Raw genomic sequence first — 93,219 nt, 5'->3', positions numbered from 1 at the left:
TCGTGGCGGTAGTCGTTCGAACGCAGCCCCGCGCGGGCGATCATGTGCGTCGACACCGGCACCAGGAACAGCTGGAACACCATGATCGGCAGCACCACGAAGAACGCCGTCCACGTCCACACCGCCACCACGATCGCGGCGAGGGCGAACGCGAGCCCGAGCACCTGCGGCTTCGACATCGCGTGCAGGCGGACGAGCGGGTCGGGGAAGCGGACGATGCCCACGCCGGCGCCGAGCGACAGCAGGGAGCCGACGAGCAGCAGCCCGAGGGCGATCCACGCGCGGACGCCGCCACCGTCGATGAAGGACTCGATGACCTCGATCACGATCCCTCCTGTCGTCGTTCGGGGGTGGTGGCGTCGGTGCCCTCGTCGGACGGGTCGGACGACGGGGTCACGGCGCGCGCGACGGCGATCGTGGCGAACACGCTCGTCGCCGCGATGACCACGAGCACCGGGATGCCGGCGAGGTCCTGCCGGATGACCATCGCCGCGGCGATCACGACGAGCACGGTGGTGAGCACCATGTCGGAGCCGATCATCCGGTCGAGGATCGTCGGACCGCGGACGATCCGGAAGACCGCCATCGCGAGGGTCGCCCCGAGCAGGGCGAGGACCAGTGCGATGCCGATCCCCATGACGACCACTGCTGCGCTCATCGGGTCACCTCCGGCGGCGGGTCGGACAGCTCGGACACGTCCTGCTTCGACCCGACCGCCCGGATGACGAGGGCGTCGATCCCGAGGGCCTCGCGCCTGGCGGCCTCGACCTGCTCGGGGCGCTCGGTGTCGAGCACGTGGAGCAGCAGTCGCCGGCGCCGCAGGTCGACGTCGGCGACGTACGACCCGGGCACGAGCGACACGGCGAGCGTCGCCAGCGTGAAGGTCATTTCCGACGTGGTGTGCAGCTGCACGAGCACGATGGAGCTGCGGCGGACGCCTCGCGGTCGGACGGCCACCCAGGCGACGCGGAACGACGCCCGGAACACCAGCCCGGACCAGATGACGAGGAACCAGAGGAACCGCAGCGGCGAGAACCGCGTGGACAGCGGCACCGGCGGCAGGGGCAGCAGCTGCGTCACCAGCAGTGCCACGACGATGCCGCAGAGCAGTGTCAGCGGGCTCCACGACCCCCAGAGCAGCGCCCACAGGACGGTCAGCCCGGCGGCGAGCGGCACGTCGTAGCGCCACGCGACGACGATGCGGCGGGCGTTCTGGATGCGGCGGGTGTCGTTCCTCACGGGCGCTCCCCGAGGACGGCCTGCACGTACTGCACCGGGGACTCGAGCGACTGGGCGGCGCGGGTCGCGTAGCCGTAGAGCGGCCCGGCGACGACGGTCAGGGCCACGGAGCCGAGCACCGCGACGGTGGTCACGCCGACCATCATGCGGGGCAGGCGCGCCTTCTCGATGCTGCCGGTGTCCGAACGGGAGGCCCCGCTCGCGTCCGGTGCGTCGGTGACCGTCACCGAGCCTCCCGCCAGGACGGAGCCGTCGGTCTCGGAGACCGTGACCGGCGCGGGTTCCGGCGCACGGAGCGTCTCGTGCGGCTCTGCGACGGCCGCGTGCGGCGCAGCGGGCTCGGCGGCGGGCTTCGGCCGCCAGAACGCGGCGTCCCAGACGCGCATCAGCGCGTAGAGCGTCAGGAGCGAGGTGACGACCCCGGCGCCGATCGTCACGTACGCCAGAGGACTCCCGTCGACGGCGGCGGCGCGGAACAGGCCGAGCTTGCCGATGAAGCCGGAGAACGGTGGGATGCCCCCGAGGTTGAACGCCGGGACGAGGTAGAGCGCCGCCAGCAGGGGTGCGGCCTTGAGCAGGCCGCCGAGGGACCGCGTGGACGTGGTCCCGCCGATGCGCTCCATCAGACCGGAGACCAGGAACAGGGTCGTCTGCACGACGATGTGGTGCACCGTGTAGAACACCGCGGCGGCCGTGCCCGCGACGGAGCCAAGGCCGACGCCCATCACCATGAACCCGATGTGGCTGATGAGGGTGAAGGACAGCAGGCGTTTGACGTCCGTCTGCGACACCGCGCCGAGCACGCCGACCACCATCGTCAGGGTGGCGACGACGAGCAGCACCCCGTTCAGGTCCGGACTCGGGAAGATGATCGTCTCGAGCCGGATGATCGCGTAGATCCCGACCTTCGTCAGCAGGCCGGCGAACACCGCGGTGACCGGAGCCGGAGCGGTCGGGTACGAGTCGGGCAGCCAGAACGCCAGCGGGAACACGGCGGCCTTGATGCCGAACCCGATGAGCAGCATCGTGTGCAGGAGCAGCTGCACGTGGTCGGGCAGCCCCGCGACGCGCTCGCTGATCTGCGCGATGTTGACCGTGCCCGTGGCGCCGTAGACCAGTCCGATCGCGGACAGGAAGATCGCCGACGCGATGAGGCTCGTCACGATGTACGTCGTGCCCGCCCGCACGCGCTGTTCGCTGCCGCCGAGGGTGATCAGCACGTAGCTGGCCACCAGGAGCATCTCGAACGCGACGTAGAGGTTGAAGAGGTCGCCCGCGATGAACGAGTCGAGCACGCCGGCGGCCAGCACCAGGTACGTCGGGTAGAAGATCGTGACCGGCGCCTCGCTGTCGTCCGCGGCCAGGCCCTGCCCGATCGAGAACAGCAGGACGACGAGCAGCACGCTCGCGGACACGGTCAGCAGCAGGGCGCTCAGGCGGTCCACGACGAGCGAGATGCCGTACGGGGCCTCCCACCCGCCGACCTGCACCACGATCGTGCCGTGCTGGTCGACGAGCACCATGAGCGTGGCGGCGACGGCCAGGGCGACGACGAGCACGGCGACCGTGATCGCGCGCTGGATGCGCTGGTGCCGGAGGAGTCCGAGGGCCACCGCCGCGCCGAGCAGCGGGACCAGGACGAGGAGCGGGACGAGGAAGGTCATCGGGATCCCGCTCGCTCGTCGGTCGGCGTCTCGTGGTGGCGCTCGTGGCCGTCGTCGGGCGTCGCGCCCGTGTCCGCGTCTGTGTCGATCTCGGTGTCGTCCTCGTCCGTCGACTCGCCGCGGGCGCTCCGGATGGCGACGTCGGCCTCGTCGACCTCGACCTCGTCGGCACGGGACAGCGTCCACGAGCGGTGGATCAGGGCGAGCAGGAACGCGCTCACGGCGAAGGTGATCACGATCGCGGTCAGCGCGAAGGCCTGGGGGAGCGGGTCGGTGATCCCCTCGGAGGACTTCCCGATCGGCGGGTCACCGGCGGCGCCGGACATCACGAGCAGCAGCAGGTTGAGGGCGTTCCCGAGCAGGAGGAACCCGAGCAGCATCCGCGTGAGCGAGCGTTCGAGCAGCAGGTAGACCCCGCAGGCGAAGAGCACGGCCATCGCGATGACGAGGACGAGTGTGACGGTCATGCGGAGACCTCCTCGGGGTCGCGGTCGGCTTCGATCGTGTCGCGGGTGGACGTGCGGGAGTCCTCGAGGCGCTGCCGGTCGACCTCGGCGCCGAGGCTGCGCAGCACGTCGAGCACCAGACCGACCACCACGAGGTAGACGCCGATGTCGAAGAACGTCGCCGTGACGAACTCGACGTGCCCGAGCACCGGCACCGTGGCCTCGAAGAACTCCGAGTACAGGGCTTCCCTGCCGGAGAACATCGGGACGATCGCCGTGATGGCGGCCGTCGCCACCCCGAGCCCGAGGAGCCGGCCGGCCCGGACGGGAGCGGCGGCACCGAGCTCGGCCGGGCCACCGGCGAGGTAGCGGGCCGCGAGCGCGATGCCCGCGACGAGGCCGCCCGCGAACCCGCCGCCCGCGGCGTTGTGCCCGGCGAACAGCAGGTAGACGGACAGCACGATGAGGCCGTGGAACAGCAGGCGGACGACGACGTCGAGCAGCGCGCTCCGGCCGGTCGGCAGCGCGGCGCTCGTCGGCAGCCACGCGCGGGGCTCGCCGTCACGGCGCTCGTCCGCGGACTCGGGCCGGTCGCGCAGGCGGGGCAGGGTGTCCTCGCGCGAGTTCACGAAGATCAGGCTCGCGACTCCGGTGGCAGCGGCGACGACGACCGTCAGCTCGCCGAGGGTGTCCCACCCGCGCAGGTCGACGAGGGCGACGTTCACGACGTTCAGGCCGTGGCCGAACGAGTTCGTCAGCGCGGGCAGGTCCGGCCAGATCGGCGTCGCCGTGCGGGCCGAGGCGGCGACGACGACGACGATCGCCAGCGTCAGCCCGGCCAGTCCGGCGAACAGGGCGCGGAGCACCCGGAAGCGTGAGGGGTTCGCGGTGGCGATGCGCGGGGGGAGCCGGCGGAGGACGAGCACGAAGGCGATGAGCGTGACGGTCTCGACGACGAGCTGGGTCAGCGCCAGGTCGACGGCGCCGTGCAGGACGAACAGCACGGACATGCCGTACCCGGTCACCCCGACCAGGACCGCCGCGGCGAACCGGGTCTTCGCGGTCACGACCGAGACGGCGGCGATCGCCATCACGATGACGACGGGGACCTGGCCCCACGAGTCGGCGAACCGCACGTGGAACGCCCACGGGCCGCCGAGCACCAGGTTCGCGAGGGCGCCGGCGACGAACACCGAGAGGATGACCGTCAGGTAGTAGGGGAGCGAACCGCGCTGCACGAACGCGGTCAGACCCGTCGCGCCGTGGTCGAGCCCGCGCATCAGCCGCCGGTAGGTGCCCGCAGCGCTCGGGGACCCGGCGAGGCGGTGCTGCAGGGCCTCGACGCGGGTGCGGGCGAGGAAGAGGGCGACCCCGCCGAGGAGCGTCAGGGCCGAGATGCCGAGCGCGGGCTCGAGCCCGTGCCACAGCGCCAGGTGCGGCTCGGGCTCGCCGGACCGGGACGCGGCCTCCGCTGCCGGCTCGAGAGCATGGGAGACGACCGGCGTGAGCAGTCCGAGCGCGAGCCCGGCGAGACCGAGGACCGACGGCACGACACCGAGCCCGTGCAGCGCGTGCGGCTCCGTCTGCTCGACCCCGGGCTTGCGGCCGAAGGTGCCCCAGAGGAACCGGAGCGAGTACGCGACGGTCAGGACCGAGCCGATCGTGACACCGATGAGCGCCACCCACGCCCAGGCCGCACCGGGACCGTGCAGGGCCTCGACGAGGCCGGTGAGCACCGCCTCCTTCGCGACGAAGCCGATCGTCGGGGGGATGCCGGCCATCGACACGAGGGCGAGCACCGCGACCGTCGCCAGCCACGGCATCCGCCGTCCGAGCCCGCTCAGTCGGTTGAGCTCGCGGGTGCCGGTGACGTGGTCGACGGTGCCGACGACCAGGAAGAGGGTGGACTTGAACGTGGCGTGCGCGACGAGCAGCGCGACCCCGCCGAGGGCGATCGCGGGGGTGCCCCAGCCGGCGGCGAGCACCAGGAACCCGAGCTGCGCGACGGTGCCGTAGGCGAGCAGCAGCTTGAGGTCGGTCTGGCGGAGCGCCCGGTACCCGCCGACGAGCATCCCGAGCACGCCGAGCACCGTGATGGTCTCCCGCCAGCCCCCGAGCATCGCGAACGCCGGGGCGAGGCGCGCGACGAGGTAGATCCCGGCCTTCACCATCGCCGCCGCGTGCAGGTAGGCGCTGACCGGGGTCGGCGCGGCCATCGCGGCGGGCAGCCAGAAGTGGAACGGGACGATGGCGGACTTGGTCAGTGCCCCGAGGAGCACCAGCACGACGGCGACCGTGACGAGGGTGCCCGACGGGGCCTGCTCGACGATCGCGGAGAGCTGGGTGGTGCCGGTGTGCACCGACAGCATGACCAGGCCCGCGAGCATCGCCAGACCGCCGGCCGTGGTGACGACGAGGGCCTGCATCGCTGCCGCCCGGCTCGCCCGCTTGACGGAGTCGTGGCCGATGAGCAGGTACGAGAAGACGGTGGTGGCTTCCCACAGGATGAACAGCACGATGACGTCGTCCGCGATCACCAGGCCGTACATCGACCCGGCGAACGCCGTCAGGACGCCCGCGAACCGTCCGAGCCCGGGCTCCTTCGGGCCGAAGTACGACGCGCAGTAGACGAGCACGAGGGCACCGACGACCGAGACGACCAGCGCGAGCACCCACGACAGGGCGTCCACCCGCAGGGCCAGGGCGAGGTCGAGCTCCGGCACCCAGGTGGCACGCTCGGTGACCCCGCCGTGCAGGGCCCGGTCCGTCTGCGTGACGGTGAGCACTGCGGCAGCGACGGGTGGCAGGGCGGCGACGTAGAAGACGCGGCGACCGAGGAGCGGCGTGAGTGCCGGCACCAGCAGGGCGACGACGGCGAACGCGACGAGGACGGTGACCATGGGGCGCCTCCTCGGGGTCGGGCGTGCAGTCCGGCTCTGGGTGGCTCACAGGCTACCGAGAGCCGGATGCACAGAACCTGTGCGGCCGGACAGGAACCGCATGCCGTGGACCAGACTGCGAGCACCACTCTGCCCGCGCCCCCTACCGCCCGTACGCCCGCGCCGGGATCTGCGTCGCGAGCTTGCCGCCCGACACGTCGAGCAGCGTCCCCGTGATGTACGACGACGCGTCGCTCGCCAGGAACACGAGCAGGTCCGCCACGTCGTCCGCTGTCTCCCACCGCCGCAGGGACAGCGTGTCCAGGAGCCGGTCCTGGGCCTCGGTCGGCATCGTCGCGAAGCCGTTCATCGCCGTCGGCACCATGCCCGGCGCGTACGCGTTCACGGTGATGCCCCACGGCCCGAGCTCCGACGCGAGCACCCGGGTGAAGGCCACGACGGCCGACTTCGACGCGGCGTAGGCGGCACTCCCGACGCTCGGCACGATGGCTGCGAACGACGCCGCGTTGATGATCCGCCCGCGTCCCGCCGCCTGCATCACCGGCGCGACCGCCTGGCTCATCAGGAAGGTGCCACCGAGGTTGACGTCCATGCACCGCTGCCAGGCGTCCCACTGCAGGTCGGCGACGAGCCCGTCGACGTTCACACCCGCGTTGTTCACGAGCACGTCGATCGTGCCGTGTGTCTCCACGACGGACGCGATCGCCTGCCGCACGGACACGGGGTCGGCGACGTTGCACACGACGTGCTCGAGCGGGAAGTCCGGTTCGAATGCCAGGTCGAGCGCGACGACGCGGGTGTCCTCGGCGACGAAGCGGTCGGCGAGCGTCCGGCCGATGCCGCGTGCCGCCCCGGTGATGACGACCACGCGGTCGCGGAGGTCGAGGTGCATGGGTGCTCCTTCTCAGCCGACGGTCGTCGTCGACACCACCAGCCATACCATTGCAGGATGACGAGCGCGGGCGCGGCGAGCACGGACACCGGGACGACGAGCACCACCACCGGACGCGTCCTCTGGGTCACCGGCGGCGGCAGCGGCATGGGGGCAGCAGCTGCCCGCACCGCGGCGGCGACCGGCTGGACCGTCGTGCTCAGCGGCCGTCGTGTCGACCGCCTGGAGCAGGTCGCCGCCGAGGTCCGGGCAGCGGGCCGCACCGCCGACGTCCTGCCACTCGACGCCAGCGACGCCGACGCCGTCACGAGTGCGGCCGCCACGATCGCCGAGCGGCACGGTCGCCTCGACGGCCTCGTCCTGGCGGCGGGGCTGAACACCCCGGCACGACGCTGGGACGACCAGTCGATGGCCGACGTCCGCGCGGTCCTCGACACGAACCTCACGGCGGTGCTCTCGGTCGTCGACGCCGCCCTGCCGGCCCTCCGCGCGAGTGCGACGGGCGGGGTCGTGGTCGTCGTGTCCTCGTACGCCGGGTGGTCGTTCCAGCCCGGGGCCGGCGTCGCCTACTCGGCGTCGAAGACCGCGCTCGGCTCCGTCGTCCGCGGCCTGAACCAGCAGGAGGCCCCGCACGGCATCCGCGCCACCCACCTCTGCCCGGGTGACGTCGCCACGGACTTCCTCGACCAACGCCCGCAGGTCCCGGACGCCGCGGCCCGCGCCGTGATGCTCACCCCCGAGGACATCGGTCGCACCATCGGCTTCGTGCTCGACGCCCCCGCGCACGTCCGCGTCGACGAGCTCGTGATCAGCCCGGTCGCCCAGCGGTGACCGTCGGGGGCCCGGCCACCTGACGGCCGGCCGGGTGTCTGCCGGACAGGTGCCGAGCCTCCCGTCCGTGCCCTGACCGCCCGCGTACCGTCCGCGACATGCGCACCCGGACCGCAGCACCCCTCGCATCGCTCGCCCTGCTCGTCCTGACGCTCGCCGGCTGCTCCGCCGGTCCGGACGCGGAGGAGGGCCGTTCCTCGCGGGGCAGTGCGACGGCTCCCCCGGCGCCGGACGACCTGGCGACCGGTGAGGTCGTCCCCACGGGTGCCGTGACGGACGTCGCGACCGACCTCGAGGCGCCGTGGTCCGTCGTGCTGGTCGACGACACCCCGCTGGTGAGCCTCCGCGACTCCGGCGACGTGCTCGAGCTCGCGAAGGACGGGACTCCGCGCACCGTCGGCACGATCGAGGGCATCCGACACGGCGGCGAGGGCGGGCTGCTCGGCCTGGCGGTGCACGACGACGACGAGCTCTACGTCTACTCGACCGGCGAGGACGGCAACCGGGTCGAGCGCTTCCCGCTCACCGGCGATGCCGGGTCGTACGGGCTCGGCGACCCGACGACCGTCATCGAGGACCTGCCCGCGAACAGCTTCCACAACGGCGGTCGGATCGCCTTCGGACCGGACGACATGCTCTACGTGACCGTCGGTGACGCCGGCGACCGGTCCGAGGCCCAGGACCGCAGCTCGCTCGCCGGCAAGATCCTGCGCGTCACGCCGACCGGTGCCGTGCCCGACGACAACCCGTTCGACGGCTCCCCGGTGTGGTCCCTCGGGCACCGCAACGTGCAGGGGCTCGGCTGGGCGGACGACGGCACGATGTTCGCGTCGGAGTTCGGGGAGAACGCCTTCGACGAGCTCAACGTCATCGAGCCCGGAAGTGACTACGGCTGGCCCGAGGTCGAGGGCAGGGGCGGCGCCGACCAGGGCTTCGTCGACCCGGTGCAGCAGTGGTCGACGGACGAGGCGAGCCCGAGCGGCCTCGCCGTCGTCGACGACACCGTCTTCATCGCGAACCTGCAGGGCCGGGTGCTCCGCTCGGTGCCCGTGGCCGACCCGTCGACCTCGCGGGAGTGGTTCAGCGACGAGTACGGGCGCATCCGCACCGTGCTCGAGGGCCCCGACGACACGCTCTGGTTCGTCACGAACAACACCGACGGTCGCGGGTCACCCGGTGACGGCGACGACCGGGTCCTGTCGGTGGGCCTGTCCGACTGACGCGGGCGTACTGTCCGGGGCATGCCCGCTCTCACTGACACCTTCGCCCTGTCCAACGGACTCCACATCCCCCAGATCGGCTTCGGCACCTGGCAGATCCCGTCGGGGTCAGAGGCCTACGACGCCACCCGTGCGGCACTCGACGCCGGGTACCGCCACATCGACACCGCGCTCGCGTACGGCAACGAGGCCAGCGTCGGTGAGGCCGTCCGCGACAGCGGTGTCCCGCGCGACGAGCTCTTCATCACCACGAAGCTGCCGGCGGAGATCAAGACCGCGTCCGGCGCCCGCGATGCCTTCGCGGAGTCGGCCGGCAACCTCGACCTCGGCGTCGTCGACCTGTACCTGATCCACGCGCCGTGGCCCTGGAGCGACATGGGCAGCGACCACCGCGAGGGCAACGTCGAGGTGTGGAAGGTGTTCGAGGAGCTCTACGACGCCGGCAAGACGAAGTCCATCGGTGTCTCCAACTTCGCCGTCCCGGACCTCGAGCACCTGCTCGGACAGACGGACGTCGTGCCGCATGCCAACCAGATCCGCTGGTTCATCGGCAACACCCAGGACGAGACCACGGCGTTCTGCGCCGAGCAGGACGTCCTCGTCGAGGGCTACTCGCCGCTCGCCACCGGTGGTCTGCTGTCGAACACGGCCATCGCGGACATCGCCGCCAAGTACGACAAGACCGTCGCCCAGGTCGCGATCCGCTACCTGCTCGAGAAGGACGTTCTCCCGTTGCCGAAGTCGACCACGCCGTCGCGCATCGCCGAGAACGCCGACGTCGACTTCGTGCTGGCGTCCGAGGACGTCGCAGCGCTCGACGCCCTGCAGGACACGACCGACTGACGGGTGGGACGTGCGGTCCCCGCACGTCCCCGTACTGGGGGTTCCCCCGTGCAGCGCGGGCGGACAGGATGTATTTCACATACGTCGCCCTCGAGGAGCACCCGTGAACACCGCAGCCTGCATCGTCGTCCGACGTCCCGACCTCGAGCGTCTCCTCGCGACGATCAGGTCGATCGCGCCCCAGGTACACGAGGTGGTCGTGGTCGTGGACGCCGGGTCGGACATGCTGGCGGTCGCGCGCGTCCTGCGGGGCATCGCCGCCGTGGTGCCGGTCCCGCGCGGCACCGGCGCGGGCGCGGCCGCGAACCGCGGCATGCGGCTGCTCGTCGACCGTGGCGCGGAGGCCGTCGTCCGCCTCGACCAGCACGACGTCGCCCCGGACGGCCTCGTCGAGGACCTGGTGCGGCTGTTCGAGGACCCTCGCGTGGGGATCGCGGTCGGCGTGCTCGGTCCTGTCGGAGCCGTCCGCGTCCCAGCGGGCGCCGCCGGACTCGTGCCCCGTGACGTCGACGCCTGCGCGACCTCCGGCACCGTGGTCCGCGCCGACGTCTGGCAGCAGATCGGGGGCTGGGACGAGGAACTCGCGGCCGACCACCTGGAGTACGACCTGTGCCTCCGGGTCCGTCAGTCCGGCTCCGTCGTCGTGCAGGACCCAGCCGTCGTCATCGCCCGCCCGGTCCCGACGCCAGCGGCCGACGACGCGCTCGCCCTGGCTGACTGCGCGCACGACTCGGTCTGGTTCGCCCGGAAGCACCGCGGCGTCCCGGTGTCCGTCCGCGTCGCCGGTCGGAGCGTCCCCGCCACCTACGGGGCGATCGTCGCCCGCGCTGTCCGCATCGCCGTCGACGGCCGTGTCCACGACCGCTCCGGCAGGGTCGGCGCCCTGCTCCGTGGCGCCCTGGCGGGAGCGGCCGTCCGCCGTCACCCGCAGCCCACGGGTGTGCTGGCCGCAGCGGCGGACCGCCGTCGCGTCCGCAGCGACAGCGCTGCCTGAGGACGACCCAGCTGAGGACGTCTCCGCCGTCTACGCTCGTGGTGTTCGAAGGAGAACCCATGGCGTCGATCACCGACCTCGTCCCCGACCCCGCCGCGCTCGAGCGCATCGCGACCGGCAGCACCTGGGCCGAGGGGCCGTGCTGGATCCCGGTGTCGCGGACGCTCCGCTGGTCCGACATCCCGGGCGACCGCATCCTGCAGTGGCACGCCGACACAGGCGCGGTCGACGCGTACGCCGAGGGCGTCGAGTTCACGAACGGCCGCACGCTCGACCTCGACGGCAGCGTCGTGCAGTGCTCGCACGGCAACCGCCGGGTCGAGCGCGACCGGGACGGCGTCGTGACGGCGGTGGTCGACGGGTGGAACGGCGTCCGGCTGAACTCGCCGAACGACGTCGTCGTCACCACCGACGGCGCGATCTGGTTCACCGACCCCGCCTACGGCATCACGCAGCCGCGCGAGGGCCACCTCGGCGAGCGCGAGTACGGCGACCACTGGGTGTTCCGCTGCGCGCCCGACGGATCGGACCTGCGCCCCGTGGTGGTCGACGCCGACGAGCCGAACGGCCTGGCGTTCGACCCGTCCGAGCGCGTGCTGTACCTGGCGAGCTCGGACGGCGAGCGCCCGGTCATCCGGGCCTACGACGTCGACGGTGCCCGGGTGAAGAACGGCCGGGTGTTCGCCACCCTGGAGCCCGGCGAGGGCGTGCCCGACGGCATCCGCGTGGACGTCGACGGCAACGTGTGGTCGTCCTCGGCCCGTGGTGTCGTCGTGTTCGCGCCCGACGGGTCCCGCATCGGGGAGGTCCCGGTGCCGGAGACGGTCTCGAACCTCTGCTTCGGCGGCGACGACGGCACCACGCTCTTCCTGACGGCGACGACCTCGGTGTACCGCGTCGCCACGACCACCCGGGACACCGCCGCCCGCTGACGACGGGCCCTCGCTGCCGTATCCTGACTCGGCCATGCAGTGCGACTACTTCGACCGCGGGGTGTGCCACTCGTGCACGCTCATGGGGCAGCCGTACGCCGACCAGGTCCTCGACAAGGAACTCCGCACCCGCGAGCTCCTGCACGACGCCGTCGAGGCGGCGGGCGGCCCGGGCTCCGTCACCTGGTCGCCGGCGATCACCAGCCCCGAGTCCGCCTACCGCAACCGCGCCAAGATGGTCGTCGGCGGCTCGGCCGAGCACCCCACGATCGGCATCCTCGACCACCGGCAGCGCGGGGTCGACATCCGGCACTGCGGCATCTGCACGCCGGGGATCCAGCAGGCACTCCCGGTCCTCGCCGACTTCGTCACGTCCGCCGGGCTGATCCCGTACGACGTCGTGGCCCGCCGCGGCGAGCTGAAGTACGTGCTCGTCACGGAGTCCCCCGACGGCGAGCTCATGGTGCGCTTCGTGCTCCGCTCCGAAGGGCAGCTCGCCCGGCTGCGGTCCCGGCTCGGCGACCTGCTGCTGGCGCTGCCGACCGCCGTCGTCGTGACCGCGAACCTGTTGCCCGAGCACAAGGCCGTCACCGAGGGCGAGCGCGAGGTCGTCCTCACCGAGCAGGAGACCCTGCCGATGCGCCTCGGCTCCGTGACGATGCACCTGCGCCCGCAGAGCTTCTTCCAGACGAACACCACCGTCGCCGCCGCCCTCTACGCCCAGGCGTCGGCGTGGATCGACGAGGTGGGCCCGGCCTCGATGTGGGACCTCTACTGCGGTGTCGGCGGGTTCGCCCTGCACGCCGCCCGTCCCGGTCGCGCGGTCACGGGGATCGAGACGAGCGCCGAGGCCATCCGGTCCGCCAAGCAGTCCGCGCGTGAGGCCGGCCTCGTCGACCTCCGGTTCGCCGCCGACGACGCGACCGAGCACGCGCTGCGGTCGCGTCCCGAGCAGACGCCGGAACTCGTGGTCGTCAACCCACCGCGGCGGGGGATCGGCCCGGCGCTGGCCGACTGGCTCGAGGCTTCCGACGTCCAGCACGTCGTCTACTCGAGCTGCAACCCGGTGACGCTCGCGAAGGACCTCGCCCGGATGCCGTCGCTGCGGCTCCGCCGCGCTCGCGTCCTCGACATGTTCCCGCAGACCGGCCACCTCGAAGCCGTGACCCTCCTGACGCGCGTCTGACCGGTCGCTGACCGCGCCCTGGTCGCGACCCCGGTACGGCCTGGAGGCTCGTGGCGGCGCCGTCACGCGCCTCCAGTGCGCCTGGGGGCCACCCGGCCGCATTGCCAGGGAACTCGCATGATCCCGTACCCGGGTACACGCGATCGGCGCGCCCATGGGGATCGCGCCTTACAGGAAATCGGCGGGGTACGCATCATCCTGGGGTGGAACGCTTTGTCTCAGTTTGATAACGGCATGGATCTTCCTATGGTTGCCGACCGTGACACCGGCGCGGACCACTGCCCCCGGTGACACCTCAACAGACCGCGATCGGTCGGGGTGGGCAGTGGGCGTCGTGATCCGACGAGCGGCCCCGGTGGAGCAACAGATGAAGAAGCAAACCCGTACCCGTGCCGTCCTCGGTGGACTCGCCTTCGCTGGGATCGCTGCGGCGGGCGTCGGGCTCTCGGCCCCCGCGAACGCCGCCGCCGGTTCCACGTGGGACGCCCTCGCCCAGTGCGAGTCCGGTGGCAACTGGGCCATCAACACCGGCAACGGCTACTCCGGCGGCCTGCAGTTCACGCAGGGCACCTGGGCCGCGAACGGCGGCGTCGGCAGCCCGGCGAACGCCAGCCGCGAGACGCAGATCGCCGTCGCCGAGCACGTCCTCGCGTCGCAGGGCTGGGGCGCCTGGCCCGCCTGCTCCGCGAAGCTCGGGCTGAGCGGCACCACCGGTGCTGCGCCGGCGGCCATCCCGCAGCAGGCGGCGCCCGCACCGGCTCCGGCCGCTGCTGCACCGGCCGCTCCGGCAGCCTCTGCTCCGGCACCGGCGAAGCAGGTCGCCCCGAGGGCGACCGCTCCGGCACCGACGGCTGCTCCGGCAGGCCCGTCGAAGCCCGCCGCGGTGAAGACCAGTGGCAAGACCTACACGGTGGTCTCGGGCGACACGCTCGACACCATCGCGACGAAGCTCGGTGTCGACGGTGGCTGGATGCAGCTCTGGGCCGCCAACACGACGACGATCAACGACGCGAACCTGATCTACGCGGGGCAGACGCTGCAGCTCCCGGCCTGATCCAGGTCGATCGGCGGCCCGTTGAGGCTGCGGAACACCGGTGTTCGTGCTCCACGCTGCGAAGAGTCGCGGCGGGACGCACGGACACCGGTGTTCTGCGTCCGGGGGTGGCTGGTCAGTCGTGCGGGTTGTGCGCGAGCCAGCGCTCGAGGTCATCCGACCGCAGGGACGCGCTCAGCGTCTGCACGGCGCCGGTGTTGACGGCGACGTAGGACTGGCCGTCGGGGGAGGTCCCACCGCCAGCAGTCGGCATCGTGAACGTGTGGAGGTCGTCGGCGCGGACGTCGCGGAGGGACCAGCCGAGGTCGACCAGCGTGCGGAACGTCAGGCCGGGGTCGACGGCGAGGTACTTGCTCGTCGCACTGACGAAGTCCTGGATCCGGCCCGGGTTCGTCGCGGTGTCCTTCGACAGGAGCCCGTCGACGATGCCGCGCATGAACGCCTGCTGGTTGCGCACCCGGGTGTGGTCGGCGTCGGCGAAGGCGTACCGCGTGCGGACGAACGCCAGCGCCTGCTCGCCGTCGAGGTGGTTCGGACCGGCGACGATCCGGTGCTCGTCCGGCGGGCTCGTCGTGAAGGCCTGCGGGGAGTCGACGGTGACGCCCCCGAGCGCGTCGGTCATGCCGGTGAACCCGGCGAAGTCGATCTCGGCGACGTGGTCGATCCGGATGTCGAGGAGCTGCTCGACGGTCTGCACCGTGAGGGGGATGCCGCCCCAGGCGTACGCGGCGTTGATCTTCGCGGTGCCGTGCCCGGGGACGTCCACCCACGAGTCACGCATGATCGACATCAGGTACACGGCCTTCCGGTCGGCCGGAACGTGGGCGAGCATCAGCGTGTCGGCGCGGCCTCCGCGGGCGCCGTCGTCGACTGCGGAGCCGGCTCGCGAGTCGGACCCGATGAGCAGGACGTTCTCCGCACCGGCGGTGGCGACCGGACGTGCACCCTCGGGGAAGGCGTCCGCGATGGTCTCGGTCTCGTGGTCGTAGCTCCGGGCGAGGCCGCCGATGAAGATGCTCGCGACGACGGCGATGACGCCGGCGATCCCGACGAGGGACCCGACGGTGGCGACGAGCGCGACGAGGAACGGGCGGCGACGGCGCGGTCGTGCAGAACGGCGGGGGCGTGCAGAACGGCGGCCGGACATGCGGGCTCCTGGGATCGGGCCGACAGGGATGCCGACACGATCCAGTCTATCGCATGTGGTATTTCAATGGTGATGCGGTCAGGGCCTGTGGAGGATCCGGCCCAGGGCTGCGCGGAGCTGCGGGTCGTCGGGCAGGACCTCGCGCTCGATGTGCCTGGCGATGTCCCACATCTCCCGGCCGTGGTCCGTCACGGTGACGATCCGCCGGCGCCGGTCGTCCGGGTGCTCGGCGCGTTCGACCATCCCGTCGCGCTCGAGCCGCTCGAGGGTGCGCGACATCGTCTGGGGCTGGACCCGCGCCGCGCGGGCGAGGGTGTCCGCACCGGTGGGGCCGGTCCTGATGAGGATGTCGATCGCGATCAGCGCCGCGTGCTGCAGGCCGATCGCCCGGAGCCGTTCGTCCCAGTCCCGTTCGACGGACCTGGCCGCCGCGGCGAGCAGCCGCCCGAGGGGCCACTCGGCGGAGGCGTCGTCCATGGGGCAAGTCTACGGTCGGGTCCTCGACGACCTCCGACCACCACGAAGTAGTCAGCATGCTGACGACCGGTGTACGCTCGCCGACGTGTCCCGCTTCCTCCGCATCGTGGTCCCCGCCGTCGTCATCGTCGTCTGGCTCGTCGTCGCCGCGATCGGCGGCCCCTTCTTCGGCCGTGTCTCCGAGGTGTCCACGAACGACCAGACCTCGTTCCTGCCGGCGTCGGCGGACGCGACGGCCGTGCAGGACCGCGCCGCGGCCTTCCGCGACGAGACGGGCGCCCCCGCCGTCATCGTGCTCGAGCGCGACGGCGGGCTGCGGGACGGTGACTCCGCCGCAGCGGCGACCCTGGTCGACCGGCTCACCGACCGCTCCGACGTCGACGCGGTCAGCCCGCCGATCCCGAGCGCCGACGGGGACGCCGTGGAGATCGTCGCCACCCTGACGAGTGCCGCCGACACCGGGACCGCGGTCGCGGCGATCCGGACGACCGTGGACGACGCGCTGCCGGACGGTGTGCGCGGGTACGTCACCGGTCCGGCCGGGTTCACCGCCGACCTCACCGAGGCCTTCGCCGGCATCGACGGCATCCTGCTCGGCGTCGCCCTGGCCGCGGTGTTCGTCATCCTGGTCGTCGTCTACCGCTCGCCGCTCCTGCCCTTCCTGGTGCTCGGGACCGCGACGTTCGCCCTGACCGCGTCGATCCTCGTCGTGTGGGCGCTCGCCAAGGCCGGCGTCGTCACGGTCAACGGCCAGGTGCAGGGCATCCTGTCGATCCTCGTCATCGGTGCCGCGACGGACTACGCGCTCCTCTACACGTCCCGGTACCGGGAGGCGCTCCGCGACCACCGCACTGGGTGGGACGCGACGCGGGCGGCGCTCCGCGGCAGCCTCGAGCCGATCCTGGCATCCGGGGGCACCGTGATCGTCGGTGTGCTCTGCCTGCTGCTCTCCGACCTCAACTCGAACAAGGCGCTCGGGCCGGTCGCCGCGATCGGTGTCGCGTTCAGCGTGCTCGCGGCGCTGACGCTGCTGCCGGCGCTCCTGCTCGCGTTCCGCAGGGCCGCGTTCTGGCCGCTCCGACCGACGTTCGGCAGTGACCACCCCGTCGTCACCGGGCCGGACGCGCGCGGGCTCTGGGCGCGGGTCGGTCGCCTCGTCGCACGGCGGTCGCGGGTCGTGTGGATCGTCTGCACCGTCGGGCTGCTGGCGATGGGCGCCGGCCTGTTCGGGCTCCGGGCGGACGGGGTCCCGCAGAGCGACCTGGTGATCGGGCAGTCCCAGGCGCGTGACGGTCAGGCCGTGCTGGCGGACCACTTCCCCGCCGGGTCCGGCAGTCCGGCGCAGGTCCTCGGCGACGTGGACCGGCTCGACGACCTCGCGGCGGCGGTCGACGGCGTGCGCGGTGTCGACGACGTGGTCGCGGTGGCGAAGGACTCGCCGACGGGCACGGTGCCGGTGGGTGACGAGGCCCAGGGCGACCAGACCCAGGGCAGCGCGGCACCGGGTGCGGATGCCCGTCCGACCGTGTCCGACGGGCAGGTGCTCCTGCAGGCGACGCTGACGGACGCGGCGGACTCCCCGGCCGCCGAGCAGACCGTGCGCGAGCTCCGCACCGCCGTCGAACGGGTGGACCCGGGAGCACTGGTCGGGGGTGTGACGGCGACGGCGATCGACACGAACGACACCGGCATCCGGGACCGCACGCTGATCATCCCCGTCGTCCTGGTCGTCATCCTGCTCATCCTGATGCTGCTGCTCCGGAGCGTGGTGGCACCGCTCGTGCTCATCGGCAGCGTGATCGTGTCCTTCGCCGCGGCGCTCGGGGTCGGGGCGCTCGTGTTCGACCACGTCTTCCACTTCCCGGGGGCCGACCCGGCCGTGCCGCTGTACTCGTTCGTGTTCCTGGTGGCGCTCGGGGTCGACTACAACATCTTCCTCATGACCCGGGTCCGCGAGGAGTCCCTGCGCTCCGGCCCGCGCGAGGGCGTCCTGCGGGGGCTCGGCGTCACCGGTGGTGTCATCACCTCGGCCGGGGTGGTGCTCGCCGCGACCTTCGCCGCCCTCGGGGTGATCCCGATCCTGTTCCTCGTGCAGATCGCGTTCGTGGTCGCGTTCGGTGTGCTGCTCGACACGGTGGTGGTCCGGTCACTGCTCGTGCCGGCGGTCATCCACGACCTCGGCCGGCACGCGTGGTGGCCATCGCGCCTCTCGCGCCGACCGGGTGACATGTGACACGCTGAGACCATGCCAGTTCCCTCGACGCAGCCAGCAGCCGAGCGCAAGCTCCTCCGAGACACCGTGCAGGACAAGATCCGCGACGCGATCATGGACGGCACGCTCGAGCCGGGGGAGCGGCTCAACGACGACGACCTGATCGCCTGGCTCGGCGTCTCCCGGACCCCGATCCGCGAAGCACTCGCCGAACTCGCCCGTGCGGGCCTGATCGAGATGGCGCCGAACCGGTACACGCGGGTCGCGGCACCCACCTCGGCCGAGCTGCTCGACGCGTACCGCACCCTCGGCGTGATCTACGGCGGCGTGGTCCGGCTGGCGGTGCCGCGCTTCACCGACGGCGAGCGGAAGAAGATCGTGGCGATGCTCGACGACGTCACGACGCGGATCGGCAAGGACGAGATCGGCGCGGTCGCCCAGAACGGCACGGACATCTACGCCATGTGGGCCGACGCCTGCGGCAACCCGTCGCTCGCGCAGCTGTGCCGTTCCACGACGGACGGGCTCGCGTTCAAGCTGCGCGTGCCCGAGCTCGCCGAACTCGTGCCGGCCGCGGTCATCCTGCCCGAGCTGGCGAAGCTCAGGGCCGCGGTGAGCGCGAAGGACCCGATCGCGGCGGAGCTCGCGATGGAGGCCGTGCACCTGCTCCCGACGCGCGACTGACGACCGCGGTCCTGCGCCGACCCCGGAGTGCTTCGCAGGCGGATCCCACACTCGCCACACGGTCACCGGTTATCGTGCTGCAGTGACCAGCGAACCCCGAGAGACGACCGAGCGCCGCCGAGGTGGCGCCGTGCCGCCCCGCCACGGCCGCCAAAAGCGTGGCGTCGGTGTGGTCTTCCCCGCCGTCGCGGGTGTGCTGACCATGGCGCTGCTGCTCAGCGGCGGGTACGCGGCGTACGCCTACAACCGGCTGTCGGGCGGGGTCACGCGGATCGACGCGATCGCCGGGAACACGCCCGCCAAGGACGACGTGGACGGCACCGCGCAGAACATCCTGCTCGTCGGCGACGACCACCGGCCGGACAACGCGACGCCGGAGCAGATGGCAGAGCTCAGCACGGAGTCGGACGGCGGCGCGACCAACACCGACACGATGATCGTCCTGCACCTCAACGCCGACGGCACCCAGGCGACGATGATGTCGTTCCCGCGTGACTCGTACGTGGACATCCCGGGCGTCGGCAAGGGCAAGCTCAACAGCGCGTTCCACTACGGCACGTTGAACGGCGGCGGCGACACCGGCGGGGCGAAGCTGCTCATCCAGACGATCCAGGACCTCAGCGGCCTGACGATCGACCACTACGTGCGGGTCTCGCTGCTCGGCTTCTACCAGGTGGTCAAGGAGCTCGGCCCGGTGCAGGTCTGCCTCAACCAGGCGGCGAAGGACAAGGACTCCGGCGTCGACCTGCCCCAGGGGGTGTCCACGCTCGACGCCAAGCAGGCGCTGTCCTTCGTCCGGCAGCGCAAGGGCCTGCCGAACGGCGACCTCGACCGGAGCGTCCGCCAGCAGTACTTCCTGTCCCAGGAGGCCCGCAAGGTCCTCTCCGCCGGCACGCTGCTCAACCCGGTGAAGATGGGGAACATCCTCGGTGCCGTCGGTGGGTCCATCCAGACCGACACCGACCTCATCTCGCTCGCCTCCAAGCTGCGGAACCTCCGGCCGGCCGCCATCCAGTCCGCCACCATCCCGACGCTCGGTACCCCGACCATCTACCCGAACGGCTACGCGCTCTCCATCGTCGAGGTCGACACCGTCGGACTCCCCGCCTTCGTGCAGGGCCTCGTCGGTGAGCCGGAGGCCTACACCAAGGCCGCCGCCGCGCAGCCCGCGTCCACGACGGTCACCGTGCTGAACGGCAGCGGGGTCACCGGTGCGGCGACGAACGCCGGGGGCGTGCTGAGCGCCCGCGGCTTCCAGGTCGGGGCGCCCGGTTCGTCGGACACCACGAAGACGACCCTGGTGCGGTACCCGTCGGGCATGGAGGCGCAGGCGAAGGCCGTCGCCGCGGTCGTGCCCGGGGCGGTCGCCGTGCGCTCCACGACGGTCACCGGTGTCCAGCTCGTCCTCGGTACGGACGGCAAGACCGTCCAGCCGGTCGCGGAGGCACCCGCGCCCGCCCCCGCGGAGAGCTCGGCACCCGCCGCGGAACCGGCACCGGCCGAGTCGCAGTCCTCCGAGCCCGCGCCGTCGTCGACCGACGTCAAGAGCTACGGCAAGGACGGCGTCTGCATCAACTGACGGGTACGGTCGACGGGTGGACTCCGCAGCCCGTCCGATCACCCTGATGACCTACAACGTGAAGAACCCCGACCCGGCGCGCGACTGGCCGGCCCGGGTCCCCGTCCTGCTGGACATCGTCCGCCGCAACGACCCCGACCTCCTCTGCGTGCAGGAGGCCTTCGACCACCAGATGGACGACCTGCGGCAGGGACTGCCCGGGTACACCGCCATCGGTCAGGGTCGCGAGGGCGGCACGGGCGGAGAGCACGCGGCCGTCTTCTTCCGCACGAGCCGGTTCCGTCCGGACGACGACGGCTCCTTCTGGCTCTCCGACACCCCGGACGAGCCGGCGTCGAACACCTGGGGCAGCGTCTACCCGCGCATCGCCAACCACGTGCGCTTCCTCGACGTCGACGGGCCGACGTTCACGCTCCTGACGACGCACCTCGACCACGAGCCGAACGCGCACGGCGACGAGGTCCGCGGACGCAGTGCCGCCCTCATCGTCGAGCGCCTGGCCGGCATCGGCGGACCCGTCGTCATCGCGGGCGACTGCAACGAGCCCGCCGGGACGGGGAGCGCCTCACGCGTCTTCTCCGAGGCCGGGTACACGGACGCCTGGACGGTGGCGGGGGACCCCGACGACCGGACGGCGACCTACAACGACTGGGAGCCGCCGGTCGACTCGGGGGAGCGCATCGACTGGGTCCTGACGAAGGACGTCGCCGGCGTGGACCGCGTGCGCATCGACCACGACGGACCGGAGACCTGGTTCGCGAGCGACCACTTCCCGGTCATCGCGACCCTGCGCATGTGACCGTCGAGCGGCGGAGGGGCTCAGCAGCCCCGCGTCGCGTGCACGGGCATCGGCGACCCGATCACCGTGACCGTGGTGCCGTCGGTGAGCGCGGAGACGCCGTTCGTGCCGGCACCGTGCCGGTCGGACGGCCAGCCGTCCTCGAGCAGGACCTGCCAGGCCTCGGCGTCGTCCGAGCCGAGCGACTCGCGGTCGTCGGCGTCGGCGTGGTCGATGCGGTCCTCGACGTCGTCGCCGACCTGGACGGCGTGCGGGCCCTGCAGCTCCACGAGGTCACCGGTGCGGGTGCGGACCTCGTCGCGGAGGACCCGGACCTCCACCGAGTTGCCGAGCGCCGACGGCGTGGCCAGCGCGGCGACACGGACGGCGCCGCCCCACGTGGAGGTCGTGGTGGCGGGGAAGCAGCGGCCGCCGGAGCCCTCGGGGGTCTGTGACCGGGACGGTGAGCCGAGGAGCCGAGTGAGCAGTCGGACGGTGGTGCCGGCGTCCCGCATGGAGGCGACGGCCACGGTCCGGCGGCCGTCGCGGAGCGTGATGGCCTCGGCGTCGAGCTCGATCGTGTCCACCCGCTTGAGCCTGCTGGTGGGGACCCACGTGGCGCTCGGTGACGGCGTGAGCTCGGCGGCGACGGCGCGGTCGTCAGGGAGGGATCCGCGCGCGAGGTCGGACGACGTCATGCCCGCCACGACGGCGAGCGCGGCGGTGCCGAGCACGAGCAGGGTCCGGAGAGTCACCCGTCGACGGTACGACCACGACCCAGGATGTGCGACGGGTGTTACCGAATCGGAGCCGGGCCGTCACCGGACCGTGATGTTCGCGACGGAGGCGGGGCGGGCCTCCCGGCCGTTCGTGAACCGGCTGTCCCTGGACTGGACAGGTCTTGTACATGTACCGTTCCTGCCATGCCCGTCTCATCGAAGCGACGCCTCGTCGCCGACGCCCTGCGCGACGCCATCGGGACGGGCCGCTACGGCCACGGTGAGCGGCTGCCGGGCGAGCACGAGCTCGCCGAGCGGTTCTCGGTCAGCCGGGGCACCGTCCGCGCGGCGCTCGCCGACCTGGCCGACGACGAGTACATCGCCACCCACGGCGGCATCGGGTCGGTCGTGACCTTCGACGGCGCAGCGCTCGACCCGCGGGCCGGCTGGGCACGGTCGATCGCCGGCAGCGGTGCCGAGGTCCGGGCGGTCACGCTCCGGATCGAGCGGGTCGTGGACCCCGAGCTCGCCAGCGTCGTCGGGGCCGACCCCGAGCTGATCGCGGTCGACCGCGTCCGCTCGGTCGTCGACGGTCCGGCGGTCTCCTACGAGCGGAGCCTGGTCCCCCGCATCGGCCGACTGGACCGATCCGTCGAGGACGGCCTGGTCGACGGATCCCTCAGCGCCACCATCGCGGCGGCCGGCCTCGTCCCCGCCCGGGCCGAGCAGTGGATCGACGTCCGTCCGCTCGACGAGTCCGAGGCGCTCGCGCTGGGGCGTCCCGCCGGCACGCCCTTCCTGCACAGCCGACGGGTGTCCCGGTCCGCCGGGGGCGCGTTCGTCGAGGCCGTCGACAGCCTGCTCGACCCCGACCGGTTCCGGATCCACATGCGGTTCGGGCAGCCGTCCGCAGCGCCGACGACCCCGCGGCCGACGACCCCGGCGCCGATGTCCCCGACCCGGACCGCCGACCGCTCCACACGACAGGACACGACCCGATGACCCCCCACGACCACGCGCTCGCCGCCTTCCAGGGCCTCGCGATCGGCGACGCGCTCGGCATGCCCACGCAGTCGATGTCCCTCGACGAGATCCGCGCCGACCACGGGCGCATCGAGGGCTTCGTCGACGCCGGACCCCGGCAGCGGATCGCGCACGGCATGCCCGCCACGAGCGTCACGGACGACACCGAGCAGGCGGTCCTCGTCGCCCGGCTGCTCGTCGAGGGCGACGGGCGGCTCGACCCGACCCGGTTCGCCGAGGCCCTGATCGCCTGGGAGCGGGCGATGGCGGCGAAGGGGTCCCTCGACCTGCTCGGGCCCAGCACGAAGACGGCCGTGCAGCGCATCCTCGACGGCGTCCCCGTGTCCGAGGCGGGCTCCACCGGGACCACGAACGGCGCCGCCATGCGCATCACCCCGGTCGGGATCACCACGCGGGCCGACGACCTCGACGCCCTGGTCGACGCCGTGCAGGACGCCTGCCGGGTCACCCACGACACCGGGCTCGGCATCGCCGGTGCCGCCGCGGTCGCCGCCGCGGTGAGCGCCGGGATCGACGGGGCCTCCCGGACCGAGGCCCTCGACGTCGCGGTCGCCGCGGCACGGATCGGGGAACGCCGCGGCCACTGGGTCGCCGGTGCCTCGATCGCCGCGAAGACGAGCTGGGCGCGCGGGTTCCTGCCGACGATCGCGGCCGACGAGCGGATCGCGACGGTCGACGGTGTCATCGGCACCAGCGTCGCGAGCCAGGAGTCCGTCGTCGCCGCGCTCGCGCTCGTGTCGCTCGACCTCGACCCGTGGGAGACGCTCTGCACCGCCGCGAGCCTCGGCGGTGACACGGACACGATCGCGGCGATGGCCGGCGCGGTGCTCGGCGCCGTGCACGGACCGTCCGCGTGGCCGGACGGTGCCGCCGAGCAGGTCGAGCGTGTCAACGACCTGCGGTTCGCCGACGTCGTGACGCCGCTCCTCGCGCTGCGCCCCTCCGCGTAGCCCCCAAGCCCCCGGTCGGTGGCGTCCCCCCAACGCCATCGACCGGGTCTCATCCCCGAAGCCCCCCAAGCCCCCCAAGCCCCCCGAAGCCCCCCGAAGCCCCCCGAATCCCTTCCGACGACGTGAGAGAGACCATGTCCGACACCGCTCCCCACTCCAGCGGCACGCTCACCAGCATCGAACAGCGCGGCATCGAGCCCGTCCCCGCCGCCGAGCGCACCGGGAACGCCGGCGCGCTGTTCTGGGTCTGGTTCGCCGCGAACATCTCGATCCTCGGGCTGCCGCTCGGGGCGACCCTGGTGGCGTTCCAGCACCTCAACGTCTGGCAGGCGCTGCTCGTCGCCGTGATCGGCGCCGCCGGGTCGTTCGCCGTCGTCGGGGTGATCTCGGTCGCGGGTCGTCGTGGCGGTGCGCCCGGCCTGACCCTGAGCCGAGCGGTCTTCGGCGTACGCGGCAACATCGGCCCGACGTTCGTGTCGCTGCTCTCCCGCCTGGGCTGGGAGACGGTGAACACGACCACGGCCGCGTTCGTGCTGCTGTCGCTGTTCACGATCCTCTTCGGCACGGACGGTGACGCCAAGCACGCCCCACTGCTCACGATCGTCGCGATCCTGGTGTTCGTCGTCGCGACCGTGCTCATCTCCGGCCTCGGCCACGCGTTCATCGTCGCCGTGCAGCGGTGGGCGACATGGGTGTTCGGCGCGCTGAACGTGTTCGTCGCCGTGTTCCTGGTGCTCCGCGTCGACTGGCACGTCGTCGGCAGCGCCCCCGCTGGGCCGTTCGCCGCGATGGCGATCGGCATCGGCACGATCGCCGCGGGCACCGGCATCGGCTGGGCCACCGCCGGCGCGGACATCGCTCGGTACTCCAGGCGCAGCGTCCGCGCGTCCAAGCTCGTCGCCGCGAGCGCCGCCGGCGCCGGCATCCCGCTCGTGCTGCTCGTCGGGCTCGGCGCACTGGTGTCCGCCGGTGACCCGACGCTCGCCCAGGCCGGTGACCCCGTCGCCGCGATCCGCGACCTGCTGCCCGGCTGGATGGCCGTGCCGTACCTGATCGCCGCGTTCGGCGGCTTGCTGCTCTCGAACCACCTGTCCGTGTACTCGGCGAGCCTCACCACGCTGACCCTCGGCGTCAAGGTGCCCCGGGTGTGGGCGGTGGCCGTCGACGTCGTCGTGACCACGCTCGGCGCGATGTACTTCATGCTCGTGGCCGACGGCTTCTACGCGCCGTTCATCACGTTCATCTCGGTGCTGGCCGTCCCGATCACCGCGTGGCTCGGCGTCTTCATCGCCGACATCGTCCGTCGCACCTGGTACGACCCGGAGGCCCTGCTCGACCTGGGCGCCGGCGGCCGCTACTGGTACTCCGGCGGCGTCGCCTGGCGTGCCCTCGTCGCCTGGGCCGTCGCGATCGTCGTCGGGTTCCTGTTCACGAACGTGCAGGTCGGCGACGCCGACCCGGTCTTCACCGGGGCGTTCTCCTCGACGTGGATCGGCGCGAACGGCCTCGGCTGGATCGTCACGTTCATCGTCGCCGCGGCCCTCTACGCGCTCACCGGTGGGCCGAAGGGCGTGCTGCACGAGCCCGCGGACGAGTCCGCCCCGATGCCGGTCCGCGAGCGCGCCTGATGCCCCGGCTCGTCTCGGTCGGCAACGTGATCGTCGACATCGTGCTGCGGGTCGGTGCCCTGCCCGAGCCGGGCGGCGACGTCATCGCGTCGTCGTCGGAGATCACGGCCGGCGGCGGGCTCAACACGATGGTCGCCGCGCGCCGCGACGGCATGGCGGTCGTCTTCGCCGGCCAGTACGGCACCGGGCCGTTCGGTGACGTGGTCCGCCGGGCCCTGGCGGACGCCGACGTCGAGGTCCTGCAGCCCGGCCTCGACGACGTCGACAGCGGGTACTGCGTCGCGCTCGTGGACGCCTCGACCGAGCGCACGTTCGTCACGAGCGTCGGAGCAGAGGGCCGACTCGGTGCCGAGGAGCTCGCCCGCGTCACGCTGCGCGACGACGACACGCTGTTCGTCTCCGGCTACGGCCTGGCGCACCCCGTGAACGGGCGCGCGATCGCGGACTGGCTCGGCTCCGTCCCGGCCGCGGTGCGCGTGGTGTTCGACCCGTCGCCGCTCGTCGACACGCTCATCCCGGCGGTGCTCGGCCCCGTCATGGCGCGTGCGGACGTGCTGTCCACGAACGCCCGGGAGGCTCGGCTCCTGTCCCCGGGGTCGGCCGACCTCCGACAGGCGGTCACCACGATCGCCGCGGGAGCACCCGGCACGGTGCTGGTGCGCGACGGCGGGGCCGGGTGCTGGGTGGCCGACCGGACCCTGCCCGGCGGGCCCGTCCTGATGCCGGGCTTCCCGGTGGCGGCCGTCGACACGAACGGCGCCGGGGACGCACACGGAGGCGTCCTCGTCGCCGCGCTCTCGCGTGGTGAGGGGATCCTCGGCGCGGTCCGGCGCGCGAACGCGGCCGCGGCGATCGCGGTCACCCGGCCGGGGCCGGCGACGGCGCCAACCCGGGCCGAGACGGACGCGTTCCTGGCCCCGCACCGGACAGAGGCCGAACGCCGAGGGTGACCAGGGCCTCCCGTCCAAGGCCGTTGCCGGACCGGTCAGCGCCCCGGCAGGGTGGCGAGTGACTGCGACCGCTGCTCGAGCAGCGCGGCGTACGTGCCGTCGCGCTCGGCCCACCGCAGTGCCTGCGCACGCTCGACGACGACCTCGTCCGGGGTCGGTGTCTGTGTGAGCAGCCCGATGACCTCGTCGAGGTACGCGTCCAGCGGCAGCGCGTTCGGGTTCACCTGCTCCTGCCCGGCGGTGGCGACCGCCGGCGGCACGAGCTCGGTGACGCCGACGCCGGTGCCGACGAGGTGCGCGCGGAGGGCCTCGCTGTACGCGTGGACCGCGGCCTTCGACGCACCGTAGGACGCCATGAGCGGGAACGGCATGAACGCGATGCCCGAGGTCACCGTCATGAAGTCGCCGTGGCCCTGTGCGACGAGGTGCGGCGTGAAGGCGTCGAGCACGCGGATCGTGCCGAGCAGGTTGACGTCGATCGTGGTCGCCGTGGACGCGAAGTGCGCCGGGTCACGGAGGTCCTCGAGCAGCATCACGCCGGACATCGTCACGACGACGTCGAGGTCGGGGTGCGCCGCCAGCACCGTGTCACGAGCGCGGATGACCGACTCCGGGTCGGTGACGTCGACGGAGACGGTCTCGAGGTCGTCGACCCGGCCGGTGTCGCGGCCGCCGACGACGACGGTGGAGCCGGCGTCGGCGAACCGGCGGGCGAGTCCGAGGCCGATGCCGGACGTGCCGCCGACGACGAGGACGGTGCGGTCGTGGATGTCCATGGTGGTGCTCTTCTCTGGTCCTGTGGTTGTGGGTGGGACGAGACGATCGTGCGCGCACCGCCAGGGCCGCGGGAGGTCCCCCGTGGTCCAGGGGAGTGACAGGGCACCCCGCCGACCCGGGCTGCTCGGTAGCGTGAGGCACATGGACGACCCCACGGCGAACCGGCTCGGCGAGTACCTGCTCGCACGGCGCGGTCTCGTCACGCCGGAGCAGGTCGGACTCGGCCCAGGCGGCAACCGGCGGGTCACCGGACTCCGGCGTGAGGAGGTGGCGCTGCTCGCCGGGATCAGCCTCGACTACTACCTGCGTCTCGAACGCGGCCGGGACAGCAACCCGTCGACGCAGGTGCTGGAGTCCCTGGCGCGGGTGCTCCAGCTCGACGACGTGGAGACCGAGTTCCTCCTCGGTCTCGGAGCGACCCGGCCGAGGTCCAGGCGTCGTCGCCCGGCCGAACGCGTGCCGCCGCGCCTGCACCAGCTGCTCGCCACGCTCGAGCTGCCCGCGTTCATCGAGGGACGCCACTTCGACGTCCTGGCCGCGAACGCGATCGCGACGGCGTTCTCGCCGCGTCTGACCCCGGGGGAGAACCGCCTGCGGTCGCTGCTCCTCGACGCGGAGGAGCGCGAGTTCCACGACGACTGGGAGACCGCGACGGCCGACGCGGTCGCGTCCTTCCGGCACACGGTCGGCGACGACGTCACCGATGCCCGGGCGGTCGAGGTCGTCGGGGAGCTGTCGATGGCCAGCGCGCGGTTCCGGTCGCTGTGGGCCCGTCAGGACGTCCGCCGTCTCGCGGGGAACTCGACCGTCGTCCACCACCCGTCGCTCGGGACCATGCGGTTGCACCGGGAGAAGTTCCCCGTGGACGGGCTGCTCTTCGTCGTGTACCACCCGGACGCGGACGGCGAGAGCGCCGAGAAGGTCCGCCTCCTGGCGGCGATGGCGTCGAGCAGCGGCAGCGGCAGCGGCAGCACCGGGGGTGTCACCGACGGTGCGGCCGGAGGACGTGCGGTGCTGGGCGACCGGTCGTGATGGCACCCGCCTGACGGACCGTGGCCGGTGCGCGCAACGGGGGACAGCCTCCTGGGCGGTGTGGCGACCCCGCTGCGTACCGTGAGGGACATGACGGACCAGCAGATCGACCAGTACACGATGCAGGACCCGACGAAGCTCTACGCCGACAAGACGCCCGACGAGCAGTACCTCAAGGGTGCCGGCACGGACGCGGAGATGGCGCAGAACGTCCCGGCCGACCACGGTGAGGACACCTACCGCGGCTCGGGCCGACTCGAGGGCCGCAAGGCGCTCATCACCGGCGGTGACTCCGGCATCGGTGCCGCCGTCGCGATCGCCTACGCCCGTGAGGGCGCCGACGTGGCCATCGGCTACCTCCCCGAGGAGCAGGAGGACGCCGACCGCATCATCTCGCTCATCGAGGCCGCCGGCCGCAAGGCCGTCGCGATCCCGGGTGACATCACGTCGCTCGAGTTCTGCGAGCAGCTCGTCGCGACCGCCGTGCAGGAGCTCGGTGGGCTCGACATCCTCGTGAACAACGCCGGCAAGCAGCAGAACGTCGACGACATCACGAAGATCTCCGACGACGAGTTCGACGAGACCTTCAAGACGAACGTCTACGGCACCTTCCGCATCACGAAGGCCGCCGTCCCGCACCTCAAGCCGGGCTCGACGATCATCAACACGACCTCGATCCAGGCCTACGCGCCGTCGCCGCACCTGGTGCACTACGCGGCCACGAAGGCCACCGTGAACAACCTCGCGAAGGGCCTCGCCGCGCAGCTCGCGCCGAAGGGCATCCGCGTCAACGCCGTCGCACCGGGTCCGATCTGGACGCCGCTGCAGCCGGCCGGCGGTCAGCCGCCGGAGGCGCTGCCGTCCGCGGGCGAGCAGACCTACCTCGGCCGTTGGGGCCAGCCCGCCGAGCTCGCGCCGGCCTACGTGTTCCTGGCGAGCGGCGAGTCGTCGTACGTCGTCGGGGAGACGCTCCACGTCGACGGCGGCATGCCGACGCCGTAGCGGTTGCTGCGTGCGGCGGCCGGCCGCGTGCTGCGTGCTGGTGCTGCTGTTGTCGCATGGTGCGAGGTTCCACTCGCCGTGCTGGGTCATGTGCCCGCACGGGGTGGGGAACCTCGCACCATTCGTGGTCCCGGCGGGCACCGGGCGGCTCGTCGGGCGTCGGCGTCAGCCCGAGACGCCGCAGCTCCGCGCCATGGCCTCGAGCAGCTCGCGGGCCGACATCGCGGCGGCCAGCTCGATCTCGACGGGGTTGATCCCGAACGCCCGCTCGAGCTCGCTGCGGCGTGCCTGGTCGGCGACGGGCACCTCGGGCCGCTGGGGCAGCACGGCGATCGCGTGCGCGGCGGCGTCGAACGCCCCGTGCGGCCGGCCGAGCTGCTCCCACATGGTGCGGACGTCGTGCGCGACCTGGTCGGTGTCATCGCCGAACTCGAAGCCGGCGGACGCCATGGTCGCCAGGCCCTGGGCGATGGGGTCGTTCGGGGTCATTGCGGCATCGTCACACACCCGGCCGGGGACCCGCCAGGTGTACGACCGGGCCGTGCGCGGCACTGTCCCCCTTCCGCACGCCCCCCGGACCGGGGATGCTGCTCGGCCCCGGAACGCGGTTGACTTGCCGAGCCGCCCGTCCTGGGACGGCCATGCGGACAGGACGTCCGCGGATCGGACACGCGCCACGACGACGTCGGCTCGGCGTCCCGGATCGACGGAGGGCACGATGCTCGAAGACACCAGCGCGGACACCGCGGCGGCAGCCGCCGCGGCCGCGACCCTGCACCTGCGGATCACGATCGTGGGTGCCACCGTCGACCTGCTCCGGGACGTGCCCTTCCACGAGGCCCGCCCCGAGGACGTGGCCGACCGGCTCGCGATCAGCGTGTACGAGCTGCGCCAGCACTTCCCGTCGTGGGACGGCCTGGTGCTGGCCGCGCTCGACCGCTGGAACGGCACGCGCATGGACGACGTCACCCAGGACGTCGGGAGGAACGGCACGACCGTCGAGCTCCTCCGCGCGATCGTCGCCTCGAACGCGGAGGACCCGGCGCTCATGCGTCTGCTCGTCGCGCTGCTCTCGGTCGCCGGCAACCCCGCGCACCCGATGTCGACGTACCTCCGCTCCCGCTACCAGCTCTTCTTCCTGCAGATCAAGCGCGGGCTCGAGCACGACATCGCCGTCGGCCGTGCGCCGCACACGATGGACCCCCGCCGTGGGGCGGAACAGCTCATCGCGCTCTACGAGGGGCTGCAGCTGCAGGCCCTGCTGCGCGCCGACCTCGACCTGGTGCCGGCGTTCGACCGGTCCGTGGCGCGGCTCGAGCGCGGGTGGATGGAGCGGTACGAGCCCCAGGCCGCCCGCCGGCTGTCGACGTGGGCCGACGACGGCTGGGACCTCTGAGCCGACGCCACTGGCCGCAGCGCGCGTCACTGACCCGACGCCACTGGCCGGAGGACGCGCTGCTGGCAGCGTGACGAGGGTGCGCCGGGTACGACGGGACCTCCAACGGAAGGAGCCGTCATGGCAGCACCGAACCCGATCCAGGTCCAGAAGTTCCTGAGCGGTATCGACTACCCGGCGTCGAAGGACGACATCGTCACGACGGCCGAGAAGGAGGGCGCGGACGACAACGTCCTCGACGCCCTGAAGCAGATCCCGGACCAGGAGTACGACGGCCCGACGGCAGTGTCGAAGGCCGTCTCCGAGACCGACTGACGCCCAGCGTCACCGAAGGCCGGTCCCCCGCCGGTCCCGCCGCCTGCTGTCAGGGCGTCCGGGACCCCCGGGGGACCGTCCCGTTCCCGGGGTCGTAGCCCGTGTCGCGCAGCACCCGGATCGCCGTGGTGTCGCTGTGCACCGACTGCACGTGCACCCGCCGCGACCGCCGGAGGGCACGTCGTGCGCCGGGTGTCGCGAAGAGCGATCCGAGCACCAGGCCGGCGCCGATGCCGAGCGCGACGGAGACGGCCGCGATGAAGTCCAGCGCGGCGCTCGACGTGCCGGACATGAAGTTCAGCAGCGCGTTCGACACGGCGACACCGGGCAGCAGCGCCCCGCAGAACGCCGGCACGGAGATCGCGGACACGGCCGTCCGCATGCGCACCGCGGCGTACGTCGACAGCACGCCGAGCAGCACCGCCGCCACGAAGGTCGCCCCGAGCAGCGGCAGCCCGAGCTGCCGGAGCCCCCACAGCGCCGATGCCGCCGCCACCGAGAAGACGACGGCGACCGGGATCACCCGCGCGCTCGCCTGCTGCACGAAGCAGTTCGCCGCGGCCGACACCACGGTCAGCGAGAGCGACGCCCAGAGCGGCAGGGTCTGCGTGACGATCCCCGACGGGTCGACCTCGAGGTGCAGCCACTTCGTCATCGCGATGCCCGCCGGCACCCCCACGACGATCGCGGCGATGACCAGCCCGATGTAGAACGCGCGGGCGACGGCCATCGCCCGGAAGCCGGAGATCGCGTCCTGCGCCCAGGTCACGAGCGACACGTGTGGCAGCAGGAGCACCACGAGCGCCGCGACCATCGTGGCGGCGCCCGTCGGCTGCAGGACCCCGGCGCCGATGGCGAGCGTGCCGATCACCGACGCGACCGCGCCCTGCGCCCCGGACACGAAGAACTGCGGGTAGCCCCGGCCCGTCAGCCACCGTCCGGAGACGATGATGCCGAGCATCAGGACGAACGCCCCCACGCCGGCGCGCCAGCCACCACCGGCCTGCATCGCGATCGACGTCCCCAGGATCGACAGCCCGACGTCGGCGATCCACGTCGGCCACCGGGAAGGCATCCGCAGCACGGCGACGAGCGCGCTCACGGCCGAGGTCATGTCGCGTTCGTCGTGGATGACGTCGTCCACGATCTGGTTCGCCCACGCCAGCCGGTTCAGGTTGGACCCGTCGGAGCGCACGGTCCGCATCTTGACCAGCACCGGGCCGTCGGACGGGGCGTACTGGATCGTCACGGAGCTGCCGGTGAAGTCGAGCTCCAGCGGTGCGAGGTTCCACTTCGTCGCGACGGCGACCAGCGCGATCTCGACGCTCCTGGTGTCGGCACCGGAGGCCAGCATCACCTCGGCGACGTCGAGGCAGAAGTCGACGATCTGCACGGCGGTGTACTGCGCGGCGGCCTGGCGGTCCGGTTCGACGTGCTCGTAGATCGAGCCGCGGAGCCGGGCGCGGATGTCACGGAGGTCGTGCTGCGCGACGCTCCTGGCACGGGGGCGGTGCGGGGGACGCGGAGGGCGGCCCGTCCGGGGAGCAGGGTGGAGCGGGTCGGGCATCACGCCATTGTGCCTGGCCGACGGACGCGAGTCCGACCGTCCGCTGGACGCCTGGGGGTGTCCGGCAGCGTCAGCGTCGGCGCCGGACGCTGAGTCGGCCGGCCGCGAAGGCCGCGACCACCGCGCCGACGACGGCGACGCTGGCTCCGATCACGACCGGCCAGTTCGTCGTGCCGGCGACGAAGGCGTAGTCGGTCAGCGGGGCGTATGCGAACCACCCGGTCGGGATCCGACGGTGGGTGAGGGCGACGATGGTCCCTGCGACTGCGGCGAGCAGACCGAGCCACAGCGCGACGTCCGTCCAGGTCTGCCGCGGTCCGCTCACGGACACGAGCGTAGCTCGCGGGGGCGACCCCAGGACGGACGGGAGGCCCGGTGCCAGCTGGCACCGAGCCTCCCGTCCGCAGGTGGTGACGACTACTGCTCGAGCGTCGCGTTCAGCGTGATCTCGACACCGGTGAGGGCCTTGCTGACGGGGCAGGTCGCCTTGGCGTCCTGCGCTGCCTTCTGGAAGGTGGCCTCGTCGACGCCGGAGATCTCGCCGTTGACCGTCAGGACGATCCCGGTGAGCTTGAACCCGCCGGCGCTGTCCGGGCCGAGCGAGACGTCGGCCTTGACGTCGAGGGCCTCGACGGTGCCGCCGACCTCGCCGAGGATGGCGGAGAACTGCATCGCGTAGCAGGCGGAGTGCGCTGCGGCGATGAGCTCCTCGGGACTGGTGGTGCCGTCGGCGTCCTCGGCGGCGCGCTTCGGGAAGGAGACGTCGTAGGTGCCGACCTTGGAGCTGGAGAGTTCGACCTGGCCGGAGCCGTCGTTCAGTCCGCCGTTCCAGGCGGTGCGAGCGGTGCGCGTGGGCATGCCAGTCCTTTCGTCATGGGGGAGGGACCGAACGGACCCGCCAGAGCCGAGTCAATCGGAGAACGCTCGTTCTCGCAACCCGCTCTCGGCGAAGACGCAGCATCGCCGTCCGTGAGCGTTGGTCGACGTGTTCTCTCCGCCGACCACGACAGCGGCGTTACGCGACAGGTGTAGTTTGGGATCATGCGTGCCGTCGTGTTCGAGCAGTACCAGACCTTCCCCTCCCTGAAGGACGTCCCGAAGCCCACGCCGGGTCCGGGGGAGGTGTTGCTCAAGGTCGCCGGAGCCGGCGCGTGCCACTCCAACGTGGCCGTGTACCGCGAGTTCCAGCAGGGGCAGCCGGGCGCGCAGGCACCGGCGTTCACGCTCGGACACGAGAACTCCGGCTGGGTCGAGTCCGTGGGTGAGGGCGTCTCGGGCTTCACTCCGGGCGACGCCTACCTGGTCTACGGCCCGGTCGGCTGCGGGCACTGCCGGTACTGCTCGAAGGGGCAGGACACCTACTGCGAGAACGCCGCGACGAACCCGTACATGGGCATCGGCCTCGGTCGCGACGGCGGCATGGCGGAGTACGTGACCGTCCCCGCACGCAACCTCGTCCCGCTCGGCGACGCCGACCCGGTCGCCGCAGCACCCCTCAGCGACGCGGCCCTGACGCCGTACCACGCGATCAAGAACGCGCTCCCGAACCTGGCGGGAGGCGGGAAGTACGCGCTCGTCGTCGGCCTCGGCGGCCTCGGGCAGATCGCCGTCCAGATCCTCACCGCGCTGACCGGAGCGACCGTCATCGCGACGGACATGAAGGAGGACGCCATGGCCCGCGCTGCCGAGCGTGGCGCGGTGACGGTCCCCGGCGGCCCGGACCAGGCGGCCCGGATCCGCGAGATCGCGGGCGGCAAGGGCGTGGACGCGGCGTTCGACTTCGTCGGTGCGACCCCGACCGTCAAGCTCGCGCAGGCGTCCATGGCCGTCGGCGGCCGCTTCACCGTCGTCGGGATCGCGGGTGGCACCACCGAGTGGAACTTCTTCTCGACGCCGTACGAGTCGACGATCACGAACACTTACTGGGGCACGATCGAGGACCTGCACGACGTCGTCGCGATGTACCGCGCGGGCCAGATCGTGCCGGACATCGAGCGCTACTCCCTCGACGACGCGCTCGAGGCGTACCGGAAGCTCGAGGCAGGGGAGCTGTCCGGGCGCGCGGTGGTCGTGCCGACGCTCTGAGGACGATCGTCCTCTGAACCCTCGGTCGGGGCATGGGGCATCTGCGGGTCGCCGCGTCGCGAATCGGGGTAGCGCGATGGGACGAGCGCCGCCAAACTTGGGAAGTTCTCAACTCGACCCAAGGACGTACCCAGCGTGTCAAACCCGAACCCGAACCCGAACCCGAACCCGAACCCGAACCCGAACCCGAACCCGAACCCGAACCCCTCTCCCGAACCCCGATCCAGCTTCTGGCGACGCCTGCCCCGGTCGACCCGGACGGGCATCGTCCTCACCGCCGTGCTCGCACTCATCGCCCTCTTCTCTGGTGGCTTCTGGTCGATGACGCTGATGATCGCGCTCGTGGTCCTCGTCACAGCCGCCTACGGATGGACTACCCGCCGCCGCACCTGGCTTCGTCTCCCCGCCAAGCGGGCGACCGCCGCTGCCGCGTTCGGCATCGCGTTCGCGGTGCTCCTCGGCTCGTCGTCGGCGTACGGAGCCGCACATCCCGAGCAGCAACGGCCGGCGTCCCTGGCCGCCGCCGTGGCCTCCGCTGCTCCGTCGCGCGCGGCATCGCACACGGCGACTCCGACCGCGACCCCGACTCCGACGCCGGTGGTCACGACCGAACTCGTCACCGAGGACGCCGTGATCCCCTACGGCTCCACGACGGTCGACAGCGCGACCCTCGCGCAGGGGACCGACCGGGTCACCACTGCCGGAGTGAACGGTGTCACGACGACCACGTTCGAGGTCACCAAGGCGGACGGCGTCGAGACCGGCCGCCACCAGGTGAAGCAGGAAGTCACGACGCCGCCCACAGCGCAGGTGACGACGCACGGCACGTACGTGGCGCCCGCCCCTGCCCCTGCGCCCGTTGCACCGGCAGCACCTGCTCCGGTGCAGCAGGCCCCCGCTCCGGCGGTGCCGGCCAGCGGCCCGACCGCGCTCTGCAATGACGGATCGACCTCGTTCTCGGCGCACCGCCAGGGGACCTGCTCGCACCACGGCGGCGTAGCGGTCTGGTACTGACAGCATCGCTTGTCTGAGACGACGACTGCGCCTGCAGTCGTCGTCTCAGATGGCCATGCGGATCGTCAGCGTCCCGTGGCGTGGCCCTGCGCGCCGCGGGAATTGGCGGCGGCGCCGACGAGGCCGGTGGCGGGGTCCCGCGTCACGCAGGACAGGCGGCCGAGCGACCAGGCGCCGGCGCGGGTGACGACGTGCCCGAGCGCCTCGAGGCCGGCGATGACCTCGTCGCCGAGGCGGTCCTCGACCACCAGGCCGCCCGGGGTCCAGGTGCGGGGCCAGAACGAGCCCGGGAACGACGTCGTGTGCAGCGCGGGGGCGTCGATGGCCTGCTGCGGGGAGTACCCGCCGACGATGGTGCGGAGCAGGAACAGCAGCTGCCACTGGTCCTGCTGGTCGCCGCCGGGGGAGCCCAGAGCCAGGACGGGAGCGCCGTCACGGAGCACCAGGGTCGGCGTCAGGGTCGTCCGCGGACGCTGGCCGGGACGCAGCGTCGACGCGGTGCCCTCCTCGAGCCAGACCATCTGCAGGCGGGTGCCGAGGCAGAACCCGAGCTCGGGGATCGTCGGCGAGGACTGCAGCCAGCCGCCGGACGGGGTCGCGCTGACGATGTTGCCCCAGCGATCGACGACGTCGATGTGGACCGTGTCGCCCCGGGTCTCACCGGTCTCCATCACGATCGGTTCGCCGCGGTCCTCGGTCAGGGCGTCGTCCTCGGCCGGGGCCACGACAGCGTTCCCACGTGCGCCGGGGACGGTCGGCTCACCGACGCCGGCGACGGGTTCGCCGCTCGGCGTGTACGTCTCGCGGAGCGGCGGGAGCGCCCCGGCGGGGACGGACACCGACCCCGGACGGAGCTCGTGCGAGGCGCGCTCGCCGATGAGGGCACGGCGGTCGTCCGAGTACCCGTCCGAGAGCAGCTCGGCCATCGGGACGTCGCCGTCGCCGTAGTACGCCTCGCGGTCGGCGATGGCGAGCTTCTGCGCCTCGACGATCGTGTGCGCACCGGCGACGGTGGACGGGTCGAGCAGCGCGTCGTCGAGCGGGTCGAGCAGCCGCAGCGTCTGGAGCAGCGCCGGCCCCTGTCCCCACGGTCCGGTCTTCGCGATCGTGCAGCCGCGGAACTCGGCCGTCGTCGCCGGTTCGTACGAGGCCCGGAACGCGGCGAGGTCGCCGGCGCGGATGACCCCGGCGTGGTCGGTGCCCGAGGCGTGGCGGTGCGGGGTCCGCACGAAGCGGTCGATTGCTTCGGCCACGAACCCGGTCGCCCAGGCGTCCCGGGCGGCGTCGATGCGGCGGACGCGGCCGTCGTCGGCGGAGCCGGCGCCGTCGCTGCCCTGACCAGCGTCGTCGAGACCGGCGTCGTCGTGACCGGAGCCGGCGCCGATGAGGCGGTCGAGGACGGCGGCCCACGTCTCGTTGCGGACGACGTCCCCGGCGACCGGCACCGAGCCTCCCGGCATCCACCGGTCAGCTGAGGACGGCCAGTGGTCGCGGAACAGGCTCTGCACCGTCGCGATCGTCGCGGCCACGCGCGGCGCGATCGGGTGCCCGTCGCGGGCGTAGCCGACGGCCGGCGCGAGGACGTCGGCGAGTTCCCACGTGCCGTGGTCGCGGAGCAGCAGGAGCCAGGCGTCGACGGCGCCGGGCACGGCGGCGGCGAGGGCTCCGGCCCCGGGGACCAGGTCGAGGCCCTCCGCGCGGAAGTGCTCCGGGGTCGCGCCCGCGGGGGCCGGACCCTGACCGGACAGGACGACGGGCGTGGGGTCGTCGGCGGTCGCGAAGACGGCCGTCATGTCACCACCGGGGCCGTTCAGGTGCGGTTCGACGACGTGGAGGACGAACGCGCCGGCGACCGCGGCGTCGAAGGCGTTGCCGCCGCGCTCGAGGACGGACTGGGCGGTGGCGGTCGCGATCCAGTGCGTGGACGCGGCCATGCCGAACGTGCCCAGGAGGTCCGGCCGGGTGGTCTCGACGCTCGGTTCGACGAAGGCGGGGTTGATGCTCACGGTGTCACTTCCGGTCGGGTGCGACGACGCTCTCAGGAGCGGGCCTCACTGCATACAATCACGGGCGACGAGCAGCACGAACCCGCGGTCCGTCCCGGTCGCGTCCGTGCGGAGCCCGGTCGCCTGCACACGACGGTCGTCGCGTACAGCCCCCACGACTGGGGCTGTGTCCTGCATCGGCTCCGCGGCGAACATCGTTCGGCGGCTCGCACCAGGTGGGGCGCACGCGGCTCGTCAGGAGAGCCGCCGAACCAGGGGAACCATGCGCAGCAGCACGACCAGGACCAGGACCCGGCTCGCCGCGGTCATCACCGCCGTGGCGATCACCGTCGCCGGCAGCATCGCCCTCGCGGCCCCGGCCAGCGCGACCACGACGAACACGGCCGCGCCCGCCGGCACGACCATGCAGGTCAACGACGCGCTGACCTCGGCGAACGGGCAGTTCCGCCTCGTCATGCAGGGCGACGGCAACCTCGTCGAGTACGGCATCGGCAACGTCGTCCTCTGGGCGTCGAACACCGCGGGGAACTCCGGCGCGGTGGCGGTCGTCGGCACGGACGGCGTGCTCTCCGTCCAGCGTGCCGGCAAGGTCGTCGCCCGGTGGGGTGCCGGCGGCAAGGTCGGGCGGGACTTCGGCGTGCTGCCGGACGGCTCGCTGCGGATGCGCGACTCCGCCAAGAGGACGCTCTGGCAGGTGCAGACCTTCCAGGACCGCGTCTCCGCGGGCAACGTCATCCAGCCGGGCACCGTCCTCCGGTCCGACGCGAGCGCCAACCGCCGGTTCACGATGCAGGCCGACGGCAACCTGGTGCAGTACGTGAACGGCGCGGCGACCTGGGCGACGAACACCAGCGGGCACCCGGGCTCGTGGGCGGCGGTCCAGGCCGACGGCAACCTCGTGGTCTACGGCCCCGACAAGCGCGCACTCTGGTCCTCGCGCACCAGCAAGGCCGGCGCCGGGCAGCTCCTCGTGCAGCTCGACTCGAACGTCGTGCTCTACGGCAGCCAGAGCACCCGAGTCTGGTCCTCCCGACCGGTGACCGGACTGCTGTGGCCCGTCTCCTCCATCAAGATCTCGGGGCGCTACGGCGACGACCGCGGAGCCGGGCACACCCCGCGCTACCACCAGGGCACGGACGCTGCGGTCGGCACCGGCACGCCGGTCTACGCCTCGGGCAGCGGCACGGTCACCGAGACCGTCGCGAACAACGCCTCCTACGGCAACTACGTCGTCGTGAAGTACGGCCTGACCACCGTCCTGACGGCGCACCTCAGCGTCATCGAGGTCAAGAAGGGCCAGAACGTGTCGAAGTCGACCGAGATCGCGAAGTCGGGCAACACGGGGCAGTCCACCGGACCCCACGTGCACGTCGAGACCCGCGTGAACGGGACGCTCAAGGACCCGATGACGCTGCTGCACTTCCGCTGACGGTCGTACGCTGGAGCGGATGACCTCCCGCGCCACCGCCGAGGACGTCCTGGTCGCCTTCGCGCGGACCGAGGGGGACGTCGCCGCTGCGCGACGCGTCGCCCGGCGCTTCGCCGACCTGGACGAGGGCGAACGCTCGGCGCTGCTCTGGAGCGAGGACACGGGCGCGCGGCTGCTCGCGGTCGTGCTGCTCGTGCAGGCGATGCGGGAGCGGCCGGACCCGGAGCTGACGGACGAGTACCTGGCTGCGGCGCGGGCGGAACGGCTCGACCGGGCAGACCTGGTCGACATCGCGGCCGAGGAGCTCGTCGGTGCGCCGATGGTCGGCGGTTCGACGGGGCCGCTGTTCGCGCTCGTGAAGTCCGACGTGGCCTGGGTCCGGCGGATCGCGGTCGTGGCGACGCTGGCGTTCGTCAAGCAGGGCGACGCCGAGGTGCCGCTCGTCATCGCCGGGCGGGTCGTCCGGGAGCGCGGCGAGACCGTGCAGAGCGCCCTCGGCTGGGTGCTGCGCGAGGTCGGCAAGCGGGCGTCCGAGTCCGCGCTCGTGGCGTTCCTCGAGCAGCAGGGGCGCTTCCTGACGCGGGGTGCCCTCGAGACGGCGACCGAGCACCTGCCGCCGGCCGTGCGCGACCGGCTGCGCGAGGGCCGCGCGAGCTGAGACCGTCCGGCGGACCTACGAGGACTGACCCTCGGCCAGGATCGTCGTCAGCGTCACGACGAGGCCGTCGCGGACCTCGATGACGTCGACACCGCGCGCGACGGGGTCACCGACGGGACCGAACCCCCACGACAGTGCGCCGTGCGTGGCCGAGACGTAGCGGCGGCCCTCCTCCGCGAACTGGAACGCGCCGGGCGTCGGGTCGAGGAGCTCGGCGGCCTTGGCCTCGAGGGCGTCCCAGCCGGTGACGGTCCCCTCCGGGTCGGTGAAGAGGACGTCCGGCGCGTAGGTGCGCTCGATCGCAGCCCGGCGGGAGGCGGCGTCCCGGTTGCCGAAGACGTCGTGGAGGTTCGCGGTGAGGAGCTCAGCGGTGGTCGACATGCTCGGAGCCTAGGCGCAGCCGGTGTCGACGAGGAGGATGAGGGCATGCAGCACACCGACGTGCCCGACGTGCCCGACCGACCGACGATCGACGCCGCCCTGGTCGAGCGCCTCGTCGCGGAGCAGTTCCCCGCGTGGTCTGGGCTGCCCATCCACGAGGTCGACGTGCAGGGCTGGGACAACCGCACGTACCGGCTCGGCGACGACCTGAGCGTCCGGCTGCCGAGCGCCGCCGCCTACGTCCCAGCGGTGGAGAAGGAGCAGCGGGTGCTGCCGTACCTCGCGCCGCTGCTCGACGTCGCGGTGCCCGAGCCGGTCGCGCTCGGTGGTCCTGGCGCCGGCTACCCGTTCCCGTGGTCGGTCCGGCGGTGGCTCGCGGGGACCGTCGTTGCGCGCACGGACGTCGACCGGTCCGCGCTCGCGGCCGACGTCGGGCGGGCACTCCGCCAGCTCCGCTCGGTTCCGCCGGCGGACGGCCCGGCGCCGGGTCCGCATTCCTTCGACCGTGGCGCACACCCGTCCGTGTACGGGGACGAGGTCGAGCGCGCCCTCGCGGCCCTCGGCGACACGGTCGACCAGCGGGCGTGCCGCCAGGTCTGGGAAGCGGCGTGCGCGTCGACCTGGCCGGGACCCGGTGTCTGGTTCCACGGCGACGTCGCGGCGACGAACCTGCTGGTCGACGGCGGGGGCCGGCTGTCGGCACTCATCGACTTCGGCACGTGCGGCGTCGGCGACCCGGCGTGCGACCTGGTGCTGGCGTGGACGTTCCTCGACCACACCAGCCGCCGGGTGTTCCGTGACGCCGTCCGCCTCGACGCCGACACGTGGGCGCGTGGCCGCGGGTGGTCCCTCTGGAAGGCGCTGATCATGCTGGCCGGCAGCGCCGGCCCGGGGGACTCCGCGACGTGGCAGGCGGTGCTCGCCGCCACGCTCGCGGACCCGGTCGTCTGACGGACTGGAGGCTCGTGGCGGCGCCGCCACGAGCCTCCCGACCGCATCCGGGCTGGGAGCGCGCCACGGGAGGTGCGCGTACCCAGGAGGGGGACGTCAGCCGTGCCTCCCACTCGGCTCGACCCCCGCGACGAGAGGAGCGCTCATGCGCGCACTGACCTGGCAGGGCACCGAGAAGGTGTCCGTCGAGACCGTTCCCGACCCGACCATCCAGGAGCCGACCGACGCGATCGTGCGGATCACCTCCACGGCGATCTGCGGCTCCGACCTGCACCTGTACCGTGTGCTCGGCCCGTACATCGACAAGGGCGACGTCCTGGGCCACGAGCCGATGGGCATCGTCGAGGAGGTCGGCTCCGCCGTCACGAACCTCAAGGTCGGCGACCGCGTCGTCGTCCCCTTCAACATCTCCTGCGGGCACTGCTACATGTGCCAGCGCGGGCTGCAGTCCCAGTGCGAGACCACCCAGGTCACCGAGTACGGCAGCGGTGCGGCCCTGTTCGGCTACACGAAGATGTACGGCCAGGTCCCCGGTGGCCAGGCCGAGTACCTCCGCGTGCCGCACGCCGACTACGGCCCCATCGTGATCCCGGACGACGGCACCCCCGACGACCGCTGGCTCTTCATGAGCGACATCCTGCCGACCGCGTGGCAGGCCGTGCAGTACGCCGACGTCCCCGAGGGCGGCACGCTCGCGGTGCTCGGCCTCGGCCCGGTGGGGCAGTTCGCCGCCCGCATCGGCAAGCACCTCGGCTACCGCGTGCTCGCCGTCGAGCCGGAGCAGGTTCGTCGTGACCTCGCGGCGAAGTACGGCATCGAGACGTTCGACATGTCCAAGGACCTGGTCGCCGAGCTCGTCGACCTGACCGACGGCCGCGGCCCGGACGCCGTCGTCGACGGTGTGGGCATGGAGGCGCACGGCAACCCCGTCGCCGGGTTCGCCCAGCGCGCCGCGGGCCTGCTGCCCGACAAGCTCGCGCAGAAGGCCATCGAGACCGCCGGTGTCGACCGGCTCGACGCCGTGCACACCGCGATCGACCTGGTCCGCCGCGGCGGCACCGTCTCCCTGAGCGGCGTCTACGGCGGCATGGCCGACCCGATGCCGATGATGACGCTGTTCGACAAGCAGATCACCATCCGCGAGGGCCAGTGCAACGTGAAGCGCTGGATCGACGACATCATGCCGCTCGTCTCCGACCCGTCGGACCCGCTCGGCACGCTCGACCTGACGTCGCACCGCGTGTCGCTCGAGGACGCCCCGCACATGTACGAGGTCTTCCAGAAGAAGCAGGACAACTGCGTGAAGGTCGTCCTCGACCCCGCCATGGCCGCGGCGTGACCCGCGTCGTCGTCGTCGGCGCGACGGGCAACGTCGGGACCGCCGTGCTCCGTCGCCTGTCGGCGGAGTCGGACGTCCAGGTCGTCGGGGTCGCCCGACGCCTGCCCGACGTGCACACCGCGCCGTACGGCGACGCCGCCTGGCACGCCGTCGACGTCGGGGCTCCGGACGCGGTCGACCAGCTGGTCGCCGTGTTCCGGGGTGCCGACGCGGTGGTGAACCTGGCGTGGGCCCTGCAGCCGACGCACGACATCCCCGCGCAGCACCGCACCAACGTCGTGGGCACGGCGAACGTCCTCGAGGCCGTCGCCCGTGCCGAGGTGCCGCAGGTCGTCATCGCGTCATCTGTCGGTGCGTACCGCGGCGTCGACGTGGAGGGCAAGCGTCACCGTGTCGACGAGACCTTCCCGACCGACGGCATCCCCACCGCCACGTACGCCATCCACAAGGCGGAGAACGAGCGGGCGATGGACGCCTTCGCCCTCGCGCACCCCGAGGTGGTCCTCACCCGCCTGCGCCCCGGACTGATCTTCCAGCGGGCTGCTGCCGCCGAGATCCGCGGGCTGTTCCTCGGCCACCTGGTCCCGATGCGGGCCGTCCGGTGGATCCAGTGGGCCGTGCTGCCCCTGCCGTACCCGTTCGTGTTCCAGGCCGTGCACGCCGACGACGTCGCCGACGCCTACTGGCGCACGATCGACCGACGAGCCGGCGGCGCGTTCAACATCGCCGCCGAGCCGGTGCTCACGCCGCCCCGCATCGCGCGGGTCCTGCGCATGCGCGGTGCGGTCCGCATCCCGCTCGGCCTGCTCCGCGGGATCGTCACCCTGACCTGGCGCCTGCGGCTGCAGCCGACGGACGCCGGCTGGATCGACATCGCGGCGTCGGTGCCGGTCATGTCGACCGACCGTGCGCGCACGGAACTCGGGTGGGAGGCTCGCCACACCGCCACGGACGCGCTCCGTGACCTGGTGGCCGGCTTCGCGACCGAGACGAACGTCCCCGGGTCGGCTCCCCTCAGCGGGTAGCCGGGTCGCGCCCGCTGCGGCTGCGCCTGCCGCTGCGGCTGCGCCTGCCGCTGCGGCTGCGCCTGCCGCCGCGGCGGCGTCGTCGGTGCGGACCGGCAGACTGGGCACATGGCCCGATCCTCCGCGAAGTCCTCCGGCACCGACGCCCCGCGCATCACCCTGTCCGTTCCGTCCGACCTCACCGACTGGGTCGCAGGGCCGGGGGACGTGCTCACGGGCGACCGCATCGACGGCCGGCGGATCGCGTCGCTCGACCTGGCGGGGGAGCGGCTGCCGGACCTCGAGCTCGAGGAGTGCGTCGTCGAGGTGCTCCACGCCGACGCCGCCGACCTGCGGGGACTCCGCGTGCGCGACACCGTCATCGAGAGCCTCGACGCGCCGGTGCTCCGCGCGTCGAGCAGTTCGTGGCGCGAGGTCCGGGTCGCCGGCGGGCGCATCGGGTCCGCCGAGCTGTACGACTCGGGGCTGAACGGCGTCGAGTTCGTCGGCATGAAGCTCGGGTTCGTCAACCTCCGCGGTGCGACGGTGACCGACGTGGTGTTCCGCGACTGCGTCATCGACGAGCTCGACATCGCCGACGCCCGACTGCTGCGCGTGTCCTTCGAGGGCACTCGGATCCGCGCGGCCGAGGGCTCGAACACCCGCATCGAACACGTGGACCTGCGCGGCGCCGACCTCGATCGGGTCGAGCGGCTCGAGGGCTTCCGCGGTGCGACGATCGGCACGGACCAGCTCTACGCGCTCGCGCCGCTGCTGGCCGCGCAGGCCGGGTACCGCGTGGCCTGAGCTCGCACCGTGCGAGCCGCGCCGCCGACGCCCGGCGCCGCACCGTGCGAGCCGCTCCGGCCCGTGCGAGGTCGTACGCCCCGTGCGACCCCGTGAGGCCGCACGGAGTGGTCAACCTCGCACCACGCCGGGCCGCACCACGGCGCGTCTCACCGCGCGGTGTCGACCAGCGCCAGAGCGGCCGCCAGGTCCGCCTGCACGAGGTCCCCGTGCACGGCAGCACCCGCCATCGTCCCGGCAGCGGCCGACGCGATCACCGTGGCCATCGGCGACGCCACGTTGCCGGCGGCCCACACCCCGGGGACGTCGGTCGCCCCCGTCGGCCCGACCGTGAGGGCGCTGGCGATCCGGTGGTCGCCCATGAACTGGTCGACCGCGACGAGCCCGAGGCCCTCGAGCCCCTCGACCCGCGCCTCGGCCGTGCTCGCGGTGGCCAGGGCGTCGAGCTCCACCACGGAGCCGTCGTCGAGCTCGACCCCCGACAGACGACCGTCCGCGGCGAGCACCCGGGTCACGCGAGCATCCACGACCCTGATCCCCCGAGCAGCGAAACCGGCTCGGGCGGTGTCGTCAGCGAACGTGGGGTCGACGACGAACGCCGTCACGTCGTCGCTCAGCGCCCGGAACATCAGCGCGTGGTGAGCGCCGAACGGGGTCCCGACCAGGACGCCGATCCGCCGGTCGCGGATCTCCCACCCGTGGCAGAACGGGCAGTGCACCACCCCGCGGCCCCACTGCTCCGCGAGACCCGGCACGTCCGGCAGGACGTCCACGGCGCCGGAGGCGACGACCACGCGCCGGGCCGACACCTGCTCGCCGGAGTCGAGGGTGGCCGTGAAGCCGACCGGGTCGCCGTCAGCGACGGGTCCGGCGGTCGCGGCCACGAGCCTCCCGGCCGTGACGGTGACGCCGTACCGGGCGACCTCGTCGCGACCGGTGCGGAGCAGGTCGGCGGGCGAGGTGCCCTCCTGCCCGAGGTAGTTGTGGACGCCCTCGGCGCGGGCGTTGCGGGGTGCGCCGCCGTCGACGACGAGGACGGACCGGCGGGACCGGCCGAGGATGAGCGCTGCGGCGAGGCCGGCGGCTCCGCCGCCGATGACGAGGACGTCGTGGGTGTTGGACATGCGCACATGGTGCGGCTCCCGTCGCAACACTGGCAACCTTCGTTGCTGCTCTGGCAACATGGGGCCATGGGACACGACCAGGAGGCTCGGCGCACGCCGCGGACGACGGCGCAGGTCGTCGACGGCGTCGGCCCGCGCCTGCGCACGCTGCGGCAGCGCCAGGAGGTGACGTTGGCGGCGCTCGCGGAGCAGACGGGGATCTCCGTCAGCACGCTCTCGCGCCTCGAGTCCGGGCAGCGGAAGCCCACGCTGGAGCTCCTGCTGCCGCTCGCGCAGGCGTACCAGGTGCCGCTCGACGACCTGGTGGGGGCACCGCGGACCGGGGACCCTCGGGTGCACCTGAAGCCCGAGCAGCACGGCGACCGGGTGGTGGTGCCGCTGACCCGGCGGACCGGCGGCGTGCGCTCGTTCAAGCAGCTGTTCCCGCCGCGCTCGCCGGGCGGGGAGCCCTCCCTCCGGACGCACGAGGGCTACGAGTGGCTCTACGTCATGTCCGGGCGGTTGCGGCTGCTGCTCGGCGAGCACGACCTCGACCTCGGGCCGGGCGAGGTCGCCGAGTTCGACACCCACACGCCGCACTGGATCGGCAACGTGACGGACCAGGTGACCGAGGTGCTCTGCCTCTACGGACCGCAGGGGGAGCGGGCGCACGTGCGGTCCCGTCCGGCGTCCTGAGGGCGGGGCGCCGGCGGAGGGCGGCCGGCGGCCGGCGCTGGCCTCGCACGGTGCGCGCTGCCCCGGCCGGTGCGAGGTCGCACACCGGGTGCGGGCCTGTCACCCCGCACGGGGCGGTCAACCTCGCACCGCGCCGACCGCGCCGACCGCGCCGACCGCGCCGACCGCGCCGACCGAGCAGATCGCGGCCGCTCATCCGCTGGACGCGGTTTCGTGACCTTCCTGTGACCGTGAGCAGCAGCGGGCGACCACCTTGTGACGCACGCCGCTGGTGCAGTGCCCGCGGCGGACGACCGGAAGGCTCATCATGACCACGAACCCACCCGGGAACGACTCCGGGACCCCGATCCACGACCGCACGGCTGCCGCCGAGGGCCACGAGATCCACCCCGGAGTGACCGTGCCTACCTGGGCGGACACCACCCCGCTCGAGGACGGACGCGACGCCGACCTCCTCGGACTCGGCGACGACTCGACCTCCTCGGCGGTCCCCGCGAGCGAGCAGCTCCCCGCGACCCCGTCGGCCGCCGGCCTCAGCGGCGCCGGTGCCCCCGGCTCGGCGACCGGCTCGATCGCGGACCACGACCTCCTGCCCGGCTCGGGCAGCACCGCCGGCATCTCCGGCGGCCCGTCCTCCGGTGGCTCGTCCTCCGGCGGCTCCGACTCGGACGCCAAGGCCAAGGCCGACGCGGCCAAGGGTGCAGCACAGGACGTCGCTGGTGACGCCAAGGAGAAGGCCGCGAACGTCGCCGGCACCGCCAAGGAGCAGGCCGCCAACGTGGCCTCCGAGGCGACCGACCACGCCAAGCAGCTCTACGGCCAGGCGTCCGAGAACCTCAAGCAGCAGGCCGGCGAGCAGCAGCAGCGTGCCGCCAGCGGGCTGAAGAGCCTGGGCGAGCAGCTCGGCCGCATGGCGGACAACGACGAGGAGCAGGGTGTCGCCTCGCGCGTCGTCCGCGACCTGTCGGGCCGTGCGTCCTCGGCCGCCGGCTTCCTCGAGAACCGCGACCCGGGCTCCCTCCTCGACGAGGTCAAGTCCTTCGCCGCCAAGCGTCCCGGTGCGTTCATCGCGATGGCCGCCGGCGCGGGGATCCTCGCGGGCCGTCTGACCAAGGCGATCACCACCGAGGTCAAGCACGAGAAGGAAGCCGACGCCACGGGCACCGGCACGACCCACACGCCCGGCACCACGGGCACCGGCACGACCCACACGACGGGCACCGGCACCACCGGGACGGGGACCGGCGTATGAGCCATTCCGTCCCCGGCCCGTCCGGGATCGGCGAACCGACCCCCGAGGAACGCGCCGCGACCACACCGCTCGGTGAACTCCTCACCGACGTCTCCCGCGACATCTCCAGCCTGTTCCGGCAGGAGGTGGCGCTGGCGAAGGCCGAGCTCACCGAGTCCGCGAAGAAGGCGGGCAAGGGTGCCGGCATGTTCGGCGGCGCCGGCCTGACCGCGCTGTTCGCCCTGTTGTTCCTGTCGATCGCCGCCTGGTGGGGTCTCGGCTACCTCATCGGCAACGCGTGGTCGGCAGTCGTGATCGCGGTCATCTACGCGATCGTCGCCGGCATCCTCGCGCTGCAGGGACGCAAGCAGATGAAGCAGATCAAGGGCGCTCCCCAGACCGTGGAGACGGCCAAGGAGATCCCCGACGCACTGAAGCCCAACTCCGGGAGGAACGCATGAGCACGCCAGACGAGATCCGCGCAGAGATCGAGCAGACACGGGGGACCCTCGGGTCCGACGTCGACGCCCTCGCCGACAAGGTGAGTCCGTCATCGATCGCACACCGTCAGACCGAGAAGGTCAAGAGCCGCTTCCAGGGCGTCCGCGACTCCGTCATGGGCGCAGCCGACTCGGCTCGCTCCAGCGCCTCAGGCTCTGCCTCCGGTGCGACCGACCAGGCCAAGGACGCCGCACAGCGCGGTGTCGAGAAGGCCAAGGGCAACCCGCTCGCCGTGGGGCTCATCGCCTTCGGTGCCGGGTGGCTCGCGTCCTCGCTCATCCCGACCTCGGCGAAGGAGGAGGAGCTGGCCGGTGAACTCAAGGACCGCGCAGCGCCCCTCGTCGACCAGGTCAAGGAGACGGCGAAGGACGTCGGCTCGCAGCTCGGCGACTCCGCCAAGGAGCACGCGCAGGACCTGAAGGGCACCGCGCAGGACGCGGCCCAGACGGTGAAGGACGAGGCGCAGGGCGCCGCGTCCGACGTCAAGGACAACGCGCAGTCGTCCGCACAGGACGTGCGCGGGGCCTGAGACCCAGCCACACGACGGACGGGAGGCACGGTGCCAGCTGGCACCGTGCCTCCCGTCCGTCGTTCGGTCGTTGCTGTCGCGTCGCGTCATGTGGCTCGCTGGGTCGGTGATGAGGCCGCCGGGAGTTCGCTGGGCGGATGACCGACGCTCCCTCGACCGCAGTCCTGTTCGACATCGACGGCACGCTCGTCGACTCCAACTACGCGCACGTGGACGCCTGGTGGCGGGCCTTCCGGGTGACCGGACAGTCGGTCGACGCCTGGCGCATCCACCGGCTGATCGGGATGGACGGCTCCCGCCTGCTCGACGAGCTCGTGCCGGACATGTCGGACGAGGACCGCGACACCGCGAAGCAGTACCAGGCGGCCTACTTCGCCGAGCACATGCCGCGCCTGCGCCTGCTGCCGGGAGCGCGTGAGCTGCTCGAGGCCGTCGCCGCACGCGGCCACGCGGTCGTGCTCGCGACGAGCGCCCCGGAGAACGAACTCGTCCGGTTGCGCGAACTGCTCGACGCCGAGCAATGGATCAGCGTCGTGACGAGCGGCGAGGACGTCGAGGAAGCGAAGCCCGCGCCGGACATCGTGCAGATCGCCCTCGACCGCGCCGGTGTCGACCCGTCGAACGCCGTCATGATCGGCGACGCGATGTGGGACGTGGAGACCTCGGCGAAGGTGGGGGTGACGTGCATCTCGGTGATGACGGGCGGGGTCGGGGGCGACGAACTGCGGAACGCCGGCGCCGCTGCCGTGTACGACGACGCGGCCGCGGTGCTCGCCGACATCGAGGACGGGCCGATCGGCGCGCTCGGGCGGTGACGTTCCTGTCGTCCGGGCGGCGTCGGCCGGTGTCGTACCCGCGTGGAAAGATGGTCGATCGTGATCACGATCGAACGCGTCCTCTGGGACGACCCCCGCGCCGTCGTCCTCCGTGCCCGCATGGACGAGGAGATGCACGAGCGGTACGGCTCGGCGAACGCGGACGAGGACCCCGCCGTCACGGCGGAGCGTGACCGTGTCCTCGCGGTGGACCCGTCGACGGTGATCAGCTCGGTGCTCGCGATCGACGAGTCCGGAGCGGCCGTCGGGCACATCGCGATCCGTCGACTCGGCGACGAGGTCGAGCTGAAGCGCCTCATCGTGCTGTCGTCGGCGCGTGGCCAGGGTGCGGCGACGAAGCTCCTCGACGAGTGCGAGCAGATCGGCCGCGAGCAGGGGGCCGAGCGGCTGGTCCTGCAGACGGGCGACCGGCAGCCGGACGCCGTCGCCCTGTACGAGAAGACCGGGTGGCGTGCGATCCCCGTGTACGAGCCCTACCTAGCGACGATGCCCTGGTCGTTCTGCTTCGACAAGGCGCTGTAGGGCGGTCGCTGAGGTTCTGCTTCCTGGGCGTTCACCAGGTGTGAATTGCACTCTGGCGCGCTGAGTGCAATTCTTGTGCGGTGAACACCGCTGAGCGCACCCGCGTGCTCCGTCGACGCATGGTCGGCGAGGCCCGTCGGGTGACCGTCGAGCACGGGCTCACGGGGTTCACGATCGAGCAGCTGTGCGAGTCCGTCGGGGTGTCCCGCCGGACGTTCTTCAACCACTTCGCGACGAAAGAGGACGTCGTCCTCGGCATCGAGCTGCACGCCGACGTCGAGACCCTGACGGCCTACGCCAAGGGGCAGCTGGTGCCGGTCTCGCTCGACCCGCTCTCCTCGATCGTCGCGCTGGCGATCGAGCAGCTGCGGATCGTCGGCCTGAACCGCGCCGACGAGGTCCTCGTGCGGAAGGTCTTCGAGCGCGAGCCGGCCCTGGTCGCACGGTTCCTGTCGGCCACGGACGTCCAGCTCGCCAAGGTGACCGCCGCCGTGCGGGAGCGCTTCGGCTGGACCGTGCCCGACGACCCCCGCGCCCGGCTCGTCACCGAGTCGGCGGCCGGCCTGCTCCGGGTGACCGCCGAGCACTACTTCGACGACGACTTCGACGAGTCCACCGGGCCGACCTTCGACGCGCTGCTCACCACCAACCTCCGTCTCATGCGAGCGGCCATCACCACCGGACCGACCGTGTCCGTCGACCAGGAAGACACCCCATGAGCGCCACCGCCTCGCGCACGAAACGCACCCGTCCCGGCAGTGGGCCGGCCGACGGGCCGCTGCTGCTCACCCAGCGCCGGATCTGGATCATCTTCTCGGCGCTCATCGCCGGCATGCTGCTCTCGAGCCTCGACCAGACGATCGTGTCCACCGCGATGCCGACGATCGTGGGCGACCTCGGTGGCGTGGCGCACCAGGCCTGGATCACGACCGGGTACCTGCTCGCCTCCACCATCGTGATGCCGATCTACGGCAAGTTCGGTGACCTCATCGGTCGTCGCAACCTGTTCCTCGTCGCGATCGCCCTGTTCACGCTGGCGTCCCTCGGGTGCGCGATGTCGACCGGCTTCTGGCAGTTCGTGGTGTTCCGCGCGCTGCAGGGCCTCGGCGGCGGCGGGCTGATGATCCTGTCGCAGGCGATCATCGCGGACATCGTCCCCGCCTCGCAGCGCGGCAAGTACCTCGGCCCGCTCGGTGCGATCTTCGGGCTCTCGGCCGTCGGCGGTCCGCTGCTCGGCGGGTTCTTCGTCGACCACATGACCTGGCACTGGGCGTTCTGGATCAACATCCCGGTCGGGATCGCGGCGTTCGCCGTCGCGTGGTTCGCCCTGACGCTGCCGAGCAAGAAGGCCACGAAGCGGATCGACGTCCTCGGGGTGGCGCTGCTGTCGGCCACCACGGCGTGCCTGGTCTTCTTCACCGAGTTCGGCGGCAACCGTCAGCACGGCTGGGGTGCACCGGAGACCTGGGCCTGGGGCGCGGGCTTCCTCGTCGCCGCGGCGCTCTTCGTGTACGTCGAGTCGCGGGCGCAGGACCCGATCATCCCGCTCTCGTTCTTCCGCAACCGCACCTTCGTCACCGCGACGGCGATCGGCTTCGTGCTCGGCCTCGGCATGTTCGCCGCGATCGGCTTCGTCCCGACGTTCCTGCAGATGGCGTCCGGCACCTCTGCGGCGGTCTCCGGCCTGCTGATGCTGCCGATGATGGTCGGCCTGATCGGCACGTCCATCGTCTCCGGCACGCTCATCACCAAGACCGGCCGGTACCGCGCGTTCCCGATCATCGGCACGATCGTGGTCGGCATCGCGATGCTCGGCATGACGACCCTCGCCGCGAGCACCCCGATCTGGCTGATCTGCGTGTACCTGTTCGTGTTCGGCGCCGGGCTCGGTCTCATCATGCAGGTCGTGGTCCTCGTCGCGCAGAACGCCGTCCCGCCGGAGCAGGTCGGCACCGCCACCTCGACGAACAACTACTTCCGCGAGGTCGGCGCCTCCCTCGGCGTGGCCGTGTTCGGGGCGCTCTTCACCTCGCGCCTGACCGACGCGCTCACCGACGTCTTCCGCGGCGCCGGCGGCAGTGCGTCCCAGGCGGCCTCCGCGAGCGCGAGCATCGACCCGACCCAGCTCGCGAAGCTGCCCCAGGCCGTGCAGGACGGCATCGTGAACGCCTACGCCGACTCGCTGTCGCCGGTGTTCTGGTACCTGCTGCCCTTCATCGCCATCGCGTTCCTGCTCGCGCTGTTCATCCCGCAGATGCAGCTCGCGGACGTGGCCGGCATGGTCGCCCGCGGTGAGGCCGTCGGTGGCACCGAGGCTGACGAGCTCGAGCGCTCCCGCCGCGCCGGTGTGGAGTCGGCGCCTGCCGAGGCCGCGGACTCGCGGCGCGACGCGTAGTCGCGAGCACGCTCGGACGGGAGGCCCGGTGCCAGCTGGCACCGGGCCTCCCGTCCGTCGTCGGTGCGGGTGCGCGCTGCGCTCCCCGCGCCCACTCGCCGCTCCCGACTCGGAACGACAACCTCGACGTCGTACGACAGCGATGTTGTCGTTCGACGTCGGGGCGTGGCCTGACTCTGCGGGTGCGCGACAATGTCGACGTCGTGCGACAGCGATGATGTCGCCCAGGGCGGCGCCGCACGGGGGAGTCAGGCGTCGGGTGGGTCAGGCGCGGGTGCTCGCGCGAGGGACCAGCCGCGTGGGGAGGGCCGGGTCGGGCGCCTCGGTGCCGTCGAGCATCGCGAGGAGTCGGAGCGCCGCGGCCCGGCCGAGCTCGGCTCCCGGGAGTGCGACGCTCGTCAGGGCCGGCGCGGTGACGGACGACGACGGCAGGTCGTCGAACCCGGCGACCGCGAGGGTCCTCGGCACGGCGAAGCCCCGCTCGGCCGCCACACGGAGCACCCCGTACGCCAGGGTGTCGGCAGCGCCCACGACCGCGGTGACGCCCTCGGCGAGCCAGGTGTCGACGACCGACTCCACGGCGGACGCGGCGGCGTCGATCGTCAGGTCAGCCCGTGCCACGACGGACGACACGGTGATGTCCGCAGCAGCGCAGGCCTCGTCGAACAGGGCGCGGCGCACGGCGAAGGTCGTCGCGCGCGAGGTCCCGTCGAGGTACCCGACACGGCGGTGTCCGGCGGCGGCGAGGTGCGCGACGAGGGCGTCGACGCCGGAGGACAGGTCGTAGTTGACGGCGCCGGTGCCTCCCGGAGCGTCGAGCAGCACCACGGGGACGCCGGCAGACATGGACTCGCCGTCGGCCGGTGCGTCCACCAGGATCCCCGCGGGTCGGAGTCGTTCGAACCGGCGCACGTCCGCGTCGACGGGCTGTTCTCCGCGCTCGGTGACCGACAGCACGAGCTGGAAGCGGTCGCCGACGGTGTCCCGGACGCCGCGGATGACCTCGGCGAAGAACGGGTTCGACAGGTCGGGCGCGATGAGCACCACGAGGTCGCCGCTGCCCCGCGCGAGGGAGCTCGCGGCGTGGTCCACGACGTACCCGAGCTCATCGACCGCGTCACGGACCCGGGTGGCGATCGGCACGGAGACACGGCCGCGGTCCTTGCCGTTGACCACGAGGGAGACCGTCGCGATGCTCGTGCCGGCGCGCTCCGCGACCATCGCCGCGGTCACGCGTCCGGACGCAGCGGAGCGACTTCGCGGGGACGGGGGCACGGCGTCGATGCTACCGAGCGAGACGGCCGACACCGGCTCGGCGTCCCGGTTCGACTTGACGTCAAGCGCTTGATGCGGTGTGATGTCAAACGCTTGACGCGGCGTGCATGGCGCGTCAGGCCACCGACCACCACCCGGGCGGAACGCCCGGATCCCCGACGAAGTGGAGCACCACCGTGACCGACGCCCCCCGCCAGCCCGAGAAGATCATCCTCGACTGCGACCCCGGCCACGACGACGCCGTCGCGATGCTGCTCGCCCACGGCAACCCGGACATCGAGCTCCTCGCCGTCACCACCGTCGTCGGCAACCAGACGCTGCCGAAGGTCACGCGGAACGCCCTCGCCGTCGCCCGCATCGCCGGCATCGCCGGCGTGCCGTTCGCCGCCGGTGCCGCACGTCCGATCCTCCGTCCGATCGAGGTCGCCCCGGCGATCCACGGCGAGAGCGGCCTCGACGGACCCGTCCTGCCCGAGCCGTCGTTCGAACTCGACGAGCGGCACGCGGTCGACCTGATCATCGACACCGTGATGGCGCACGAGCCCGGCACGGTCACCCTCGTGCCGACCGGCGGCCTGACGAACATCGCACTCGCAGCGCGCAAGGAGCCCCGCATCGTCGACCGCGTCAAGCAGGTCGTCCTGATGGGCGGCGGCGTGCACGTGGGCAACTGGAGCCCGGTCGCCGAGTTCAACATCGTCATCGACCCCGAGGCCGCGTCGATCGTCTTCGACGCCGGCTGGGACGTCGTCATGGTCGGGCTCGACCTGACGCACCAGGCCCTCGCCACCCCCGAGGTCGCCGCCCGGATCGCCGCCGTCGGCACCGGCCCGGCCGCCTTCGTGGGGGAGCTCCTCGACTTCTTCGGCCAGACCTACCGGGACGCGCAGGGCTTCGACGCCCCGCCCGTCCACGACCCCTGCGCCGTCGCGTACGTGATCGACCCGACGATCGTCCGCGCGGTGAAGGTCCCGATCCGCATCGAGACCCAGGGCACGCTGACCCTCGGCATGACCGTCGCCGACTTCCGCGCACCCGCACCGGAGGACTGCCGCACGAGCGCCGCGCTGGAGCTCGACCACGCCCGGTTCTGGGACCTCGTCGTCGACGCTCTCGAGCGCATCGGGGAGACGCCCGACACCGGCTGGACGCCCCGCGCCGCCGCCGACGCCGTCGAGGCCGGCCTGACCACGCAGCCGAGCACCACCCAGCCGAGCACGAACCAGCCGACCATCACCACCACGGAGATCTGACCCACCATGAGCACCCCCTCGACGACGACGTCGAAGAAGTCCATCGGCGCGCTCACCGCCGCGCTGCTCGCCGCCTGCATCGCGTTCCAGCTCAACGCCAGCATGCTCAGCCCCGCGCTGGTCACCATGGCGCGGGAGCTCCACACGGACGACGCGACGATCGGCCTCTCGCAGACCCTGTACTTCACGCTCGCCGCACTGTTCTCCCTGTTCCTGCCCCGCCTGTCGGACATCGTCGGGCGGAAGCGCGTGCTCGTCGGCATGCTCGCGGTGATGCTCGTCGGCAGCGTCGTCGCCGCGCTCGCGGTGAACGTCCCGATGCTCTTCGCCGGCCGCATCATCCAGGGCGTCACCGGCCCGGTGGTGCCGATCTCCCTGCTCGTCCTGCGCAACGAGATCACCGACCCGAAGCGCTACGGCGCTGCCCTCGGCCTGCTGACCGCGGTCAACGGCGGCATCGCCGGGATCGACGCCCTGGCCGGCGGCTGGATCGCGACGAACTTCGGCTTCCGGGGCATCTTCTGGGTGATCGCGGTCGTCACGATCGTCGCCCTGGCGCTCGTCGCCGTCTGGGGCGTCGAGTCGCGTCCGTCGGCGGGCACCAGGATGGACTGGGTCGGCGTCGTCCCGCTCGTCGTCTCGGTCGGTGCGCTGCTGACGGCGTTCAACGAGGCCGGCAAGCTCGGCGCCGCGAACCCGGTGCTCGTGGTCGGCGGGATCGTCGTCGCCCTCGCGGCCTTCGCCGTGTTCTGGGCGGTCGAGTCCCGCGTCCGCGAGCCCCTCGTCGAGACCCGGTTCCTCAAGCGCCGGGCGACCTGGGCGCTCCTCGCGACGACGTTCCTCACGATGACCGGCGTCTTCGCGGTCGTGAACGGCCTGGTCACGTCGCTCGCCCAGAACGGCGACGCGGGCTTCGGGATGGAGCCCGACCTCGCCTCGCTCGTGTTCCTCACGCCGTACGCGCTGGTCGGCTGGATCGTCGGACCGTTCGCCGGTCGGCTCGCCCCGACGCTGGGCTACCGTGCCGTGCTGCGCGTCGGACTGGTCGGCAGCATCGTCGCCACCGTCCTGATGGCGTTCGTCGGCGTGCACTCGCTGCCGGTCCTCGTCGCCACCACCGTGCTCATCGGCATCACGTACGCCGGCATCGCGAACATCATCCTGAACGGCCTGGGCATCGTGCTCTCCCCGGACTCGAACCCCGGGTTCCTGCCGGGCCTCAACGCCGGTGCGTTCAACCTCGGCGCGGGCGTCAGCTTCGCCGTGCTGCCGGCGCTGCAGATCGCGCTCGGGGTCGGCGGGTCCTCGGGTACCGCCGGCTACTCCGGTGGGATGCTGCTCGGAGCCGTCATCACGACCGCCGCCCTGGCGATCTCGTTCCTCATCCCCCGACCGGAGGATGCCGAGACACCCGCCATCGGCCGACAGAAGGAGAGCGTCCGATGACCGAGACCATCGTGATCGTCGGGTCGTTGAACGCGGACCTGGTCGTCCGGACGGACCGCTTCCCGAAGCCCGGCGAGACCCTGCACGGATCCGACCTCGCGATCCTGCCGGGCGGCAAGTCCGCCAACCAGGCCGTCGCTGCCGGGAGGCTCGGGGGCACGGTGCGCATGATCGGTGCGGTCGGCGACGACGGGAACGGCGCGCTGCTCCGCGACTCCGTCGCGGCTGCGGGTGCGGACACGACGCACGTCGCCGTCCGGGAGGGGACGGCCACCGGCACCGCCGTGATCACCGTCGACGCCCACGGTGAGAACACCATCGTGATCTCCGGCGGCGCGAACGCGACCCTCACCACGGACGACCTGCCCGCCGAGGCCTTCCGTGACGCCGCTGTCCTCGGCCTCTGCCTCGAGGTGTCCATCGACGTGGTGCTCGCCGCCGCCCGCGCGGCACACGAGGCCGGCGTCACGGTCCTGACGAACCTGTCCCCGTTCGGCGACGTGCCGCGCGAGCTGCTCGACCTGACGGACGTGCTGCTGGTCAACGAGCACGAGGCCGCCGCACTCGGTGACCACGGCGTCGCCCGGTCGATCGTGACCCGCGGGGGCGACGGCTCGGTCGTGCACGACGGCGGCACCGCGCCCGTCGAGGTCCCCGCGGTGCCCGTCGAGGCCGTCGACACCACGGGCTGTGGTGACGCGTTCATGGGTGCCGTGGCGCTCCGACTCGCTGCTGGTGACACGCTCCTCGACGCCGCACGGTTCGCCGCCGGTGTCGGGGCCTACGCTGCGACCGGGGCAGGCGCGCAGGCGTCCTACCCGACCACGGCGCAGCTCGAGGCGTTCCTGCGGGCGTAGGCCGAGCCTCCTGGCGGTCATGGCGACCCCGCTGCGGCCGCTAGCGTTGCGGGATGCGCGTGGGAGTCCTCGACATCGGGTCCAACACCGGTCACCTGCTGGTGGTCGACGCCCACGGCGGCGCCGCGCCGCTGCCGGCGTCCTCCTTCAAGCAGGCGCTCCGGCTCGCTGAGCACCTCGACGAGCGGGGCGCGGTGACGCCGGCCGGCATCGACGCCCTCACCGGGTTCGTCGCCGAGTCGGTCCGGGTCGCGGAGGACCGCGGGTGCGAGGACATGCTCGGGTTCGCGACCTCGGCCGTGCGTGACGCGGTGAACTCCGAGGCGGTTCTGGCGCACGTGCAGGACCGGACCGGCGTCGAGCTCGCCGTGCTGTCCGGGTCGGACGAGGCCCGGCTGACGTTCCTCGCCGTGCGGCGCTGGTTCGGCTGGTCCGCCGGACGGCTGGCCGTGTTCGACATCGGAGGTGGGTCGCTCGAGATCGCCGGCGGTGCTGACGAGGCGCCGGACGTCGCGTGGTCGATGCCGATCGGCGCCGCGCGGCTGGCGCGGTCGTTCTTCGCCGACGGGACGCCCACCGAGGACGACGTCCGCCGCCTCCGGCACGACATCCGCGTCGAGATCGCCCGAGATGCCGGCAGACTCCTCCGATCGGGGGTTCCGGACCGGGCCGTCGCGACCTCCAAGACGTTCCGGTCGATCGCCCGCATCTGTGGGGCGGCGCCGTCGGCCTCCGGGCCCCTCGTCGCACGGTCGCTCGACGGCGACGTCCTCCGGGCGAAGCTGCCCTCGCTGCTGCAGATGTCCGTCGACGAGCTCGCGACGCTGCCCGGGGTCTCTCCGAGTCGGGCGCACCAGGTCGTGCCGGGAGCGCTCGTCGCTGAGGCGTGCCTGGACATCTTCGACCTGCCCGCGCTGGAGATCTGCCCGTGGGCGCTCCGCGAGGGCGTCATCCTCGAACGGCTCGACCAGCTGTCCGTCCTCGGGGCGCCCTAGCGGCTCCTGGCGCTCCTGGACCTCGGCGGCGCGAGCAGCCACGGGCGGATGAGCTTCGTCACGAACGGCAGCACCCAGAACGTCATGATCGGGGTGAGGACGACCGTGGTGATCAGGACGCGGGGGAACGCGGCGAGCCCGGCGAACGACGGCACGAGCAGCCCGACGACGATCGTGAACGCGAGGTTCACCGGGAAGAACCCGAGCCAGATGCTCACGGCCTGCTTCCACCGCGGGGGAGCGCTCGACGACGGGGCGTCCTGGGGGACGTCGAACCAGCCCTCGATCCCGGTGCGCTTCTCGACGCGGGACTCCACCACGAGGTCGCGGCCCAGGTCCAGCCAGCGCAGCCGGTCGTCGGAGTTCTCCCACGTCGACAGGGAGTCGTGGTCGGCGAAGCGGTAGAGCATGTGCCACTCGCGGGACTGGGCCCGGGAGCGGACCCACCCGGACCCGAGGAAGCCCGGGTAGCGGTTCGCCAGGTTGACCCCGGACTGCACCCAGCGGGTGACCTCGGGGATGCGCTCGGGTTCGACCAGGCGGGTGATGGACACGGTGACGGGCGGGCCGGCGGTCTCGGGTGACGACTGCAGGCTCCCAGGCTCTTGTGGAGTCATGGGACCAGTGTCGCGGACCCGTGTTTCACGCTCATGTCGGCCTGGGTAGGTTCAGCGCATGGACACGACGAACGACGCGTCCGCGGACACCGAGCGCGGGCGGCACGAGACACCGACGGAGCGCTGGGACCGCAACTGGATCGACATCCAGCAGGAGCTCCGGATCGTGCAGACCGGCACGCAGATCCTGGCTGGCTTCCTGCTCACGCTGCCGTTCCAGCAGCGGTTCACGACCCTGACGGATGCGCAGGAGACGATCTACCTGGTGCTCGTCGTGCTCGCGGTCGTGGTCACCGTCGTCGCGCTGTCCGCCGTCGCGACGCACCGGCTCGTCTTCCGACAGCGGCAGAAGCACGACCTGGTCCGGGTCGGGAACGCCATCCTGCTGACGGCGCTCATCGCGAGTGCTCTGCTGTTCGCGGGGACGGTCCTGTTCGTGTTCGACGTGGTGCTCGGCGACGTCGGCGGGATCATCGGCGGCACGGCCGTCTTCGTGGGGACCGCGCTGCTCTGGACGGCACTGCCGTTCTCGCTGCGCAGGACGCGCCGCGACGACGGCTAGCTGGCCTGCTTCTTGGCCGCGGGCTTCTTGGTTGCCGGCTTCTTCGCGGGAGCCTTCTTCGCGGGAGCCTTCTTCGTCGCCGCGGGCGACGCGTCGTCGGCCCCGGACGACCGCGAGCCGCTCGACGGACGCGACCCCGAGCCTCCCGTCCGCTTCTTGTCCACGGACGCGCGCAGCGCGGCCATCAGGTCGATGACGTCACCGCCCTCGTCGTCGTCGGACGAGGCCTGCTCGCCGAACGTCGCGGCGGTGTCGACGTCGTCGCCGGACTCGAGCTTGGCGTCGATGAGCTGCTGGAGTTCCGCCTGGTACTCGTCCGTGTAGCGGTCGGGGTCGAAGTCCGTCGACATGCTCTCGACCAGGGACGACGACATCTTCAGCTCGTTCGCGCTCACCTTCACCGAGGTGTCGAGCGCCTTGAAGTCCGCGGACCGGACCTCGTCGCCCCACAGGAGCCCCTGCAGGAGCAGCACGTCGTCGTGGACGCGGAGCACGCCGAGCCGGGTCTTCTGGCGGAGCGTGAACTGCACGACGGCGAGACGGTCGGTCTCCTCGAGGGTGCGTCGGAGCAGGACGTAGGCCTTCGGGGAGCGGGAGTCCGGTTCGAGGTAGTAGGTCTTCTCGAACATCATCGGGTCGACCTGCTCGACGGGGACGAACTCGAGGACCTCGATCTCGTGCGACTGCTCCTGGGGCAGCTTCTTGAAGTCGTCGGCGGTGAGGACGACGGTCTTCTCGCCGTCGTCGTAGGCGCGCTCGATGTCGGCGTACTCGACCTCGTGCCCGAGCTCACACACCCGCTTGTACCGGATGCGGGCCTTGTCCTCGTCGTGGACCTGGTGCATGGAGACGTCGTGGGTCTCGGTGGCGGCGTAGACCTTGATCGGCACGTTCACCAGCCCGAACGCGATGGAACCCTTCCAGATCGACCTCATCCCCACATGATGCCCGTGTGCGCCCGGGAACGCCCGGGTGCGGGGCACGAGCCGAGCACGGACCGAGCCACCACCGAGCACGATGGGCCCATGAGCCAGCTGGACAAGGACGACCCGCGCACGCAGTACGCCCGCCCGCCGTTCCCCGCGCAGACGCAGCAGGGATCGGGCCGGGCCAGCGAGATGGACCCGCCGCCGGACCACGGCGAGACGAGCTACGTCGGCACGGGCCGGATGCGCGGGTACCGGGTGCTCGTGACGGGGGCCGACTCGGGGATCGGCCGCGCCGCCGCGATCGCGATGGCGAAGGAGGGCGCCGACGTCGTCCTGAACGCCCTGCCCGAGGAGATCGACGACCTGACCGAGGTCCGCGACCTGATCGGTGACCTGGGGCGCAAGGCGGTCATGTTCCCGGGCGACCTCACCGACGAGGCCTTCTGCCAGGAGCTCGTCCGGACGGCCGTCAGCGAACTCGGTGGGCTCGACGCGCTCGTGCTCGTCGCCGGCACCCAGCAGGTGCACGAGGACGTCACCCAGCAGTCGACCGCGGACTTCGACCGCACCATGAAGGTCAACCTCTACGCGATGTTCTGGCTGGTGCGCGAGGCCGTGCCGCACATGGCCCCCGGCAGCGCGATCGTCACGACGAGCTCGGTGTCCGCGTACCAGCCGCAGGACCGGATGATCGACTACGCGGCGACGAAGGCCGCGATCATCACGTACACGAACGGCCTCGCCCGCCAGCTCGCGGCGAAGGGCATCCGCGCGAACACCGTCGTGCCGGGCCCCGTGTGGACGCCGCTGCAGCCGATCAGCTACCCGGGTGACGAGATCGCCGCGTACGGGCAGGACACCCCGTTCGGTCGTCCGGCGCAGCCCGTCGAGCTGGGCAGCGCGTACGTGTACCTGGCGGGTCCCGAGTCCTCGTACACGTCCGGGACGACGCTGACGGTGGCGGGAGCGACCGGGGTCGCGCTGTGAGTCCCACGGCGCGGACGGGCTCAGCGGCGCGGAAGACCACCGTGCTGGTCGGGGACCGCCGGCTCGCCCTGACGAACCTCGACAAGGTGCTCTACCCGGAGACCGGCACGACGAAGGGCCGGGTCATCGAGTACTACGAGCACGTCGCGCCGTGGATGATCCCGCACGTGAAGGACCGACCGGTCACCAGGAAGCGCTGGGCGAACGGCGTCGACGGCAAGGTCTTCTTCGAGAAGAACCTGCCCGACTCCGCCCCCGACTGGGTCCGGCACCACACGATCGAGCACTCCGACCACGACAACGAGTACCCGATCGTCGACGACCTCCCGACGCTGGTGTGGATGGCACAGCAGGCCGCGCTCGAACTCCACGTCCCGCAGTGGCGGTTCGGTCCGCGCGGCGGGAAGCAGGACCCGGACCGCCTGGTGCTGGACCTCGACCCGGGCGAGGGCGTCGGGCTCGCCGAGTGCGTCGAGGTGGCCGTGGCCGCGCGGGAGATCCTGCACGGCATGGGCCTCGACCCGTACCCGGTGACGTCCGGCTCGAAGGGCATCCACCTCTACGCGGCCCTCGACGGCCGCGCCTCGACGGACCAGGTGTCCGAGGTGGCCCACGAACTGGCCAAGGCACTCGAGCAGGACCTGCCCGACCTGGTGCTCTCCTCGATGAGCCGGGCGGAGCGCCGGGGCAAGGTCTTCGTCGACTGGTCACAGAACAACGGCAACAAGACGACGATCGCGCCGTACTCCCTGCGCGGGCGCGACCGCCCGACGGTCGCCGCGCCGCGCACGTGGAAGGAGCTCACGGAGAAGGGACTCGCCCAGCTGACGCTCGACGAGGTGCTCGAACGCCTGCAGGACCACGGGGACCTCCTCCACCCGGTCGCCGCCGGCGCCCTCTCCGTCGGCCGACCGGACGCCGGCCACTGGGACAGCGACCGCACGCAGGCCGCCAACGACGCGGAACGCGAAGAGCGGACGGGAGGCGCGGCGAACGACCGCCTGACGACCTACCGTTCCAAGCGTGACGCGTCCAAGACCCCTGAGCCGGTCCCGCAGGACGCGCCGACGGTCCGGAAGGACGGCACCCCGACCTTCGTCATCCAGGAGCACCACGCCACCCGCGACCACTACGACTTCCGGCTGGAGCACGACGGCGTGCTCGTGAGCTGGGCGCTGCCGAAGGGGGAACCGACCGACCCGGGGAAGAACCACCTCGCGGTGATGACCGAGGACCACCCGCTCGAGTACGGCTCCTTCGAGGGGACGATCCCGCACGACGAGTACGGCGGGGGCACGGTGACCCTGTGGGACGACGGCACGTACGACCTCGAGAAGTGGCGCGAGGGCGAGGAGGTCATCGTGACGTTGCACGGCCGGACGAACGGGAACCGCCGGCTCGCGCTCCTGCACACCCGCGGGCGTGGGAAGGGGCGGGAGGGCGACGAGAAGAACTGGCTCATCCACCGGACGAAGGACCAACCCGACCCCGGGGCGGACGGCACCCGATCGGAGGATGCGGGACGAGCCTCCCGTCCGGCACCCGGCGCCGGACGCAGGACGCACGACGGTGCGCCCAAGGAGCACGACGAGGGCGGTCCGCGCATCGCCCGGGCGGCCGAGGCCGACACCGACCCGGTGGAGCGTCGGACGATGCAGGCCACGCTCGCCAAGGGGGAGCCGACGCTCGACCCGGCCGAGTGGGCGTTCGAGATGAAGTGGGACGGCGTCCGGGCGCTCGCGACGGTCCGTGACGGTGCGGTCTCGCTGCGCAGCCGGAACGGCAACGACCTGACGGCGCAGTACCCGGAGCTCGCGGAACTCGGGCAGCGGGCCGGCGTCGACGGGGTCTTCGACGGCGAGGTGGTGGCGCTCGACGACCGCGGCCGACCGAGTTTCCAGCTCCTGCAGAACCGGATGGGACTCACGAAGCAGCGCGAGGTGGCGGCGGCACGTGCCCAGACGCCGGTGCGGTTCCTGCTGTTCGACGTGCTCGAGGCCGACGGACACGAGCTGACCCGTCTCGGCTACGAGCACCGGCGGCAGGCCCTCGAGACGGTCGTCGACGCGGGCGGTGCGATCGAGGTCCCGCCGGCGTACGAGGGCGACCTCGCGCAGGCCATGGCGGACTCGGGGGAGCGCGGACTCGAGGGCGTCGTCGCGAAGAAGCGCTCCTCGCGGTACGCGGAGGGACGACGCTCCGAGTCGTGGCTCAAGCTCAAGCACCACGCCACGCAGGAGGTCGTCGTGGCCGGCTGGAAGCCCGGGAGCGGACGGCGCGAGGGTGGCATCGGGTCGCTGCTCCTCGGCATCCCCGGACCCGACGGGCTGCGCTACGTGGGGAAGGTCGGCACCGGCTTCCGCGACCGGGACCTCGACGAGATCGCCGACGTGCTCGGTCCCCTGGAACGGGAGGACTCGCCGCTCCTCGACGTCCCACGACCGGACGCGCGGGACGCCCACTGGGTGGACCCGGAGCGTGTGGGTGAGGTCGAGTTCGCGGAGTGGACGGCGGACGGGCGTCTCCGGCAGCCGTCGTGGCGGGGCTGGCGTCCGGACAAGGCGCCGGAGGACGTCGTCCTGGAGTGATCCCGTCCACGTTCCGCATGCGTCCGCATGAGGTCCGCTGGAGGCGAACTTCCGTCCCCCGATCCTCGGCGCCACGGGGGACGATTCCCCCGCTCGTGCCGGGATGCCGGGGACCGGCTGTTACGTTCGCGGGACGAAAGGGGGTGCGGGATGACCAGCAACTACCTGCCACCGTTCTCCGCAACGGAGCGCGTCGACCACCCGGAGGACGACGCACCCGAGGGGCCGGCACACCCGGCTCCTGCGGACACGGACCACGAGGCGACGTACGCGGACTTCCTGGGCGACCAGGTCGAGGACTGACACCGCTCCGCCCACCAGGGTCCTCGACGGACTCCGGGCGGGGCGGCCCGTGCGCCGGATCAGGGGACGCACGGACCGCCGCGAAGCGCCGTGACCGGCCGTTCAGGGCGACCGGCCACGGCGCGCTCGACCCCGTCGGCACGCAGTGCCGACGGGAGGCCCACAGAACAAGACGTCCCGAGGACGGCGATCGTCACGCTGCGCCCCGAGATCCAGACGGAGGACTCCCCCTGACTGAGGACCACCCGCTCTCCGCCCTGTCGGACGCGTCGCTCGTCGAACGGTCGGCCGACGGCGACGCACAGGCCTTCGGCGTGCTCATCCGCCGGTACGGCCCGCTCATGCGCGCCTACGCCGCACGGATCCTCGGGCACGGCGACGGCGAGGCCGACGACGCCGTGCAGGAGGCAGCACTCCAGGCCTGGCAGCGCATCGACCGGGTGGAGGACCCCGACCGTGTGCGGTCCTGGTTGTTCCGGATCGCAGCGAACAAGGCGCTCGACCGGCTCCGACGGCGGCACCCGCACCTCGACCTCGAGGCGGTGCCGGACCGGGCGGACGAACGACCCGTCGACGAGGTGGTCGTCGCGCGGATGCAGGTCGACGCGCTCGCCCGGGTGGTCCGGAACCTCCCGGACGCACAGCGAGCAGTGTGGGTCCTGCGGGAGATCGGCGGGGCGTCCTACGCGGAGGTCGCAGACCAGACCGGGTTGACCGTCACCGCCGTCCGGGGACTGCTCGCCCGGGCCCGCCAGGCCGTGCTGACGCAGATGGAGGGGTGGCGATGAACGACGACGACGTCGACGACCGCCACGGCGCCTTCACCCTCGACGAGCTCGCTGACTACCTGGACTCCGGCCGGGACCCCGTGCGGCCCGAGATCGAGGCGGACGCCGAGGCGAGCGCCGCACTCCGACGGCTCGAACAGCTGCGGGAGGCCTCGGCCGACCTGCTCGACGCGGACGTCCGAGCTGCCGGCGCCGCTGACGAGGACTGGATCGCGCGCGTGGTGGCGAGCATCAGGACGACCGCGCACGCCGGGCGTGACATCCCGGTGCCCGACGACGACCCGACGTCCCACCTCGTCGTGACCGAGGGGGCGATCCGCGGGCTCGTCCGGGCGCTCGGGGACGGCATGCCGGGCGTCCTCGTCCGGAAGACCCGGTTCACCGGCGATGTGACGACTGCAGGCGCCTCCATCGACGTCGAGGTCGTCATCGCCGTGGCGGCGGACGCGCCCTTGCGCGAGCGGGCCGATGTGCTGCGGGAGACCGTCGCTGCCGCCCTGCACGAGCACGCGCCCTTCACGGTCGCGTCGCTCACCGTCCGCGTCGCCGACGTGCTGGACCCCGAGGAGCGCGCATGACCGCCACGGACACCCGAGTCCTGTCGCGCCTGGCGACCGAAGCCGTCCTCGCGGTCCCCGGCGTCCGGTCGGTGGTGCTGCCCGGGCCGAGTCTGGCCGTCCTGGTGCGCGACGTCCGGTCGGTGCTGGACCTGCCGCGGGACGGTGGTGCGGTGCTCGTCGAGGACCGCACCATCGGGCTGCGTGTACGGGTCGTCGTCACGGTGGACGCCGACGTCTCGTCGCTGACCACGGCGCGGTCGGTGCGGGACGCACTCGGCGCCTGCGTGGAACACGCCACCGGGACCCGACCGGAGGACGTCACGGTACGGGTGGTCGAGATCGTCTGACGGGCGGCTGGCCGCCGCAGGCGCGCGCTGACCGCGGCAGAGCACGCTGCCCGCGGCAGCACGCTGCCCGCGGCAGCGCGCTGCCGGGCCAGTGCCTTCGGGCTCAGGCGGCGGGGGCGCCGTCATCTGCAGCAGCGCCACCGTCGGTCGCGGGGAGGTCCTCGCCGACCATGCTGTCGTCCTCGGTGTCGACGACGTCCGCCGCGGCGGCCTTCGCCTCGTCGATGGTGTCCTGTGACTTGCGCAGCAGGTCGTCGTTGCCGGTGGGTGCTGTCTCGCTCATGGCCCCGACGCTACGCGGGAGCGCCTGAGCCGGTCTCCCGTCGTGGTCGATGCGCGGGCTCGTAGTCGACCGCAGACGTCGGTGCCGCGGACGTCGGCATGACCGGGGCGGGCGGGGTGCCGTACGCGTCGGCAGCGTCGAGCACGGCCCGGGTCGCGGCGGCGGCGGTGCGGAGCGCGTCGGCGATGGGGAGCGCCCGGTGCGCGGGCGTCCGGACCTCGACGCCCCACGGCTCGTCGAACCCGAGGTCACGGACCGTCCGGATGAACCCGGGGATGTCCCACGCACCGGCACCGGGCAGGTACCGCCCGAGCCGGGACTCGTCCGCCAGCGTCATGCCGTTCGGGGTGTCCATCAGACCGTCGCTGAGCTCGACCGCCGCCAGGGTCGACGGCGCCAGCCCGTGGCGGATCGACGCCAGGGTCGAGCCACCCCGCAGCGCGTGCATCGCGTCGAGCAGCAGCCCGCCGTTCGGGTGTCCGGCGGTCGCGACGAAGCGGGACGCCCGCTCCACCGTCGGCAGGTTCGACCACGGCTCGGGCTCGAGCACGAGCTGCGCACCGACGCCCCGGGTCTGCTCCGCGAGCACCACCCAGTCGTCGAGCATGGCCGCGGGGGAGACCCCGGGCAGGCTGACGTCGGCGCGGGCGACGACCTGCCAGGCGCGGAGGGTCGCCGCGGCCTCGAGCAGGACCCCGCGGTCCGCGTCCACCGCCGTGGTCCGGCTGGGGCACGTCCACCAGGTGCTGAGGGTGCCGAGCTGCACCCAGACGATGCCGGCGTCGTCGAGCATCCGCCGGAGCCGGTGGAGCCCGATGGTCGCGCGGACCTCGTGGAGGTCGTCGAGGGCGAGCGAGATCCCGGAGAAGCCGGCGGCACCGACGGCGCGGACACGCTCGTCGATGGGCTCGTCGCCGTCCCAGGTCCAGGACGTCGCGAGCAGGTCGTGTTCCAGCACGGTGCACCTCCGTGTCCACGGACGCACGCTGGTCGAGTCGAGCGTCCCCGGTCCGCTTCCCTGTCAGCGGACCACGACGGCGCGTTGCGACGACGCCGTCTGGCACTGTGCTACTCGCCGCCGCTCAGGACCGGCTCACAGCCCGCCACCGACTGCGTCATCTGGTCACGATCCGCGCACGGTGCGGGTTCTCGCCGCCGGTGCGAGGTTCGCCGCTCGGTGCACTGGCACGGCCGCGCACCGGGTGGGCAGCGGCGCACCAGGCGACGGCCGGGAGGCTCGGCACGCGTCCGGCGCGCACCGTCACGTCTGCGACGGTGCCGGTCCCAGCGTCGTGCGGACGGTCCCGACGCCCTCGACCGCCCCGGCGAGCACCGACCCGGGAGCGACCACGCCGACCCCGTCGGGCGTGCCGGTCATCACGAGGTCACCCGGCTCCAGGCGCACGGCCCGGGACAGCTCGACGAGGACCTCGGCCACGGACCAGATCTGGTCGGCCAGGTCCCCGTGCTGGCGGCGCTCGCCGTCGACGGTGAGCTCGATCGTGCCGTGGGTCGGATCGACCTCGGCGGCGGGGACGAGCGCGCCGATCGGAGCGGAGGCGTCGAACCCCTTCGCCATGTCCCACGGTCGGCCGAGTCGCTTGGCCTCGGCCTGCAGGTCCCGCCGGGTCAGGTCGAGGCCGACGCCGTAGCCCCAGACGTGGTCGAGCGCGTCGCCGACGGGGATGTCCGCACCGCCGACGCCGATCGCCACGACGAACTCGACCTCGTGTTCGAGCCGCTCGGTCATCGGTGGGTACGGGGTTCCCGCGCCGTCGGTGACGACCGCGTCGGCCGGCTTGGCGAAGAAGAACGGCGGCTCGCGATCGGGGTCGTGGCCCATCTCGCGCGCGTGCGCCGCGTAGTTCCGTCCCACGCAGAACACGCGTCGGACGGGGAACCGCCCACCCGTCGTCGTCGGGACGGAGGGCGTTGCCGGAGCCGGGATCACGAGGTCGGTCACGACCCCAGCGTGGCACGCCCCTACTGACCCGGCGCGGCGCTCTCCGTCTCGCCCTCGCCCGGGTCGCCGCCGGTCCCGCCCTCGGCGGGCTCGTCCTGCGGCCACCCCGCGAACTGCCACGCGCCGACCGATGGGTGGTCCTCGCCCTTCGAGTAGGCGTAGGCGCGGGCGGCATCGCGTGCCTCGGACAGCTTCCCGAGCAGCTCGTCGAACCGGTCGGACCCGTCGGCCACCCGCGTGAGTGCGTCGTGCGCGAGTGCGAAGCGGTCCATCTCGTTGCGGATGAGCATGTCGAACGGTGACGTCGTCGTGCCGCGCTCGAGGAACCCGTGCACGTGCAGGTCGTCGTGGCCGTGGCGACGGTAGGTGAGCTGGTGCACGAGCGACGGGTACCCGTGGAACGCGAACACCGCGGGCGTCCCGGGGAGGAACAGCTCGTCGTAGCGCTCGTCGGAGACGGGGTGCTCGTGCTTGCGGTTGTCGCCGAGCGAGAGCAGGTCCACCACGTTCACGACGCGGACGCCGACCTCGGGCGCGTGCTTCCGGATGATGTCGGCGGCCGCGACCGTCTCGACGGTGGGGACGTCCCCGGCGCTGACCAGGACGACGTCCGCGCGGCCGACGGTCTGCTCGGTGCCGGCCCAGTCCCAGACGCCGAGGCCCGCGTCTGCGTGCGCGACGGCGTCCTCGAGCGACAGGAAGACCGGCTCGGGGTGCTTGCCGGCGACGATGACCTCGATGCGGTTCGTCGTCTCGAGCGCGTGCGCCGTCACTGCGAGGAGGGTGTTGGCGTCGGCGGGGAGCTTGATCCGCACGAGGTCCTGCTGCTTCGAGGCGACGACGTCGAGGAAGCCGGGGTCCTGGTGCGAGAACCCGTTGTGGTCCTGCCGCCAGACGTGCGACGAGAGCAGGATGGTGAGGTTCGACACCGGGGCGCGCCAGTCGATGTCGGTGGATGACTCGAGCCACTTGGCGTGCTGACCGACCATCGAGTCGATGATGTGCGCGAAGGCCTCGTACGTGTTGATGATGCCGTGGCGACCGCTCAGGACGTAGCCCTCGAGCAGCCCCTCGAGCACGTGCTCGGACAGGATCTCGGTGACGCGGCCCGTCGGCGCGATGTGCTCGTCGTCGGGGGAGTTCGCGGCCCGCCAGACGCGGGACGTGACGTCGAACACCGCGTCGAGCTTGTTCGACACGGTCTCGTCGGGTCCGAACAGCCGGAACGTCGAGGGGTTGTCGGCCATCAGCGCCGCCAGCCAGGGGCCGAGCGTGCCGGTGGAGGAGGCGTCCTCTCCAGCGGGGACGCCGTACGGGGCGAGGTCGGGTCGCTGCAGCGCGGTGCGGATCCGGCCACCGTTGGCGTGGGGCGTCGCGCTCATCCGCTTGTCGCCGACCGGTCGGATGGCCTCGAGCAACCCGGTGCCGGTGCCGTCCTCGGTGAAGAGCTCGGACGGGCCGTAGGACTCCATCCACGCCTGCAGCTGGGCGCGGTGCTCGTCGTTCTCGCGGACGGCGGGGAGCGGCACCTGGTGGGCGCGGAAGGTGCCCTCGACCTTCTCGCCGTCGACCTCCTTCGGGCCGGTCCAGCCCTTCGGGGTCTTCAGGACGATCATCGGCCAGCGGGGGCGGAGGTCGCTCGCACCGGCCATCTCGCCGGCGGCGGCGCGGGCGGCCTGGGCCCGGGCAGCGGCCTGGATGTCGTCGATGGACGCCAGCGCGCGGCGCAGGGCCCCGTCGAACAGCGCGTGCACGGCGAAGGGGTCGTCGTCGACACGGGAGGAGTCGACGATGATCGGGTCGTAGCCGAGCCCGCGGAAGTACGCGGTGAGGTCCTCGGTGGGGATGCGCGCGAGCACCGTCGGGTTCGCGATCTTCCACCCGTTGAGGTTGAGGATCGGCAGCACGGCACCGTCCGCCACGGGGTCGAGGAACGTGTGGGCCTGCCACGACGCGGACAGCGGCCCGGTCTCGGCCTCGCCGTCGCCGACGACGCAGGTCACGACGAGGTCGGGGTTGTCGAGCGCGGCACCGTACGCGTGCGCGAGGGAGTACCCGAGCTCACCGCCCTCGTTGATCGACCCGGGCGTCTCCGGGGCCGCGTGCGAGGGGAAGCCGCCGGGGAACGAGAACTGCTTGAAGAACTGCTGCAGCGTGGTGCCCGGGTAGAGCTCCTGCCAGGTGCCCTCGAGCCAGGCGTTCGCGTTCATCGCCGGGCCGCCGTGCCCGGGGCCGCAGATGTAGAGCATGTCCCGGTCGGTCGACGTGATCAGCGCGTTGCAGTGCGCGTACACGAGGTTCAGCGCGGGGGACGTGCCCCAGTGCCCGAGGAGCCGCGGCTTGATGTCGTCCGGCGTGATCGGGTGCTCCAGCAGCGGGTCGTCGAGCAGGTAGATCTGCCCGACGGTGAGGTAGTTCGCGGCGCGCCACCAGGCGTCGATCGCGCGGATCCGGTCAGTCGTGGGCAGGTGCTCGGGGGCCATGACCCCACGGTACGGACCCCACCGCAGGACGGTTCCAGAAACTCGTCCAATCCGTTCGGGAGGGGGTACCGAATCATCAGCACAGGGCAAACGCCCAGAGCACTTCCCGGCCTCGTCCGGCCAGGACTCGACCAACTCACAGAAGAGGAACGAAACCATGCGCAAGATCACCAAGACCACGGTCTCCCTCGCCGCCGCTGGCGCGATCATCCTCACCGGTGCCGGGTTCGGCGTCTCCGCCGCGCAGGCCACCCCCACGATCCACACGGTCGCCTCGTCCTCCTCCAAGATCCCCGCCCCCGTCGCATCGGTCCCCGAGGTCCTCGGCGGCAACACCTCCGTCGCCCTCGACAAGGGCTTCACCGACGCCCTCACCTCCCTGAAGCTCACCCCCGGCGTCTCCGGCTCCGCGAAGCTCGCTGACGGTGCCGTGTCGTTCCCGATCACCGCCGGGTCCGTCACCTACTGGAGCCCGGACGGCAACTACCGCCCCTACGTCCAGGGCCTGCTCAACCACGACGACTCCGGCCTGACCCTCAAGGCCGGCGACACCACCGTCACGCTGGAGAACTTCGTCGTGAACCCCGGCTCTTCCAAGCTCTACGGCGACGTCCTCGTCAACGGTGAAGTCGCCGCGCCGAACGCGTACCTGTTCTCCCTCCACGGCGGGTCGCTGAAGGCGCTGCAGCTCGAGGGTGACAACGCGATCCTCACCGGCACCACCGTCCACATCTCCCCCGACGCCGCGAAGCTGCTCAACAGCACCTTCAAGACCGACGCCGTCAAGGCAGGCCTCCTCGTCGGGACCGCCACGATCACCGCACAGATCAAGTAACACCCCCGCGGGCACGACCCGCACAGCACCACACACGAGAACGCCGCCCCCTCCTCGGGGGCGGCGTTCTCTGCGTTGCACCACCCACGCGCGAATCGACCCATTACGGGCGCGATGGGAAGCGGAAACGCGCGTGGGGGGTCGGAACGAACGACCTCCGACGCGCGAAACGACCCGCCACGCGCGGAACGACCACCTGCGCAACAGCGCCCAGCGCCCAGCACCCCCCCCGGGTGGTCAGGGGCGCCGGCGCCACCAGTGCCGGGGCCGGGCGTCACGCTCGGCCTGCTCGGCAGCGCGGGCGGCCGAGGCCATCCGGGCCTCCCGACGCTCGCGCCAGGCCTGCACCTCGGCGTCGACGTCGCGCATCGGCGTCACCACGGGCGGCCCGCCGAGGAGCTGACGACGGGCCTCCTTCACCCGGGCGTTGAAGTCGACGAGGACGTCTCGGACGTCGGACTCCACTGAGAGTGCGTCCAGGTGGTCGTCGAGCTCGGCGTCCTCGGTCCGCAGGGCCAGTGCGGGCGGGGCGATGCCGCGGATGTCCTCGCGCTCGATCTTCGACTTGATCCACCAGTCGGGGTCGTGCTGGCCGTCGAGTCCGGGCAGGGGCTTGCCGTGGTACGGGTTGCCCTCGAAGACCCCGCGCCGCTCTGCTTCCTCGATCTGGGCCCGTGCGTGGGCGGCCACGTCGGCGGCCTTGAGCAGCCGGCGTTCCTCGCGCACCTCGTCCGGGTCGAGCGATCCGCGTTCGATCTCGCTCTCGACGAGCTGCTGGTAGCGGTAGCGGGCGGCCCTCCGGAGCCGGTCCATCCGTGCGTCGACGTCGTTCATCGTCAGACCATGATGCCCCGCACGACCGACGGCGCACCCAGGCCGCACACCCCGGACACCCCGTCGGAGCCGTCCCCTCCGAGAACCTCCACGGCAGCGGTGGTCCACGGTCTGGTGCATGGACTCACTGCCCCTCTGGCTGCTCGTCGTCGTCTTCGTGGCCGGCGCGGCCGTGATCTGGGTCGCCGGCATCCAGCTCTCGAAGACGACCGACGTGCTCGACGCCCGCCTGCACCTCGGCAGCGCACTCGGCGGCCTCATCGTGCTCGCCGTCGCCACGAACCTGCCCGAGATCGCCATCACCGTCAGCGCCGGGCTCTCCGGGTCGATCGAGGTCGCAGCGGGCAACATCCTCGGCGGCATCGCCCTGCAGACCGTCGTCATCGCCGTCCTCGACGCATTCGGCAAGCGCGGGAAGGGCGTGAAGCCGATCACCTACCGCGCGGCCTCGCTGACCCTGGTGCTCGAGGCGGTCGTGGTCGTCGCGGTCCTCGGCGTCGTGATCGCCGGTAGCCAGCTGCCGCCGGACCTCGTCGTCGCCCGCCTGACCCCGGACGTCGTCCTCATCGCGGCGATCTGGCTCGTCGGGCTGTTCCTGGTGCAGCGCGCGAGCAAGGGCCTGCCGTGGCACGAGAGCGGGCACGCGCCCGACGCCAGCCCGCACGCCGCGGGGCACCGCACCCGCAAGCCGGACGCGTCGAAGCCGATGAGCACCAGGAAGGCCGCGATCGTCTTCGCGGTGTCCGCCCTCGCCACCCTGGTCGCCGGTGTCGTGCTCGAGCAGGCCGGGGACGCGGCGTCCAGCAAGATCGGGCTCTCCGGCGTGCTGTTCGGCGCGACCGTCCTGGCCTTGGCGACGAGCCTGCCGGAGATCTCCACGGGCCTCCAGGCCGTGAAGCAGGGCGACGACAACCTGGCGGTCTCCGACATCTTCGGCGGCAACGCCTTCCTGCCGGTGCTGTTCCTCGTCGCCACCCTGCTGTCCGGCAAGGCGGTGCTGCCGCAGGCGAACGCCAGCGACGTCTACCTGACCGCCCTGGCGGCCGTGCTGACGCTCGTCTACGCGGTCGGGCTGGTGTTCCGGCCGCAGCGCCGGATCGCGGGGATGGGCGTCGACTCGTTCGTCGTCGTCCTGCTCTACCTACTCGGCGTCGCGGGCCTCGTCGCCATCAGCATCGGCTGACCCGGACTCCGAGCCGGAACCGGACTCCGCCCCGGACACCTCCTCGATCGTCAACGCCGCCTGGATGAGCGCCAGGTGCGACAGCCCCTGCGGGATGTTGCCCATGAAGGCCCCGTCCTCGGCGCTGAGCATCTCGCTGAACAGCCCCACGTCGTTCGCCTGCGCGACCATGTCGTCCATCAGGCTGCGTGCGTCGTCGACCCGCCCGACGCAGGCCAGCGCGGCCGCGAGCCAGAACGAGCACGCGACGAACGGCGACTCCTCGACCTCCATGCCCGAGTACCGGTAGACGAGCGGCCCCTGCTGCAGCTGCTCCTCGATCGCCCGGATCGTCGACTCCATGCGCGGGCCCCGGTCGAAGGCACTCATCGCGTGCAGCAGGATCGAGGTGTCGAGCTTGTCGGTGCCCGGGTACATCACGTAGTGCCCGAGCTCCTCGTTCCAGCCGTTCTCGGAGACCCAGTCCTCGATGAGCTCGCGGTTCTCGATCCACTTCTCGCGCGGGCCGTCGATCATCCCGGCGTCGTGCAGCTCCACGGCCGCGTCGAGTGCCTGCCAGCAGCCGATCTTGCTCGTGACGTAGTGCTGCGTCTCCTCGAGCTCCCACATGCCCGAGTCCGCCTCTGGCCAGCGGTGGCAGGCGTCGTCGGCGAGGTCCTGGAGCACCGCCGCGGACTTGCGGTCGAGGACGTTGCCGGCCCGGACGTACTGCCGGAGGATCTCGAAGACGTCACCCCAGACCCCGAGCTGCAGCTGGTTGCCAGCACGGTTGCCGATGGTGACGGGCCCGATGCCGTTCCACCCGGGCACGTCGCGCTCCTCGACGTCGTCGGTCTTCGAACCGTCGAGCGCGTAGAAGATCGGCATGGTCTCGTCGTGCTCGGCGATCGTGCGCATCATCCACGACACCGCGGCGTGGGTCTCCTCGCGCAGGCCGAACCGCGTCAGGGCGTGCACCGTGTACGACAGGTCGCGCACCCAGGCGAACCGGTAGTCCCAGTTCTTCCCGCCGCGGCGGTCCTCGGGCAGGCTCGTCGTCGGCGCCGCGGCGATGGCCCCGGTGGGGGAGAAGATGAGCAGCTTCAGCGCCAGGGCGCTCCGCTGCACGGCCTCGGCCCACGGTCCGTCGTACGTGAACTCGTCCGACCACGACGACCAGTTGGCGATCGTCCGGTCGATGCCCTCGAGCGTGCGCGCCGGCTCCGGCATGAAGATCGGCTCGTCGTGCGTGCCGACGATGGTCAGGATGTGCTTCGAGCCCTCGGCCGTGTGGAAGCGCCCCGAGAAGCGGGGCCCGTCGTCGTGCACGGGCTCGAACCCCTGCTCGACGATCGCGATGGTCACGCCGTCGATGCCGATCACCGTGCCGTTCGCCGTGTCGAGCCGCCTCGGTTCCGCGGTGTTCAGGAGGGTGCCGGGGACGACCGCCCACTCCATCTCGACGGAGCCGTCGACGCCCTGCACGCAGCGGCCGATCTCTGCCCATGGCAGCCGACCGGCGACACCGGTCACCATCGCGTCCGTCACGGTGACGCTGCCGGCCGACGTGGTCCACGTGGTGACGAGGACGTTCGTGCCGGGCAGGTAGCGCCGCGACGCGGTGGCGTCGTCGGCGACCGGGCGCAGCGCCACGTGGCCGCCGTGCTCGGCGTCGACGATGCTCGAGAAGACGGGCGGCGAGTCCATCGAGGGGATCGGCAGCCAGTCGATGCGGCCGTCCCGGGCGATGAGCGCCACGGTCCGGCCGTCCCCGATCGCGCCGTACGAGCGCAGCGGCACGTACCCGTCGGTGCGCTCCTCGTTGTCGGAGGCGTCGGGAGTGTCTCTCGTGCGTTCTGGCATGCCTCCATGCTGCCCGGATGCCCTGCGGGTGAGCATCCCGCGGCGTACCCCGCCCACCGGAGCCGAGCCGAGCCTCCAGACCGGTCACAGGAGCCGGGTTGTGCATCCCGGGCGTGTCGCGCTAGTGTCGCTCTCCTGCCCGCCCTGGGCAGGACCTGCCAGCGGCAGGACACCGGAAGGACCGCGCATGCGCGCCGTGCAGTATCCCGAACAGCGGGTCGAGCTCCAGCTCGATGCGCTCGCGGTGCTGCCCGAAGAGCGCAGCACGCAGCAGTCCACCGGCAACCCCGCGTAGGCACGACCGTCACACGACGCCCCCGTGCCCACCCGGCCCGGGGCGTCGCTCGCCGTCCTCCTCGCGTCCGTCACGGACGCCGCGTCCGCCACGGACCCCGCGTCCGTCAGGACGCTCGGTCCACACCGGACAGGAGGCCCGGCACAGTTCCGCCTCGGACCGTCACCACGAAGAGACGAGACGAGACGAGAAGAAGCAATGCAGAAGATCACCGGCCGGCTGCTGTCCTGGGCGTCGCTGCTCGAGGAGAACACGGAGCAGCAGGCCCGCACCACCGCAGCGATGCCCTTCGTGTTCCCGCACGTGGCCCTGATGCCGGACGCCCACCTGGGCCTCGGCGCGACCGTCGGGTCCGTCATCCCAACGCTCGGCGCCGTGATGCCCGCAGCGGTGGGCGTCGACATCGGCTGCGGCATGATCGCCGTGCGCACGCAGTTCACCCGCGCCGAGCTGCCGGAGGACCTGCAGCCCCTCCGCGAGCAGATCGAGCGCGCGATCCCGCTGTCCGCAGGTGCCACGAACCGGAAGGTCGTCGCGACCGCCGCACCGCGGATCGCCGAGCTCGAGACGATGGCCGAGGCCGCCGGGTTCGACCCGGCAGGCGCCCTGAAGGGCTGGCGGAACCAGCTCGGCACCCTCGGGTCCGGCAACCACTTCATCGAGGTCAGCGTCGACGAGGAGGACCGGGTCTGGCTGTTCCTGCACTCCGGGTCGCGCGGGGTCGGAAACAAGATCGCGCAGCGGCACATCGCCGTCGCCAAGGCAGCGATGACGACCTGGTGGATCGAGCTGGCGGACCCCGACCTGGCGTACCTGGTCGAGGGCACGCCCGAGTTCGACCGGTACATCGCCGAGCTCCGGTGGGCGCAGCACTTCGCCCTGCTGAACCGCGAGGAGATGATGGACCGCGTCGTCCGGCAGCTGTCCGAGGTGATGGGACAGCCCGTCGACGAGCGTGAGCGGATCAACTGCCACCACAACTTCACGCAGCGCGAGGAGCACTGGGGGAAGTCCGTGTGGGTGTCCCGCAAGGGTGCGATCCAGGCGCGGAAGGGGCAGCTCGGGCTGATCCCCGGGTCGATGGGCACGGCGTCGTACGTCGTCGAGGGGCGGGGGAACAAGCCCTCGCTGGAGTCCTCGCCGCACGGGGCCGGCCGGATGTACTCGCGGTCGGCAGCTCGCCGGACGTTCACCCACGAGCAGCTCCGCGCCGCGATGGTCGGGATCGAGTACCGCGACACGGACGCGTTCCTCGACGAGATCCCGGCGGCCTACAAGCCGATCGACCAGGTGATGGAGGACGCCCGTGACCTCGTCACGATCCGGCACACGCTGCGTCAGGTCGTCAACGTGAAGGGCGACTGACGGGCAGTCGGACTGACGGGCTGACTGACTGTCGGACGGGAGGCGCGGTGCGGGCCCGCACCGCGCCTCCCGGCCTGCCTGTGTCTCCTGTCCGCACCGGGTCGCGCCGGACATCCGCAGCCGCGTCGGGCAGTGTGGTCCCCCGTGAACACCAGCGCTGAAGCCACAGCCCGCGAGACCGGACGACAGGCGCGCCGCGTGGCGGACAGCCGCTGGTTCGAGCTCACCGCGCGGGGAGGGTTCGTCGGCAGCGGCGTCGTGCACCTGCTCATCGGGTACCTGGCGATCCTGCTCGGCATCGGGAACGCCGCCGGCGGCAGCGGATCGCAGGGATCGCAGTCCGGCGAGACCGACCAGTCCGGTGCCCTCGCGCAGATCGCTGCGGTCCCCGGCGGCGTCGTCCTGCTCTGGGTCGTGGCCGTCGGCACGGCTGCGCTCTGCCTGCGCCTGATCGTCGAGGCCGTCGTCGGCGGCCGCACCGACAGCGCCCGTGCCTGGCTGGCGCGTGCGAAGAACGCCGCGAAGGCCGTCGTCTACGGCGCCATCGCCTACTCCGCGGGCTCGTTCGCGCTCGGGGCGGGGAAGAGCTCGAGCGGCTCCACCCGGAGCGCGGCGGCGAAGGCCCTGGCCACCCCGGGCGGTGTGTTCCTGCTGCTCCTCGTCGCTGCCGTCGCCGTCGCGATCGGCATCGGCCTCGTCGTGATCGGTATCCGGCGCTCCTACCGCAAGCAGCTCGTGACTCCGCCGCGCTCGGTCGAGCCGACCCTCACCGTGCTGGCGGTCGCGGGCTACGTCGCGAAGGGCATCGCGGTCACGATCGTCGGCGTGCTCGTCGCCGTCGCGGCCTTCCGGAGCGACCCCGACCAGGCGACCGGGCTCGACGGGGCCTTCGACGCCCTGCGGTCGATGCCCGGCGGGGCGGTCGTGCTCGTCGTCGTCGGCATCGGGTTCCTGGCCTTCGGCGCCTACAGCTTCCTCCGCGCGAAGTACGCCAAGATCTGACGCCCTGAGCGGTTCATCGAGGCGACCACTCGTGGGTCGTGGGTCGTGGGTCGTGGGGAGGGCACCGGGCGACGGGCACGGGGCGGCGGGCTCCGGACGACGGTGCTCGCCGCGGAGGATGACGGATCCGGTCGGCTCGGCTCGGGTTTCCCGAACCGGATCCGTCATCCCGCAGAACACGATCCACTCCCTCGCCGCGATGTCCGTCCGCGGCAGACCCGGGGCAGGGGCTGAACGCGGTGTGTGGTGGCCCGCGGTAGACCAGGGTGCATGACGACGAGCGCCACCACCGGACCGGCCCACCTGTTCTCCGACGCGGGCGCCGTCCTCGCGGAGAGCATCGTGTGGGATCCCGACCAGCACGTCCTGCGCTGGACCGACATCACCCTCGGCACGCTGAACACCGCCGACGCGTCGGGCACCCCGCTGAGCGCGGTCCCGCTGTCCCCGCCGCTGGCGTCGTTCCAGCCCAGGGACCAGGGCGGCTTCGTCGCGGCCCTCGGGGACACGGTCGTCGTCACGGACGCCGACGGCGGGAACCCGCGGACGATCGCCCGGGTGGAGCACGCCCACGCCGGCATCCGCTTCAACGAGGGCAAGTGCGACCCGTTCGGCCGCTTCCTGGTCGGCAGCATGAACCTGACGACGGGGGAGCCCGACGGCGCGCTGTACTCGGTCGAACCGGACGGCACGACCCGACTGCTCCGCGGGGGATTCGGTACGACGAACGGCTTCGAGTGGTCCCCGGAGGGTGACCTGATGTACGTGACGGACACGAGCACCTCGACGATCTACCGCGGGACGTACGGCCCCGACGGGGAGCTCGGTGAGCTGGAGCCCTTCGTCGTCGGCGCTCCCCACGACGGCCTGGTCCGCGACGACGAGGACTGCTTCTGGAGCGCGAGCTACGGCGAGGGGCGCATCGAGCGGTACGACGCCTCGGGGGCGCACCTGGAGACGGTCGAGATCCCCGCGCCGAACGTCACCTCCGTGGCCTTCGGCGGGGACGACATGTCGACGCTCTTCGTGGCGACCGCCCGCGAGAACCTGACCGAGGAGCAGCTCGAGGAGCACCCGCACTCCGGCGGCGTCTTCGCGGTGCCGACCCGCGTGCACGGCGTCCCGGCGTTCGCCTTCGCCGGCTGAGTCTCCGCAGGCTGCGTCTCCGCAGGCTGAGTCTTCGCAGGCTGACAGCCGCGCACCTCGGCGTGGTGGGCCCCTGGCGGTAGTCTGGGCGACCGCCTGCCATCCGAGGAGACCCACGTGAACGAGGAGCACCCGCGCCACGCCGACGCCCTGGAGCACACGGAGAGCGCTGACGTCGTGGTCAAGGTCGACCGCGTCCCCGTCGACGGCACGAACGTCCGCGTGAGCTCGATCGGCGACGTCGGCAAGCGCCCGTTCCTGCTCGTCGCGGGCCTGGGGATCGCGTCGACGTACTACGAGCGCCTCGCGCCCAACCTCGAGGAGTTCGGCCCCGTCCGCGCGCTCGACCTGCCGGGCTTCGCGGGCGTGCCGAAGTTCCGCGGGACCGTCTCGATCGAGCGCTACGCGGACGCCGTCGAGCGCGTGATCGAGGAGCTCGGCCTCGAGAACCCGGTGCTCGTCGGCCACTCGATGGGCACGCAGGTCGTCACGGAGGTCGCCGCGCGCCACCCGGAGATCACCGACCTGGTCCTGATCAGCCCCGTCGTCGACTCGAAGGCCCGCACGATCAGCGAGTCCGCCGTGCGGTTCCTCCGTTCGGCGCTGCACGAACCCTCCGCCGTCCGCTTCCACGCCGTCACCGCGTACGCGCTCTGCGGCTGGCACTGGTTCCGCAAGGTGCTGCCGAAGATGGTCGCGTTCCCGATCGAGGAGCGCGCCCCGCACGTGCACGCCCGTGTCCTCATCGTCCGCGGTGAGCACGACGCGATGGTCCCGCGCGACTGGGTCCGACGCCTCGCCCGGGTCTTCCCGCACGCGGTCCTCCGCGAGGTCATCGGCGGAGCCCACTCGGTCATGCACGCGCAGGCCGACGTCGTCGCACGCCTGGCGGTCGCCCACGTCCGGGGCGAACTGACGGACCGCGGGGTGTCGTCGCTGCAGCGCGTCCGTGACGACTCGACGAAGACGGACCTGGCCCGGCTCGGCCCCGGCGATGCCTGGCTCGTCGTCCGTGCGCGCTTCAAGGAGCTGTTCGGCATGGCGAAGGGCGACGACGAGGTCCTGGAGGCCGGCAAGTCGGCCCACGCGCTCGCGATGGCGGACGACGCCGACGCTCCGGTCGACCCGGACGTCCGCCACGAGATCGTCGAGGCCGTCGCACCGGAGCTGAACCGGCGCGACGACCGCTGACGGTCCTTCCCGTCAGGCCGTGATGCGGCCGGGCAGCATGTCGGGCGTCAGGGCGTTCGCCTCGGCGAGCACCTTGCGGGCCTCGTCGGTCTTGTCCGACACGTTCCAGAGCAGCACGCCGCGCACGGTGTCGTCCTCGTCGAGGTAGTAGACGACGCCGGTGACGGTCGGGTCCTGCCAGTCCTCGATGGTGCGCAGGTCCGTCGAGACCGTCCCGACGGCCTCGTAGCCCATGTCGAAGACGTTCGAGTAGTACATCGGCGTGTGGTCGTACGTCTCGTCGGCGTCGGCGAGGTTGCGGCCGGCCTGGCGTCCCTGCTGCTGCGCGTTGTCGACGTGCTCGACGCGGCGGGTGCCGAGGATCCGGTCGGGGTACCGGGCGACGTCACCGGCGGCGAACACGGCGGGGTCGTCGGTGACGAGCGTCGAGGACACGACGATGCCGTCGTCCACCGTGAGACCGGCGTCCGCGGCCAGACCCGTCACGGGTTCGATCCCGAGGCCGACGACGACCGCGTCGGCCTCGACCACGGAGCCGTCGTCGAGCGTGAGGGTCACGCCGTCGGCGGTCTGCGAGCCCTCGGTCACGCGGCGCCCGGTGCGGAGCTCGACGCCGTGGTCGACGAAGCGCTGCTGGAAGGCCCTGGCCAGGTCGTCGGGGAACATCGCGCCGCCGACGACCTCGTCCGGGTCGACCAGGGTGACGCTGGCACCGGTCTGCACGACGCCCGCGGCGATCTCGGTGCCGATGTACCCGCCACCGACGACGACCACGTGCGCGCCGGCGTCGGCCAGGGTGCGGAGGCGGCGGTAGTCGGCCGCGCTGCGGTAGTCGAGCACGCGGTCGGACGGTTCGAGTCCGGGCAGGCCGCGGGGCTTGCCACCGGTGGCGATGAGCAGCTGCTCGTACCCGTGCGTGCCACCGTCAGCCGTGGTGACGGTCCTGCCCGCGCGGTCGATGGAGGTCACGGTGGTGCCGAGCAGGAACTCCGCGCCGGTCTCCTCGGTGTGCAGGTCGACCTTCTCGTCCCAGCTGAAGTCCGGGTCGGTCCAGAGCTTCTTCGACAGGGCGGGCCGGGCGTACGGGCGGTCGACGTCCTCGCTGAGGACGCCGATCGTCCCGTCGGTGTCGAGTTCGCGGATGCCGCGGGCGGCCGCGTCGGCGACCATCCCGCCGCCGACGATCAGGTAGCGGTAGTCGGTCATGGTGTCCCTGTCAGATCGTGGCGACCGAGCCGGAGTCGACCCGGTAGTTGGAGCCGTTGACGAAGCTGGCGAGCTCGGAGCACAGGAACGCGACGACGTTCGCGACCTCTTCCGGCTCCCCGCGGCGCTTCAGCTCCATGTACGGACGCTCCTCGTCGAGGAAGCTCTCGATGGCCTCGTCGAAGCTGCTGCCGATCTGCTCGGCACGCTTCTTCATCATCGTGTCGGTCATCGGCGTGTGGATGAAGGCGGGGCTGACGGTGTTCACGAGCAGCCCCTCCTTCGCGTAGCTGCGCGACAGGCCCTTCGCGAACGAGAGCACCCCGGCCTTGGCGGCGCAGTAGGGGAGCTCATCGTCGTACGGCTGCGACGCGTCCTCGGAGACGAGGTACACGATGCGACCCCAGCCGCCGTTCCGCAGGTCGGCGATGAACTCGCGGGTGATGCGCACCGGGCCCATCAGGTCGACGTCGAGGGTCTCGGCCCAGCCAGCCTCGTCGATCTCGTGGAACATGCCCTGGGCTCCGGTGACGCCCGAGGACTGCACGAGGATGTCGATCTCGCCGACGGCGTCCCGCACCTGCTCGTGCAGCGCCGCCAGGCTCTCGGCGCTCCGCACGTCCGCGGCGAAGGCGTGGAGCTTGCCGACCGGCGCTTCGAGCTGGTCCGCGGAGTTGTCGAGTCGTGCCTGGTCGATGTCGGTCACGACCACCGTGGCGCCCTCCGCGAGGAGGATGCGGGCGGTGTTCCAGCCGATGCCGGAGTCACCGCCGAACACGAGTGCGGTCTTGCCCTGGATGCCGAGGTCCACGTCGGTTCCTTCCTGGTTCAACGAAGGACCGCGCGGCGCGAGTGCGCCGCGCGGTCACCTGCTGGTGGTGCTGGTGTCACGCGTGCGCGGAGGCCTCGGCGGTCTGCGAGGTCACTGCGGCGGCGAGCGGGGTGCGGGGAGCGCGGTTCTCGGCGCTGACCATCCAGGCGAGCTGCTCGAGGCGCTCGATGAAGCCGTGGAGCAGGTCGGCGGTCGTCGGGTCTTCCTCGTCGACCTCGTCGTGCACGTCGCGCATGGTGCCCGTCGCCTGGTACAGGCGGAGCGTGATCTGGTCGATCGCGTCGTGCGTGGTGATCTCACCGTCGGGGAACGCGTCGAGGTGGCTGCCGGCGGCGACGGTCGCCGAGCGGCCGTCGGGGACGAGGTACAGCGCGCGCATGCGCTCGGCCGTGTCGTCGGCGAACTCACGGGCGGCGTCGACGATCTCGTCGAGCTGCAGGTGCAGGTCGCGGAAGTTCGTGCCGAGGATGTTCCAGTGGGCCTGCTTGCCCTGGAGGTGCAGGTCGATGAGGTCCACGAGGACCGCCTGGAGGTTCTCGGCCATCTTGTCCGATGCGTGCATGGTGGTGGCTCCTTTCGCTTCGGTTGACCTCTCTGGTCTACGCGCTGCGCGAGCCACCGTTCACAGTGCGCAGTGAGGGAGTGTCCCCCGCGCACGCGCGGACGTCAGTGCGACGGAGCGGGGTCGACCTGGTCGACGGCGTCGCGCATGTGCTCGAGGAAGAACGCCACGGTGCGGGCGTCCTCGAGCGAGAGCCCCTCGGCGATCGACATCATGCGGCGGTGCATGGTGCCGAGCGTGGCGCGGACCTCGTCGTCGCTCGCGGTCGTCGGGGTGATGACGAGGGCGCGGCGGTCGGTGGGGTGCTTGTCGCGGCGGACGTGGTTGCTCTTCACGAGGCGGTCGATGAGGATCGTCGTCGACGCCGAGGAGATCTTGAGGTACGCGGCGAGGTCCTTCGGGCTGACCTGGCGGCCGGCGCGCTGGGCCTGCAGCAGGTACCGCACGGCGAGCAGGTCGGTCTCGCCCATGCCCATCGAGTCACGGGTGCGCCGGCGCATCGCGGTCTCGGCCGCACGGTACCGACGCAGGGCGTTCAGCACGGCGACACCGCGCTGCGTCGCGTCGTCGTCGGGGAACCAGTACCCGGACGCCTCCGCGGTCTCCTGCAAGGACATGCCGATCAGGGTAACCCGTCTCGTTGCTAGAGCGCCTAGCGAACACACGGGTGGTGCTGACTGTTGCTCAGGACGGCGACACCGGACGGGAGGCTCCCCACCAGCTGGTGGGGAGCCTCCCGTCCGGTGCGTGGTGCGGCAGACTACGCGGCTGCTGCGGGCTCCTGCGCGGCCTCGGCGAGCGCGGTCAGCGCGCCCTGGACCAGCTCGGTGACCTCGGCGTCCTCGCGCGGGTGGGTCTCCGCGAAGCGGACGACCGACTGCGGGATGGCGACCTTGACGTCCTCGAGCACCTTGGCGCCCGCGATGCCGGCGACCTTGCGGGCGTCGTCGTGCGCCCAGACGCCGCCGTACTGGCCGAAGGCGGAGCCGATGACGGCGACGGGCTTGCCGGACAGGGGCGAGGCGCCGAACGGGCGCGAGGCCCAGTCGAGCGCGTTCTTCAGCACGGCCGGGATCGTGCCGTTGTACTCGGGCGTGACGAGCAGGACGCCGTCGGTGTCGGCGAGCGCCTGACGGAACGCGACCGCTGCGGCGGGCGGGGTGTCCCCGTCGATGTCCTCGTTGTAGAAGGGCAGGTCGACGATGCCCTCGTAGATGGTGGGCGTGGTGCCCTCCGGTGCGTGGTGGATGGCGGCTTCGGCGAGCTTGCGGTTGATGGAGTCGGCGCGGAGGCTGCCGACGAGGACGAGGACGTTCGTCATGGGGACCCTTTCGTGGTCGAGCGTGGTCGTTCGGCGACGTCGTTGTCGGGTCTGATCGTTTCACCGACAACCAACCGGCGCGTGCGACGCCGTGTTCCCGATCCTCGGAACGTGGTGTGTCGGCGCCGGTAGTTTGCAGGGGTGACCGGATCCAGGACCCCAGCCAGCACACCCGCCACGCCCGACGCCCAGTGGTGGCGTCAGGCCGTCGTCTACCAGGTGTACCCGCGGAGCTTCGCCGACTCGAACGGCGACGGACTCGGTGACGTCGCCGGCATCACGAGCCGTGTGCCCTACCTCGCCGAACTCGGGGTCGACGCGATCTGGCTCTCCCCGTTCTTCCCGTCGCCCCTCGCCGACGGCGGCTACGACGTGGCGGACTACCGCGACGTCGACGACCGGCTCGGCACGCTCGACGACGTCGACGCGCTCATCGCCGCAGCGCACGCGCACGACATCCGGGTGATCGTCGACGTGGTGCCGAACCACACCTCGGACGAGCACGAGTGGTTCCGCGCCGCGCTCGCCGCCGGCCCGGGGTCCCCCGAGCGGGCCCGCTACGTGTTCCGCGAGGGTGCCGGTGTCGACGGGGAGCTCCCGCCGAGCGACTGGGTGGCGAACTACGGCGGCAGTGCCTGGACCCGGGTGCCCGACGGCCAGTGGTACCTGCACCTGTTCGCGCCGGAGCAGCCCGACCTCGACTGGTCGAACCCCGAGGTGCACGCCGACTTCGAGCACACCCTCCGCTTCTGGTCCGACCGGGGCGTCGACGGGTTCCGCGTGGACGTCGCCCACGGACTCGCGAAGGACCTGTCGGAGCCCTACCGTCCCTCCAACGAGCAGGCGCTGCCCCTCGACGGCTCCGACCCGCTGTACGACCGCGACGAGGTGCACGAGATCTTCGAGGGCTGGCGACGGGTGCTCGACGAGTACGACCCGCCGCGCGCCGCGATCGCCGAGGCCTGGGCGCCCGCACCCCGCCGCGTCCTGTACGCCCGGCCGACCGAGCTCGGGCAGGCCTTCAACTTCGACCTGCTCGAGGCCCCGTTCGACCCGACCGCCTTCCGGACGATCATCGAGCGCAACCTCGCCATGTCCGAGGAGTCCGGGGCGTCGAGCACGTGGGTGCTCTCGAACCACGACGTCGTCCGGCACGCCACCCGGTACGGGCTGCCCGACGACACGGACACCGACGCGTGGCTGATGTCCGACGGCACCACGCCCCCGCTCGACCGCGACCACGGGCTGCACCGCGCCCGGGCGGCCTCGCTGCTGCTGTTCGCGCTGCCCGGCTCGACGTACACGTACCAGGGCGAGGAGCTCGGGCTGCACGAGGCCGCCGCCATCCCGCGCGAGCTGCTGCAGGACCCGAAGTGGATCCGCTCCGGGCACACCGTCAAGGGTCGCGACGGCTGCCGGGTGCCGATCCCGTGGACCGTCGACGGCCCGTCGTTCGGGTTCGGTGCCGTGCCGCCGCAGCTGCCCCAGCCGGAGGACTTCGGCGCGTCGAGCGTCGAGGCCCTGGCGGACGACCCGACGTCGACGCTGTCGCTCTACCGCGCGGCCTTCGCGACGCGTCGGCAGCTGCAGCGTGGCGAGCAGCTCACGTGGCTGGACACCCCGGCGCACGTCGTCGGGTTCGCGCGGCACGACGGGTGGCGGTCGTACACGAACTTCGGCACGTCGCCGGTGCCGCTGCCCGAGGGGCAGGTGCTGCTGGCGTCCGGGCCGCTGACGGACGGGATGCTGCCCGGGGAGACGACGGTGTGGGTGGCGTAGCGGTCGGCTGATCGCTTCGGTCTCATTCCTCCACAGCCAGGAGGCTCGGGGCCGGGTTCCACAGATGGACCCGGCCCCGTCGTGTGGTCGCTGCCCGGTCGCGAGCATCGGTGGCATGACATCACCAGCGAAACCACCACCGCCACCCGCCCCACCCGCTCGTCCTCGCCGGTCTTCCGCGATGCGACGGCTACTCGGTCTCGGTGCCGCAGCAGCCGCGACCGCCGTCCTCGTCGCGCCGCTCGGACCCGGTCCGGCGCAGGCCGACGACCTCACGTTCCCCTACGTGAACGACTTCACCACCGGCAGCGGCGGCACGCTGACCGGCAGCGCGGCGATCGTCGACGGGCGGCTCCGGCTGACGCCCGCCGAGTTCGGTCGAGCGGGTGCCTGGGCCATGGACGACGCCTTCCCGTCCGGGCTCGGTCTCGACGTCGAGTTCGACTACGCCATGTACTCGCCGGTCGACCGCGGCGCGGACGGACTGCTCCTGTACCTGGCCGACGGCGCCGCGGCACCCGGGGTCGGCGGGACCGGTGCCGCACTCGGCTACGCCTGCCGGACCGAGCAGAACCAGGGCAGCGGCCCCTGTGAGACGCCGGGGCTGCCAGGCGGCTTCGCGGCCGTGGCCCTGGACCTCTACGGCAACTTCTCGCTGCCGATCAACGACAGCGGTCCCGGGCAGCAGCCGGACACCGTCACCGTGCGCGGCTCCGGCACCGGGACCGACGGGTACCGGTACGTCGACAGCGCCCCCGCTCCCGGTGGCGTGACGACGGACGGGCCCACCACCCGCACCGTGCGGGTCACCCTCCAGCCCGGGGACGACGGACTCGACCTGACCGTCCGGGTGACCGCGAACGGCGTCATGACCACCGTGCTCGGCGACGTCCAGCTCGGCGGCGACGGACAGGCCCCGCTGCCGGACACCCTGCGGCTCGGCTTCACCGGCGCGACGGGCGCCTTCCGGAGCATCCACGAGATCGACGCCCTCCGGGTGGCGCAGCCCGCCGACCTGCGCGTCGAGCACGAGACGGCCCCGGCGGTCGCGGGCGACCGTGTCCGGTACACCGTGCACGCCTCCAACCCGGGCCGCAACGACTCCGACCCGAGCCCGTTCACGGTCGACGTCCCCGACCAGCTCAGCGACGTGACCTGGAGCTGCTCGGCCTCCGACGGCTCGGGCTGCGCCGACGCCAGCGGGACCGGGGACGTCGACACCGCGCTCGACCTGGTCCGCGGGGGCACGGCGACCGTCACCATCGAGGGCTCGCTGGACCCCGCGGCGACCGGCGAGCTCACGAGCGTCGCGACCATCGACGTGGCACCGGGCCTGGCCGACTCGGACGAGTCCGACAACACCTCCACTGCCACCACGCCGATCACCGTGCGCGCCGACCTGGAGACGGACAAACGGGTCACGCCGTCGTCGGACGTCGAGCCCGGTGACGAGGTCGAGTACGTCGTCACCGCCCGCAACCGGGGCCCCGCCGTGGCGCGGGACGTCGGCGCCGTGGACGACCTGCCCGCCGCCATGGCGTTCACCGGGTCCGACGACGACTGCGCCGCCGAGGGGCAGCACGTGACGTGTCGCTCGGGTGCGTCGCTCGCGGTGGGACAGGAACACGAGTTCCACATCCGGGCGGTCCTTGACCCCGAGTACCGCGGCGACGGCTCCGACGTGGTGAACGTGGCGACGGCGACCTCCCCGAGCGACCCGGACGGCGGTGACCCCTCGGACGCGGTCGCGATCGTCGTGCCGCGGCCGGGCGACCCGGACGCCGGTGCCACGCCCGGGCCCGCCCCGACCGCGTCGCCGTCCCCGCGCCCCAGCGGCAGCCCGACCGCGGGCGCGACGACCGCTCCGGTGACCGACCGTGGTGATGGCGGGCACCCCGCTGCGCAGCGGACGTCATCGGGACCGGGTGCGCTCGCGTACACGGGTGCCGCGGGCACGGCGCTCGCCGCGGGCATCGGCGTCCTGCTCCTCGTCCTGGGTGGTGGCTGCTGGGTGCTCGCGCGGCGCCGACACCGTGCTCAGGAGGAGTCGGTGCGCGGGGCGGCGATGCCCGGCAGTGCCGTGAGCGACTGAGCCGGCGACAGGTGTCCCGTCGGCACCTGTCCCTTCGGCATCTGTCCCGTCGGCGCTGAGGTTCTCGGATCCTCAGCGCCGACGGGGCCCTGGCGGATCGGGGCACACCGGCTCGGCGGTAGGATCGGAACACGATCAACATGCCCGAAAGAGGTCTCGTGTCCGACTCCGTCGCCGACGCACACCAGCGCGCGCGGTACTGGCCGATCCCCGTCCTGCGGGCCGTCCCCGCCGCGGTCATCGCGCTCGTCATCACCTTCTCGTCGAACCACGCCGCCGGTTACGGCCTGCTGCTGTTCGGCGTCTTCGCGATCGTCGACGGCGCCGTCGTCGGCATCGGCAGCGCCACCCGGCTGCGTGACGACCCGCGCTCGCGCCGCACCGCGCTCGTGCAGGCCGTCGTCAGCGTCGTCGCCGGTGCCGTCGGCATCGCGTGCAACGGGTTCGGGCTGCCGGCCTTCATCGCCGTGGTCGTCGCGTTCGCCGTCCTGACGGGTGCACTCGAACTCACGCAGGGTCTGCGGTCCCGCGGCCGGTCGCCGTTCTCGCGCGACTGGTCCACGATCGGCGGGCTCACCCTGCTGCTGGCGATCGCGTTCCTCGTGACGCCGCCGGACTACTCCCAGCAGCTCGGCGGGGTCGAGCGCGTGAGCGGCACGCTCGACGCCTCGATCGTCCTCGTCGGCCTGCTCGGCGCCTACCTCGCCATCACGGCGGTCTTCCACGTGATCGCCGGCCTCTCGCACAAGTGGGGGACGACTGCTCCGGCAGTGTCCCCGGACGGAGCACCACACGCATGACCAACCCCAGCCGTCGTGACCGCATGCGCCCGGTCGAGCTCCTCGGGATCTCCGCGATCATCGCGGTGTTCACCGGGCTCGTCGTGCTGCTCTCGACGCGGGAGGTCATGCTCGCCCTGATCTTCCTCGGCGTCGCGTTCATCGTGGTCGTGGTGGTCCTCGCGATGCTGCAGCTCGCCTCCACGAGCGACCAGGACGACAACGACATGCTCGGTGGTCACAAGACCCCGGGTGAAGGAGACAACGACGGCTTCCACTGACGTCCGGCGCCCGGCGCCGACTGACCAGGCGCTCCCGGACCGGTACCGCCACCGGTACCTCATCCTCGCGGTCTGCTGCATGAGCCTGTTCATCGTCTCGATGGACGCCACGGTGGTGAACGTCGCGCTGCCGTCGATCGGCCGCGAGCTCCACAGCAGCATCAGCGGGCTGCAGTGGACCATCGACGCCTATACGCTCGTGCTCGCCAGCCTCCTGATGCTCTCGGGCTCCACCGCCGACCGCATCGGACGCCGCCGGACCTTCCAGATCGGTCTCGCGCTGTTCACGCTCGGGTCGTTGCTCTGCTCGCTCGCGCCGAGCGTGGGGTGGCTCGTCGTCTTCCGCATGGTGCAGGCCGTCGGCGGTTCGATGATGAACCCGGTCGCCATGTCGATCATCACGGCGACGTTCGACGACGCCAAGGAACGCGCACGGGCCGTCGGTGTCTGGGGCGCGGTCGTCGGCGTCTCGATGGGTGTCGGGCCGCTCGTCGGCGGGGCGCTCACGGACACCGTCGGGTGGCGCGCGATCTTCTGGATCAACGTGCCGATCGGCATCGCCGCGATCGTCCTGACCTTCCTGTTCGTCCCCGAGTCCCGGTCACCCAAGCCCCGTCGACTCGACCCGGTCGGACAGCTGCTCGTCATCGTGCTGCTCGCGACGCTGGTGGGCGGGCTCATCGAGGGGCCGCGCCTCGGTTGGACCTCGCCCGGAGCGCTCGGGCTCTTCGTGGTGGCCGCCGGGTCCCTGGCGCTGCTGGTTGCCGTCGAACGCCGTCGCACGGAGCCGCTCATCGACGTCCGGTTCTTCGGCAGCATCCCGTTCTCGTCCGCCGTGCTCACCGCGGTGGCGGCGTTCGGGGCGAACGGGGCGTTCCTGTTCCTCAACGCGCTCTACCTGCAGGAGGTCCGGGGGATGTCCCCGTTCGAGTCCGGTCTCTGGACCCTGCCCGCGGCACTCGCCACCATGGTGATGTCGCCGGTGTCCGGGCGGCTCGTCGGGTCGTTCGGCACGCGGGTCCCCCTCGTGCTCGCCGGGATCGGCATCGGCGGTGCCGGAGCCGTCCTCACGACGATCGACGCCACCACGCCGATGTGGGTGCTCGTCGTCGCCTTCGTGCTGTTCGGCTTCGGGTTCGGCATGGTGAACGCCCCGATCACGAACACGGCCGTCTCGGGCATGCCCCGCGCCCAGGCCGGGTCCGCCGCGGCCGTGGCCTCGACGAGCCGGCAGACCGGGGTGTCGCTCGGCGTCGCCCTCGCCGGGACCGTCACCGGCGCCAGCGCGGTCGCGAGCGTCGGCGCCGGGTTCGCCGTCGCCACGCACGCGATGTGGTGGATCGTCGTCGGGATCGGTGTCGGCATCGTGGTGATCGGGTTCGTGGCGTCCTCCGCCGCTGCCCAGCGCTCCGTCGACCGCGTCGCGCCCCTCCTCGACGCCTGACCCACCCGGGGCCCGTCCCGCCCGCGGCGCTGCGCCGCGGTCATCGCCGCAGTCAGCGCCGCGCGGCGACGATGTCCTGCGCGAGTGCCTGCGTCGCCCGGTTCGGTGCCGGCGTCGTCCGCATGGCCAGCCCCACGCGCAACGGGTCGACGTCGTCCTCGAGGTCGATCGCGACCCCGTCGTGTGCCACGCCCGAGTCCGGGACGACCCCCACGCCGAGGCCCGCCGTCGCAAACCGCACCACGGCGGGCATGTCGTTCATCTCCGCGACGATGCGCCGCCGGATCCCGAGCCGCTCGAGCGCCTGGTCGAGGATCACCCGGTTGCCGAAGCCGTGCGCCGTGTCGATGAACGGCTCGTCCGCCAGCTCGGCCAGCGCGACCGAGGCCCGTCCGGCGAGCGGGTGGTCGGTCGCGACGAAGGCCCGGAAGGGCATCTCGCGGAGGGGCTCCACGGTGACGCCGGCCGGCACGACGGGCAGGCCGCAGTAGGCCAGGTCGAGCCGCCCGGACGTCAGGTCCTGCACGAGTCCGGTCGTGCCGGACGGTGACGTCATGAGCTCGACGGCCACGAGCGGGTGTCGCTCCCGGAACGTCCGGAGCACCCCGATCAGGTCGACCACGTCCATGCTCGTGAAGATCCCGAGCCGCACCCGCCCGCGGAGCTCCGCGTCCGTCGCCGTCGCCAGGTCCTGCATCCGGTCGAGGGACTGCAGGACCGCTCTGGCGTGGGGGAGCAGGTCCTCGCCCGCCGTGGTCAGCACGAGTTGTCGGCCGGTGCGGTCGAACAGCCGGACGCCGAACGTCCGCTCGAGGCTCGCGATCCCCGCCGAGACCGTGGACTGTGCTGCCCAGAGCCGCTCGGCGGCGCGGGTCACGGTGCCCTCGTCCGCGACGGCGACGAACTGTTCGAGCAGACGCGTCTCCATGCGCCCATCATCGACCAGATCGATGGTGGACATCAAGGACATCCGTTCGACATGATGACCCGGCGGGACGACGATGGCACCATGACCAGCGTCCAGGACAGCGCGGCGACCCCCACCGCTTCCACCCCCACCACACCCGACGACCGGGTGCCCGCTCCTCGCGGCCGACGCGCGCACACCCGCCGCCGTCACGAGGCCGGCTTCTGGGCCGTCGCCTTCGCCTTCCTCGCGGTGATGGCCTTCGCGACCGTCCCGGCACCGCTCTACGTGCTCTACCAGGCGCGCGACGGCTTCCCGACGTTCACGACGACGATCGTGTTCGCGGCCTACGGCGTCGGCGTCGTCGGGTCCCTCTGGCTCGCCGGCCACCTCAGCGACGTGCACGGGCGCAAGCCGCTCCTCCTCGTCTCGATCGCCCTCGAGCTGGTGGCGGCCGTGCTGTTCCTCGTCTGGAACGACGTCAGTGGGCTCATCGTCGCCCGCTTCGTCACCGGGCTCGGCATCGGCACGCTGACCGCCACGGCGACCGCGCACCTCGGGGAGCTCCGGGTCCGGGCGACCGGCGACCCGCGGTCCGCGAAGGGCGCGAGCGTCGCGGCCGGCGTCGTGAACCTCGGCGGTCTGTCGCTCGGCGCGCTCATCGGCGGTGCCCTGGCCGAGTTCGTCGGCGCCCCGCTGATGGTGCCGTACGCCGTCTTCGTCGTCCTGCTCGTCGTGTCGTTCATCGCCGTGCTCGCCGCCCCCGAGACCGTGGACCGCCCCGAGCAGCCGGCTCCCTACCGCCCCCAGCGCGTGCAGGCACCGGCAGGCAAGTCCGCCGCGTTCTGGGCCGCCGGCGTCGCGGCCTTCGCCGCCTTCGCGGTGCAGGGCCTGTTCACCTCGGTCGCGCCGACCTTCCTCGGCACCACCTTCCACGTCACCGACCGGCTGGCTGCCGGCGCCACCACGTTCGGCGTCTTCGCCGCGAGCGCCCTCTCCCAGCTCGTCTTCGCCCGGCTCTCGCAGCGGGCCCAGATCCGCCTCGGCATGGTGCTGCTCGTCGGTGGGCTCCTGGTCCTCGCCGGTGCCGCCGTGGTCCTGCAGGTCGCCGGCTTCATCGGCGGCGGTGTCGTCGCCGGTGCCGGCGTCGGCCTGATCTTCCGTGCCGCGATCGGCAGCGCCGGAGCCCTGGCCGCTCCGGGACAGCGCGGCGGGGTCCTCGCCGCCGTGTTCCTCATCGCCTACGCCGGGCTCACCGTGCCGGTCGTCGCGGTCGGGGCCGCGCTCCTGGTGCTCCCGACGCTCCCGGTCCTGGTCGGGTACGTGCTGCTCGTCTCCGCGCTCACGGTCGTCGCCGGGATCCGACTGGCCGCCCGCGCCTGAGCCGCTCCGAGCCTCCGGTCCGGTGCGTCACCGCCCCGGCCTGGAGGCTCGCCCCACCTCCGGCATACTGGCCGCATGCCGACGCAGCGCAACCGATCAGTCGTGGCCGGCCTGGCCGTCGTGGTGGCCGTCGGGCTCGTCGCCGGAGGGTTCGCCCTCGGAGCGCAGCGGAGCGGCGACGACCCGGTGCTCAGCGCGACGACGGCTCCCGCGGCCGCGGCGACCGCCGACGGCACGGTGGTCATCGACCGCCGTGGGGAGGACCTGCCCGGGGACGACGTGCTGGCCTCGTGCGACCGGAGCAGCCGCGCCGAGGTCGCCCGCTACCAGACCGCCGCCCTCGGGCAGGTCGTCCTGCAGTGTGGGAACAGCAGCCAGGGCTACGAGCACATCCGCGTGCGGCACACCGGCGACTGGCAGGACGTCCTCGCCGGGACGGGCGACCGCGACTGGGACGACGCGATGCTGACCGCGGTGAAGACGGCCGTGACGGCGCCGCGGTCGGGCTTCCCGGTCGATGCGGGTGACGGCAAGGTCTGCTATTCCGCTCCTGTCCGGTTCGACGACGGGACGACGCCCTCGCCGGACGCCTTCGTGAAGGTCATCGTCTCCGCCACGACCGACCGAGTCATCACCGCCTACCCCACGCGCACCGACGACTGCTGACGCCCCCCCCTTTCCCGACCAACGCCCCGCCGGCTCCGCCCGTCCCGACTCGGAACGACAAGCTCGACGTCGTACGACAGCGATGGTGTCGCG

At 72.3% G+C, this 93,219-nt stretch carries 92 protein-coding genes; 59 read left to right on the top strand and 33 right to left on the bottom strand.

Annotated features, from left to right (window positions below):
* From OXR63_RS10390 to OXR63_RS10360, 7 genes are all read right to left on the bottom strand, one after another.
* A partial coding sequence (locus OXR63_RS10390) for a cation:proton antiporter (protein WP_267422680.1) occupies nucleotides 1-326 on the bottom strand: 326 nt, incomplete at its 3' end.
* A complete protein-coding gene (locus tag OXR63_RS10385) occupies nucleotides 323-658 on the bottom strand; it encodes a sodium:proton antiporter (RefSeq protein ID WP_194629721.1) in 336 nt (111 codons plus the stop codon). The genes OXR63_RS10390 and OXR63_RS10385, both read right to left, overlap by 4 nt.
* A complete protein-coding gene (locus OXR63_RS10380) occupies nucleotides 655-1,239 on the bottom strand; it encodes a Na+/H+ antiporter subunit E (protein WP_267422674.1) in 585 nt (194 codons plus the stop codon). The genes OXR63_RS10385 and OXR63_RS10380 overlap by 4 nt, the downstream gene beginning before the upstream one ends.
* Nucleotides 1,236-2,903 (bottom strand): Na+/H+ antiporter subunit D, encoded by a 1,668-nt coding sequence (locus OXR63_RS10375; protein ID WP_267422672.1) that lies wholly within the window; start codon nucleotides 2,901-2,903, stop codon nucleotides 1,236-1,238. Before OXR63_RS10375 ends, OXR63_RS10380 begins: the two co-directional genes overlap by 4 nt.
* Complete coding sequence (locus OXR63_RS10370; RefSeq protein ID WP_308202174.1) at nucleotides 2,900-3,370, bottom strand: Na(+)/H(+) antiporter subunit C; 471 nt, start codon at nucleotides 3,368-3,370, stop codon at nucleotides 2,900-2,902. The genes OXR63_RS10375 and OXR63_RS10370 overlap by 4 nt, the downstream gene beginning before the upstream one ends.
* A complete protein-coding gene (locus tag OXR63_RS10365; protein WP_267422670.1) occupies nucleotides 3,367-6,249 on the bottom strand; it encodes a Na+/H+ antiporter subunit A in 2,883 nt (960 codons plus the stop codon). Before OXR63_RS10365 ends, OXR63_RS10370 begins: the two co-directional genes overlap by 4 nt.
* 142 nt (nucleotides 6,250-6,391) lie before the next feature.
* Complete coding sequence (locus tag OXR63_RS10360; RefSeq protein WP_267422668.1) at nucleotides 6,392-7,141, bottom strand: SDR family NAD(P)-dependent oxidoreductase; 750 nt, start codon at nucleotides 7,139-7,141, stop codon at nucleotides 6,392-6,394.
* Between the two features lie 57 nt (nucleotides 7,142-7,198).
* On the opposite strand from OXR63_RS10360, the gene OXR63_RS10355 reads away from it, so the two are divergent.
* From OXR63_RS10355 to OXR63_RS10325, 7 genes are all read left to right on the top strand, one after another.
* Nucleotides 7,199-7,972, top strand: coding sequence for an SDR family oxidoreductase (locus OXR63_RS10355; protein ID WP_267422666.1), 774 nt, complete (start codon nucleotides 7,199-7,201; stop codon nucleotides 7,970-7,972).
* A 98-nt stretch (nucleotides 7,973-8,070) separates the two neighbouring features.
* Entirely contained in the window at nucleotides 8,071-9,192 is a 1,122-nt protein-coding gene (locus OXR63_RS10350) for a PQQ-dependent sugar dehydrogenase (protein ID WP_267422664.1), read from the top strand.
* Nucleotides 9,193-9,213: 21 nt separating this feature from the next.
* On the top strand, nucleotides 9,214-10,035 hold the full coding sequence (locus OXR63_RS10345; RefSeq protein WP_267422662.1) for an aldo/keto reductase: 822 nt from the start codon (nucleotides 9,214-9,216) through the stop codon (nucleotides 10,033-10,035).
* 103 nt (nucleotides 10,036-10,138) lie between these two features.
* Nucleotides 10,139-11,029, top strand: a complete 891-nt coding sequence (locus OXR63_RS10340; RefSeq protein ID WP_267422660.1) for a glycosyltransferase — start codon at nucleotides 10,139-10,141, stop codon at nucleotides 11,027-11,029.
* A gap of 59 nt (nucleotides 11,030-11,088) precedes the next feature.
* Complete coding sequence (locus OXR63_RS10335; protein WP_267422658.1) at nucleotides 11,089-11,961, top strand: SMP-30/gluconolactonase/LRE family protein; 873 nt, start codon at nucleotides 11,089-11,091, stop codon at nucleotides 11,959-11,961.
* Between the two features lie 34 nt (nucleotides 11,962-11,995).
* On the top strand, nucleotides 11,996-13,147 hold the full coding sequence (rlmC, locus tag OXR63_RS10330; protein ID WP_267422656.1) for a 23S rRNA (uracil(747)-C(5))-methyltransferase RlmC: 1,152 nt from the start codon (nucleotides 11,996-11,998) through the stop codon (nucleotides 13,145-13,147).
* Nucleotides 13,148-13,514: 367 nt separating this feature from the next.
* Nucleotides 13,515-14,201: a LysM peptidoglycan-binding domain-containing protein gene (locus tag OXR63_RS10325; RefSeq protein WP_267422653.1), complete on the top strand. Its 687-nt coding sequence runs from the start codon at nucleotides 13,515-13,517 to the stop codon at nucleotides 14,199-14,201.
* A gap of 115 nt (nucleotides 14,202-14,316) precedes the next feature.
* Here the strand turns inward: OXR63_RS10325 and OXR63_RS10320 are convergent, their stop codons facing one another.
* Both OXR63_RS10320 and OXR63_RS10315 read right to left on the bottom strand, forming a co-directional pair.
* On the bottom strand, nucleotides 14,317-15,348 hold the full coding sequence (locus OXR63_RS10320; RefSeq protein WP_267422650.1) for an LCP family protein: 1,032 nt from the start codon (nucleotides 15,346-15,348) through the stop codon (nucleotides 14,317-14,319).
* Nucleotides 15,349-15,426: 78 nt separating this feature from the next.
* Complete coding sequence (locus OXR63_RS10315; protein WP_267422647.1) at nucleotides 15,427-15,825, bottom strand: MarR family winged helix-turn-helix transcriptional regulator; 399 nt, start codon at nucleotides 15,823-15,825, stop codon at nucleotides 15,427-15,429.
* 85 nt (nucleotides 15,826-15,910) lie between these two features.
* Between OXR63_RS10315 and OXR63_RS10310 the strand changes: the two genes are divergently transcribed.
* The 4 genes from OXR63_RS10310 (at nucleotide 15,911) to OXR63_RS10295 (ending at nucleotide 21,099) form a co-directional block, all read left to right on the top strand.
* Nucleotides 15,911-18,058, top strand: a complete 2,148-nt coding sequence (locus OXR63_RS10310) for an MMPL family transporter (protein ID WP_267422644.1) — start codon at nucleotides 15,911-15,913, stop codon at nucleotides 18,056-18,058.
* A 12-nt stretch (nucleotides 18,059-18,070) separates the two neighbouring features.
* Nucleotides 18,071-18,721: a GntR family transcriptional regulator gene (locus OXR63_RS10305; RefSeq protein ID WP_267422642.1), complete on the top strand. Its 651-nt coding sequence runs from the start codon at nucleotides 18,071-18,073 to the stop codon at nucleotides 18,719-18,721.
* Nucleotides 18,722-18,803: 82 nt separating this feature from the next.
* Nucleotides 18,804-20,300 (top strand): LCP family protein, encoded by a 1,497-nt coding sequence (locus tag OXR63_RS10300; RefSeq protein ID WP_267422640.1) that lies wholly within the window; start codon nucleotides 18,804-18,806, stop codon nucleotides 20,298-20,300.
* A gap of 16 nt (nucleotides 20,301-20,316) precedes the next feature.
* Nucleotides 20,317-21,099 carry an endonuclease/exonuclease/phosphatase family protein gene (locus OXR63_RS10295; RefSeq protein ID WP_267422637.1) on the top strand — a complete coding sequence of 261 codons (783 nt, stop codon included), beginning with the start codon at nucleotides 20,317-20,319 and terminating at the stop codon, nucleotides 21,097-21,099.
* Nucleotides 21,100-21,119: 20 nt separating this feature from the next.
* On the opposite strand, the gene OXR63_RS10290 is transcribed toward OXR63_RS10295, so the two are convergent.
* Entirely contained in the window at nucleotides 21,120-21,833 is a 714-nt protein-coding gene (locus tag OXR63_RS10290; RefSeq protein WP_267422635.1) for a hypothetical protein, read from the bottom strand.
* Between the two features lie 168 nt (nucleotides 21,834-22,001).
* Here OXR63_RS10290 and OXR63_RS10285 point away from each other — a divergent pair, with 168 nt between their 5' ends.
* The 4 genes from OXR63_RS10285 to OXR63_RS10270 all read left to right on the top strand — a co-directional run bounded on the left by OXR63_RS10285 (nucleotide 22,002) and on the right by OXR63_RS10270 (nucleotide 26,369).
* Nucleotides 22,002-22,799 (top strand): GntR family transcriptional regulator, encoded by a 798-nt coding sequence (locus tag OXR63_RS10285; protein ID WP_267422632.1) that lies wholly within the window; start codon nucleotides 22,002-22,004, stop codon nucleotides 22,797-22,799.
* A complete protein-coding gene (locus tag OXR63_RS10280) occupies nucleotides 22,796-23,791 on the top strand; it encodes an ADP-ribosylglycohydrolase family protein (RefSeq protein ID WP_267422629.1) in 996 nt (331 codons plus the stop codon). Before OXR63_RS10285 ends, OXR63_RS10280 begins: the two co-directional genes overlap by 4 nt.
* A gap of 134 nt (nucleotides 23,792-23,925) precedes the next feature.
* Nucleotides 23,926-25,419 carry a purine-cytosine permease family protein gene (locus tag OXR63_RS10275; protein ID WP_267422626.1) on the top strand — a complete coding sequence of 498 codons (1,494 nt, stop codon included), beginning with the start codon at nucleotides 23,926-23,928 and terminating at the stop codon, nucleotides 25,417-25,419.
* Nucleotides 25,419-26,369, top strand: a complete 951-nt coding sequence (locus OXR63_RS10270) for a PfkB family carbohydrate kinase (protein ID WP_267422624.1) — start codon at nucleotides 25,419-25,421, stop codon at nucleotides 26,367-26,369. Before OXR63_RS10275 ends, OXR63_RS10270 begins: the two co-directional genes overlap by 1 nt.
* A 35-nt stretch (nucleotides 26,370-26,404) precedes the next feature.
* On the opposite strand, the gene OXR63_RS10265 is transcribed toward OXR63_RS10270, so the two are convergent.
* On the bottom strand, nucleotides 26,405-27,145 hold the full coding sequence (locus tag OXR63_RS10265; protein ID WP_267422621.1) for an SDR family oxidoreductase: 741 nt from the start codon (nucleotides 27,143-27,145) through the stop codon (nucleotides 26,405-26,407).
* A 142-nt stretch (nucleotides 27,146-27,287) separates the two neighbouring features.
* Here OXR63_RS10265 and OXR63_RS10260 point away from each other — a divergent pair, with 142 nt between their 5' ends.
* On the top strand, nucleotides 27,288-28,178 hold the full coding sequence (locus tag OXR63_RS10260; RefSeq protein ID WP_267422618.1) for a helix-turn-helix domain-containing protein: 891 nt from the start codon (nucleotides 27,288-27,290) through the stop codon (nucleotides 28,176-28,178).
* Between the two features lie 90 nt (nucleotides 28,179-28,268).
* On the top strand, nucleotides 28,269-29,180 hold the full coding sequence (locus OXR63_RS10255; RefSeq protein WP_267422616.1) for an SDR family oxidoreductase: 912 nt from the start codon (nucleotides 28,269-28,271) through the stop codon (nucleotides 29,178-29,180).
* 165 nt (nucleotides 29,181-29,345) lie between these two features.
* Here the strand turns inward: OXR63_RS10255 and OXR63_RS10250 are convergent, their stop codons facing one another.
* Nucleotides 29,346-29,669 (bottom strand): hypothetical protein, encoded by a 324-nt coding sequence (locus OXR63_RS10250; RefSeq protein ID WP_267422613.1) that lies wholly within the window; start codon nucleotides 29,667-29,669, stop codon nucleotides 29,346-29,348.
* Nucleotides 29,670-29,898: 229 nt separating this feature from the next.
* Between OXR63_RS10250 and OXR63_RS10245 the strand changes: the two genes are divergently transcribed.
* Both OXR63_RS10245 and OXR63_RS10240 read left to right on the top strand, forming a co-directional pair.
* Nucleotides 29,899-30,576, top strand: coding sequence for a hypothetical protein (locus OXR63_RS10245; protein ID WP_267422610.1), 678 nt, complete (start codon nucleotides 29,899-29,901; stop codon nucleotides 30,574-30,576).
* A 120-nt stretch (nucleotides 30,577-30,696) separates the two neighbouring features.
* A complete protein-coding gene (locus tag OXR63_RS10240; protein WP_071279063.1) occupies nucleotides 30,697-30,891 on the top strand; it encodes a DUF2795 domain-containing protein in 195 nt (64 codons plus the stop codon).
* Between the two features lie 49 nt (nucleotides 30,892-30,940).
* On the opposite strand, the gene OXR63_RS10235 is transcribed toward OXR63_RS10240, so the two are convergent.
* The 3 genes from OXR63_RS10235 to OXR63_RS10225 form a co-directional block, all read right to left on the bottom strand.
* Complete coding sequence (locus tag OXR63_RS10235) at nucleotides 30,941-32,458, bottom strand: threonine/serine ThrE exporter family protein (protein WP_267422605.1); 1,518 nt, start codon at nucleotides 32,456-32,458, stop codon at nucleotides 30,941-30,943.
* Between the two features lie 70 nt (nucleotides 32,459-32,528).
* Nucleotides 32,529-32,783 (bottom strand): hypothetical protein, encoded by a 255-nt coding sequence (locus OXR63_RS10230; protein WP_267422601.1) that lies wholly within the window; start codon nucleotides 32,781-32,783, stop codon nucleotides 32,529-32,531.
* A 92-nt stretch (nucleotides 32,784-32,875) separates the two neighbouring features.
* The gene (locus tag OXR63_RS10225; protein ID WP_071279069.1) at nucleotides 32,876-33,316 is read right to left on the bottom strand and encodes an OsmC family peroxiredoxin; all 441 of its coding nucleotides are present in this window, start codon (nucleotides 33,314-33,316) and stop codon (nucleotides 32,876-32,878) included.
* A gap of 183 nt (nucleotides 33,317-33,499) precedes the next feature.
* On the opposite strand from OXR63_RS10225, the gene OXR63_RS10220 reads away from it, so the two are divergent.
* Together OXR63_RS10220 and OXR63_RS10215 are read left to right on the top strand one after the other, a co-directional pair.
* Nucleotides 33,500-34,543 (top strand): NAD(P)-dependent alcohol dehydrogenase, encoded by a 1,044-nt coding sequence (locus OXR63_RS10220; protein WP_267422591.1) that lies wholly within the window; start codon nucleotides 33,500-33,502, stop codon nucleotides 34,541-34,543.
* Between the two features lie 135 nt (nucleotides 34,544-34,678).
* A complete protein-coding gene (locus OXR63_RS10215) occupies nucleotides 34,679-35,557 on the top strand; it encodes a G5 domain-containing protein (protein WP_267422588.1) in 879 nt (292 codons plus the stop codon).
* A 65-nt stretch (nucleotides 35,558-35,622) separates the two neighbouring features.
* Here OXR63_RS10215 and OXR63_RS10210 read toward each other — a convergent pair whose 3' ends face one another.
* The gene (locus OXR63_RS10210) at nucleotides 35,623-37,491 is read right to left on the bottom strand and encodes a gamma-glutamyltransferase family protein (RefSeq protein WP_267422682.1); all 1,869 of its coding nucleotides are present in this window, start codon (nucleotides 37,489-37,491) and stop codon (nucleotides 35,623-35,625) included.
* A gap of 334 nt (nucleotides 37,492-37,825) precedes the next feature.
* On the opposite strand from OXR63_RS10210, the gene OXR63_RS10205 reads away from it, so the two are divergent.
* Nucleotides 37,826-38,992 carry a peptidoglycan DD-metalloendopeptidase family protein gene (locus tag OXR63_RS10205; protein ID WP_267422585.1) on the top strand — a complete coding sequence of 389 codons (1,167 nt, stop codon included), beginning with the start codon at nucleotides 37,826-37,828 and terminating at the stop codon, nucleotides 38,990-38,992.
* Nucleotides 38,993-39,011: 19 nt separating this feature from the next.
* A complete protein-coding gene (locus OXR63_RS10200) occupies nucleotides 39,012-39,650 on the top strand; it encodes a DNA alkylation repair protein (protein ID WP_267422583.1) in 639 nt (212 codons plus the stop codon).
* Nucleotides 39,651-39,665: 15 nt separating this feature from the next.
* Here the strand turns inward: OXR63_RS10200 and OXR63_RS10195 are convergent, their stop codons facing one another.
* Nucleotides 39,666-40,031: a nuclear transport factor 2 family protein gene (locus OXR63_RS10195; protein WP_267422581.1), complete on the bottom strand. Its 366-nt coding sequence runs from the start codon at nucleotides 40,029-40,031 to the stop codon at nucleotides 39,666-39,668.
* A 45-nt stretch (nucleotides 40,032-40,076) separates the two neighbouring features.
* Between OXR63_RS10195 and OXR63_RS10190 the strand changes: the two genes are divergently transcribed.
* From OXR63_RS10190 to OXR63_RS10175, 4 genes are all read left to right on the top strand, one after another.
* A complete protein-coding gene (locus OXR63_RS10190; protein ID WP_267422579.1) occupies nucleotides 40,077-40,982 on the top strand; it encodes an aminoglycoside phosphotransferase family protein in 906 nt (301 codons plus the stop codon).
* Between the two features lie 145 nt (nucleotides 40,983-41,127).
* Nucleotides 41,128-42,321 carry a zinc-dependent alcohol dehydrogenase gene (locus OXR63_RS10185; protein ID WP_267422577.1) on the top strand — a complete coding sequence of 398 codons (1,194 nt, stop codon included), beginning with the start codon at nucleotides 41,128-41,130 and terminating at the stop codon, nucleotides 42,319-42,321.
* On the top strand, nucleotides 42,318-43,346 hold the full coding sequence (locus OXR63_RS10180; RefSeq protein WP_267422575.1) for an NAD-dependent epimerase/dehydratase family protein: 1,029 nt from the start codon (nucleotides 42,318-42,320) through the stop codon (nucleotides 43,344-43,346). Before OXR63_RS10185 ends, OXR63_RS10180 begins: the two co-directional genes overlap by 4 nt.
* A gap of 108 nt (nucleotides 43,347-43,454) precedes the next feature.
* Entirely contained in the window at nucleotides 43,455-44,132 is a 678-nt protein-coding gene (locus tag OXR63_RS10175; RefSeq protein WP_267422573.1) for a pentapeptide repeat-containing protein, read from the top strand.
* A gap of 149 nt (nucleotides 44,133-44,281) precedes the next feature.
* Here OXR63_RS10175 and OXR63_RS10170 read toward each other — a convergent pair whose 3' ends face one another.
* Entirely contained in the window at nucleotides 44,282-45,256 is a 975-nt protein-coding gene (locus OXR63_RS10170) for an NAD(P)/FAD-dependent oxidoreductase (protein ID WP_267422571.1), read from the bottom strand.
* A gap of 66 nt (nucleotides 45,257-45,322) precedes the next feature.
* Between OXR63_RS10170 and OXR63_RS10165 the strand changes: the two genes are divergently transcribed.
* The 8 genes from OXR63_RS10165 (at nucleotide 45,323) to OXR63_RS10130 (ending at nucleotide 51,945) form a co-directional block, all read left to right on the top strand.
* On the top strand, nucleotides 45,323-45,931 hold the full coding sequence (locus OXR63_RS10165) for a helix-turn-helix domain-containing protein (protein ID WP_267422569.1): 609 nt from the start codon (nucleotides 45,323-45,325) through the stop codon (nucleotides 45,929-45,931).
* 307 nt (nucleotides 45,932-46,238) lie between these two features.
* Complete coding sequence (locus tag OXR63_RS10160) at nucleotides 46,239-47,183, top strand: hypothetical protein (RefSeq protein ID WP_267422565.1); 945 nt, start codon at nucleotides 46,239-46,241, stop codon at nucleotides 47,181-47,183.
* On the top strand, nucleotides 47,180-47,623 hold the full coding sequence (locus OXR63_RS10155) for a phage holin family protein (RefSeq protein ID WP_267422563.1): 444 nt from the start codon (nucleotides 47,180-47,182) through the stop codon (nucleotides 47,621-47,623). Before OXR63_RS10160 ends, OXR63_RS10155 begins: the two co-directional genes overlap by 4 nt.
* A complete protein-coding gene (locus tag OXR63_RS10150) occupies nucleotides 47,620-48,192 on the top strand; it encodes a DUF3618 domain-containing protein (protein ID WP_267422560.1) in 573 nt (190 codons plus the stop codon). Before OXR63_RS10155 ends, OXR63_RS10150 begins: the two co-directional genes overlap by 4 nt.
* Before the next feature lie 137 nt (nucleotides 48,193-48,329).
* Nucleotides 48,330-49,007 carry an HAD family hydrolase gene (locus OXR63_RS10145; RefSeq protein WP_267422558.1) on the top strand — a complete coding sequence of 226 codons (678 nt, stop codon included), beginning with the start codon at nucleotides 48,330-48,332 and terminating at the stop codon, nucleotides 49,005-49,007.
* 60 nt (nucleotides 49,008-49,067) lie between these two features.
* Nucleotides 49,068-49,550 carry a GNAT family N-acetyltransferase gene (locus tag OXR63_RS10140; protein ID WP_267422556.1) on the top strand — a complete coding sequence of 161 codons (483 nt, stop codon included), beginning with the start codon at nucleotides 49,068-49,070 and terminating at the stop codon, nucleotides 49,548-49,550.
* An 80-nt stretch (nucleotides 49,551-49,630) separates the two neighbouring features.
* Entirely contained in the window at nucleotides 49,631-50,269 is a 639-nt protein-coding gene (locus OXR63_RS10135) for a TetR/AcrR family transcriptional regulator (RefSeq protein ID WP_267422554.1), read from the top strand.
* Complete coding sequence (locus OXR63_RS10130) at nucleotides 50,266-51,945, top strand: MDR family MFS transporter (protein ID WP_267422552.1); 1,680 nt, start codon at nucleotides 50,266-50,268, stop codon at nucleotides 51,943-51,945. The genes OXR63_RS10135 and OXR63_RS10130 overlap by 4 nt, the downstream gene beginning before the upstream one ends.
* 264 nt (nucleotides 51,946-52,209) lie before the next feature.
* On the opposite strand, the gene OXR63_RS10125 is transcribed toward OXR63_RS10130, so the two are convergent.
* The gene (locus OXR63_RS10125) at nucleotides 52,210-53,220 is read right to left on the bottom strand and encodes a LacI family DNA-binding transcriptional regulator (RefSeq protein ID WP_267422550.1); all 1,011 of its coding nucleotides are present in this window, start codon (nucleotides 53,218-53,220) and stop codon (nucleotides 52,210-52,212) included.
* Between the two features lie 248 nt (nucleotides 53,221-53,468).
* On the opposite strand from OXR63_RS10125, the gene uriH reads away from it, so the two are divergent.
* Genes uriH through OXR63_RS10105 form a run of 4 tightly spaced genes read left to right on the top strand, consistent with a single transcriptional unit; the run spans nucleotide 53,469 to nucleotide 57,771 of the window.
* Complete coding sequence (gene uriH / locus OXR63_RS10120; protein ID WP_374116110.1) at nucleotides 53,469-54,473, top strand: uridine-preferring nucleoside hydrolase UriH; 1,005 nt, start codon at nucleotides 53,469-53,471, stop codon at nucleotides 54,471-54,473.
* A gap of 6 nt (nucleotides 54,474-54,479) precedes the next feature.
* Complete coding sequence (uriT, locus tag OXR63_RS10115) at nucleotides 54,480-55,919, top strand: uridine transporter UriT (RefSeq protein ID WP_267422545.1); 1,440 nt, start codon at nucleotides 54,480-54,482, stop codon at nucleotides 55,917-55,919.
* Nucleotides 55,916-56,776, top strand: a complete 861-nt coding sequence (locus tag OXR63_RS10110; protein ID WP_267422542.1) for a ribokinase — start codon at nucleotides 55,916-55,918, stop codon at nucleotides 56,774-56,776. The genes uriT and OXR63_RS10110 overlap by 4 nt, the downstream gene beginning before the upstream one ends.
* A gap of 53 nt (nucleotides 56,777-56,829) precedes the next feature.
* Nucleotides 56,830-57,771 (top strand): Ppx/GppA phosphatase family protein, encoded by a 942-nt coding sequence (locus tag OXR63_RS10105; protein ID WP_267422540.1) that lies wholly within the window; start codon nucleotides 56,830-56,832, stop codon nucleotides 57,769-57,771.
* Here OXR63_RS10105 and OXR63_RS10100 read toward each other — a convergent pair.
* Entirely contained in the window at nucleotides 57,768-58,388 is a 621-nt protein-coding gene (locus OXR63_RS10100; RefSeq protein WP_267422538.1) for an antibiotic biosynthesis monooxygenase, read from the bottom strand. The two genes, OXR63_RS10105 and OXR63_RS10100, sit on opposite strands and share 4 nt — an antisense overlap.
* Before the next feature lie 58 nt (nucleotides 58,389-58,446).
* Between OXR63_RS10100 and OXR63_RS10095 the strand changes: the two genes are divergently transcribed.
* Entirely contained in the window at nucleotides 58,447-58,950 is a 504-nt protein-coding gene (locus OXR63_RS10095) for a DUF6328 family protein (protein ID WP_267422536.1), read from the top strand.
* Here the strand turns inward: OXR63_RS10095 and ku are convergent.
* The gene (ku, locus tag OXR63_RS10090) at nucleotides 58,947-59,885 is read right to left on the bottom strand and encodes a non-homologous end joining protein Ku (RefSeq protein WP_267422533.1); all 939 of its coding nucleotides are present in this window, start codon (nucleotides 59,883-59,885) and stop codon (nucleotides 58,947-58,949) included. The two genes, OXR63_RS10095 and ku, sit on opposite strands and share 4 nt — an antisense overlap.
* Nucleotides 59,886-59,975: 90 nt before the next feature.
* Here ku and OXR63_RS10085 point away from each other — a divergent pair, with 90 nt between their 5' ends.
* The 6 genes from OXR63_RS10085 (at nucleotide 59,976) to OXR63_RS10060 (ending at nucleotide 65,452) form a co-directional block, all read left to right on the top strand.
* Complete coding sequence (locus OXR63_RS10085; RefSeq protein WP_267422530.1) at nucleotides 59,976-60,866, top strand: SDR family oxidoreductase; 891 nt, start codon at nucleotides 59,976-59,978, stop codon at nucleotides 60,864-60,866.
* Nucleotides 60,863-63,454, top strand: a complete 2,592-nt coding sequence (locus tag OXR63_RS10080; protein ID WP_267422527.1) for an ATP-dependent DNA ligase — start codon at nucleotides 60,863-60,865, stop codon at nucleotides 63,452-63,454. Before OXR63_RS10085 ends, OXR63_RS10080 begins: the two co-directional genes overlap by 4 nt.
* 150 nt (nucleotides 63,455-63,604) lie before the next feature.
* Nucleotides 63,605-63,757: a hypothetical protein gene (locus tag OXR63_RS10075; protein ID WP_267422524.1), complete on the top strand. Its 153-nt coding sequence runs from the start codon at nucleotides 63,605-63,607 to the stop codon at nucleotides 63,755-63,757.
* Between the two features lie 314 nt (nucleotides 63,758-64,071).
* Nucleotides 64,072-64,545 (top strand): RNA polymerase sigma factor, encoded by a 474-nt coding sequence (locus tag OXR63_RS10070; RefSeq protein WP_267422521.1) that lies wholly within the window; start codon nucleotides 64,072-64,074, stop codon nucleotides 64,543-64,545.
* Nucleotides 64,542-65,123 carry a hypothetical protein gene (locus OXR63_RS10065; protein ID WP_267422518.1) on the top strand — a complete coding sequence of 194 codons (582 nt, stop codon included), beginning with the start codon at nucleotides 64,542-64,544 and terminating at the stop codon, nucleotides 65,121-65,123. Before OXR63_RS10070 ends, OXR63_RS10065 begins: the two co-directional genes overlap by 4 nt.
* Nucleotides 65,120-65,452, top strand: coding sequence for a hypothetical protein (locus tag OXR63_RS10060; RefSeq protein WP_267422516.1), 333 nt, complete (start codon nucleotides 65,120-65,122; stop codon nucleotides 65,450-65,452). Before OXR63_RS10065 ends, OXR63_RS10060 begins: the two co-directional genes overlap by 4 nt.
* A gap of 103 nt (nucleotides 65,453-65,555) precedes the next feature.
* On the opposite strand, the gene OXR63_RS10055 is transcribed toward OXR63_RS10060, so the two are convergent.
* The 4 genes from OXR63_RS10055 to OXR63_RS10040 all read right to left on the bottom strand — a co-directional run bounded on the left by OXR63_RS10055 (nucleotide 65,556) and on the right by OXR63_RS10040 (nucleotide 70,181).
* Nucleotides 65,556-65,735 carry a hypothetical protein gene (locus OXR63_RS10055; protein ID WP_267422514.1) on the bottom strand — a complete coding sequence of 60 codons (180 nt, stop codon included), beginning with the start codon at nucleotides 65,733-65,735 and terminating at the stop codon, nucleotides 65,556-65,558.
* 10 nt (nucleotides 65,736-65,745) lie between these two features.
* Nucleotides 65,746-66,693, bottom strand: a complete 948-nt coding sequence (locus tag OXR63_RS10050) for a sugar phosphate isomerase/epimerase family protein (RefSeq protein ID WP_267422512.1) — start codon at nucleotides 66,691-66,693, stop codon at nucleotides 65,746-65,748.
* Between the two features lie 303 nt (nucleotides 66,694-66,996).
* Entirely contained in the window at nucleotides 66,997-67,698 is a 702-nt protein-coding gene (locus OXR63_RS10045) for a fumarylacetoacetate hydrolase family protein (protein ID WP_267422508.1), read from the bottom strand.
* 20 nt (nucleotides 67,699-67,718) lie between these two features.
* Nucleotides 67,719-70,181, bottom strand: coding sequence for a phosphoketolase family protein (locus OXR63_RS10040; protein ID WP_267422505.1), 2,463 nt, complete (start codon nucleotides 70,179-70,181; stop codon nucleotides 67,719-67,721).
* 157 nt (nucleotides 70,182-70,338) lie between these two features.
* Here OXR63_RS10040 and OXR63_RS10035 point away from each other — a divergent pair, with 157 nt between their 5' ends.
* Nucleotides 70,339-71,016 carry a hypothetical protein gene (locus OXR63_RS10035; protein ID WP_267422502.1) on the top strand — a complete coding sequence of 226 codons (678 nt, stop codon included), beginning with the start codon at nucleotides 70,339-70,341 and terminating at the stop codon, nucleotides 71,014-71,016.
* Nucleotides 71,017-71,253: 237 nt separating this feature from the next.
* Here the strand turns inward: OXR63_RS10035 and OXR63_RS10030 are convergent, their stop codons facing one another.
* The gene (locus tag OXR63_RS10030; protein WP_267422500.1) at nucleotides 71,254-71,850 is read right to left on the bottom strand and encodes a J-domain-containing protein; all 597 of its coding nucleotides are present in this window, start codon (nucleotides 71,848-71,850) and stop codon (nucleotides 71,254-71,256) included.
* Between the two features lie 118 nt (nucleotides 71,851-71,968).
* Between OXR63_RS10030 and OXR63_RS10025 the strand changes: the two genes are divergently transcribed.
* Entirely contained in the window at nucleotides 71,969-73,033 is a 1,065-nt protein-coding gene (locus OXR63_RS10025; RefSeq protein ID WP_267422498.1) for a sodium:calcium antiporter, read from the top strand.
* On the opposite strand, the gene OXR63_RS10020 is transcribed toward OXR63_RS10025, so the two are convergent.
* Complete coding sequence (locus tag OXR63_RS10020) at nucleotides 72,992-74,875, bottom strand: glycoside hydrolase family 15 protein (RefSeq protein WP_267422494.1); 1,884 nt, start codon at nucleotides 74,873-74,875, stop codon at nucleotides 72,992-72,994. The genes OXR63_RS10025 and OXR63_RS10020 overlap by 42 nt on opposite strands.
* Before the next feature lie 493 nt (nucleotides 74,876-75,368).
* Here OXR63_RS10020 and OXR63_RS10015 point away from each other — a divergent pair, with 493 nt between their 5' ends.
* The 4 genes from OXR63_RS10015 (at nucleotide 75,369) to OXR63_RS10000 (ending at nucleotide 79,874) form a co-directional block, all read left to right on the top strand.
* The gene (locus OXR63_RS10015; RefSeq protein WP_267422491.1) at nucleotides 75,369-76,535 is read left to right on the top strand and encodes an RtcB family protein; all 1,167 of its coding nucleotides are present in this window, start codon (nucleotides 75,369-75,371) and stop codon (nucleotides 76,533-76,535) included.
* 198 nt (nucleotides 76,536-76,733) lie between these two features.
* A complete protein-coding gene (locus OXR63_RS10010) occupies nucleotides 76,734-77,537 on the top strand; it encodes a DUF1206 domain-containing protein (RefSeq protein ID WP_267422489.1) in 804 nt (267 codons plus the stop codon).
* Nucleotides 77,538-77,807: 270 nt separating this feature from the next.
* Nucleotides 77,808-78,683 carry an SMP-30/gluconolactonase/LRE family protein gene (locus OXR63_RS10005; RefSeq protein ID WP_267422487.1) on the top strand — a complete coding sequence of 292 codons (876 nt, stop codon included), beginning with the start codon at nucleotides 77,808-77,810 and terminating at the stop codon, nucleotides 78,681-78,683.
* 117 nt (nucleotides 78,684-78,800) lie between these two features.
* Nucleotides 78,801-79,874 (top strand): alpha/beta fold hydrolase, encoded by a 1,074-nt coding sequence (locus tag OXR63_RS10000; protein ID WP_267422485.1) that lies wholly within the window; start codon nucleotides 78,801-78,803, stop codon nucleotides 79,872-79,874.
* A gap of 12 nt (nucleotides 79,875-79,886) precedes the next feature.
* Here OXR63_RS10000 and OXR63_RS09995 read toward each other — a convergent pair whose 3' ends face one another.
* The 5 genes from OXR63_RS09995 to OXR63_RS09975 form a co-directional block, all read right to left on the bottom strand.
* Nucleotides 79,887-81,080: an NAD(P)/FAD-dependent oxidoreductase gene (locus OXR63_RS09995; protein WP_267422483.1), complete on the bottom strand. Its 1,194-nt coding sequence runs from the start codon at nucleotides 81,078-81,080 to the stop codon at nucleotides 79,887-79,889.
* 10 nt (nucleotides 81,081-81,090) lie between these two features.
* Complete coding sequence (locus OXR63_RS09990; RefSeq protein ID WP_267422481.1) at nucleotides 81,091-81,891, bottom strand: SDR family NAD(P)-dependent oxidoreductase; 801 nt, start codon at nucleotides 81,889-81,891, stop codon at nucleotides 81,091-81,093.
* A gap of 76 nt (nucleotides 81,892-81,967) precedes the next feature.
* Entirely contained in the window at nucleotides 81,968-82,474 is a 507-nt protein-coding gene (locus tag OXR63_RS09985) for a Dps family protein (protein WP_267422476.1), read from the bottom strand.
* 104 nt (nucleotides 82,475-82,578) lie between these two features.
* On the bottom strand, nucleotides 82,579-83,091 hold the full coding sequence (locus OXR63_RS09980) for a MarR family winged helix-turn-helix transcriptional regulator (RefSeq protein WP_194659888.1): 513 nt from the start codon (nucleotides 83,089-83,091) through the stop codon (nucleotides 82,579-82,581).
* 143 nt (nucleotides 83,092-83,234) lie between these two features.
* A complete protein-coding gene (locus OXR63_RS09975; RefSeq protein WP_267422471.1) occupies nucleotides 83,235-83,795 on the bottom strand; it encodes an NADPH-dependent FMN reductase in 561 nt (186 codons plus the stop codon).
* A 141-nt stretch (nucleotides 83,796-83,936) separates the two neighbouring features.
* Between OXR63_RS09975 and OXR63_RS09970 the strand changes: the two genes are divergently transcribed.
* The 5 genes from OXR63_RS09970 to OXR63_RS09950 all read left to right on the top strand — a co-directional run bounded on the left by OXR63_RS09970 (nucleotide 83,937) and on the right by OXR63_RS09950 (nucleotide 90,170).
* Nucleotides 83,937-85,574 (top strand): glycoside hydrolase family 13 protein, encoded by a 1,638-nt coding sequence (locus tag OXR63_RS09970; protein WP_267422470.1) that lies wholly within the window; start codon nucleotides 83,937-83,939, stop codon nucleotides 85,572-85,574.
* A gap of 181 nt (nucleotides 85,575-85,755) precedes the next feature.
* Entirely contained in the window at nucleotides 85,756-87,666 is a 1,911-nt protein-coding gene (locus OXR63_RS09965; protein WP_267422469.1) for a hypothetical protein, read from the top strand.
* A gap of 158 nt (nucleotides 87,667-87,824) precedes the next feature.
* Nucleotides 87,825-88,466 (top strand): DUF308 domain-containing protein, encoded by a 642-nt coding sequence (locus OXR63_RS09960; RefSeq protein ID WP_267422467.1) that lies wholly within the window; start codon nucleotides 87,825-87,827, stop codon nucleotides 88,464-88,466.
* Nucleotides 88,463-88,726 (top strand): hypothetical protein, encoded by a 264-nt coding sequence (locus tag OXR63_RS09955; protein WP_267422465.1) that lies wholly within the window; start codon nucleotides 88,463-88,465, stop codon nucleotides 88,724-88,726. The genes OXR63_RS09960 and OXR63_RS09955 overlap by 4 nt, the downstream gene beginning before the upstream one ends.
* Nucleotides 88,680-90,170, top strand: coding sequence for a DHA2 family efflux MFS transporter permease subunit (locus tag OXR63_RS09950; RefSeq protein ID WP_441315721.1), 1,491 nt, complete (start codon nucleotides 88,680-88,682; stop codon nucleotides 90,168-90,170). Before OXR63_RS09955 ends, OXR63_RS09950 begins: the two co-directional genes overlap by 47 nt.
* Nucleotides 90,171-90,222: 52 nt before the next feature.
* On the opposite strand, the gene OXR63_RS09945 is transcribed toward OXR63_RS09950, so the two are convergent.
* Nucleotides 90,223-91,131 (bottom strand): LysR family transcriptional regulator, encoded by a 909-nt coding sequence (locus OXR63_RS09945; protein ID WP_267422460.1) that lies wholly within the window; start codon nucleotides 91,129-91,131, stop codon nucleotides 90,223-90,225.
* A 48-nt stretch (nucleotides 91,132-91,179) separates the two neighbouring features.
* Here OXR63_RS09945 and OXR63_RS09940 point away from each other — a divergent pair, with 48 nt between their 5' ends.
* Nucleotides 91,180-92,460: an MFS transporter gene (locus OXR63_RS09940; protein ID WP_267422457.1), complete on the top strand. Its 1,281-nt coding sequence runs from the start codon at nucleotides 91,180-91,182 to the stop codon at nucleotides 92,458-92,460.
* 75 nt (nucleotides 92,461-92,535) lie between these two features.
* A complete protein-coding gene (locus OXR63_RS09935) occupies nucleotides 92,536-93,126 on the top strand; it encodes a hypothetical protein (RefSeq protein WP_267422454.1) in 591 nt (196 codons plus the stop codon).
* Nucleotides 93,127-93,219: the final 93 nt, after the last annotated feature.

This window comes from Curtobacterium sp. GC_Cur_3 (assembly GCF_026544205.1).
Taxonomy (GTDB): domain Bacteria; phylum Actinomycetota; class Actinomycetes; order Actinomycetales; family Microbacteriaceae; genus Curtobacterium.
The sequence above is the reverse complement of the archived record's forward strand: the minus strand, read 5'-3'. Positions and strand labels throughout refer to the sequence as shown.

Coding starts and splice junctions, on each gene's coding strand:
- OXR63_RS10385 (WP_194629721.1), bottom strand. CDS start 658: ATGAGCGCAGCAGTGGTCGTCATGGGGATCGGCATCGCACTGGTCCTC.
- OXR63_RS10375 (WP_267422672.1), bottom strand. CDS start 2,903: ATGACCTTCCTCGTCCCGCTCCTCGTCCTGGTCCCGCTGCTCGGCGCG.
- OXR63_RS10370 (WP_308202174.1), bottom strand. CDS start 3,370: ATGACCGTCACACTCGTCCTCGTCATCGCGATGGCCGTGCTCTTCGCC.
- OXR63_RS10365 (WP_267422670.1), bottom strand. CDS start 6,249: ATGGTCACCGTCCTCGTCGCGTTCGCCGTCGTCGCCCTGCTGGTGCCG.
- OXR63_RS10360 (WP_267422668.1), bottom strand. CDS start 7,141: ATGCACCTCGACCTCCGCGACCGCGTGGTCGTCATCACCGGGGCGGCA.
- OXR63_RS10355 (WP_267422666.1), top strand. CDS start 7,199: ATGACGAGCGCGGGCGCGGCGAGCACGGACACCGGGACGACGAGCACC.
- OXR63_RS10350 (WP_267422664.1), top strand. CDS start 8,071: ATGCGCACCCGGACCGCAGCACCCCTCGCATCGCTCGCCCTGCTCGTC.
- OXR63_RS10345 (WP_267422662.1), top strand. CDS start 9,214: ATGCCCGCTCTCACTGACACCTTCGCCCTGTCCAACGGACTCCACATC.
- OXR63_RS10335 (WP_267422658.1), top strand. CDS start 11,089: ATGGCGTCGATCACCGACCTCGTCCCCGACCCCGCCGCGCTCGAGCGC.
- rlmC (WP_267422656.1), top strand. CDS start 11,996: ATGCAGTGCGACTACTTCGACCGCGGGGTGTGCCACTCGTGCACGCTC.
- OXR63_RS10325 (WP_267422653.1), top strand. CDS start 13,515: ATGAAGAAGCAAACCCGTACCCGTGCCGTCCTCGGTGGACTCGCCTTC.
- OXR63_RS10320 (WP_267422650.1), bottom strand. CDS start 15,348: ATGTCCGGCCGCCGTTCTGCACGCCCCCGCCGTTCTGCACGACCGCGC.
- OXR63_RS10315 (WP_267422647.1), bottom strand. CDS start 15,825: ATGGACGACGCCTCCGCCGAGTGGCCCCTCGGGCGGCTGCTCGCCGCG.
- OXR63_RS10305 (WP_267422642.1), top strand. CDS start 18,071: ATGCCAGTTCCCTCGACGCAGCCAGCAGCCGAGCGCAAGCTCCTCCGA.
- OXR63_RS10285 (WP_267422632.1), top strand. CDS start 22,002: ATGCCCGTCTCATCGAAGCGACGCCTCGTCGCCGACGCCCTGCGCGAC.
- OXR63_RS10280 (WP_267422629.1), top strand. CDS start 22,796: ATGACCCCCCACGACCACGCGCTCGCCGCCTTCCAGGGCCTCGCGATC.
- OXR63_RS10275 (WP_267422626.1), top strand. CDS start 23,926: ATGTCCGACACCGCTCCCCACTCCAGCGGCACGCTCACCAGCATCGAA.
- OXR63_RS10270 (WP_267422624.1), top strand. CDS start 25,419: ATGCCCCGGCTCGTCTCGGTCGGCAACGTGATCGTCGACATCGTGCTG.
- OXR63_RS10265 (WP_267422621.1), bottom strand. CDS start 27,145: ATGGACATCCACGACCGCACCGTCCTCGTCGTCGGCGGCACGTCCGGC.
- OXR63_RS10260 (WP_267422618.1), top strand. CDS start 27,288: ATGGACGACCCCACGGCGAACCGGCTCGGCGAGTACCTGCTCGCACGG.
- OXR63_RS10255 (WP_267422616.1), top strand. CDS start 28,269: ATGACGGACCAGCAGATCGACCAGTACACGATGCAGGACCCGACGAAG.
- OXR63_RS10250 (WP_267422613.1), bottom strand. CDS start 29,669: ATGACCCCGAACGACCCCATCGCCCAGGGCCTGGCGACCATGGCGTCC.
- OXR63_RS10245 (WP_267422610.1), top strand. CDS start 29,899: ATGCTCGAAGACACCAGCGCGGACACCGCGGCGGCAGCCGCCGCGGCC.
- OXR63_RS10240 (WP_071279063.1), top strand. CDS start 30,697: ATGGCAGCACCGAACCCGATCCAGGTCCAGAAGTTCCTGAGCGGTATC.
- OXR63_RS10235 (WP_267422605.1), bottom strand. CDS start 32,458: ATGCCCGACCCGCTCCACCCTGCTCCCCGGACGGGCCGCCCTCCGCGT.
- OXR63_RS10225 (WP_071279069.1), bottom strand. CDS start 33,316: ATGCCCACGCGCACCGCTCGCACCGCCTGGAACGGCGGACTGAACGAC.
- OXR63_RS10220 (WP_267422591.1), top strand. CDS start 33,500: ATGCGTGCCGTCGTGTTCGAGCAGTACCAGACCTTCCCCTCCCTGAAG.
- OXR63_RS10210 (WP_267422682.1), bottom strand. CDS start 37,491: ATGGCCGCGTCCACGCACTGGATCGCGACCGCCACCGCCCAGTCCGTC.
- OXR63_RS10205 (WP_267422585.1), top strand. CDS start 37,826: ATGCGCAGCAGCACGACCAGGACCAGGACCCGGCTCGCCGCGGTCATC.
- OXR63_RS10200 (WP_267422583.1), top strand. CDS start 39,012: ATGACCTCCCGCGCCACCGCCGAGGACGTCCTGGTCGCCTTCGCGCGG.
- OXR63_RS10195 (WP_267422581.1), bottom strand. CDS start 40,031: ATGTCGACCACCGCTGAGCTCCTCACCGCGAACCTCCACGACGTCTTC.
- OXR63_RS10190 (WP_267422579.1), top strand. CDS start 40,077: ATGCAGCACACCGACGTGCCCGACGTGCCCGACCGACCGACGATCGAC.
- OXR63_RS10185 (WP_267422577.1), top strand. CDS start 41,128: ATGCGCGCACTGACCTGGCAGGGCACCGAGAAGGTGTCCGTCGAGACC.
- OXR63_RS10175 (WP_267422573.1), top strand. CDS start 43,455: ATGGCCCGATCCTCCGCGAAGTCCTCCGGCACCGACGCCCCGCGCATC.
- OXR63_RS10170 (WP_267422571.1), bottom strand. CDS start 45,256: ATGTCCAACACCCACGACGTCCTCGTCATCGGCGGCGGAGCCGCCGGC.
- OXR63_RS10165 (WP_267422569.1), top strand. CDS start 45,323: ATGGGACACGACCAGGAGGCTCGGCGCACGCCGCGGACGACGGCGCAG.
- OXR63_RS10160 (WP_267422565.1), top strand. CDS start 46,239: ATGACCACGAACCCACCCGGGAACGACTCCGGGACCCCGATCCACGAC.
- OXR63_RS10155 (WP_267422563.1), top strand. CDS start 47,180: ATGAGCCATTCCGTCCCCGGCCCGTCCGGGATCGGCGAACCGACCCCC.
- OXR63_RS10150 (WP_267422560.1), top strand. CDS start 47,620: ATGAGCACGCCAGACGAGATCCGCGCAGAGATCGAGCAGACACGGGGG.
- OXR63_RS10145 (WP_267422558.1), top strand. CDS start 48,330: ATGACCGACGCTCCCTCGACCGCAGTCCTGTTCGACATCGACGGCACG.
- OXR63_RS10130 (WP_267422552.1), top strand. CDS start 50,266: ATGAGCGCCACCGCCTCGCGCACGAAACGCACCCGTCCCGGCAGTGGG.
- uriH (WP_374116110.1), top strand. CDS start 53,469: ATGCTGCTCGCCCACGGCAACCCGGACATCGAGCTCCTCGCCGTCACC.
- uriT (WP_267422545.1), top strand. CDS start 54,480: ATGAGCACCCCCTCGACGACGACGTCGAAGAAGTCCATCGGCGCGCTC.
- OXR63_RS10110 (WP_267422542.1), top strand. CDS start 55,916: ATGACCGAGACCATCGTGATCGTCGGGTCGTTGAACGCGGACCTGGTC.
- OXR63_RS10105 (WP_267422540.1), top strand. CDS start 56,830: ATGCGCGTGGGAGTCCTCGACATCGGGTCCAACACCGGTCACCTGCTG.
- OXR63_RS10100 (WP_267422538.1), bottom strand. CDS start 58,388: ATGACTCCACAAGAGCCTGGGAGCCTGCAGTCGTCACCCGAGACCGCC.
- OXR63_RS10095 (WP_267422536.1), top strand. CDS start 58,447: ATGGACACGACGAACGACGCGTCCGCGGACACCGAGCGCGGGCGGCAC.
- ku (WP_267422533.1), bottom strand. CDS start 59,885: ATGAGGTCGATCTGGAAGGGTTCCATCGCGTTCGGGCTGGTGAACGTG.
- OXR63_RS10085 (WP_267422530.1), top strand. CDS start 59,976: ATGAGCCAGCTGGACAAGGACGACCCGCGCACGCAGTACGCCCGCCCG.
- OXR63_RS10075 (WP_267422524.1), top strand. CDS start 63,605: ATGACCAGCAACTACCTGCCACCGTTCTCCGCAACGGAGCGCGTCGAC.
- OXR63_RS10065 (WP_267422518.1), top strand. CDS start 64,542: ATGAACGACGACGACGTCGACGACCGCCACGGCGCCTTCACCCTCGAC.
- OXR63_RS10060 (WP_267422516.1), top strand. CDS start 65,120: ATGACCGCCACGGACACCCGAGTCCTGTCGCGCCTGGCGACCGAAGCC.
- OXR63_RS10055 (WP_267422514.1), bottom strand. CDS start 65,735: ATGAGCGAGACAGCACCCACCGGCAACGACGACCTGCTGCGCAAGTCA.
- OXR63_RS10040 (WP_267422505.1), bottom strand. CDS start 70,181: ATGGCCCCCGAGCACCTGCCCACGACTGACCGGATCCGCGCGATCGAC.
- OXR63_RS10035 (WP_267422502.1), top strand. CDS start 70,339: ATGCGCAAGATCACCAAGACCACGGTCTCCCTCGCCGCCGCTGGCGCG.
- OXR63_RS10030 (WP_267422500.1), bottom strand. CDS start 71,850: ATGAACGACGTCGACGCACGGATGGACCGGCTCCGGAGGGCCGCCCGC.
- OXR63_RS10025 (WP_267422498.1), top strand. CDS start 71,969: ATGGACTCACTGCCCCTCTGGCTGCTCGTCGTCGTCTTCGTGGCCGGC.
- OXR63_RS10020 (WP_267422494.1), bottom strand. CDS start 74,875: ATGCCAGAACGCACGAGAGACACTCCCGACGCCTCCGACAACGAGGAG.
- OXR63_RS10015 (WP_267422491.1), top strand. CDS start 75,369: ATGCAGAAGATCACCGGCCGGCTGCTGTCCTGGGCGTCGCTGCTCGAG.
- OXR63_RS10005 (WP_267422487.1), top strand. CDS start 77,808: ATGACGACGAGCGCCACCACCGGACCGGCCCACCTGTTCTCCGACGCG.
- OXR63_RS09995 (WP_267422483.1), bottom strand. CDS start 81,080: ATGACCGACTACCGCTACCTGATCGTCGGCGGCGGGATGGTCGCCGAC.
- OXR63_RS09985 (WP_267422476.1), bottom strand. CDS start 82,474: ATGCACGCATCGGACAAGATGGCCGAGAACCTCCAGGCGGTCCTCGTG.
- OXR63_RS09980 (WP_194659888.1), bottom strand. CDS start 83,091: ATGTCCTTGCAGGAGACCGCGGAGGCGTCCGGGTACTGGTTCCCCGAC.
- OXR63_RS09975 (WP_267422471.1), bottom strand. CDS start 83,795: ATGACGAACGTCCTCGTCCTCGTCGGCAGCCTCCGCGCCGACTCCATC.
- OXR63_RS09965 (WP_267422469.1), top strand. CDS start 85,756: ATGCGACGGCTACTCGGTCTCGGTGCCGCAGCAGCCGCGACCGCCGTC.
- OXR63_RS09955 (WP_267422465.1), top strand. CDS start 88,463: ATGACCAACCCCAGCCGTCGTGACCGCATGCGCCCGGTCGAGCTCCTC.
- OXR63_RS09945 (WP_267422460.1), bottom strand. CDS start 91,131: ATGTCCACCATCGATCTGGTCGATGATGGGCGCATGGAGACGCGTCTG.
- OXR63_RS09940 (WP_267422457.1), top strand. CDS start 91,180: ATGACCAGCGTCCAGGACAGCGCGGCGACCCCCACCGCTTCCACCCCC.
- OXR63_RS09935 (WP_267422454.1), top strand. CDS start 92,536: ATGCCGACGCAGCGCAACCGATCAGTCGTGGCCGGCCTGGCCGTCGTG.